81 protein-coding genes, 3 tRNA genes and 1 pseudogene are annotated in these 93,705 nt (G+C 69.6%); 43 read left to right on the top strand and 42 right to left on the bottom strand.

Translation table 11 applies throughout. From position 1 onward, the window contains the following. Window positions 1-40: 40 nt before the first annotated feature. Entirely contained in the window at window positions 41-2,095 is a 2,055-nt protein-coding gene (locus H489_RS34165; RefSeq protein ID WP_152427338.1) for a transglycosylase domain-containing protein, read from the bottom strand. Between the two features lie 166 nt (window positions 2,096-2,261). Between H489_RS34165 and H489_RS0119810 the strand changes: the two genes are divergently transcribed. The 4 genes from H489_RS0119810 to H489_RS34155 all read left to right on the top strand — a co-directional run bounded on the left by H489_RS0119810 (window position 2,262) and on the right by H489_RS34155 (window position 6,051). Then, entirely contained in the window at window positions 2,262-2,831 is a 570-nt protein-coding gene (locus H489_RS0119810; RefSeq protein ID WP_031260377.1) for a GNAT family N-acetyltransferase, read from the top strand. A 55-nt stretch (window positions 2,832-2,886) separates the two neighbouring features. After that, entirely contained in the window at window positions 2,887-3,078 is a 192-nt protein-coding gene (locus H489_RS37870; protein ID WP_152427337.1) for a hypothetical protein, read from the top strand. Window positions 3,079-3,201: 123 nt separating this feature from the next. Then, window positions 3,202-4,968 (top strand): hypothetical protein, encoded by a 1,767-nt coding sequence (locus H489_RS34160; protein WP_017888364.1) that lies wholly within the window; start codon window positions 3,202-3,204, stop codon window positions 4,966-4,968. A gap of 93 nt (window positions 4,969-5,061) precedes the next feature. After that, the gene (locus H489_RS34155) at window positions 5,062-6,051 is read left to right on the top strand and encodes an alpha/beta hydrolase (protein WP_017888363.1); all 990 of its coding nucleotides are present in this window, start codon (window positions 5,062-5,064) and stop codon (window positions 6,049-6,051) included. 28 nt (window positions 6,052-6,079) lie between these two features. Here the strand turns inward: H489_RS34155 and bla are convergent, their stop codons facing one another. After that, window positions 6,080-7,024: a class A beta-lactamase gene (bla, locus tag H489_RS34150; protein ID WP_017888362.1), complete on the bottom strand. Its 945-nt coding sequence runs from the start codon at window positions 7,022-7,024 to the stop codon at window positions 6,080-6,082. Between the two features lie 42 nt (window positions 7,025-7,066). Here bla and H489_RS34145 point away from each other — a divergent pair, with 42 nt between their 5' ends. After that, entirely contained in the window at window positions 7,067-7,624 is a 558-nt protein-coding gene (locus tag H489_RS34145) for a GNAT family N-acetyltransferase (protein WP_017888361.1), read from the top strand. An 84-nt stretch (window positions 7,625-7,708) separates the two neighbouring features. On the opposite strand, the gene H489_RS34140 is transcribed toward H489_RS34145, so the two are convergent. Then, window positions 7,709-9,190: a mannitol dehydrogenase family protein gene (locus tag H489_RS34140; RefSeq protein ID WP_017888360.1), complete on the bottom strand. Its 1,482-nt coding sequence runs from the start codon at window positions 9,188-9,190 to the stop codon at window positions 7,709-7,711. A gap of 161 nt (window positions 9,191-9,351) precedes the next feature. Between H489_RS34140 and H489_RS34135 the strand changes: the two genes are divergently transcribed. The 10 genes from H489_RS34135 (at window position 9,352) to H489_RS34090 (ending at window position 19,588) form a co-directional block, all read left to right on the top strand. Next, window positions 9,352-9,990 carry a TetR/AcrR family transcriptional regulator gene (locus H489_RS34135; protein ID WP_017888359.1) on the top strand — a complete coding sequence of 213 codons (639 nt, stop codon included), beginning with the start codon at window positions 9,352-9,354 and terminating at the stop codon, window positions 9,988-9,990. 88 nt (window positions 9,991-10,078) lie between these two features. After that, window positions 10,079-12,730 carry an MMPL family transporter gene (locus H489_RS34130; RefSeq protein ID WP_017888358.1) on the top strand — a complete coding sequence of 884 codons (2,652 nt, stop codon included), beginning with the start codon at window positions 10,079-10,081 and terminating at the stop codon, window positions 12,728-12,730. 231 nt (window positions 12,731-12,961) lie between these two features. Then, window positions 12,962-13,405 (top strand): MarR family winged helix-turn-helix transcriptional regulator, encoded by a 444-nt coding sequence (locus H489_RS34125; RefSeq protein WP_017888357.1) that lies wholly within the window; start codon window positions 12,962-12,964, stop codon window positions 13,403-13,405. A 51-nt stretch (window positions 13,406-13,456) separates the two neighbouring features. After that, window positions 13,457-13,669, top strand: coding sequence for a hypothetical protein (locus H489_RS34120; protein ID WP_017888356.1), 213 nt, complete (start codon window positions 13,457-13,459; stop codon window positions 13,667-13,669). A gap of 65 nt (window positions 13,670-13,734) precedes the next feature. After that, window positions 13,735-14,829, top strand: a complete 1,095-nt coding sequence (locus tag H489_RS34115; protein WP_017888355.1) for an alkene reductase — start codon at window positions 13,735-13,737, stop codon at window positions 14,827-14,829. A 228-nt stretch (window positions 14,830-15,057) separates the two neighbouring features. Next, the gene (locus tag H489_RS34110) at window positions 15,058-16,719 is read left to right on the top strand and encodes a glycoside hydrolase domain-containing protein (RefSeq protein ID WP_017888354.1); all 1,662 of its coding nucleotides are present in this window, start codon (window positions 15,058-15,060) and stop codon (window positions 16,717-16,719) included. Between the two features lie 28 nt (window positions 16,720-16,747). Beyond that, window positions 16,748-16,969, top strand: coding sequence for a hypothetical protein (locus H489_RS34105; protein WP_017888353.1), 222 nt, complete (start codon window positions 16,748-16,750; stop codon window positions 16,967-16,969). Beyond that, window positions 16,966-17,646 carry a gamma subclass chorismate mutase AroQ gene (aroQ, locus tag H489_RS37090; RefSeq protein ID WP_017888352.1) on the top strand — a complete coding sequence of 227 codons (681 nt, stop codon included), beginning with the start codon at window positions 16,966-16,968 and terminating at the stop codon, window positions 17,644-17,646. Before H489_RS34105 ends, aroQ begins: the two co-directional genes overlap by 4 nt. Window positions 17,647-17,739: 93 nt before the next feature. Continuing rightward, window positions 17,740-18,369 (top strand): TetR/AcrR family transcriptional regulator, encoded by a 630-nt coding sequence (locus H489_RS34095; RefSeq protein WP_017888351.1) that lies wholly within the window; start codon window positions 17,740-17,742, stop codon window positions 18,367-18,369. Between the two features lie 52 nt (window positions 18,370-18,421). Beyond that, window positions 18,422-19,588, top strand: coding sequence for a N(5)-(carboxyethyl)ornithine synthase (locus H489_RS34090; protein WP_031260367.1), 1,167 nt, complete (start codon window positions 18,422-18,424; stop codon window positions 19,586-19,588). A gap of 79 nt (window positions 19,589-19,667) precedes the next feature. Here the strand turns inward: H489_RS34090 and H489_RS34085 are convergent. The 3 genes from H489_RS34085 to H489_RS34075 all read right to left on the bottom strand — a co-directional run bounded on the left by H489_RS34085 (window position 19,668) and on the right by H489_RS34075 (window position 22,087). Then, window positions 19,668-19,740 (bottom strand) — tRNA-Arg (locus H489_RS34085). Window positions 19,741-19,850: 110 nt separating this feature from the next. Continuing rightward, entirely contained in the window at window positions 19,851-20,636 is a 786-nt protein-coding gene (locus H489_RS34080; protein ID WP_017888349.1) for a dienelactone hydrolase family protein, read from the bottom strand. A 29-nt stretch (window positions 20,637-20,665) separates the two neighbouring features. Beyond that, window positions 20,666-22,087 carry a glucose-6-phosphate dehydrogenase gene (locus H489_RS34075; protein ID WP_017888348.1) on the bottom strand — a complete coding sequence of 474 codons (1,422 nt, stop codon included), beginning with the start codon at window positions 22,085-22,087 and terminating at the stop codon, window positions 20,666-20,668. A 76-nt stretch (window positions 22,088-22,163) separates the two neighbouring features. Between H489_RS34075 and H489_RS34070 the strand changes: the two genes are divergently transcribed. Both H489_RS34070 and H489_RS34065 read left to right on the top strand, forming a co-directional pair. Next, window positions 22,164-23,321 (top strand): Gfo/Idh/MocA family protein, encoded by a 1,158-nt coding sequence (locus tag H489_RS34070; RefSeq protein WP_031260364.1) that lies wholly within the window; start codon window positions 22,164-22,166, stop codon window positions 23,319-23,321. 87 nt (window positions 23,322-23,408) lie between these two features. Beyond that, window positions 23,409-25,790 (top strand): bifunctional metallophosphatase/5'-nucleotidase, encoded by a 2,382-nt coding sequence (locus H489_RS34065; protein WP_017888346.1) that lies wholly within the window; start codon window positions 23,409-23,411, stop codon window positions 25,788-25,790. Between the two features lie 336 nt (window positions 25,791-26,126). On the opposite strand, the gene efeB is transcribed toward H489_RS34065, so the two are convergent. The 3 genes from efeB to efeU are packed head-to-tail and all read right to left on the bottom strand — an operon-like array spanning window position 26,127 to window position 30,245. Continuing rightward, window positions 26,127-27,431, bottom strand: a complete 1,305-nt coding sequence (gene efeB, locus H489_RS34060; protein ID WP_017888345.1) for an iron uptake transporter deferrochelatase/peroxidase subunit — start codon at window positions 27,429-27,431, stop codon at window positions 26,127-26,129. Next, window positions 27,428-28,648 (bottom strand): iron uptake system protein EfeO, encoded by a 1,221-nt coding sequence (gene efeO, locus H489_RS34055; protein ID WP_017888344.1) that lies wholly within the window; start codon window positions 28,646-28,648, stop codon window positions 27,428-27,430. The genes efeB and efeO overlap by 4 nt, the downstream gene beginning before the upstream one ends. Beyond that, the gene (gene efeU / locus H489_RS38530) at window positions 28,635-30,245 is read right to left on the bottom strand and encodes an iron uptake transporter permease EfeU (RefSeq protein WP_017888343.1); all 1,611 of its coding nucleotides are present in this window, start codon (window positions 30,243-30,245) and stop codon (window positions 28,635-28,637) included. Before efeU ends, efeO begins: the two co-directional genes overlap by 14 nt. A gap of 69 nt (window positions 30,246-30,314) precedes the next feature. Here efeU and H489_RS34045 point away from each other — a divergent pair, with 69 nt between their 5' ends. Both H489_RS34045 and H489_RS37085 read left to right on the top strand, forming a co-directional pair. Continuing rightward, complete coding sequence (locus H489_RS34045) at window positions 30,315-31,076, top strand: trimeric intracellular cation channel family protein (protein ID WP_017888342.1); 762 nt, start codon at window positions 30,315-30,317, stop codon at window positions 31,074-31,076. 246 nt (window positions 31,077-31,322) lie between these two features. Further along, window positions 31,323-31,925, top strand: a complete 603-nt coding sequence (locus H489_RS37085; RefSeq protein ID WP_017888341.1) for a TetR/AcrR family transcriptional regulator — start codon at window positions 31,323-31,325, stop codon at window positions 31,923-31,925. Window positions 31,926-32,747: 822 nt separating this feature from the next. Here the strand turns inward: H489_RS37085 and H489_RS34035 are convergent. The 5 genes from H489_RS34035 to H489_RS34020 form a co-directional block, all read right to left on the bottom strand. After that, entirely contained in the window at window positions 32,748-35,105 is a 2,358-nt protein-coding gene (locus H489_RS34035; RefSeq protein WP_017888340.1) for a transglutaminaseTgpA domain-containing protein, read from the bottom strand. Further along, on the bottom strand, window positions 35,102-36,433 hold the full coding sequence (locus H489_RS37080; protein ID WP_017888339.1) for a DUF58 domain-containing protein: 1,332 nt from the start codon (window positions 36,431-36,433) through the stop codon (window positions 35,102-35,104). Before H489_RS37080 ends, H489_RS34035 begins: the two co-directional genes overlap by 4 nt. Then, entirely contained in the window at window positions 36,433-37,437 is a 1,005-nt protein-coding gene (locus H489_RS34030) for an AAA family ATPase (RefSeq protein WP_051067424.1), read from the bottom strand. Before H489_RS34030 ends, H489_RS37080 begins: the two co-directional genes overlap by 1 nt. 203 nt (window positions 37,438-37,640) lie before the next feature. Beyond that, window positions 37,641-38,645: a sugar phosphate isomerase/epimerase family protein gene (locus tag H489_RS34025; protein WP_017888337.1), complete on the bottom strand. Its 1,005-nt coding sequence runs from the start codon at window positions 38,643-38,645 to the stop codon at window positions 37,641-37,643. Beyond that, entirely contained in the window at window positions 38,642-39,880 is a 1,239-nt protein-coding gene (locus tag H489_RS34020; RefSeq protein WP_017888336.1) for a Gfo/Idh/MocA family protein, read from the bottom strand. The genes H489_RS34025 and H489_RS34020 overlap by 4 nt, the downstream gene beginning before the upstream one ends. 115 nt (window positions 39,881-39,995) lie before the next feature. Between H489_RS34020 and H489_RS34015 the strand changes: the two genes are divergently transcribed. Continuing rightward, window positions 39,996-41,000 (top strand): LacI family DNA-binding transcriptional regulator, encoded by a 1,005-nt coding sequence (locus tag H489_RS34015; RefSeq protein ID WP_017888335.1) that lies wholly within the window; start codon window positions 39,996-39,998, stop codon window positions 40,998-41,000. A 1,047-nt stretch (window positions 41,001-42,047) separates the two neighbouring features. Here the strand turns inward: H489_RS34015 and H489_RS34010 are convergent. Beyond that, entirely contained in the window at window positions 42,048-43,115 is a 1,068-nt protein-coding gene (locus H489_RS34010; RefSeq protein ID WP_152427336.1) for a hypothetical protein, read from the bottom strand. A 693-nt stretch (window positions 43,116-43,808) separates the two neighbouring features. Then, window positions 43,809-43,946, bottom strand: a complete 138-nt coding sequence (locus H489_RS38390; RefSeq protein WP_017888333.1) for a hypothetical protein — start codon at window positions 43,944-43,946, stop codon at window positions 43,809-43,811. Window positions 43,947-44,213: 267 nt separating this feature from the next. Between H489_RS38390 and H489_RS37860 the strand changes: the two genes are divergently transcribed. The 12 genes from H489_RS37860 to H489_RS33960 all read left to right on the top strand — a co-directional run bounded on the left by H489_RS37860 (window position 44,214) and on the right by H489_RS33960 (window position 55,708). Then, window positions 44,214-44,879 carry a hypothetical protein gene (locus H489_RS37860; RefSeq protein ID WP_152427335.1) on the top strand — a complete coding sequence of 222 codons (666 nt, stop codon included), beginning with the start codon at window positions 44,214-44,216 and terminating at the stop codon, window positions 44,877-44,879. A gap of 625 nt (window positions 44,880-45,504) precedes the next feature. Beyond that, window positions 45,505-46,548 (top strand): beta-propeller fold lactonase family protein, encoded by a 1,044-nt coding sequence (locus H489_RS34000; protein WP_031260353.1) that lies wholly within the window; start codon window positions 45,505-45,507, stop codon window positions 46,546-46,548. Between the two features lie 70 nt (window positions 46,549-46,618). After that, entirely contained in the window at window positions 46,619-47,272 is a 654-nt protein-coding gene (locus H489_RS33995) for a hypothetical protein (RefSeq protein WP_031260352.1), read from the top strand. Between the two features lie 71 nt (window positions 47,273-47,343). Further along, window positions 47,344-48,567, top strand: coding sequence for an MFS transporter (locus H489_RS33990; RefSeq protein ID WP_017888329.1), 1,224 nt, complete (start codon window positions 47,344-47,346; stop codon window positions 48,565-48,567). Next, window positions 48,560-49,711 carry a winged helix-turn-helix domain-containing protein gene (locus H489_RS0119785; protein WP_017888328.1) on the top strand — a complete coding sequence of 384 codons (1,152 nt, stop codon included), beginning with the start codon at window positions 48,560-48,562 and terminating at the stop codon, window positions 49,709-49,711. The genes H489_RS33990 and H489_RS0119785 overlap by 8 nt, the downstream gene beginning before the upstream one ends. Continuing rightward, window positions 49,711-50,151, top strand: coding sequence for a hypothetical protein (locus H489_RS37075; RefSeq protein ID WP_017888327.1), 441 nt, complete (start codon window positions 49,711-49,713; stop codon window positions 50,149-50,151). Before H489_RS0119785 ends, H489_RS37075 begins: the two co-directional genes overlap by 1 nt. Beyond that, window positions 50,144-50,734 (top strand): thiamine pyrophosphate-dependent enzyme, encoded by a 591-nt coding sequence (locus H489_RS37070; RefSeq protein WP_017888326.1) that lies wholly within the window; start codon window positions 50,144-50,146, stop codon window positions 50,732-50,734. Before H489_RS37075 ends, H489_RS37070 begins: the two co-directional genes overlap by 8 nt. A gap of 1,184 nt (window positions 50,735-51,918) precedes the next feature. Continuing rightward, window positions 51,919-52,218 (top strand): hypothetical protein, encoded by a 300-nt coding sequence (locus H489_RS33980; RefSeq protein WP_167578324.1) that lies wholly within the window; start codon window positions 51,919-51,921, stop codon window positions 52,216-52,218. 319 nt (window positions 52,219-52,537) lie between these two features. Further along, window positions 52,538-52,969 (top strand): type IIL restriction-modification enzyme MmeI, encoded by a 432-nt coding sequence (locus tag H489_RS38835; protein ID WP_413813399.1) that lies wholly within the window; start codon window positions 52,538-52,540, stop codon window positions 52,967-52,969. Window positions 52,970-53,014: 45 nt separating this feature from the next. Beyond that, complete coding sequence (locus H489_RS33970; protein ID WP_017888322.1) at window positions 53,015-53,740, top strand: TIGR02391 family protein; 726 nt, start codon at window positions 53,015-53,017, stop codon at window positions 53,738-53,740. Window positions 53,741-54,022: 282 nt separating this feature from the next. Next, window positions 54,023-55,123, top strand: a complete 1,101-nt coding sequence (locus H489_RS33965) for a hypothetical protein (RefSeq protein WP_152427333.1) — start codon at window positions 54,023-54,025, stop codon at window positions 55,121-55,123. 135 nt (window positions 55,124-55,258) lie between these two features. Further along, on the top strand, window positions 55,259-55,708 hold the full coding sequence (locus H489_RS33960; RefSeq protein WP_017888320.1) for a hypothetical protein: 450 nt from the start codon (window positions 55,259-55,261) through the stop codon (window positions 55,706-55,708). A gap of 175 nt (window positions 55,709-55,883) precedes the next feature. On the opposite strand, the gene H489_RS33955 is transcribed toward H489_RS33960, so the two are convergent. The 8 genes from H489_RS33955 to H489_RS33920 form a co-directional block, all read right to left on the bottom strand. Beyond that, window positions 55,884-57,110, bottom strand: coding sequence for a hypothetical protein (locus H489_RS33955; RefSeq protein WP_152427332.1), 1,227 nt, complete (start codon window positions 57,108-57,110; stop codon window positions 55,884-55,886). Then, complete coding sequence (locus H489_RS37850; RefSeq protein ID WP_152427331.1) at window positions 57,107-57,820, bottom strand: hypothetical protein; 714 nt, start codon at window positions 57,818-57,820, stop codon at window positions 57,107-57,109. Before H489_RS37850 ends, H489_RS33955 begins: the two co-directional genes overlap by 4 nt. Before the next feature lie 1,352 nt (window positions 57,821-59,172). Next, window positions 59,173-60,924: a hypothetical protein gene (locus H489_RS33945; RefSeq protein ID WP_152427330.1), complete on the bottom strand. Its 1,752-nt coding sequence runs from the start codon at window positions 60,922-60,924 to the stop codon at window positions 59,173-59,175. Between the two features lie 5 nt (window positions 60,925-60,929). Continuing rightward, window positions 60,930-61,232, bottom strand: coding sequence for a hypothetical protein (locus H489_RS33940; protein WP_017888316.1), 303 nt, complete (start codon window positions 61,230-61,232; stop codon window positions 60,930-60,932). 317 nt (window positions 61,233-61,549) lie between these two features. Continuing rightward, a tRNA-Ser gene (locus H489_RS33935) sits at window positions 61,550-61,639 on the bottom strand. Between the two features lie 428 nt (window positions 61,640-62,067). Beyond that, entirely contained in the window at window positions 62,068-63,291 is a 1,224-nt protein-coding gene (locus H489_RS33930; RefSeq protein WP_235045695.1) for an LCP family protein, read from the bottom strand. 265 nt (window positions 63,292-63,556) lie between these two features. Continuing rightward, window positions 63,557-64,237, bottom strand: a complete 681-nt coding sequence (locus tag H489_RS37065; protein WP_017888314.1) for a GntR family transcriptional regulator — start codon at window positions 64,235-64,237, stop codon at window positions 63,557-63,559. Between the two features lie 169 nt (window positions 64,238-64,406). Beyond that, the gene (locus tag H489_RS33920; RefSeq protein ID WP_040420052.1) at window positions 64,407-65,861 is read right to left on the bottom strand and encodes an MFS transporter; all 1,455 of its coding nucleotides are present in this window, start codon (window positions 65,859-65,861) and stop codon (window positions 64,407-64,409) included. A 210-nt stretch (window positions 65,862-66,071) separates the two neighbouring features. On the opposite strand from H489_RS33920, the gene H489_RS33915 reads away from it, so the two are divergent. Then, on the top strand, window positions 66,072-67,457 hold the full coding sequence (locus H489_RS33915; RefSeq protein WP_017888312.1) for an AAA family ATPase: 1,386 nt from the start codon (window positions 66,072-66,074) through the stop codon (window positions 67,455-67,457). Further along, window positions 67,450-69,468 (top strand): vWA domain-containing protein, encoded by a 2,019-nt coding sequence (locus H489_RS33910; protein ID WP_017888311.1) that lies wholly within the window; start codon window positions 67,450-67,452, stop codon window positions 69,466-69,468. The genes H489_RS33915 and H489_RS33910 overlap by 8 nt, the downstream gene beginning before the upstream one ends. Before the next feature lie 70 nt (window positions 69,469-69,538). Here the strand turns inward: H489_RS33910 and H489_RS33905 are convergent, their stop codons facing one another. Genes H489_RS33905 through H489_RS33895 form a run of 3 tightly spaced genes read right to left on the bottom strand, consistent with a single transcriptional unit; the run spans window position 69,539 to window position 71,670 of the window. Next, window positions 69,539-70,297 carry an SCO1664 family protein gene (locus tag H489_RS33905; protein ID WP_017888310.1) on the bottom strand — a complete coding sequence of 253 codons (759 nt, stop codon included), beginning with the start codon at window positions 70,295-70,297 and terminating at the stop codon, window positions 69,539-69,541. After that, a complete protein-coding gene (locus H489_RS33900) occupies window positions 70,294-70,821 on the bottom strand; it encodes a DUF3090 domain-containing protein (RefSeq protein WP_017888309.1) in 528 nt (175 codons plus the stop codon). Before H489_RS33900 ends, H489_RS33905 begins: the two co-directional genes overlap by 4 nt. 33 nt (window positions 70,822-70,854) lie before the next feature. Then, entirely contained in the window at window positions 70,855-71,670 is an 816-nt protein-coding gene (locus H489_RS33895) for an MSMEG_4193 family putative phosphomutase (RefSeq protein ID WP_017888308.1), read from the bottom strand. A 91-nt stretch (window positions 71,671-71,761) separates the two neighbouring features. Between H489_RS33895 and H489_RS33890 the strand changes: the two genes are divergently transcribed. Both H489_RS33890 and H489_RS33885 read left to right on the top strand, forming a co-directional pair. Further along, a complete protein-coding gene (locus tag H489_RS33890) occupies window positions 71,762-72,916 on the top strand; it encodes an AI-2E family transporter (RefSeq protein WP_017888307.1) in 1,155 nt (384 codons plus the stop codon). 76 nt (window positions 72,917-72,992) lie between these two features. After that, a complete protein-coding gene (locus tag H489_RS33885; RefSeq protein WP_017888306.1) occupies window positions 72,993-73,421 on the top strand; it encodes a BLUF domain-containing protein in 429 nt (142 codons plus the stop codon). A gap of 345 nt (window positions 73,422-73,766) precedes the next feature. Here the strand turns inward: H489_RS33885 and H489_RS33880 are convergent, their stop codons facing one another. From H489_RS33880 to H489_RS33870, 3 genes are read right to left on the bottom strand one after another with little or no spacing between them, the layout of a single operon-like run. Then, window positions 73,767-75,140: an ABC transporter substrate-binding protein gene (locus H489_RS33880; RefSeq protein WP_031260339.1), complete on the bottom strand. Its 1,374-nt coding sequence runs from the start codon at window positions 75,138-75,140 to the stop codon at window positions 73,767-73,769. 26 nt (window positions 75,141-75,166) lie between these two features. Continuing rightward, a complete protein-coding gene (locus tag H489_RS33875) occupies window positions 75,167-76,108 on the bottom strand; it encodes a carbohydrate ABC transporter permease (protein WP_017888304.1) in 942 nt (313 codons plus the stop codon). An 11-nt stretch (window positions 76,109-76,119) separates the two neighbouring features. Then, complete coding sequence (locus H489_RS33870) at window positions 76,120-77,094, bottom strand: carbohydrate ABC transporter permease (protein WP_081612346.1); 975 nt, start codon at window positions 77,092-77,094, stop codon at window positions 76,120-76,122. Between the two features lie 202 nt (window positions 77,095-77,296). On the opposite strand from H489_RS33870, the gene H489_RS33865 reads away from it, so the two are divergent. Together H489_RS33865 and H489_RS33860 are read left to right on the top strand one after the other, a co-directional pair. Then, the gene (locus tag H489_RS33865; RefSeq protein WP_081612345.1) at window positions 77,297-78,577 is read left to right on the top strand and encodes a Gfo/Idh/MocA family protein; all 1,281 of its coding nucleotides are present in this window, start codon (window positions 77,297-77,299) and stop codon (window positions 78,575-78,577) included. Window positions 78,578-78,643: 66 nt separating this feature from the next. After that, window positions 78,644-79,666, top strand: a complete 1,023-nt coding sequence (locus tag H489_RS33860; protein ID WP_051067423.1) for a LacI family DNA-binding transcriptional regulator — start codon at window positions 78,644-78,646, stop codon at window positions 79,664-79,666. A 71-nt stretch (window positions 79,667-79,737) separates the two neighbouring features. Here the strand turns inward: H489_RS33860 and H489_RS33855 are convergent, their stop codons facing one another. Then, on the bottom strand, window positions 79,738-80,193 hold the full coding sequence (locus tag H489_RS33855) for a winged helix-turn-helix transcriptional regulator (RefSeq protein WP_017888300.1): 456 nt from the start codon (window positions 80,191-80,193) through the stop codon (window positions 79,738-79,740). A gap of 84 nt (window positions 80,194-80,277) precedes the next feature. On the opposite strand from H489_RS33855, the gene H489_RS33850 reads away from it, so the two are divergent. Then, entirely contained in the window at window positions 80,278-80,973 is a 696-nt protein-coding gene (locus H489_RS33850; RefSeq protein ID WP_017888299.1) for an SDR family oxidoreductase, read from the top strand. 84 nt (window positions 80,974-81,057) lie between these two features. Here the strand turns inward: H489_RS33850 and H489_RS33845 are convergent, their stop codons facing one another. The 5 genes from H489_RS33845 to serS all read right to left on the bottom strand — a co-directional run bounded on the left by H489_RS33845 (window position 81,058) and on the right by serS (window position 84,440). Then, complete coding sequence (locus H489_RS33845; protein WP_017888298.1) at window positions 81,058-81,621, bottom strand: GrpB family protein; 564 nt, start codon at window positions 81,619-81,621, stop codon at window positions 81,058-81,060. Next, entirely contained in the window at window positions 81,618-82,148 is a 531-nt protein-coding gene (locus H489_RS33840; protein ID WP_040420050.1) for a GNAT family N-acetyltransferase, read from the bottom strand. The genes H489_RS33845 and H489_RS33840 overlap by 4 nt, the downstream gene beginning before the upstream one ends. Window positions 82,149-82,150: 2 nt before the next feature. Further along, window positions 82,151-82,235: transfer RNA gene (locus tag H489_RS33835), tRNA-Ser, on the bottom strand. Window positions 82,236-82,317: 82 nt separating this feature from the next. Beyond that, a complete protein-coding gene (locus H489_RS33830; RefSeq protein WP_017888297.1) occupies window positions 82,318-83,181 on the bottom strand; it encodes an HAD family hydrolase in 864 nt (287 codons plus the stop codon). Continuing rightward, the gene (serS, locus tag H489_RS33825) at window positions 83,178-84,440 is read right to left on the bottom strand and encodes a serine--tRNA ligase (protein ID WP_017888296.1); all 1,263 of its coding nucleotides are present in this window, start codon (window positions 84,438-84,440) and stop codon (window positions 83,178-83,180) included. Before serS ends, H489_RS33830 begins: the two co-directional genes overlap by 4 nt. Window positions 84,441-84,495: 55 nt before the next feature. Here serS and H489_RS33820 point away from each other — a divergent pair, with 55 nt between their 5' ends. Further along, window positions 84,496-85,566, top strand: coding sequence for a diacylglycerol/lipid kinase family protein (locus H489_RS33820; protein ID WP_017888295.1), 1,071 nt, complete (start codon window positions 84,496-84,498; stop codon window positions 85,564-85,566). Window positions 85,567-85,612: 46 nt separating this feature from the next. On the opposite strand, the gene pheA is transcribed toward H489_RS33820, so the two are convergent. The 4 genes from pheA to H489_RS33800 form a co-directional block, all read right to left on the bottom strand. Beyond that, window positions 85,613-86,569, bottom strand: coding sequence for a prephenate dehydratase (pheA, locus tag H489_RS33815; RefSeq protein WP_017888294.1), 957 nt, complete (start codon window positions 86,567-86,569; stop codon window positions 85,613-85,615). A 62-nt stretch (window positions 86,570-86,631) separates the two neighbouring features. Next, a complete protein-coding gene (locus tag H489_RS33810; RefSeq protein WP_017888293.1) occupies window positions 86,632-87,177 on the bottom strand; it encodes a MarR family winged helix-turn-helix transcriptional regulator in 546 nt (181 codons plus the stop codon). A 28-nt stretch (window positions 87,178-87,205) separates the two neighbouring features. Continuing rightward, a complete protein-coding gene (locus tag H489_RS33805) occupies window positions 87,206-87,676 on the bottom strand; it encodes a hypothetical protein (protein WP_017888292.1) in 471 nt (156 codons plus the stop codon). Continuing rightward, window positions 87,673-89,055 carry a molybdopterin-dependent oxidoreductase gene (locus tag H489_RS33800; RefSeq protein WP_017888291.1) on the bottom strand — a complete coding sequence of 461 codons (1,383 nt, stop codon included), beginning with the start codon at window positions 89,053-89,055 and terminating at the stop codon, window positions 87,673-87,675. The genes H489_RS33805 and H489_RS33800 overlap by 4 nt, the downstream gene beginning before the upstream one ends. An 87-nt stretch (window positions 89,056-89,142) precedes the next feature. Here H489_RS33800 and H489_RS33795 point away from each other — a divergent pair, with 87 nt between their 5' ends. From H489_RS33795 to H489_RS33785, 3 genes are read left to right on the top strand one after another with little or no spacing between them, the layout of a single operon-like run. Then, window positions 89,143-90,582, top strand: coding sequence for a glycosyltransferase 87 family protein (locus H489_RS33795; RefSeq protein WP_017888290.1), 1,440 nt, complete (start codon window positions 89,143-89,145; stop codon window positions 90,580-90,582). Between the two features lie 5 nt (window positions 90,583-90,587). Continuing rightward, window positions 90,588-91,640: a GTP 3',8-cyclase MoaA gene (moaA, locus tag H489_RS33790; RefSeq protein WP_017888289.1), complete on the top strand. Its 1,053-nt coding sequence runs from the start codon at window positions 90,588-90,590 to the stop codon at window positions 91,638-91,640. Window positions 91,641-91,643: 3 nt separating this feature from the next. After that, window positions 91,644-91,892, top strand: a complete 249-nt coding sequence (locus H489_RS33785; protein ID WP_017888288.1) for a MoaD/ThiS family protein — start codon at window positions 91,644-91,646, stop codon at window positions 91,890-91,892. A gap of 148 nt (window positions 91,893-92,040) precedes the next feature. Here the strand turns inward: H489_RS33785 and H489_RS33780 are convergent, their stop codons facing one another. Together H489_RS33780 and H489_RS38690 are read right to left on the bottom strand one after the other, a co-directional pair. Beyond that, window positions 92,041-93,141, bottom strand: coding sequence for a calcium:proton antiporter (locus H489_RS33780; RefSeq protein WP_017888287.1), 1,101 nt, complete (start codon window positions 93,139-93,141; stop codon window positions 92,041-92,043). Window positions 93,142-93,153: 12 nt separating this feature from the next. Next, window positions 93,154-93,705, bottom strand: a pseudogene (locus tag H489_RS38690) (molybdenum ABC transporter ATP-binding protein); the annotation flags it as partial.

Raw genomic sequence — 93,705 nt, 5'->3', positions numbered from 1 at the left:
CACCGCGCCTCCAGGCCGTTCGTGGCTGCGTTCCGGGCCGTCAGCCGACCGGCAGCGCCGCGTTCACCGCCGTCTGCGCGTCGCGCCAGACGGCCGCACGCGACCCGGCGTAGGTGCCGCCCTGGCCGTTGGAGAACGACCGCAGGTTGTGCTTCGCGCCGTCCGTGTTGCCCTGCCAGTAGGCGGTGACGGCACGCGAGGTCCCGCCCACCAACCACACCTGGTCGGCCGCGTCCGTGGTGCCGGTCTTGCCGAACAGTGTCGCGCCGTCGGGGGTCTGCCCACCGCTCGCCGTCCCGCCGCGGAAGGCGCCCTGCATGACGCCGAACGCGGTGGCCGCGGTCTGCCGGGACACCGCCTGCGTGCACGAGCGGGGCTGTCCGCCGAGCTCCTCACCGTCGGGCGCGACGACCTGGTCGATCACCACGGGTGCGCAGAACCGCCCGCCGTTCGCGATGCCGGCGTAGGCCGAGGCCATCGTGAGCGGGGCGATGCTCTCGGTGCCGAGCAACGACCCCGGGTTCCACGGCAGCTCGCCGCCGCTCGCCAGGTGCACCCCCAGCCGCTCGGCCACGTCGCGGATGTCGCACAGGTCGAGCTGTTCGGCCATCGACTGGTACGCGGCGTTGACGGACTGCGCCGTCGCCGACCGGACCGAGTACGGACCACGCTGCCCGGGTGAGTCGTTCTTCGGCTGCCAGAACGCCGAGGCGGGTTCCCCGCACGCGGTCCACTCGCTGTGCGGGTGCGGCGTGCCGTCCACGACGGTGTCCGGGCTCCGGCCGGCCTCGATCCACGCGAGCAGGGTGAACATCTTGTAGGTCGACCCGGTCTGGAAGCCGGTGGAGCTGCCGTCCGCCTCGTCGGTGGCGTAGTTCAGCGAGGTCGCGGTGCGGGGCGCGTCGGACGAGCGGTCGTGGTCGGTGTTCTGTGCCATCGTCAGCACGCGGCCCGTCCCTGCCTCGACCGTGTTGAACGTGGCCCCGAGTGCCAGCCGGGTCTCGGTCTTCGGGTCGTACCGTTCGAGCAGCCGCTTCTGCGCCGCGTTCAGGTCGAGGTCGAGCGTGGTCTGGATCCGGTACCCGCCGGTGCGCCAGGCGTCCGCCCGCTGCTGCTTCGTCGCGCCGAGCTGCGGGAGCCGCTGGGCGATGGTCTCCGCGTGGTCACAGAAGAACGCGGCGCCCACCTCGACCGCCTCGCACCCCTGGTGCGGTGCCGTCAGGTGCACGGAGTCGGCGACACGGGACAGCCGAGCCGTTCGGTACTCCTCGGCCGACAGGTGCCCCTGCTCGTGCATCGACCGCAGGATCACGTTCCGCCGGGCGGCGTTGTCGCGGTGGTGGTCCGGCGTCGACAGGTCCCGTCGTTCCGGCCACTGCACGATCGCGATGAGCGACGCCGCCTCGGCCGGGGTCAGGTCGCTCGCCGACTTGCCGTAGTAGTGCTGCGCCGCCGACTGCACGCCGTAGGTCTGGTCGCCGAAGTAGGCGATGTTCAGGTACGCCGCCAGGATCTGCCGCTTCGTGTACTGCTTCGCCAGGCTGATCGCGAGCTTCATCTCGGCGAGCTTGCGCTGCGGCGTCCGCCTGGTCGCCTCCTCGTACCCGGCCTCGCGCTCCTCGGCCGTGGGCAGTTCGCTGGCCTGCTGGATCTTGATGTTCCGCACGAGCTGCATCGTCAGGGTCGAACCACCCGACCCGCCCTCGGTCCCGGACGTGGCGACGCTCACGAGCGACCGGACGACGGACGTCGCGTCGACGCCGCCGGTCTCGTAGAACCGCTTGTCCTCGCCGTCCACCGCGGCGTGCTCCAGGTGGTCGCTGATCTGCTCGAGCGTGAGCTCCTGGCGGTCCTGGTCCCACACGTTCGCCAGGTGCACCGGCTCGCCGCCGCGGTACGCCCAGATCTGGTTGCGCTGCGGGAGCTGCCCGATCTCGATGTCCTCCGGCAACGACTCGAACACCCCGATCGCCGAGGTCGTGCCGACGCCGGCGACCGCGATCACCGGCGTCACCCCGACGCTCACCAGCAACCCGGCGAGCACGCTGCCACCCACGAAGCCGAGCGCGGCTCCCCCTGCACGTCGCATCGTCATGTCGTTCCCCCTCGTCCGCGCCACCGTCGGCGCGGTCCGGAGAGGCTCGCAGTCCTGCTCGGGTGGGCGCCGGGACTTCCCCGCGGAACACCGTCGTGTCCGCTGGGAAAGTGCCGGGGTCGGTCGCCGCTCGGCGCTCGCCGCCCGTGCGGAGCATGATCGGCGCATGGAGTACTCGACGGCGATGCTCACCGAGGAGACGTGGCCCGACTTCGCCGCGCTCGTGACCCGCAGCAACGGCGTGTGGGGCGGGTGCTGGTGCATCGGCTTCCACCCGGACGGCCCGCGCGGCACACCGGACCCCACGGTGTCCCACCAGGAGGCGAAGCACCGGCACGTGCGCGACGGCACGAACCACCAGGTGCTCGTCTACGCCGACGGCACCGCGGTCGGCTGGTGCCAGTTCGGACGCCCGGCCGAGCTGCCGACGATCCTGAACCCTGGCGCGTACGCCCGCGACGCCTCGACCCCGCCGGACTGGCGGATCGGCTGCGTGTTCGTGGAGTCCCGGCACCGCGGCCACGGTGTCGCACGTGCCGCGGTCACCACGGCCCTGGACGAGATCCGCCGGGCGGGCGGCGGGACGGTCGAGGCCTACCCGGAGCAGACGGTCGAGCGGAAACCGCAGCGCGGGGCGTACCTGCACACCGGACCGGAAGAACTGTTCACGCAGTTCGGGTTCGTGCGCGACCGCCGCATCGCGAAGTGGCGGTGGGTGATGCGCGCCACCGTGTGACCGATCGTCCCTGCTCGCTCCGCACCACCGGCCGCGCACGCGTACCCTGGGTGCCGTGACACGCACCGCTCCGGTACGACCGCACCGCCTCGCCCTGATCGGCGCCGCCGTGGCCCTGGTGATCGGGGTCGGACTGCTCTTCTCCCCCTGGGACGGGCCGGTCGTCCTGCTCGCCTGGGCGCTCATCGTCGCCGCGGTCGTCCTCGGTGCCCTCACGCTGTTCTTCGTCCGGGCGCCACGCAGCTAGTCCCCGCCGCCGGGGCACTTGTCCCCTTTTCTCCCGACTGTCCGAGCGCGGCAACGGGTCTACGGTCTGTCCCGTGCGGCAACGACGCCGCACGATGACGAATCGAGCATCATGCAACGACGGATGAAGCGGATCCTCGCGCTCGCCCTGAGCGTCGGAGTCGTGGGGGCACTGGCTCCGGCGATCTCGGCCCAGGCAGTCGCCACGAGCGACACCCCGGACTTCGGCAGCAACGTGAAGGTCTACGACCCCACGGTGCCGGCGTCGACCATCCAGGCCGACGTTGACGCGGCGTTCACCAGCCAGCTCCGCAGCACGACGGCGCAGTTCGGCACGCAGCGGCACGTCTTCCTGTTCAAGCCCGGCAGCTACGGCCGCATCTGGGCGAACCTCGGCTTCTACACGTCGGTCGCTGGGCTCGGCAAGAACCCCGACGACGTCACGATCAACGGCGCGGTGAACGTCGACTCCGGGTGGAACGCCGGCGACGAGAAGAACGCGACACAGAACTTCTGGCGGTCGGTCGAGAACGTGGCGATCGCGCCCGAGAGCGGAACCGACCGGTGGGCGGTGTCCCAGGCCGCCCCGATGCGCCGGGTCCACGTGAAGGGCAACCTGACGATGGGTCCGTCGAACCAGGATGGTGGACAGGGGTACTCGTCCGGCGGCTACATCGCCGACACGAAGGTGGACGGCACGGTGACCTCGGGGTCCCAGCAGCAGTGGTACACGCGGAACTCGACGATCGGGTCGTGGCAGGGCGGCAACTGGAACATGACCTTCTCAGGGGTCCAGGGCGCCCCGGCGAACGACTTCTCGAAGAGCTACACGACGCTCGCCACCACGCCGACCACACGGGAGAAGCCGTACCTGTACGTGGATTCGTCCAACAAGTACCACGTGTTCGTCCCCTCGCTCAAGCAGAACGCGAGCGGTGTCACGTGGCCGAACACCGCCGGCACCGACCTCCCGATGCGGAACTTCTACGTCGCGCACCCGGGCGACTCGGCCGCCACGATCAACGCCGCACTCGCACAGGGACTGAACCTGTTCTTCACGCCGGGCACGTACGAGCTCGACTCGCCGATCGCCGTCACCAGGGCGGACACCGTCGTGACGGGAATCGGCTTCCCCACCCTCGTCCCCACCAGGGGCAACGCCGTTCTGACGTCGACGGACGTCGCCGGGGTGAACGTGTCGAACCTCGTCGTCGACGCCGGTGCGCAGAACAGCGCACAGCTCGTCCGCCTCGGCAGCGCTGGGTCGCACGTCGACCACGCGGGAGATCCGCAGAGCATCCAGGACGTCTTCTTCCGCGTCGGTTCGAGCGTGCAGGGCAAGGCGACGACCACCCTGCAGGTGAACGCCGACGACACACTGGTCGACCACATCTGGGCCTGGCGAGCCGACCACGGCGGGGCACCGACGGGCTGGAACGTCAACACCGGCGCGACCGGGGTCGAGGTGAACGGCAACGACGTGCTCGCCACCGGGCTCTTCGTCGAGCACTACCAGAAGTACGAAGTGCTCTGGAACGGTGAGAACGGCAGGACGATCTTCTTCCAGAACGAGATGCCGTACGACGTCCCGGACAACGCATCCTGGCAGAGTCCGACCGGCGCGGGCTACGCGGCCTACAAGGTGGCGTCCTCGGTCACGAAACACGAGATCTGGGGCGGCGGCGTCTACGCCTTCTTCAACACGAACCCGTCCGTGCACGCCGACCGGGCGTTCGAGGTCCCGCAGACCGCCGGCGTCCGCGCCCACGGGCTCGTCACCGTCTCGCTCGGCGACACGGGCACCATCTCGAGCATCATCAACGGCGTCGGCGGCGCGGTTCCCACACCTGCGGGCAACACCGCTCCGAACCGACTCGCGTCGTACAACTGACCGGGGTCTGAGGGAGCGGGTGGTCCTGGCCGGGTGACGGCCGCACACCCCCGCACCAGCACCGCCCGCACCGGCGCCGGATACGCTCGGCGCATGACGGACCAGGGGTGGCACGAGGACGTGCTCGGAGCACCGTACGAGCGGCTCGAACTGCCGCTCGGCACCGATTCCGAGGGCCCCGTCGTCGCCACCCTGGTCCGCCGACGGCACACCCCGACGGACCTGCTGCTGCACGGTCGCGGGCCCCTGCACGGGGTCGATGTGCTCTACGTGCACGGCTGGTCGGACTACTTCTTCCAGGTCGAGCTCGCCGAACGCCTGGAGCGGCTCGGCGCCAGGTTCCACGCGCTGGACCTGCGGAAGTACGGTCGGAGTCTGCGTCCGCACCAGACCCCGGGCATGGTCGACGACCTGGCCGTGTACGACGAGGACATCGCCGCAGCGCTCGACGCGATCTCGGCCGAGCACCCCGGCTCGGACCGCCGCAAGCTCGTGCCGATGGGCCACTCCACGGGCGGTCTGACACTGTCGCTGTGGGCGGCCCGGCACCCGGAGCTCGTGCACGGCCTGGTGTTGAACAGCCCGTGGCTCGAGTTCCAGGCCACCGCGGTGGGGCGGGCCATCGTCGCACCGGTCATCAGGCTCGGCGCGCGCCGGAACCCGCTCGCGCCGATGCCCGCCGTCGACCCCGGCTTCTACACGCGCACCGTCTCGGCCGAGGGCGAGGGGTCGTGGACCTACGAGCAGCAGTGGCGGCCGGAGCGCGGCTTCCCCCTGCACCCCGGGTGGCTCGCCGCGGTCTTCGACGGTCAGGCAGAGGTCGAGAAGGGGCTCGGCATCACGGTCCCGACCCTGGTGATGCTGAGCGACAAGAGCATGCTCCAGCCGCGGTGGGACCCGGGGATGGCGCGGGCCGACGTCGCCCTGAACGTCGACACGGTGGCGCACCGTGCGCTCTCCCTCGGTGACGAGGTCACGGTCCGCCGACTCGCTGGTGCCCTGCACGACGTCGTGCTGTCCGCGCCCGACGTGCGGGAACGGGCGTACGACGCCATCGGACGCTGGGCCACCGCCCTCCGCTAGTCCCGCAACGCCCCGCGACGCGTGCGACTCAGTCGGTCAACCCGGCGACCACGGCACGGGTGGCCGCCGCCACGAGCGGGTCCGACGGGTCGGCCTTGGGATCGACCTGGCTCGTCATCACCACCAGCACGATCGGTGCTCGTCCCGGCGGCGTCACGACCGCGATGTCGTTCCGGACCCCGTAGGACGCCGTGCCGGTCTTGTCGGCGACCCGCCACGACGGGTCCACCCCGGCACGGATCGTCGCGTCCCCGGTCGTGCTGCCGAGCATCGCGTCGCGGAGCACCCGCCGGTCGGCAGCGTCGAGGACGTCCCCGAGCAGCACCGCCCGCAGGTCGGCCGCGAACCGCTCCGGCGTCGTCGTGTCACGCCGGTCGCCCGGCGTCGCCTGGTTCAGGTCGGGTTCGACCCGGTCGACGCTCGTCGTCCGGTCCCCGATGCCGCGCAGCCACCGCTCGACGGCGTCCGGCCCGCCGAGCCGCTCCACGAGCAGGTTGGCAGCGGTGTTGTCGCTGGACCGGAGCGCCGCGTCGATGAGCTCCCGGACCGTCATCCCGGTGTCGACGTGCTCGCTCGTCACGGGCGCGTACTCGAGCAGGTCACCGCGGTCGTAGTGCACGACCGTCGCCAGGTCGGCGTCGGACGAGCCGTCGAGGACCGCCGCCGCGATGAACACCTTCACCGTCGACGCGAACGCGAACCGCTCCCCAGCACGGTGCACGAGGGTCCGGCCGCTGCCGGTGTCGACCGCGGTGATGCCGAGCCGAGCGTCGTACCGCCGCTCGAGCGACGCGAAGGCCCGCGCGGCGGCGGGGTCGGTCGCCGGGTCGGTCGCCGGCGCCGCTGCACCCGGAGCCGACGCAGCGGCAGAAGCAGGAGCCGACGCACCGCCCGGCTCGCCGGAACACCCCACCAGTCCGACCAGCACCAGGGCCGTCAGGGCTGTGGTCGTCGTCTTCGTCCCACCTCGCACGCCCCGAGCCTGCCCGACGACCGTGCAACTACCCTGAGCGGCATGCCAGCTCCCGCCGTCCGACTCACCCGCCTGGACCCCACCGGCACCGACCGCCCGGATCTGCTCGCGTTCCTGACGTCCGAGGAGTTCCCGTTCCACGTCCGACGGCGCATCAGCGCGGCCGACGCGGCGAGCGCCGTCGACTCCGGCGCCTACCGCGACGACGAGCACGACACGTCCTGGCTCGACCACGACGAGCTCGGACGCATCGGGCTGGTCCGCCTCGAGGACCTCGCCGACCCCGTCCCCCTGTTCGACCTGCGCCTGGCCGGTCGGTTCCGGGGCCGCGGCCTCGGGGTCCCCGCCCTGCGTGCGGTGACCGACCACGTGTTCACGACGATGCCGGCGATCACGCGCTTCGAGGGCCAGACCCGCGAGGACAACACCGCCATGCGCCGGGTCTTCGTCCGTGCCGGCTGGGTGCAGGAGGCCCACTACCGCGAGGCGTGGCCCATTGACGGCGGCCCGGCCGTGGGGTCGGTCGGCTACGGCGTGCTGCGCCGCGACTGGGAGACGGGCGAGACCACTCCGGTGCCGTGGGACGACGTCGCGCGGTGAGCGTCTGACGGCAGCCGCCAGCAGGCGGACGGGAGGCCCGTGGCGGCGCCGCCACGGGCCTCCCGTCCGTTCGTCGGTCGCGTCTCAGGACCGCGACAGGCGCGTGACGGTGGCGTGCGCGCCGTCCGCGATGAGCCCGTCCAGGGCGTCGCGGTAGGCGGCGACGAACCGTTCGTCGTCGACCAGGTCGCCGAAGACCTGGCGGTTCGCGATGAAGGCGAGGCGGTCCTCGCGCTGGGTCAGGGCGATGCGATGCAGGGGCTCGGCGAGCCGGTCGACGATCTCGATGGGCTCGCCGGACTCGTCGGTGCCCTCGTCGTAGCGGGCCCACGACGCGACGATGCCGGCGGACAGCGTGACGGGCCGACCGGCGGCCAGGTTCTCGCGCACGACGGGGAGCAGCCACTTCGGGATCCGGTCGCTCGACTCGGCGCAGAGCCGGGCGAGGGTGTCGCGCACCTCGGGGTTCTGGAAGCGCTCGATCAGGGTCGACTCGTACTCATCGAGGTCGATGCCGGGCACCAGGTGCAGCGTCGGTGCGCCCTCTTCGTCCATGTAGCGGCGCAGGAAGGTCGCGATCGCCGGGTCCTGTGTGGCCTCGTGCGCGTAGCGGTAGCCGGACAGGTACCCGAAGTAGCAGAGCCCCTGGTGGCTGGCGTTGAGGAGCCGGAGCTTCATGAGTTCGTACGGCTCGACGTCCTCGACGATCTGCACGTCGGCGTCCTGGTAGGGCGGCCGGCCCGCGGGGTGGTCGTCCTCGAGCACCCACTGGAAGAACGGTTCGGCGACGACGGGCCAGGCGTCGTCGATGCCGAGCTCGTCGCGGACCCAGGCGCGGTCCTCGTCGGCCGTGACCGGGGTGATGCGGTCGACCATCGAGTTCGGGAACGCCACGTGCTCGTCCATCCAGTCGGCGAAGGCGGGGTCCTGCAGCCGGGCGTAGGCGGTGAACATCGACCGGGCGACGTGCCCGTTGCCCTGGATGTTGTCGCAGGACATCACCGTGAAGGGTTCCAGCCCGCGGTCCTTACGCCGCTGCAACGCCGCCACGACCAGTCCGAAGACGGTGCTGGGCGGGCCGTCGCCGCGCAGGTCGGCGGCGACACCCGGCTCGTCCGCGACGAACTCGCCCGTGACGTGGTCGAAGTTGTAGCCGCCCTCGGTGATGGTCAGGCTGACGATCTTCGTGTCCGGGTGCGCCATCTTCTCGACGACGGCGTCGGGGTCGTCGACGGCGAGCAGGTACTCGACGATGCTGCCGACGACGCGGGACTCGCGGGTGCCGTCCGGGTGCTTGAGGACGAGCGTGTACAGGCCGCCCTGCTCGGCCATGGCGGTCGCCATCCGGCGGTCCTGCTCGAGCACACCGACACCGCAGATGCCGTACTCGCGGGCCTCGCCCTGCTGCAGGAGCCGGTCGATCACCATCGCCTGGTGCGCGCGGTGGAACCCGCCGACGCCGAAGTGGACGATGCCGGCGGCGATCCCGGCGCGGTCGTAGGTGGGGACGGCGACACCGCTCGCGGCGATCTCGTCGAGGGTCTCCGGGGACAGGCGGACGGGCATCGGGTACTCCTTCGTACGACGGTGGTTCGTCGGTCCAGTCTGGCACCGGACGCCTCCGCCTGAACACCGGTGCAGCACAGACGTTCACGCCGGGGGACGAACCTGGGGAAGCACCGAGCCTCATTGCACCGAGTGCATCGATGCACCTAGTGTTCCCTCTCGTGACCATCGTGACCGACCGCCGTGCCGCCCTCAAGGCGAAGCACCGCGCGGCGATCCTGCAGGCCGCCCGCGACCTGATCGACGAGCGCGGCGGACGCGACTTCAGCGTGGACGACCTCGCCGCCCGGGCCGACATCGCCCGGCGCACCGTGTTCAACCACTTCGCCTCGCTCGACGAGGTCCTGTTGGCCGTCTGCGAGCAGGAGCTGTCCGTCATCATCGACCGGTTCCTCGCCGACATGGCCCGGACGCCGGTGGGCGACGGCAGCCGGGCGTCGATGTTCGACGAGCTCGAGTCCGCGGCCCGCGGCGCCGACCTGGCCCCGGCGATCGCCGGCATGTACCGGATCCTCGGCGACCCCGGCAAGGACGACCCGAAGGCCGCGGTCCTGACCCAGACGGCGTTCTCACGCGTGACCGAACGACTCCGGCACGAGGTCGCCCGTCGCTACCCGGCCGCCGACCCCCTCGATGCAGCGCTGCTCGTCGAAGGCCTCATGAGCGGCATCGTCGTCATCGCGGAACACTGGCTGGCGACCTCCGGCCCCGACCTCGACCAGCCCGCCCTCGACGCGTGGGACGACCTGCTCGCCCGACTCGTGCACAGCGTCCGCAGCGGCTACATGGCCGACGACTGACACCACCCCACCTCCTCGTCCCCCAGGGGTCCACCGGCGCACCCCGCACCACCAGCACCTGACAACGAAAGGACCGCAGGCACTCCGCATGGCCGGTCTCCTCTACCGTCTCGGACGGTTCTCCGCACGACGCCACTGGCTCGTGATCATCACCTGGGTCGTGATCATGGCCGTCGCGGGCGTCACGTACACGCTCTTCGCCGGGACGATCTCGTCGTCGATCACCATCCCGAACACCAAGACCAGTCAGGTGCAGGACCAGCTCGCCGACAAGTTCCCGTCGGCGAACGGCGGCAACGGCACGATCGTCTTCGAGACGAAGGACGGCAAGGCGTTCTCGTCCTCGCAGCAGTCCGAGATCGACGACTTCCTGACCAGCCTCGAGAAGCTCGACGGCGTCAAGGGCACGACGAGCGGCTTCGCGACGCAGGACCGGCTCGACGACCAGCGGCAGAAGATCGTCGACGGTCGCGACCAGATCGAGTCCGGCCGCGCGAAGATCGAGACCGGCCAGGACCAGCTCGACGCGCAGAAGGCGCAGCTGGAGTCCGGCAAGCAGAAGATCGCGGACGCGCAGGCGCAGCTCGACGCGCAGAAGGCCCAGGCGCAGGCAGCCGGCGGCGCAGCCGTCCCCGCCGCGCAGGCGCAGGCCGCAGCGGCCCAGCTCCAGCAGGCCCAGGCGCAGATCGACGCCCAGCAGGCCCAGATCGACGCCGGCGAGCAGCAGATCGCCGACGCCCAGAAGAAGATCGACACGAACAAGCAGAAGCTCGACGACAACGAGCGGGAGCTCGAACAGGGCTCGGACCTGCTCGACCTGTCGAAGGACATCCGCTTCGTGTCGGACAACGGCAGCGCCGCGATCGGCACCGTCCAGTTCACGACGTCGACCTACGAGGTCCCCGCCGACACCAAGACCGCCATCGCGGACGACGCCGAGTCGGCCGACATCCGGGGCGTCAACGTGTACGTCTCGAACGACATCGCGCAGGGTGTGCCGTCGATCCTCGGACCGGGTGAGATCGGTGGTGTCATCATCGCCGCTATCGTGCTGCTCCTGATGCTCCGCACGGTCATCGGCGCCGCGGTCCCGCTCGTCAGTGCCGTCCTGGGCGTGGGCGTCGCCTCGCTCACCGCCCTGTCGTTCTCGAGCGTGGTCGAGTTCATCTCGGTCACGCCGGTGCTGGGGGTGATGCTGGGCCTGGCGGTCGGCATCGACTACTCGCTGTTCATCCTGAACCGGCACCGGACCCAGCTGAAGCAGGGCATGCAGGTGCACGAGTCGATCGGGCTCGCGAACGGCACCTCGGGCAACGCCGTGGTGTTCGCCGGTGCGACCGTCATCGTCGCGCTGCTCGCCCTGAACATCACCGGCATCCCGTTCCTCGGCCTGATGGGCACGGTCGGTGCGGTCGCGGTGCTCTTCGCGATCCTCATCGCGACGTCCTTCACGCCGGCCCTGCTGTCGCTGATCGGCATGCGGATCCTGCGGAAGAAGGAGCGCGCGAAGATCGGCAACACCGACTCCACGCGGATCCCGAACAAGCCCATGTCGAGCTGGCGCGCGGTCATCACGCTCGTCCTCGGCGTCGCGGTGCTCGGCACCATCGCGTTGCCGGCGACCCAGATGCGCCTCGGCCTGCCGAGCGGATCGTCCGAGGCCGTCGATTCCAGCCAGTACAAGGCCTACAAGACGCTCGAGAAGGAGTTCGGCGCCGGCCAGAACGGCCCGCTGCTCGTCGTGGCGACCCTGCCGGAGTCGATCAGCAAGAGCGACGTCACCGCGACCGAGGTCACCATCGGCCAGGCGATCGCGAAGAACGACGACGTCGAGGCCGTGCTGCCCATCGGTGCATCGAAGGACCGTGACATCGTCGCGTTCCAGGTGAAGCCCTCGGGTGGCCCGGACAGCGTCTCGACCGAGAACGTCGTGAAGGACCTGCGCGAGCAGACCGTCTCCACCGACGACGGCAAGGTCACGCTCGGCGTCGCAGGCAACGCATCGGCGAACATCGACGTTTCCGAGAAGCTGTCGAACGTGCTGCCGCTCTACCTCGTGGTGGTCGTCGGACTGTCGCTGATCATCCTGATCATCGTGTTCCGGTCGTTCCTCGTGCCGATCACCGCCACCGCCGGGTTCATCCTGTCCGTGCTGGCGTCGTTCGGTGGTCTGACCGCGATCTACCAGTTCGGCTGGCTCGGCTCGGTCTTCGGTGTGCACGACCCGGCACCGATCCTGAGCTTCCTGCCCATCATCGAGATCGGCATCCTGTTCGGTCTGGCGATGGACTACCAGCTGTTCCTGGTGTCCGGCATGCGTGAGGCCTACGCCCACGGCGCGAGCGCGAAGGTGGCCGTCCAGCGCGGTCTGCACGCGGGTCGCGCGGTGGTCACGGCAGCGGCGATCATCATGATCTCGGTGTTCGCGGGCTTCATCTTCTCGGACTCGTCCACCATCAAGCCGATCGGCTTCGGGCTGGCGTTCGGTGTGCTGATCGACGCCTTCGTCGTCCGCATGCTGCTCATCCCGTCGGCGATGCACCTGCTCGGCAAGAGCGCCTGGTGGTTCCCGAAGTGGCTCGACCGCATCGTGCCGGACGTCGACGTGGAGGGCGCGAAGCTCGAGCGCTCCCACCCGGTTGCCGGGCACGAGGACACGCACTCCGGCACCCACGCACTCCCCGTGGAGCCGGACGCGACGACGCACGACTCGGGGCACCCGCCCGCGCACCGCGCGTAGTCGACGCACCAGCGCAACCACCCTGGAGGCCCGGTGCCGGTCCACGAGACCGGCACCGGGCCTCCAGGCCGTTGCGCCCACCGCCCCGACGCATGCGTCCGCACCTGATGCGTCCGCAACGCGACAGAACACGCGTCGATCGACTGGTGTTCTGTCGATACCTGTCCCTGCATGAACGCGCCACCACCGCGCCTCAGACCACTTCGTGCACGAACGAAGTACCCTGGGCGCATGACCCAGACCGCACCGGACCCGCTCGCGCTCGACCGGCAGCTCTGCTTCGCGTTGGCGGCGACGAGCCGCAGCGTTATCGGGCTGTACCGCGACCTGCTCGAACCGATGGGCCTGACCCACCCGCAGTACCTCGTGATGCTCGCCCTGTGGGAGCGGGACCCGCGGTCGGTGCGCGAGATCGCCGGCGAGCTGCGACTCGACTCCGCGACGCTGAGCCCACTGCTCAAGCGGCTGGAGGCCTCCGGCTACGTCCGCCGCACGCGCAGTGCCGCCGACGAACGCCAGCTCGAGGTCTCGCTGACCACCGCCGGACACGCCCTGCGCGACCGCGCCCAGGCGGTGCCGCTGGCCGTCGCCGACCGGCTCGGGTGGCCACTCGCTCGCCTGGAGTCCCTGAAGGACGAACTGACGGAGCTGCTGGAACGCGTCGACCAGGTGTGATCCGCGACCATCAGTGCCATAATGGTTCGTGCACGAACGAAAGGATGCACCGTGGGACGCTTCGGCCAGTGGTACGAACGATGGAACACGACGCTCATCGACAAGATGGGGCCCTCGCAGATCGGCGCCGGCCGCCCCGAGGGCATCGACGACCGGACGATCGACCGGGGCTGCCCCCTGTGCGGCAAGCCCCTCTCCCAGCACCAGGTGATCCGGCCGGAGGGTCAGGTGCGCTCGTCGACGCTGGTCTGCCCACGCGACTGAGGGCGCTGCCTGAAGAACTGCTCCGAGACGGAATTGCATCGGACAACTCGTCGTTCCCCCCTGACGTGAAGCTCTTCGAACCCACCACCATCGGTGCCCTGTCCCTGTCGAACCGCGTCGTCATGGCCCCGCTCACCCGCACCCGCGCCGGTGAGCACGGCGTCCCGAACGACCTGCTCGTCGAGCACTACCGGCAGCGCGCCGGCCTCGGCATGATCATCACCGAGGGCACCTGGCCCGTGCAGGAGGGCCGTTCCTACCCCGGCCAGCCCGGCATCGAGACCGACGACCAGATCGCCGGCTGGCGCCGCGTGACCGACGCCGTGCACGCCGCAGGCGGCACGATCGTGATGCAGCTCATGCACGGTGGCCGCGTCTCGCACACCGACATCTCGCAGACGCCGCGCATCGTCGCCCCGTCCGCGGTGGCCGCTCCCGGCCAGACGCACCTGGCCGACGGCTCGAAGGCCGACATGCCCGTCCCGCACGCGCTGACCACCGCCGAGGTGCAGGAGGCCGTGCAGGGCTTCGTGCAGGCCGCCCGCAACGCGATCGCCGCCGGGCTCGACGGGGTCGAGGTCCACGGTGCCAACGGCTACCTGGTGCACGAGTTCATGTCGCCGGTGTCGAACACCCGCACCGACCAGTACGGCGGCTCCCCGGAGAACCGCGCGCGCTTCGCGATCGAGGTCACCACGGCCATCGCCGAGGCCATCGGCGCCGAGCGCACCGGCATCCGCCTGTCGCCCGAGCACGGGATCCAGGGCGTCATCGAGGACGACGCCGACGACGTCCGCGCCACCTACACGGCCGTCGCCGAGGGCCTCGCGCCGCTCGGGCTCGCCTTCGTCGACGTCCTGCACGCCGAGCCGACCGGCGACCTGGTGCAGCACATCCGCCGGACCACCGGTGCCCCGTTCATCGTGAACTCCGGCTTCTCGTCGCTCACCACCCGCGACGAGGCCATCACGCTCGTCGACGGCGACCACGCCGACGCCGTCGCCGTGGGCCGCGCCGCGATCGCCAACCCGGACCTCGCGCACCGCTGGGAGCACGACGCCGAGCTCAACGAGCCGCGTCCGGAGCTCTTCTACGGCGCGACCGCCGAGGGCTACACGGACTACCCGTCGCTCGCCGAGGCGCGCGCGACCGTCGCGTAGTCGAGGCACCGACAGAACGGACGGAACGGACGGGAGGCCCGTGGCGAAATCGCCACGGGCCTCCCGTCCGTTCTGTCGGACTGAGCGCTTCATCAGTCGATCGTCTGTTGAAATGCAGGACCGTCCCAAGTTGAGGGACGAAGTTGCTCGGACCATGCCGCAGCCATCAGCATCGCACAGCGTGATCGGTGGCCAGCGGACGCTCGAGGCAACTGAAGGGGCACCCCCGTGCACATCTCGCGCCGAACTGCGCTCATCGGCATCACCGCCGCCGTCCCGCTCGTCACGACCACGCTCGCGGCCCCGGCCGACGCGGCGACCCCCTCCGGCTCGGCCGGCTCCCCCGGGTCGACCGGCACCTCCGGTTCGGCCGACGCGGATGTCCTGGCCGTGCAGCGCTGGCTCAACAAGACCTTCGGGCACGTGCACGGGTGGGTGCAGGTGGACGAGGACGGACTGACCGGCAGCGGCACCGTGCTCGGGATCGTGCAGGGAACCCAGTCGCTCCTCGGCATCTCCCCCGTCGTCGCGACGTTCGGTCCGACGACACGGCAGAAACTCGAGCAGCACGGGGACGTCGGCGCCGAGACGGGCGACGACGCCGAGACCTGGCGCCGGCTCGTCCAGGCGGGACTCATCTGCAAGGGCGCGTCGACCGTCTCGCTCACCGGCGAGTTCGACGCGGCCACCGTCGCGGCCGCCGAGGCCCTGCGGTCCGACCTGGGCGCAGCTCCCGGCGGGCTCCCGCTGTCGGCCCACCTGTTCGGCGCACTCCTGACCGTCGACCCGGTGCGGCTCGCCTCCGGCGGGTCCCGATCGGTCCGCACCGTCCAGCAGTACCTCAACCGCACGTACGCCGAGGCGGTCGGCGGCGCGTACGGCAGCACGAGCGGGGTCGTCGACACGAGCACGTACGCGGCAGCGATCCGCGCCGTGCAGGTCGCGGTCGGCGTCACGGTCGACGGAGCCTGGGGTCCGGGGACGGCTGCTGCACTCCGCGCCGCGGGACCGAGCGTCGTCGGTGTGGGGGCCACCGGCGCCTGGGTGCTGCTCGTCAAGGCGCTCCTGGTGCTGAACGGTGAGCGCGTCGTGTTCAGCAGCGCCTACTCGGCGGCGGACGCCGCGGTGGTCCGTGCGTTCCAGCAGTTCCAGGCGTTCCCGCCCGCCGAGCAGACCGGGACGTGCGACGCCGGCACGTGGGCGGCGCTGGCCGCGAGCACGGGCGACCCCGACCGGGCCACGACCGGGGCCGACACCGCCGTGCGCCTCGACGACGCGCGCGCTGCAGCCGTCCGCGCATCCGGCGCCACCGGCGTCGGCCGCTACCTGACGAACCACCAGCGGTCGGGGGCGCTCGACAAGGCCCTGACGCCCGACGAACTGCGCGTGATGGCGAGTGCCGGGCTCGGGCTGTGGCCGATCTTCGAGGAGGGCGGGTTCGCCGCTTCGTGGTTCACCGAGGAGCAGGGCGTCAAGGACGCCCACCGCGCCCACGACGCCGCTCGGGAACTCGGGATCCCCAAGCAGACCACCATCTACTTCGCCGCCGACTTCGACGCCACCGCCGCGCAGGACGAGTCGCTCGTGGTGCCGTACTTCCGCGGCGTCGCAGCCGGCCTGCGGGGCCGGGGGAACCTGTACAAGCAGGGCGTCTACGGATCCCGTGCCACGTGCACCGCGGTGAGCAGTTCCGGACTCGCGCACTTCTCGTTCGTCGCCGGGATGTCGCCGGCGTGGGCGGGCAACCAGCTCGAGTCCCTGCCGGGCAACTGGGCGCTCAACCAGATCCAGAACCGCACGGTCGGGTCGGGGAACGGGTCCACCGAGATCGACGCCGTGGTGGTCTCCGGGCGCGACCCGGGCGTCCCCGCGGCACGCCTGGCCGGCTGACGGCTGCTGACCGGGATCGAGCACCGCCGTGACCACCACGACCCCGCGTGACGACGAGCCGCACGCAGTGTTCCCGCACCGTGCCACCTACGTCTTCTCGAACTTCGAGGAGGCCATCTCGATGGACTGCTACTGCGACGAGGGCGCCGACCACTTCGGCGTCTACCCGTTCTACGACGAGGTCATCAAACCGATCATCGACGATCTGACCCGACGCTTCCGGCGCCGGTTCGGGAAGGAAACCCCGTGAACACCGCACACCCCACCACCTCGACCTCCGCCCGTCAGCGCGCCCGCCGGAGCGCCGCGACCGCGCTCGCCCTCGGCCTGCTCGCAGCGGGCATCGCACTGCCCACGTCGGTGGCGAACGCCGACACCCTGTCCACCTCGGCTGAACCGACGGGTTCCACGATGACCATCTCCCACGACGGTTCCGGTCCCGCGGCGTCGACGGCGCAGCTCGACACCCTCGGCGCGCTCATCCTGCGTCGACTCGAGCTCGCCGACCCGGTGGCCGAGTCGAAGTGGCTGAGCGGCAAGCCGGTCGCCGACCCGGTGCGCGAACAGGCCGTCGTCGACGAAGCGGTGACCCTGGCCGAGCAGCAGGGCGTCGACCCCGTCCTGGTGACCCGGGTGGTCCGCGCACAGATCGCCGCGAGCAAGGTCGTCCAGCGCGGCCTCATCAACCACTGGACGCACAACCCGTGGACCGCACCGACGACGGCACCGGACCTGGCGACCATCCGGCCCCAGCTCGACGCGATCGACACCGACCTGGTGACCGCGCTCGGCCAGCTGCAGACCGTGGCCCAGGACCACCGGTGCGCGCACCTGGTGGACGCGGAGCGGAAGCACCTCGACGTCGGACTCGACTCGCTGCACCGGAAGGGGATCGACGTGGCGTGGAACACGTTCTGCGCCGCCTGACCCGAACGGGGTGACGGGCCGCAGGAGTGAGCGGCCCTAGGATGTGGTGTTCACTGACCGCTCGATCCCGGGCGAGGAAGGACACCGCGCCAGATGAACCAGCGGCAGCTCGCCATGGAGGCGTCTCGACGAGCCATCATCGACGCCGCAGGGCAACAGTTCGCGGCCTTCGGCTACGAGGCGACCACGTTCTCCCGCGTGGCCGAGGCCATGGGCAAGCCGAAGTCGGCGATCGGGTACCACCTGTTCCCGTCGAAGAAGGACCTGGCGACGGCGGTCATCGAGCTGCAGCAGCAGCGCTGGCGTGAACTGTTCGACGCGCTGCCCGCCGAGCCCGGGCTCGAGCGCCTGACCGTGTTCCTCCTGACCACCGGGATCGACGTCCGCAGGGGTTCGGTCGCGGGCGGCGCCGTGCGGCTCCTGCACGAACTCGGCAAGGCCGGCGTGCCGGTGCCGCGCGGCTTCGACTGGTTCGAGATGACGCGCGGCGAGCTCGTCAGCGCCGGGGTGGCGGCCGCTGACGTCGACGCGGCCGAGGTCCAGCCGTCGGTCCTGCTGCTCCTCAACACGACACTGGGCATGGTGGACGGTTCGACACAGCTGACCGACGACGAACTCGTCGCGCAGCTCAAGGCCCTGTGGTCGCCGCTCTTCACGTCGTTCGGCATCGAGCGTGCCCCGGAGATCATCGACGCGGCCCGGCCGTACTCGCCCGGTTCCTGAGCGGTCGTCCCGTCCGGCGCACCCGTGGTCGGCCTGCACCGTACAGTGCACCATGACCGAAACAGCGCCAGCGCACCAGTTGCTCCACCTCGGGGTGCTCGCCGACTCCCGGAAGGCCGACGAGCGCCGCCTGCCGATCCACCCGGCCCACCTCGAGCGCATCGATCCGGCCCTTCGCCGAGCGATGACGCTCGAGCGCGGGTACGGCGCTCGCTTCGGCGTGCCGGACGACCAGCTCGAACCACTCGTCGGCGCGATGGCCGACCGTGACGAGGTCATCGCGACCGCGGACGTCGTCCTCCTGCCCAAGCCCCTGCCGTCCGACCTGGCGGACCTGCGTGACGGTCAGGTGCTCTGGGGGTGGCCGCACTGCGTGCAGGACCGGGAACTCACGCAGCTCGCCGTCGACAAACGACTGACGCTGATCGCGTGGGAGGCGATGAACCACTGGCGTGACGACGGTGGCTTCGGCCTGCACGTGTTCCACAAGAACAACGAACTCGCCGGCTACTGCTCGGTGATCCACGCACTGCAGCTCTGCGGGTCGACGGGCGACTACGGGCGCCGGCTCACCGCGGTCGTCATCGGGTTCGGTGCCACGGCCCGCGGTGCGGTGACCGCCCTGAACGCACACGGCATCCACGACGTCCGCGTCCTGACCAACCGGGACATCGCGGCCGTCGGTTCACCCATCCCCTCCGTCGACATCCTGCACTTCGGGCAGACCGACGCACCGCCGTTCGACAGCGTGGTCAGCACCCCGGACGGGCCGGTCCCGCTCGCGCCGTACCTGGCCGAGAACGACATCGTCGTGAACTGCACGCTCCAGGACCCCAACGCGCCCCTGGTGTTCCTGCGCACCGAGGACCTGGCGGCCTTCCGTCCGGGGAGCCTCGTCGTCGACGTCTCCGTCGACGAGGGGATGGGGTTCAGCTGGGCGCACCCGACGTCCTTCGCACAACCGATGACCACCGTCGGCGGCACCACCAACTACTACGCGGTCGACCACAGCCCGTCGATGCTCTGGAACTCGTCGACCTGGGAGATCAGCGAGGCGCTGCTGCCGTTCCTGCGGACCGTGATGTCGGGCGCCGACGCCTGGGCCGGGTCGGAGACGATCCGCCGGGCGATCGAGATCGGGGACGGACACATCCGCAACCCGGCGATCCTGGCGTTCCAGGGCCGCTCCGCCGACTACCCGCACCACGCCGCGGGCTGACCCTCGCCGGGATCTGGCCCTCGCCGGCCGGAACGGAGAAGGGCCCCGGTGGTGTCCACCGGGGCCCTTCTTCGTACTGTGCGCTCGAAGGGACTCGAACCCCCAACCTTCTGATCCGTAGTCAGATGCTCTATCCATTGAGCTACGAGCGCGTGGCCTTGCGGCCGTGGAAGACTCTACAACAGGTGCGGCCCGGGCGCCAATCGAGGCGCTCCGGCCCCCGTGCCCGGCGTGTCGCGAGCAGCCCCCGACGGCCGCGCGGTCACCGTGCCGCGGGCTCCTCGTCGAACACCTCGGCCAGGAACACCCGCAGCGCCTGCCACGACCGGCGGTCGGCGCGCTCCTGGTACTGCGCACCGTGGTCCGGGGCGTCGGTGCCGGGCACCGCGAACGCGTGCATCGCGCCCGAGTACGTCACGACCTGCCAGTCGACGTCCGGCGCAGCCCGCATCTCGTCCTGCCACGCGTGCACGGCCTCGTCGGGCACCACGGGGTCGGCGCCCCCGGTGAGGACGAGCAGCTTCGCCCGGATGTCGGCGGCGTCCGAGGGGTCGTGCGCGATGAGCCCGCCGTGGAACGACACGGCACCGACCAGGTCGGCCCCGGTCCGTGCGAGTTCGAGTGCGGTCGAGCCGCCGAAGCAGTACCCCATGACGACGACGCGGGCGGGGTCGACGTCCGGGTCGGCGAGCAGTCGCTCGAGTCCGGCGGTGGCGCGGGCCCGCAGCAGCGGCAGGTCCTGGTAGAAACCGCCGGCGACCTGGGCCGCGGTGTCGTCCCCGGGGCGGACGCACGCACCGTAGACGTCCGCGCCGAACGCGACGTAGCCCAGTCGGGCGAGCATGGTCACCCGGGCTTCGACGTGCTCGTTCACGCCGTGCCAGTCGTGCACGACGAGGACGGCCGGACGACGGCCCGCGATCGCGGCGTCCTTCGCGAGCACACCGAGCAGTTCGGTGCCCTCGTGGTCGTAGGAGACGTCGTCGACACGGATGTCGGCGCCGGCGGGTTCGGGAACGGTCTGCAGGACGTCGTCGGTGGTGTTCACGTCGCCCGACGCTACGCCGCCCGTCGGGCTCAGGCCTCGATGTTGTCCCAGCCGTCGGGGCCGACCGATCCCGCTGCGTACTCGTCGAGGGGCGCCTTGCCGGCCTTCCACGCGTCGAGGAACGGCCCGACGACCTTCCAGCCCTGCACGGCGCTGTCGCCGCGGACCGACAGCGTCGCGTCACCCTCGAGCACGCCGGCCAGCACCTCGCCGTAGGCACTCAGGCGCCCGGGGTTGAAGGTCACTTCGAGGCTCGTGTGGTCGATCGTGTACGGGTCGCCGGCGCCGTTGACGTTGAGCTCGAGCTGCATCTCGTCCGGGGCGATCCAGATACGCAGCCGGTCGGGCAGTTCGGTGCCGGTGAGTCCCTCGGGCACGTGCGGGGAGTCCTTGAACGTGATGACGATCTCGCGGCGCTGTGCGGCGAGCGCCTTGCCGGAGCGCAGGGTGAACGGGACGCCGGCCCAGCGCCAGTTCGCGATCTCCAGGGTGAGCTGGGCGAGGGTCTCGGTGCCGAGCGACGGGTCCACGCCGTCCTCGTCGACGTACGACGGCAGCTGGCGGTCGCCGACGGTGCCGGCGGTGTACCGGGCGCGCTTGCCCGCGGTGACGACGTCGCCACCCCAGGGCCGGACGGCCCGCAGCACGAGCTCCTTCTGGGTGCGCAGGTCGTCGGCCTTGATCGAGGCGGGGGCCTCCATCGCGACGACCGCCATCACCTGCAGCAGGTGGCTCTGGATCATGTCGGTGAGCGCGCCGGCCTTGTCGTAGTAGCGCGCACGACCCTCGAGCCCGAGGGTCTCGTCGTAGACGATGTCGACGCGCTCGACGTGCTGCGACGACAGCAGGGGCTCGATGATGCGGTTGGCGAAGCGCAGCCCGAGCAGGTTGAGCACGGTGGAGCGTCCGAGGAAGTGGTCGACCCGGTGGATCCGTTCCTCGGGGATGAACGAGTGCAGCAGGTCGTTGAGCTTCGAGGCGCTGTCGGCGTCGGTGCCGAACGGCTTCTCGAGCGCCAGCCGGGTGCGGGCGGGCAGGTCGAGGTGGGCGAGCTGCTCGCAGCTCTTCTCGGTGACGGCCGGCGGCAGCGCGAAGTAGATCGCCGGGTCGTGGTCGCACACTTCGAGCAGTGCCCGCAGGTCGTCCGGGTCGGTGACGTCGGCCTTCCGGTATGTGGAGGCGTCGACCACGGCCTGCAGTCGCTCCGGCAGCGCCGTGTCGCCGGAAGCGCCCTCGTCCTCCTCGTTCTTCGACGCCTGCGCGTTCTCGAAGGACTCGCGCACCTGCGCCTTCCAGTCGGCGTCGGACAGGTCCTCGACACCGGCCCCGACGAGCTGGACGTCCCAGTCGTCCTTCACCTGGAGCAGGGTCGCGAGGCCGGGCAGGAGCAGGCGCTTGGACAGGTCGCCGCTGGCTCCGAGGATGAGCAGGCTGGTCTGGAGGCTCGACATGCTGCAGACGGTACTCATCGGCCCCGGTGGATGACCGGGCCGCTACGGTGGTGTCATTCCGGCGCGAGGGAGCACCATGAGCAATGGGTACGAAGGGCGACGCCTCCGTGTCGCCGTGGTCGGGACGGGCATGATCGCCGGCGTCCACGCCCGGGCGGCCCGGGCCTCCGGTGCCGAGGTCCTGGGTGTCCTCGGGCGGAACGCCACCCGCTCCGAGCAGGTGGCGGCGCAGCTCGACCTGCCCCGTGGCTACGCCTCGCTCGACGAGGTCATCGCCGACGCCCCCGACGTCGTGCACATCTGCACCCCGAACGACCAGCACCACCCGCAGGCGCTCGCGGTGATCGCGGCCGGCATCAACGTCGTGTGCGAGAAGCCCCTGGCGATCGACCCCGCCCAGGCCGCCGAGCTCGTCGCCGCCGCTGCCGACGCCGGTGTCGTGGCCACGGTGCCGTTCGTGTACCGCTACCACCCGATGGTCCGCGAGATCCGGTCGCGCATCGCCGACGGGGAGCTCGGCCGGCTGCTCGCGGTGCACGGCCACTACCTGCAGGACTGGATGCTCGACGAGGACGCCTCGAGCTGGCGGGTCGACCCGACCTCGAGCGGGCTGTCCCGTGCGTTCGCCGACATCGGCTCGCACTGGTGCGACCTGGTCGAGTTCGTCACGGGTGAGCGCTTCGCCTCGGTGTCCGCGGCGACCGACATCGTCTACCCCACCCGGCCTGCGGCGTCCGGTCCGTCGTTCTCCGGCTCCCCCGACCCGGACCCGGTGGCGGACGCGGCGGAGCGTGCCGAGGTCACCACCGAGGACACCGCCGTGGCGACCTTCCGCACCGCCACGGGCCGCATCGGCAACGTCGTGATCTCGCAGGTCGCGTCGGGCCGCAAGAACCGCCTGTGGTTCGAGGTCGACGGCACCCGCGGCAGCGCGGCGTTCGACCAGGAGCAGCCCGAGTCCGCGTGGTTCGGCAACGAGCGCGGCGCGCAGATCGTCGTGCGCGACCCCTCGCAGGGGTACCCGGACCAGCGCCGGCTGGCGATCGTGCCGGCCGGACACCCGCAGGGGTACCTCGACGCGTTCGCGGCCTTCGTCGCCGACACCTACACCGCGGCCCGCACCGGGGTGGCACCAGACGGACTGCCGACCTTCGCGGACGGCGCCCGCTCCGCCGACATCATCGAGGCCGTGATCGGCAGCGCGGCCGAGACGACCTGGCGGGAGATCCGCTGAAGCTCGACATCGTGGATGTGAACGTCGTGTGACGAGTTGCGACGGGGTCTGGCGAGTCGCCTGTGCGTCTTCGTAGGTTCGACGGCGATGAACACTTCCCACACCACCGGATCCGCCGGTGCGACGACCCGACGGCGCCTCGGCGTCGGCGCGGCCCTCGCCACCGCCGGGGTCCTGGTCGCACTGTCCGTCCCGTCCGCAGCCGTCGCCGCCGAGGGCGACACGACGATCGACATCATCGACGTCAACGACTTCCACGGTCGCATCGAGTCCGAGGGCACCGCCGCCGACAAGGCCGCGGGCGCCGCGAAGCTCGCCGGCGTCGTGCAGTCGTACCGCGAGGCCAACCCGAACACGATCTTCGCCAGCGTCGGCGACAACGTCGGGGCCTCGACCTTCACGTCGCTCATCCAGCAGGACACCCCGACGATCGACGCCCTGAACGCCATGGACCTCGACGTCAGCGCGATCGGCAACCACGAGCTCGACAAGGGCCAGAGCGACCTGACCGGCCGCATCGAGGACCGCGCCGAGTGGCCCTACGTCTCGGCGAACATCGTCAAGGCCGGCACCACGGACCCCGCGTTCACGCCGTACTCCATCGTGGAGAAGGGCGGCGTGAAGATCGGCTTCATCGGCGCCACCACCGAGGACCTCATCCCCGGGCTCGTCAGCCCCGGCGGTGTCGAGGGCCTCGCGATGGCCCCGATCGTCAGCCAGGTCAACAAGTACGCCGAGCAGCTCACCGACGGCAAGGACGACAACGACGAGGCCGACGTGCTCGTCCTGCTCGTCCACGAGGGCGCACCGACGAACGTCCTCGCCGACGCCACCGGCTCTGGTGTGTTCGGCGAGATCACCTCGGGTGTCTCGTCGAAGGTCTCCGCCATCGTCTCAGCGCACACCCACGCGACGTACAACCACTCGATCGCGGGCCCCGACGGCACGAAGCGTCCGGTGATCCAGGCCGGGTCCTACGGCGTGGCCTTCGGGCACCTGCAGCTCACGGTGGACGCCGACAAGCAGCTCACCGGCATCACGAGCGAGGTCAAGTCGGTCAACGGCGAGACCCGTGTGCCGACCGACCCCACCTCGGTGAACGCGGTGGCCGACATCGTGACCGCCGCGAAGGCCGTCGCCGACGTCGAGGGCAGCAAGAAGCTCGGCACGATCACGGGTGACCTGCGTCGCGCCGTGCAGTCCGACCGCACGACCGAGAACCGCGGTGGCGAATCCGTCCTGGGCAACTACATCGCCGAGGTCCAGCGCAGCGCCACCGAGCGCAACGGCTCACAGGTCGCCTTCATGAACCCCGGCGGACTCCGCACCGACATGATCGCCGCGTCGAGCGGCGCCGGCGACCCGGACGGCACCGTCACCTACAAGGAAGCCGCGCTCGTCCAGCCGTTCGCGAACACCCTGGTCACCGAGGACATGACGGGCCAGCAGATCAAGAACGCCCTCGAGCAGCAGTGGCAGCCGGACGGTCTGCCGCGTCCGTTCCTGAAGCTCGGCGTCTCGGACGGCTTCGCGTACACCTACGACCCGTCGAAGGGCCGTGGCGACCGCATCACCGGGATGACCCTCGACGGCGAGCCGATCGCGCTGACCGACACCCTCAAGGTGACCGTCAACTCGTTCCTGTCGACCGGTGGTGACAACTTCGGCGCCTTCGCGACCGGCACGAACATCGCCGACTCGGGCCAGGTCGACCTGCAGGCCCAGGTGGACTACTTCCTCGCCAACCCGACGGTCACGCCCCCGACCGACCAGCGCGCCGTCGGGGTCACGGTCACGCCGACCCCGTCCGACGGGTTCCAGCCCGGCGACGAGATCGAGCTCGACCTGTCGTCGCTCGTGTTCAGCAGCGAGGACCCCGCGAAGGCCGGCACCGTCTCGGTCAGCGCGGACGGCAAGGAGCTCGCGTCGGCCGCCATCGACCCGACGATCATCGACACGAACGACGAGCAGGGTCGCGCGACCCTGACCGTCACGGTCCCCGACATCGAGGCGCCGGCTGCACGCGCTGCCGCCCGCACCGCCGGGTCCGTTTCGCTCGCCGCCGTGGCGGAGCCGGTCGCCACGACCGACGCACCGCTCGTGGTCTCCCTGCCGGGTGATCAGACCGTCACCCTCGCCGTGACGATCCCGGTCGCCGCGGCGGTCGACCCCACCGATCCGACGGACCCGACCGACCCCACGAACCCGACGGACCCGGCCGACCCGACCCCGGGCACCGGTGGCGGGGTCACCCCCGGCCCCGGTGCGGGAACCGGTGACGACGCCGGCATCGGCGGCGTCGGCGGGACCGACGACGACCCGCGCGCCGGTGGCGACCTCGCCTACACGGGTGCGGACCTGACCGCTCCGGCGATCGCGGCCGGCCTGCTCCTGCTCGCCGGGACCACAGCACTCGTGGTCCTCCGCCGCAACCGTGCACGACGTGCTGCGATGGTCCTGACGGACTGACCCCGCGCCTCCCGAGCGCACACCGCAACGGGCCGTCTCACCATGGTGAGGCGGCCCGTTCGCGTCGGTCAGGAGGCCCGGGGCGCGTCCGGCGCACGCGTCGCGCGAGCCGGCCGCCACGGTTGCTGTCCCATCCCGGTCGAACACTGCGGATCCGCGGATCCACGCGGTACTCTCGGGGTTGTCGCACCGCGACGCGTCGTGCCGGGTCGCTTTCAGCAAGTCGGCGGTGGTTCCGTTCGACAAGACTCCGCGACGCGGGCGTCCTCCGCCTCCAGGGAAACGGCGGAGGGCGCCCACCCCTTCTGCGTCGGTGGGTCGTGTCGGCGACTCAGCTCAGCGGAACAGCTGCTCGGCGATGTACGACCCCTTGCGCGGTGCCGGCGGCACGGCGAACACCGCGGAGCCGATGTGCGAGACGTACTCGTTCAGCCGGTCCGAGGCACCGAGCTTCCGCTGCAACCGCGTGAAGTGGTCCGGGTCGTTCACGTAGGCGATGAACAGCAGCCCGGCGTCGAGCTGGCCGTACTCGTTGAGCCCGTCGGTGTAGTTGTACGGCCGGCGCAGGATCTTCACGCCGCCGTTCGCCTCGTGTGCGGCGAGGGCGATGTGCGACGTCGCGTCGATCTTCGTCGCACCGTCGTCGTCCTTCGCGTGGAAGTCCGGGGTGGTGTGTTCCTGTCCGCCGGAGAGCGGTGCCCCCTGGATCTTCGTCCGCCCGAACACCCGCTGCTGGTCGCTGACGACGTCGGCGTCCCAGGTCTCGATGTTCATCCGGATCTTCCGCACCACCTGGTAGCTGCCCCCGGCCATCCACCCGGCGTCGCGGTCGAGCCAGACGAACCGGTCGTGGTCGGCGTCGGTCGTGATGTTCCGGGTGCCGTCCTTGAACCCCATCAGGTTGCGGGGCGTGCTCTGGTCCGGCCCGGCCGATGCCCGACCGAAGCCGAGCACGGTCCAGCGGACGGTCGCGGTGCCGCGGGCCATCCGCGCCAGGTCGCGCACCGCGTGGTACGCCACCTGGGGGTCGTCCGCGCAGGCCTGCAGCGACAGGTCGCCGCCGGTCAGGCCCCGCTGCAGGTTGTCGCTCGGCAGCGTCGGGATGTCGGCGAGCGACGCCGGACGCCGGTCGGCCAGCCCGAAGCGCTCGTCGAAGACGCCCGGGCCGAGCCCCACCGTGACGGTCAGGGACGCCGGACCGAGGTCGAGCGCCTCGCCCGTGTCGGCACCGACCCCGTTGCCGTGGGCGGGTTCGACGCTGCCGACGGTCTTGCCGGCCTGCAGCTGGGCGATCGCGGCCGACCAGCGGGCCAGGAGCACCTGCAGCTCGGTCGTCACGGTCGTCGACAGGTCGAACGTCATGTAGACGCAGTGCCGCTGCGGGGTGGTGCGGATCCCGCCCTGTGGCTGCCGTGCCGCGGTGGCGTAGAACGGCTGGCTCGTGGACAGGTCGATCGACTCGTCGCCGTTCGTCGCCGCCGTGAACGGGTTCACCCCGGTCGCCGCGGTGGCGCCGCCGATGCCCGCGGCTGCGCCGACCCCGGCACCGGCCACGGCCAGGCCGGCGCCGAACAGTCCGCGGCGCGAGACGTTCGCCCGGGGTGCCTCGTCCGCCCGGGGTCCTTCGTCCAGCTCGGTCACGCGGTCGCGACCTTCTCGGCCAGGCGGGACAGCGGGTCCTGCAGCGCCTGGATCTGCTGCGAGATCGTGTTCGCGTCGGACTTCTTGGTGGCGGCGTCCCAGCTGGCGAAGCCGCCCAGGTCGTCGGCGTCGCGGTAGCCGTCCATCAGCGTGTTCGTGGCGTCGAACTCCTTGGCGATCTGCTTCGTCAGGGTCGGGTCGAGCTTGGTCAGCCCCGGCTTGAGGTACGCGAAGGCCTGGCGGGCACCCTCGACGTTGGCGGCGAGGTCGACCAGGTCGATGTGGCTGTACGCCTCTTCCTCGCCGGTGATCTTGTTCGACTGCACCTCTTCGAGCAGCCCGGCGGCGCCGTTGGCCAGGTCCTCCGGCTTGTAGTCGAGCGTCGGCACGAGCTTCGCGAGCAGCTGGACGTCCTCGGTCAGGTGCGCGGCGGTCTGCTTCGTCGACGCGGTGATCTTCCCCGCCTGGAACAGGTCCTTCTCGACGGCGTGGAACCCGCTCCAGCCGACGGCCGGGTCGAGGTTCGAAGCGCGCATGTCGATCAGGTAGTCGAGGTTGCCCGCGTTGTCGGTGGCCTTGAAGCCCTTCTTGACGAAGCCGTCGACGTCACTCTCGACGTGCTCGTAGAACGGTCGGGCGTTCGCGTAGCCGGTCTTCGCCGCGTCGAGGTCGCCGGCGTCGATGTGCTTCTGCAGCTGCTCGACCGCGGCGACCATGTCGGTCACCTGGCCGTCGACGTAGGTCGCGTAGCCCTTCGTCCCGTCACGGAGCAGCGTCGAGGCGCTGCTGTTCGCGGTGGACGCGGCCTTGCCGGTGACGGTGAAGTCCGTCAGCTCGGTCTCGGCACCGGGGCAGTACACCTGGTACTTCCCGCCGGTCAGCGTGGCGGTGAACCGGACGGGGTCGAGGCCGGGTGCCAGGTTCTCCTTCTCGCCGAGGATCCGCTGGTCCTGCAGCAGCTCGACCTCGGTGATCGCGGTCGACGACTCGTTCTTCACCGTGAAGGTGACGGGGCCCGCGGGGACCTTCGTCGCGGACACCGCGCAGGCGTCCTGCCCGTCGTTGGTGAGCGTGACGGTGACGCGGGAGACCTTCGCGTCGGTGCCGGAGCCGCCGGTCTCGGCGGACCCGCCGGAGCATCCGGAGAGTGCGAGGGCGGTGACGACGCCGAGGGCGCCCAGGGTGATCAGGGGTCGGACGGGCTTACCGAAGGACATGGTCGGTGCTCCTTGCAGGGTCCGCGGCCGGAGGGCCACGAGCGGGGACGGGTTCGGGGGTGCGGGTCGTGGGGAGCCGCCGACGACGGCGGTCACGCAGCGCCAGCAGCGCCTGTGCGGCGGCCGCGGTGCCGAGGGCGATCGGCAGCCAGGCCTTCCAGAGCAGCAGGTCGGCTGACCGGGCGTCGGCCGCGGCCACCGAGGCGGCCGACCGCTCGACGCGGGCGTCGGGGACGGACCAGACGGTGCGGTCCAGGGTCGTGGTGCGTGCGGACGGGAGGCCCCCACCGCTCAGCGTCAGCACGTCGCGTTCGTCGCGGGTGGCGTCCAGGACCCCACCCCGGACCGTCCACAGGGTCACGGTGTCGCGGACGGCCCAGCGGGCCGCGAACGGGCCGGGGTTCGTCGACGGGGAGACCCCGACGGGCAGTCGGCCGAACAGTGTGACGAGGTCGTCGAGGGTCAGCCTCGACGGACGGTCAGCACCACTCCCCTGCGCACCGGTTCCGTCCTGCACGACGCGCCACCGGTCGGCGGCCACGCCCGCGCGGGTGACGCGGCGGTGGGCCGACGTCGGCAGGGCGAGTCGGGCCTCCTGGCCGGTTCCGGTGCCGGCCACACGGAGGACGCCGGACGCACCGTCGACGCTGGCCGAGACGGAGCTGGCGTCGCCGCTGACCGCGGTGGTGCGGGGCAGGTCGACACCGCCGGTCGGCACGGCGATCGCGAGCGCCGCTGCCGCCACGGCGAGGGTGCCGGCGACGACGGCGCGCACCCGGGGCACACGGTCCGGCGACGGACGCCAGGCGCGCGGCCACAGGGTCAGGGCCAGTACCGGGACGACGTAGAGGACCCAGCCGAGCACCTCGATGACCCGTGGGTCCGGCGGGATGCCGAGCACGCCGGTGACCAGGGCGCCCTGCACGGAACCGTTCGGGGCGAGCCACGACAGGTCGACGGTGCGCTGCTGGCCGATGACGATCCAGCCGGCCTCGTGCGCGCGGCGGAGGACGGTCAGCACCAGGCCGCCGGCGACGAAGACCAGGAAGACCCCGGTGCCGGTGAAGAACCGCGACAGGTTGAGGCGGACGCCACCGGTGTAGATGCCGAAGCCGACGACGACCGCGGCGGCGATGCCGATCACGGCGCCGAGCGCGGCGAGGCCGGTGTCCGACGACGCCTGGAACGTGGCGAGGAGGAACACCGAGGTCTCGAAGCCCTCCTTCAGGACGGCGAGGAACGCCATGCCGGCGAGCGCCCAGGCGGTGCCGCGGCCGAGCGCGGCGGTCGCACTCGCTTCGAGGTCGGCGGTCAGGGTGCGCGCGTGCGTGCGCATCCAGACGATCATGCCCGTGACGAAGACGACGGCGACGATGCCGATGACCGCCTCCATGCCCTCCTGCTGCGCCTGCGGCAGCGCCTGCTCGACGGCCTGCAGCCCGAAGCCGACGGCGATGCTGAGCAGCACCGCGAGCCCGACGCCCGACCACATCGGGGCGAGCGGGACGCGGTTGCGACGCAGGAACGCGGCGATGATGCCGACGATGAGCGTGGCTTCGAGGCCTTCACGGAGACCGATGACGAGAGTGGCGAGCATGACGAAGGTGAGGCTAACCTAACCGCCGAACGGCCCGCCAGTCGTGCGACGTGATGTTTGATGGTTCTCATGAACCTGCTGTCCGTCGACGGCCTGGCGTCGGTCACGAACGTGCTCGACCTCGCCGGGGTCTTCGCGTCCGCCCTGCTCGGCGGCTCCATCGCCCGCGCGATGGACTTCGACCTGTTCGGGTTCCTGGTCGTCGGGTTCGTCTCCGGACTCGGTGGCGGGATGCTCCGCGACACCCTGCTGCAGAACGGGCCGCCCGTCGCACTGGTCGACCCGCTGTACGTGCCGGTCGCCGTCGCCGGGGCGCTCATCGCGTTCCTCGTGTCGTTCTCCGAGATCACCTGGGACCGCCTGTTCACCGTGCTCGACGCCGCCGTGATCGGGTTCTGGGCGGTCGTCGGCGTGCAGCGGACCTACGACGCCGGCCTCGACTGGCCCGCCGCGATCATCATGGGGACCATCACGGCGGTCGGTGGCGGGGCCATGCGCGACCTGCTGCTGCGACGGGTGCCGGCGGTCTTCGGCGGGAACGCGCTGTACGCCACCGTGGCCGTCGCCGCGTCGGCCACGATGGTGATCGCCTCGGCCCTCGGGTCGCCCTCGATCGGCATCCTGCTCGCGATCACCCTGTCGCTCGGGCTCCGCTGGGGCGCGGTCCGCCGCGGCTGGGGCCTGCCGAACGGTCGTGACTGGCAGCCGAAGTCGACCCTGGGTTCGCTGCTCCGGCGCGGTCGGAGCCTGCGACCGGACGCGCTCCGACTGCTCCGTCGACCGGGGCGTCGGACCGGTGCCGGCAGCGTCCGGGAAGATCATGAGGACTGAGGGGCTGTCATCCGCGGCTCCGCGACGGTACGATCAGTACCGCCGGGTATCGTCCTGGTGGTTCTGCCGGTGCGATCCCGGTGAACGCTGTCCGCACAGCACCGACGCGACCCGAACGCGGCGGTTCCGAGCAGACGTGGGGATGGGGGCTTCGCTGATGCCGCGCGGGATCAGACGCGCGGCGCGGCAGGTCTCCTCCACGATGCTCTCCCCGACGACCACCAGCACAGGTCGGAGCACCAACCGATGAGCGACGACGCTTCCCCCGCCCAGCGCATCCCGCGCGCCGAGGTCCGAGAACGCCTGCTCGCCGCCGGTGCGGCCGTCTTCGCCGAACAGGGGGTCCACGGCGCCCGGCTCGACGAGGTCGCTGCGCGCGCCGGGTTCAGCAAGGGTGCGGTCTACTCGAACTTCTCGTCGAAGGAAGACCTGCTCGGACAGGTCATGCAGCGGTCCACCAACGTGGTGCTCGGCTCCCTGCGGCAACTCGTGCACGCCGACATCGACTCCGTCGACGTCGGGAACGTCCTGCGCGTCGCGTTCGGTCAGAACGACCAGAGCGAACAGTTCGCGCTGCTGTCGACGTTCCGCGGGTACGCCGTCCGGCACCCGGAGTTCCTGCCCGAGTTCATCCGGCAGCGCCGGGTGCTGCAGGACGGCGTGCTCGAACTGGTGCGGCTGTGGCTCGGTGGCCACCCCGAGGTCGACGTGGGCATGACGCCGGAGGAGCTCGCGAACGTGCTCATCGCGGCGAACGTCGGCCTGGTGTTCGACGCGCCGGCGCTGCCGGGGGTCAACCCGGGCGAGCTGGTCGCGACCCTGCTCGAGGCGGTCATCCGCCGGCGTTGACGCTGCCGCGGCCCGCGGGCGGGCGTGGCGGTCGGGCGCGGCGGTCGGGGCGCGGCGGTCGGGGCTTCGCACCGTGCGAGGTTCGCGACCCCGTGCCCGCTCGACCGCCCCGTGCACGCCTACAGCCCCGCACCGAGCCACGAACCACGCACCACCCGACCAACCCCGCACCGTGCAACATCCGCCGGGCCATCGCCCAACGGAGCCCGCACCGTGCGAGGTTCGCGACCCCGTGCCCGCTCGACCGCCCCGTGCACGCCCACAGTCCCGCACCGAGCCACCAACCACGCACCACCCGACCAACCCCGCAGCGCCCGACGAACCCCGCACCGTGCAACATCCGCCGAGCCATCGCCCAACGGAGCCCGCACCGTGCGAGGTTCGCGACCCCGTGCCCGCTCGACCGCCCCGTGCACGCCTACAGCCCCGCACCGAGCCACGAACCACGCACCACCCGACCAACCCCGCACCGTGCAACATCCGCCGGGCCATCGCCCAACGGAGCCCGCACCGTGCGAGGTTCGCGACCCCGTGCCCGCTCGACCGCCCCGTGCACGCCCACAGTCCCGCACCGAGCCACCAACCACGCACCACCCGACCAACCCCGCAGCGCCCGACGAACCCCGCACCGTGCAACATCCGCCGAGCCATCGCCCAACGGAGCCCGCACCGTGCGAGGTTCGCGACCCCGTGCCCGCTCGACCGCCCCGTGCACGCCTACAGCCCCGCACCGAGCCACCAACCACGCACCACCCGACGAACCCCGCAGCGCCCGACGAACCCCGCACCGTGCGAGGCTCGCACCACGCGCCCGCGCCGGCGTCAGGCCGAGCGACGATCCCGACGGCGGGGCTTCGGCCCGTCGTGGGACCAGGCGGACGACGGCAACAGGCTCGGTGGCAGCAGCCGCGACCGCACGACGCGCACGCTCGGCACCGACTCGTCCAGGGCGACACGGGCCTGTCGGACGTGGCTGCCCAGCGCCGCACCGTCCGCCGATGCGGCCCCGTCGGCGGCGAAGCGCTCACGGTCGACCGCGTCGACGGCGGCCTCCAGGTGCGGCACGACCGACGCGGGCAGTCCGGGCCGCAGGCGTCCGAGCACGGCTCGGGCAGTCCGGGCCACGGCGGCGGCGTCACCCGGCGGCGCGAGGCCCGGGGCGTACCCGTGGTCGGCGACGTCGTCGAGCAGTTCCCGCCACGCCTGCACGGCAGGTGACCGACCGGCGGCGATCGCCGACAGCCGGGAGCGGCGACGAACGGCACGCACGAAGCCCGGGGCGACCAGGACCGCGAGCACGAGCAACAGGCCCACCAGCAGACCGACGGGGCCACCGCCGCCGCCGGTGCTGGACGCACCCGCAGCACCCGGAACCGGGGACTCCGACGGAGTCGACGACGCCGCCTCTTCCGCCGGGGTGGTCTGCTCGGGCGCCGGCAGCGGGGTCTCCGGTGCCGCTGCCGTCGGCGAGGCCGAGGGTTCTTCGGACGGAGCGGCCTCGTCGGAGTCGGGCGTCGGCTCGAACGCGACCCAGCCGGCACCCTCGATGTACAGCTCGGGCCACGAGTGCAGCTGCCGGTTCGACACGGCGTACTCGCCGTCGGGCTGCGGCGACCCGGCCCGGTACCCCACCGCGATGCGCGAGGGGATGCCGAGCGTCCGGGCCATCACGGCCATCGCGGACGAGAAGTGCACGCAGTACCCGTCGCGGACGCGCAGGAACGTCGAGACGACGTCCATGCTGTCGCCGTCGTAGCCCTGCTCCACCGGAGCGGTCTCGGAGTACGTGAACAGGTCGCTGCGGAACCACTGCTCGAGCGCCCGTGCCCGGCCGTAGTCGTCGGTCGCGGCTGCGGCGACACGGGTGGCGGTGGACGAGATGTTCGCCGGCAGGTCGTCGGGCAGGGCGAGGTCGGTGCGGAGCTGCTCGCGGCTGGGCTCCCGGAAGCCACGGCCGTCGGAGCGCGCGAGCACCCCCGAGGCGGCGACCGCGTCGAGGTAGTCGTTGGCGAAGGTCGAGGCGCCGTACGCCTCGTACATCGCACCCCGGGCCGTCGCGGCGCCGGTCGACCGGACGGTGCTCGAGTTCCCCATCCAGCGCCACTGCGACAGGTCGAGGTTGGTGGACTGCGACTCGATCGAGACCGCACCTGACGGCACCGGCAGGTAGGTGCTCGACAGCCCGGTGATACGGACCGTCACGTCGCCGCGGCTCGCCAGGCGCGGGTTGACGCCTTCGGCCCACTGCTGTTCGTCGGCGGTGTCGGCTTCGGCCGCGTTCGTCACGGTCGGCACCCAGTCCCCCGTGCCGAACTCGTCCAGGTCGGCGAGCTTGAGGTACTCGGGCTGCCCGTCCGACGAGCGGTACCGGAAGACCTCGAGCTCGCTCGGCCGGCGCAGGTCGTTGCCGAGTTCGAGCAGCGTGCCGGGCCGTCCGGGCTGGATCGGGGACTGGATCGCACCGGTGACACCGGACAGCCAGCTGGCGTTGAGCGGCACGATCGTCGGCAGTCCGATGGCGACGACGAGCCCGATGGCACCGACGACGGCGGCGGGCAGTGCGCGCTGCACGGGGCGCACCGACAACCACAGCAGGGCGAGGAACGCCACCGACGTGGCGATGACGAGCGGGGTACCGGCGGGCTGGCCGGTGATGACGCCCGGCACGATCAGGATCACCAGGGCCGGCGCCGCGGCGAGCGACGGGATCCGCGCGATGGCGGCGAGGAACAGTGCGACCGCCGCCACCCACCCGATCGACGCCGTGACCACGAGCCGGATCGCGTCGGTCTGTGGCAGGGGTGCCGGGTTGAGGCGGATCGCGGCGAGCGTCTGCCCGAGGGCTCCGTCGGCGTCGAGCCACCCGAGCGGCTGGATGTCGTTGACCAGGGCGGCGGCGCACGAGCAGGCGATGACCGTGCCGACCAGGACGACGAAGCGGATGCCGGGCGTCTGCCGGCGCACCGCGAGCATCACCGCGACGAGCACGGCGACGACGACGACACCGGACACCCACCAGGCGATGCCCTGCACGAGCGGCCGGATGGCGAGGGCGGCGAGGAGCACGGGCACCGGCGCGAGGGCGACGACCCAGGCGCTCGGGACGTCACGCAGGTCGTCCCGCTCCAGGATCTCGCGCACGTCGGCGCGGCCACGCGCCGGGGAGGTCGCCCCGGTCACCGCGCTGCTCCGGACGGCGTCGCACCGGCGACCGGCACCACGAGGGTCCGCCAGCCACCGCGGTCGAGGATGCCCCGGACAGCAGGGTCCGGCGGCACGATGGTCGCCAGGATGCCGCGGCTCGAACCACTCGTCGCGCTGACGAGCTCGGCGGCTTCCTCCGCGGTGCAGGTACCGGTCACGACGGCGGTCATCCCGTGCACGTCGCGGCCGCGGACCTCGGGCAGGACGTCGGTCACCTGTCGCGCATCGGAGCGGAGCCGGACGTCGGCGAGCCCGACGAGCACGTCGGTGAGCCCGCCGACGTCGCCCGCGTGCCGGGTCGCGCCTTCGGGGCCGTCGAACACGAGCACGACGCGGGAGGTCCGGGCGGCGAGCGCGCGGGCGACACTGGCGGCCACCACCACGGCGTGCTCGAAGGCCTGGTCGCCGCCCAGATCGGAGAGCTCGGCGAGGTCTTCCCGACCGAGGCGCTGGTAGGACTCGCGCCGGACGTCGAGCGCGATCACGGCCTCGGGCGGCTGGGCCTGCGTGGTCTGGCGGACGTGGAGTTCCCCGCGGCGCGCACTCTGGGCCCAGTGCACCCGGCGGATCGGGTCACCCGGTCGGTACGGACGGAGTTCGCTGTCGTCGGCCGAACCGCCCTGTCCGACCCGGCCCTCGTCGGCGGAGACGGCACCGGCGAGCGCTCCGGCGTCGATCGCACCAAGCGGCGCCGAGGCCGGCACGACGACGATCTCTTCGGCCGCGACGACGGGACGGTCGATCCGGAGCAGGCCGAAGGGGTCCTCGACCCGGATCGTGACGGGCCCGACCAGCGAGCGGCCGCGGTGCATCGCGAGCGCTTCGACGTCGAGCACCGCCGGCGGCAGGCCAGGTCCGACCTCGGCGTAGGTCTCCGCCTCGGCCAGGCTGGCGAAGGCGTCCTCGAGCTGTTCGCGGACGAGCAGCGTCGCCCGCGGGCCGAACGGCAGGCTGGTGCCGCCCAGGGTGATGCGTTCGCGGTAGACCTCGCCCACCTGCACGATCGCCCGGGCGGTGCTGCGGCTGCCTCGCAGCGGGGTCGCGACCACGAACGCCATGACGATGCCGAGCACGACGAGCACGAGCAGTAGGAGCCCTGCCGTGACCGCGACGCTCGTGGAGCCGACCAGGCCGCCGCCGACCAGGCCGATGCCGACCGCGATGACCGTCCAGCCGCGGACCGTCGGACGCGGGAACGGGGTCCGGCGTGCCAACGAGAGCCCGCGGCGACCGAACCGGGCGGCCGTGGACCGCGCGGCACCGACGCGTCGCAGCAGCGACGGCGGTGCCGGTGGACGCGCCATCAGGAGCGGACGGGGGTGGCCGTGAACGGGATGGCGGTGTCCGAGACGATGCGGACGACGATCTCGCGCACGGTGTCCTCGCCGGTGCCGCCGAGCCCCCGGGCGACCGGCACGAGCCGGTGTGCGAGGACGATCGGGGCGAGCGCTGCGACGTCGTCGGGGGTGACGAACGGCCGGCCGGCCAGCGCAGCGTGCGCACGCGCGGCCTGCGCGAGGTGCAGCGTCGCACGGGGGCTCGCACCGAGCACCAGGTCGGGGTGCGTGCGCGTCGACCGGACGATCGCGATGATGTACGCCTCGACGTCGGGGGCGATGTGCACGTGGGCCACGGTCTCGATGATCTGCCGCAGGGTGGTGACGTCGACGATCGGCCGCAGGCGCGACAGCGGGTCGATGCCGCCGCGGTTCGCGAGCATCTGCCGTTCGGCGTCGACGCTCGGGTAGCCCATCGCGATGCGCGCCATGAAGCGGTCGCGCTGGGCTTCGGGCAACGGGTACGTGCCCTCCATGTCGATGGGGTTCTGCGTCGCGACGATCATGAACGGACGGTCCAGCTGCCGTGTCACGCCGTCGACGGTGACCTGCGACTCGGCCATCGCCTCGAGCAGGGCCGACTGGGTCTTCGGGCTGGTGCGGTTGATCTCGTCGCCGATGACGACGTTCGCGAACACCGGGCCGGGCGAGAACCGGAAGGTGCCGGACGACTGGTCGAAGATGTTCACGCCCGTGACGTCGGACGGCAGCATGTCGGAGGTGAACTGGATGCGGTTCACCGATCCGCCGACCGAGGCGCCGAGCGCCTTGGCGAGCACGGTCTTGCCGACCCCGGGGACGTCCTCGACGAGCAGGTGCCCCTCGGCGAGCATCACCGTCAGGGCGGTTCGGATGGCTTCCGTCTTGCCGTCGATCACCGTGGCGACGGAGGCCACGATGTCGTCGCCCACCGATCGCACGTGTTCGAGCGGGAAGGCGGGGTCGGTCGGTTCCGGCACGCAGGGCTCCATCGTCACAGGACAGGTGTCGTGCATGCTACCCCGGCCCGGTGACAGCACCCGGCACGGGTGCACCGACTGGTCGTTCCGCGCACCGGTGGCCGATCCGCGCAGGGTGCGGCCGGGAGGCACGGCGCACCACGAGCGGATCCGTCACCCGGTGTGCGGAACGGTTCACGGGCCTCCAGGCGGTGTGCGGGTCTGCCGCCGGACGGTCAGGCCCGGTGCGGCAGTGCCGCGTCCGCGGCGCGCAGCACGCGCGCGGCGACCGCGACGCCGTCTTCGCGCCCGAGCTCGGTGTCCTCGTGCTCGATGTTCACCCACATGTCCGGGTCGATCGCGCGCAGGGCCTCGAGGAACGTCGTCCAGTACGCCTCGTCGTGGCCCTTGCCGAGCGCGACGAAGTCCCACGCCGACGGCTTCGGCCACTCGTTCGCCCACTCGTCGCCGCCCAGGTTCGTGCGTGGCTCGTCGGTCGACAACCGGCGGAACGAGTTGTCGAGCACGCCGTTGATCGCCGCGTGCGGGTTGATCCGGACGTCCTTCGCGGCGGCGTGGAACACCAGCGGGCCGAGGTCGCGGGCGACCGCCACCGGGTCCATCTGCTGCCAGAACAGGTGCGAGGCGTCGAGCTCGACCCCCACGTTCGTCAGCCCGCCGCGTTCGACGAGCTCGCGGATCGTCGCCGGGTTGAACACCAGGTTCTGCGGGTGCAGCTCGAGCGCGACCTTCACGCCGTGCTCCCGGGCCAGGGCGTCGATCTCCTGCCAGAACGGCACCGCGACGCTCCACTGGTGTTCGAGGACGTCGAGCGCGGCCGAGTTCCACGCGTTCACGATCCAGTTCGGCCGCGTCCCGCCGGGCTCCCCCGCCGGCAGGCCGGACATCGTGACGACGCGGTCCTGTCCGAGGCGGGCGGCGAGGCGGATGCTGCGCCGGACGTCCTCGGCGTGCGCGGGACCGATCGCGGGGTCGGGGTGCAGCGGGTTGCCGTTGCAGTTGAGGCCGGCGATCGAGACACCCGTCCCCGCGAACTGCGCGAGGAAGGCGTCACGGGCTGCGTCGTCGACCAGGATCGCGTCGAGGTCGGGCACGTGCACCGGGGGCAGGAAGCCGCCGGTGTTCAGCTCGATGCCGGTCAGGCCGTTGGCCGCGATGACCCGGAGTGCGTCGGCGAGCGGTCGGTCGTGCAGGATCGCGTTGTAGAGACCGAGCTTCATGCGCGGACACCCTCCGTGGTCGGGACGACGGCGTCGGCCACGTCGACGGACGCACCCCCGGCCGCGGCGGACCGTGCCACAGCGTCGAGGACCTCCATGTTGTGCACGCCGTCGTCGAACGTGGCGTTCGCGGGCAGGGCGTCGGGTACGTCGCCGGACAGCCCGGCGACCTCGTCGAGGAACGCCCGCGCCTGGTACTCGAACATCTGGTTCTGCCCCCAACCGACGCCCGGGGCGTCCATCGCCATGCCGCCCGCGACGTAGGGGTGGTCCGGGCCGAGCACGACCTGGCGGTACCCGCCCGTGCGCGAGCCGTCGGACTGCAGCGCGAGGCCGATCTCGGAGGCGCGCTCCTGGTCCCACCGGGCGGCCCCGCGCTCGCAGAACACCTCGATGACGAGGCCGTTCGGGTGCCCGGCCGCGACACGGGAGGCCTCGAGCGACCCGACGACCGTGCCGTCACCGAAGCGTGCACTGAACGTGGCGTAGTCGTCGTTCCCGACGGCCGCGGTCGCACCGGTGAGCGGGACCGCCTGCCCCCGCAGGGCGTGTCCGGCGGCCACGGGTCGCTCGGTGATCGACGTGGTGAACGTCCCACCGTTGACGCTCCGGACCGGTCCGGCGAGGAACTCGGCGACGTAGGACAGGTGGGAGCCGACGTCGGCGAGCGCCCCGGACCCGGGCTCCCCGGCGAAGCGCCACGAGAACGGAACGTCGGGCGAGGCGCCGTAGTCGGTCCAGTACCGGCCCGAGACGTGCAGGACCCGGCCGAGCGTGCCGTCCTCGACGAGCTCCTTGATGGCCGCGAGCCCGGGAGCGCGACGGTAGGTGAACCCGATCCGCCCGAGGACTCCGCGCTGCTCGGCCTCGGCAGCGGCGGACGCCATGGCGCGGGCGTCGTCGAGCGAGTCGGACAGCGGCTTCTCGCACAGCACGTGCTTGCCGGCGGCGAGCAGCCCCTCGACGATCTCGCGGTGCAGCGTGTTCGCGACGACGACGCTCACCACGTCGATGTCGTCCGCTGCCGCGATGGCCCGCCAGTCGGTGTCGTGCCGCTCGTAGCCGAAGCGCCGTGCGGCCTCGGCGGCGAGGGGCTCGTACACGTCGCCGACCGAGACGAGCCGGACCGGCGGCAGTGTCGAGGTGAAGAGGGAGGGTGCGTTCCGCCACGCAGCCATGTGGGCCTTGCCCGCCATGCCCGCGCCGATGACGGCGACGCCGATGCTGTCGCTCATGTTCTCTCCTTCGAGAAGGTCGCTGGATCCGATTCTGGAACGTTCCAGAACGTCTCGGTAGACTGTAGCCGCACCAGCCCATGTCCTGTCAAGCACCGTGCCGGAAAGGCTCAGCGTGACCCCTCGCCCGCCGACGATCATCGACGTCGCCGCACGCGCGGGCGTCTCGAAGTCCCTGGTGTCGATGGTGCTGCGCGACGACCCCGGGGTCTCCCCCGCCCGCCGCTCCGCGGTGCTCGCCGCCGTCGCGGAGCTCGGCTACCGCCCGAACCGCGCCGCCGCGATCCTCGCCGGCACCCGGACCCGCACCATCGGCGTCATCGTCGACGACTTCCGGAACCCCTGGTACGTCCCGATGCTCGACGGCATCCGCGAGGCCCTCGCCCCGCACGGGCTCCGCCTCACCCTCGCCGACACCCGCGCCAACGCCCACCTCGGTTCCTCGCCCTTCGACGACCTGGTCTCCCTGCGGGTCGACGGCGTGGTGCTCGCCGCCGAGGGCTTCCCCGACGTCGTCGTCCCCGCGGACACCCCGGTCGTGGTCGCCGGTGCGCGTGAGGACGTCCCCGGCGGACTCGACGTGGTCGCCTCCGACGAAGCCGCCGGCGGACGGCTGGCAGCGGATCACCTGATCGGGCTGGGTCACCGCCGCATCGTCCACGTCACCGGCTCGGGAGGCCCGGCTGCGCTCCGCCGGGACGCCACCGTCGCGCAGCTGGTCGCGTCGGGCATCGAGCCGCTGGTCTCCGGCTCCGGCCCCACTTCGGAAGCCACCGGCTACGAGGGCACGCGGCTCGCACTCCGGGAGCACCCCGACCTGACCGCGGTGTTCGCCGCGAACGACGTCATGGCGATGGGTGCGATCGCCGCCGTGCAGGAAGCCGGACTCCGCGTGCCGCAGGACGTCTCGGTGATCGGCAACGACGAGACCCCGCTCGCCGCGTCACCCCTGCTGCGCCTGACGACGGTCGACCCGCACAACGACGAGGTCGGGCGCCTGGCGGCTGCGCGGTTGGTGGAGCGGATCGGCGCGGCTGCGGGAGCCCCGGCGGGTCCCATCCGGACGCTCGTGCCACCGACGCTCGTGGTGCGGTCGACGACGGGGCCGCCGCGCGCCTGATCGCGCTCGAGCCGCGGAACCTGGTTCCGGCGGGGTCGACCGCCGTGCGAGGCGCCCGGGAACGACGAAACCCCGGTCCGATCGGACCGGGGTTTCGTCGTGCTGTTCGTACAGTGGGGTAGTTAACGTATAGCCAAAGATCGACGTACTTGCGCGGAAGTAGGAGGTCTCGCCATGTGCTTGTGGCACAGGCACTACTGCACGTTTGGCACAGCTCACTGCGCACGGCGTCACCCAGACGGGCGCATCGGATCCAGGGGAGCGGTCGGCCGCCATCACAGAAAACCTCGCCAGGGCAGTGCTCTCCTGCCGCTGGTCGAACGTGACATGACCGGTTCGGTCCAGGACTGCCCGAGTGCGGGCCCAGAACGGAGTCTGGCTCGCGGTAGCCTGCCCTTCCCGGAACCGACACCGCGATGGCAGGGGCGCTTTCCGAATACTGATTGGCTACCGAGGCATTCGCGGTGACGCAGTGGGTATCGTAAGGCGAGGATCCCGCAAGGCGTGAGGTTCTCTTGGATGGCGTTCCTTTCTTGGTGAAGCCCAGAGCGTTGGCTTCGGCCATCAACCGACGGCGCTCTTGGTCGGCACGTCGATACGCCTCGTTCACGCGCGCTGTGCGTCGGAGCAACGCGCGGGCCTCTTCGAGGGTGCGCGGGGCCGGATCGGTTGCGTCGCGTGTTGCCGTGCGGACCTCCAGATTCGGTGGTGGCGACCACTCCGAGCGCATGGGGATGGCGGCATGCTCCACGCCGTGTGACCGCTTCGGTGTTGGGTCGCTGGTCCGCCCAATGGCAGTCAGTTGCGGACCCGAAACACCGTCTTCACAAACGCCGTTTGAGTCAGCGTGGGATACCTGGCCAAAGCGGTGCTCTCCGCGTCGGACTAAAGCACGGCTCTTGGTTCAGCTGCCTGCGCTCCTCGGGGCAGATCGAAGGCCTGCGCAGAGGCCGTTTCGGTACAGCCTTGGCTAGCCGTGCAACTTGGGAAGCGGGATCCGGCGACGAGACGGCGGCTTGGACGAGAGCCTTTGTGTTGATTCGCCTCTCACGCTGACGGAGCCGTCGCGGGTAATGCTTCCGCCAGGTCATGAGGCTCAACTGCCAGCCACTCGTTCAGGATGCGCGCTGTCGTCGTGCAGAGGTCGTCAAGCTCGTCGAGACGGTGCGGTGTCGACTTCACGCCGAGCGCCCAGCCCTCCTTGTCGGTGTAGCCCTTGACGAGCCAGCGCTCGTCCTTGAGATGCTTTTCCGCGACATCGAGCTTGTTGTCGCGCGGCGCGTTCGGCTTCGCCTTACGGTCGTCGTCGGAGCGGCGGGGCGCGGGGTGGAGGCTGACGGTCAGTTCCTTGAGACGGTCGTCCGTCAGCACCTCCCGGCGCAGGGTCGCGAGGTGCTGAGCCCAGATCGGGGCCGTAGTTCCACCGTCGTCGGGGAAGTCGACGTCTACTGGTTTGGTACGGATCTCGATCCCGAGGCTGTACTCGAGACGCAGTTTTCCGGGATCGGTAGGCATGCCCTGACCGGTGACCTGAATCTGACCGCGGATCGTCCGTCCGGAGGTGAGCTTCGGTGAGTGGAACTCAATCGACGGGTTCCCGTTGCCGTTTCGCCGCACGTGCACCTTCCATCCGGGATCGGTGAGGAGGCGGCCGAAGTTGGTGTCCCTCAGTACTCGTTCGACTCGTCTCTTCGTCAGTGGCATGGCGTCGACGTCGGCGTTGGTGAGCCGCGAGTCCCTGAACGAGCCGAGGACGTCAGCCCATGCCAGGACGTGCAGGTCGGTGAACTCCGAGGCGTCGGTTACCTCCGGGAGGACCACAACTAGATGACCGCCGCCGTGCTCATTGAGCGCCTGCAGCTCCTTGTCGACCTGCTCCGCAGTTAGCTCGTGGTCAAACTTTGACTCGATACCCACAATCGTCGAACGGTTGCCGTTGGTGAAGGTCAAGAGGAGGTCGATGTCCCCGATACCTTCGCACCTCACCGACACGAACTCGCCGAGGCCCGCGTCGCTCACGTCGAGCGTCTCCTCAAGGAGCGCGGTGAACGCCACCGGATCGTGTCGGATCTCCGCTGCGAACGCCCGGTTCGCCATCGTCTCAGTCGTGTACACGACACTCATCGTCGTTCCCCCCTCGTTGTCGACAGGAGCGATGTCCCCCGCCCCCGCTGCCACAACCCCGTGACGACTACAGTCAAGCAGATCGACAGGTCCACGGCGATCGAGCAGGCGTCTTGACTGCTTGGCACAGCTACTGGCGGGGACGTCGAGCGCTGGGCCCTCGACTGCGCGCTGTCTGGGATCCTCCGCCGAATCGGCCACGCCGAACCGAATGCGGGTGGAGATGAGCAGCCCGCCCGGATCCTCCGCTGGCGAATGACGGGCACTCCAGAGCAGACAACTGCGATCCTCGCGACTCTCAGCGAGATCGCGGCCGTCATCGATGCAGGACCAACGCCAATCGACTAGATCAGACGACCATCACTGAACCTCGCCGATCTCCTCACCCCGTCCGCCTGGGAACGGATCTGCGAGGCCGCAGGCCATCATGCCGGCCTCGACCGGACACTTCTGCACGCCCGTCGATACGTGCACCAGCGAGCTTGCGGGACGCACACAAGCACGATGCCTGAACCGCTGCGCATCGGACGCAGCCGCGGAGACGCGGCAGAGTGCGCCGCGTTCAGGATCGGCATGACCAGCGAGATGCGTTCGTCAATCGATCGATTAATCCGGGTAGGCCTCCGCCACTGTTGAGTCCCCGAGCCCGTCACGTGGACGCCGACCACGGCAGTCGACCTGTAGTCACCCGGGCGGCACCTCGACGACATTGACCGCGACCGGCTGCATCTGCTCATCGCTGGCGGCGTCACCACCATGCGTGCTCTCACTCAAGAGGTCGGCCGCACCGCGAACCACATCGTCCGGTCCTTGGAAGAGCATCCGCCGAGTGTGCACAGAACCGTCGCCGCCATCAATTGGACCGCGACGCTCCCGCCTGCGAGGTCGCACCTCGTTCTCGCCGCACGAGGAACCGACGTCGATCTCGCCCCCGACACGTCCCAAGTCAGACCGAAAGCGGACACATGACCCACGCACCAAACCCAACGAGGCTCCACCTGCTTCTCGGCTGGGACGGCGTGATCACCCCCGCCGGCAAACCGTCCCAGAGTCATCGACGCCGACACGACCGACGCGCACGGACGCCCGGTGATCGTCCGATGGGATCCACTGATCACCGCCGATCTGCGATCCCTGGTCGACGAGTTCCCAATCCGACTGTTCTGGCTCACCGCGAACGGGTACCTCGTACCCGAACGCTGGGCGCCGATCGTGGGTCTGCCTGGATACAGGTCCAGCGGCACTGCCACCGACATACCTGGCGGGTTCGGGTATCCGCCGCCAGCTCCCCATGGGTGGTCTTGGTGGAAAGCGAAAGCGGCGATGCTGCATCTCACCGAAGCGGACCGAGTGATATGGGTCGATGGACACATCAGCGCGGAGATCGCGGAAGACGCCCGGACGCGAAGCCCAGGAGGGAGACTCGTCTGCCTCGCGCCAAAGGATGCGGTGGGGATGTCGGTGCACGACCTCGCGCTGATCCGGTACTGGGCGGAAGGATACGCTGACACACCAGGCCAACTCATTGGCTTGCCGGCCCCGAAGACCGACGACTCGTTCTGGTGGCTGACGCGGGAGCAGGTAAAGGCAATACGGTCGACTGCTCGCGCCGACGTTGAGCAGGCGACCGTCCGTACCTGGACGGCTCACATGGAGTCTTGTTTCGGCGCCGCCGAGGTCGCGGACCTTCTACATGCTCGATCGACCGACGTCGAAGCTGCGGTAGCTGCCGGCGATATCTATGTGGAGAATTGAGACGGCCGCGAGCTGTATCTGGCGTGGCAGTTCGATCTTCGACACCCACTCCCCTCGCTCAGCGCCGTCTTGGCTGCTCGAATTCACGGGCTCATGGGTCCAACGCTTCAGGCGCGGATGCCCCCAAACTCACCCTCCTGCGCAACGGTGAACGGGTGTCTCCCAAGCAGTGGCTCACCGCAGGCATGCCGGCCAGCGCACTGGTGGGCCTGCTCGCCGCTCGGTCATATTCCTAGCGCAAGGCGGACCGCTCGAACGGGAAGTTCTGCTCCGAGGAAGTCCGGGCCGCAGCGGCCCGGACAACCGAAGCGCGGTCAGAAGTCGCGATCCTCCGCCGACGACGCTCGGCTGGTAGATCCAGCGCAGCATGCCTTGCGGGCGAGGGTACGAGTGGGGTAGACAGGTCAGTGCGTAGCCGATGCGCGTCAGACGCTACGGGGAAATAGAAGCGTGGGGGCGGAATTGGGGAGGGGATGCAAGATTGCGTCTCTCGCGTCGGTACAAGAGGGCCACGAATGACGCATCTTTGGCGCGCTACGAAAACTTAGGCAAGCTTCGCTGGTTCATCAGATAGAAACAAAATTGCGCTTGACTTGCTCGTTGGAAATCCGGTAGGAATGATGACATGACGAACATTCAAATTTTCTCCACCGACACCGACGACGGCGTTGTTTCGGTCGTTTCAAAAACTGGCACCGGCGAGCACCGACTCATTGAACAGATTCGCGTAGGAAACGCGCCGCGTGGTGGCGTCAAATTTCTGAAGAACGGTCGCGGATTTGTGTGCAACACGAGCCAGAACACGCTCTCGGAGATCGACGCGGTCGCACTTCGGGAGGCACGTCGAATCGAGGTCGGCTTTGGCCCGCGGGGGCTGGCGATCTACCCCGGCGACCACCATGCGCTGGTGAGCAACTCCGGTTCTGACACCCTTTCCATTGTCGACCTGGACCTCAACGTGCAGGTGGCTGAGATCCCGATGGGACGTGATCCCCGACACATGGCGATCTCGCCCGACGGGCGCTTCGCCTACGTCTGCGTCTGGGGCGACGGGTTCGTCAGCAAGCTCGACGTCAGCGGGCTTGCGCATGGAGACATCGCGTCGGTCCGGGAAGTTGGCCGGATCGACATCGACCAGACGGCGCACCCTTACAGCCTCAACTTCGATTCAGCGGGGAAGCAGGTGTTCGTCGCGAACACGCAGGCCACCTACGGCACCGTCATCGACGTCGAGACGGACACGTCCGAAAAGATCGAGTTCGGTGAGATCGGCGGACGCGCGGTCGCGTTCACCCCAGACGGCAAGCTCGCGCTCTTCACGCTTGAGGCGGTCAACCGCGTCTACGTCGTGGACGTGACCTCGCACGAGGTGCTTCGATACATCCCGGTCGGACCCGGCCCGCGAGGCCTCACCGTCGACGCGAAGGACGACACGATCTACGTGACAAACTTCAAGCGCGGCACGACCTTCGCGACGGCAGGGCCCGACTTCGCCGCCAACAGCCTCACCGCGGTCGACCTCAAATCTGCCCCGCTGACGCGTCAGGAAGGCGAGTTCACCTATGAAGAGGTGATGGTCGGCTACGGCCCGTGCAGTGTCGTCACCTTCGACCTCGACACGCTTTCCCCCGAGGACCGGTCACGCCGCCTCGAGGACATCCACGCGTAGTACTAATCCACCGTCCCGCCGCCCCGGGCTCACAGCCCGGGGCGGCACCACGAGATCAGAAGCGACACCGTTGGTCACCCTGAAGTTCGAACGACTGCACCCCTGGGCTCTGACGCCCGAAAAGCCGCGACTCGACGTGCGCGCCTTGCGAGAGGAGCGCGACCTGTATGCCGAGCACTTCAAGCACAAGCGCATTGCGAGGCTCGAAGCGGACTGTCCTCCCTATCGGATGGGCTTCGAACTCGGGTGGGAGGTGCGATCACCGGTCTCCATCCGGATGCGGCCTCTCGACGACGCAGACCTCGGGCTCCAAGACGGAGAGGACATCGGCAGTGTCGGCCGTCGGTATGGGCGCACCGAAGCGTGGGACCGCGACGGCGGCTGGGTGACGACGTCCGGCGGCTCTTGGATGCAGATGTACGACTATCGGACGGCCGGAGGCTGGGAGGCCATGTTCCTTCCGAACGGCCAGGGAACGATCGAGTGGCACCTCGGCTGGACAGTCGATGTCCCGAAGGGCTATTTTCTCGCGACCCTGCCCGTCGGGGCAACGGGAATCGAAGTTCCCCTCGGGGTGGTCAGCGATCGCGCCAACCAGAGCATGCTTCAGAACGGCTTCAGCCTCGCCTTCGCACCCACCACGGACGTCACCATACGCCGTGGCACGCCGGTGGCGCGGCTCGTCCTGCTCCACGCAGATTCCCTCCAAGCATCGGCAGCCTAGCCATGCGATCCGATCTCCTAGTGCGGGCTGTCCGTGCTCCCGGAGTGGCACCTCTACTCGGAGCTGCTGCGATGGCGCGAATCGCGGCCGCCGCAACTCCGCTTGCGCTACTGGTGGCCCTGGCTCAGCCATACGGGTTCGCGACGGCTGCCATCGTAGATGGTGTCTACACGATCCTGCTGGCGGTGCTCGGGCCCTTCCGTGGCCGCCTCGTCGACCGTTTCGGGGCGCGGCGCGCGCTTGTGCCGATGGCAGCGATCGCGTCGGTGGCTTTAGGGCTCGTCGCCGTTTCGGTCACCGTCGTCCTTCCGTGGCAGCTCACGCTGGTGTTCGTGGTACTCGCCGGAGCGGCGGCACCTCCGATCAGCGCAGCGCTTCGCGTGGAGTGGTCAGAAGTGGTCGGCGGCGACGCCGACTTGACGCGTGTCGCGCACTCGCTCGACTCGCTGCTCGAGGAGAGTGCGTTCGTCGTCGGCCCCCTCTTGGCGGGCTTGGGCCTAGCGACGATGGGCGGAGCCGCGTCCTATTCGGTCGCGGCCGGCCTCACCATCGCGTCGACGATCGTGTACTTGTTGCTGTACGTCATCCGCTCTCGTCGCGCTGCCCCTATGTCGACCGAGCAGGCTGCATCGACTGACGAGTCGCCGACCAGCGAACTCCGTGGTCCGGTTATTCGCATCCTTGGGGCTTTGTCGTCCGTGTCCGTCCTCCGGATCCTGGCACCGCTTGCCGCGATGGGATTCGTCTTCGGAGGTATCGATGTTTATGCGCCCGCATACGCGACGCACCTCGGAGCCGTCGGACTGTCCGGCGTCATCCTCGCGATGGTGAGCGTTGGCGGTGTCATCGGAGGCGTCTGGTACTCGATGGCGTCGTGGGACAAACCGCTTTGGCACAAGTACATCGCGCTCACCTTCGGCTTCGGAATGCCTATCCTCGGGCTCGTGCTCGCCAGCAACGTTTGGGTGATGTGCATCCTCCTCGCACTGGCAGGCCTGGCCGTGACGCCCTTATACATCAACGCGTACCTCCTCGTCGACTCCGACGTGCCACGACCAATACGGCACGAAGCGAACCTCTGGCTCGGCGCGAGCACGGATCTCGCCAACGGCGCATCCGCGATCCTCGTTGGGCTGTTGGTCAGTAACGCGCTCTGGTTCGAAGCGCGCGCGTCTATCAGCGCGCTAGCACTCGTATGCCTGACGCTCCTCACCCTGCTGTTCGCGAAGAGTGGGGCGACAGTATCCCGACGTCCCGATCGGCGCACACCAGTAGCAGGTAGGTCCGATGCCTGAGTCGCTCTCAACGATCGAGGTTCGACGCCTTGCGATCGGAGCCGCCGGGCTTAATGACGCCACGCGCTCCTTCGCTACCGCCATCGCGAGGCTCCGGATCCTGCAGCTCGACGCCATCAAGGTGACGGCGCGCGCTCACGAGCTGGCTCTGTGCGCCCGAGTCCCCGGGACGACGGCAGACGACGTCAGCAGTTGGCTTTGGAGTCAGGCGCAGCCAGTAGCTTTTGAGTACTGGGCGCATGCAGCATCGCTCGTTCCGATCGAGGACTGGCCACTCTGGTCCTACCGACGAGACTCGATCAAAGCCGCTCAGCTCGACTGGGCTCCCGTTCCGGAACTCCGAGCCCGGATCCTCGACCAATTGGAAGCGGAGGGCCCGCAAGGAACCCGCCAGCTTCGCAGGGGCGAGGCTCCTAGCGCCGGCTGGGGATGGGGACCACTCAAAGAAGCGGTCGAGCACATGGTGTGGACCGGCGAAATCATCTGCGCCCGACGGGCCGGCTGGGAAAGGGTCTTCGACCTCCCCACGCGAGTTCTGCCACAACGTCTCCTGGACCGGAAGCTGGACCCGGGAGAAGGGCGACGGACGCTCGTTCAGAACGCACTTTCCGCGCTCGGTGTCGCAACGACGAAAGACGTGGCCGACTACCTCAGGATGCCGGAGAACGAGGCGGCCGCCACACTCTCGGAGCTTGCGACCGAGCAATGCGTTGTCGACGGATGGGCGGACACCGCATGGATCGCGCCCGACGCGTTCGCTTCGGCAGCCCAACCCCTTACGCGCCCTATTGCATTGAGTCCATTCGATAATTTGATATGGCACCGTCCGCGCGTGCAGCGCCTGTTCGGCTTTGCCCAGACCTTTGAGGCGTACAAGCCCGCCGCCAAACGGAAATACGGCTACTACGCTTGCCCGATCCTAGCCGAGGACCAATTGATCGCGCGGGTAGATGCGAAAATCGAGGATAGGACATTAGTCGTCAAGAATCTCGTAATGGAAACGGGCCGAGAGTCCGCACACGATGACGCGATCGAAGCAGCTATCTCATCGCTCGCCGAGTCCGTAGGGGCAGCGGGAGTCCTTTATGCCGCTACCGTTGGGCGTCCTGTCGGAAGCCGAACTGAAGCGATGCGGTCGATGTGATGACGTTCGACAGCTACGTCTACGTTCCCTGCTCAATCCTCATGGGCCTACCGCTACGCTTCGACGCGACCGAGTCCTTCATAGCCTCACGTGAAGACGAAGCCATGGCGATCGCGTCGGGACTCCTAGTCGCGGGACGGTCACCGCTCCTGATGATGCAGAACTCCGGTTTTGCAAACGCCCTCAACACTCTCGGTTCCCTGGTCATCGCCTACGGCCTTCCCCTGCCAATGCTCGTCACGCTTCGAGGGGGTCCGGACGACCCCAATCCGACGCAGCAGCCAGTTGGTCAGGCGACCCCGGACATCTTCCGGGCGTTTGGGCTCAGTGCTCACGCGCTGGATCAAGGCTCTGTCCTCGCGCAGGCCGAGGCTCTCAGCGCGAAATATCGCCACCAGCAGGATCCTCTCGTCATGACGTATAGGCCGCCGAATGCTTGAGACCAGCCAGGTGCTCGCAGCCCTTCGAAGCGCCGAACCGCGTGCGGTCCTCGTCGCGCAGCTCGGGAATACGTCTGGGCTCCTGGCTCTGGTGAGTCCCAATCAGCGCAACTTTTATCTCCTCGGCGCGATGGGGAATGTCATCCCCTTCGCGCTCGGTATCGCTGCTGGCGTAGCAGGTCCCGTCATCGCCATCGAGGGCGACGGCGGCGCCTTGATGGGACTGGGCTCCCTCGCCACCGCAGCGCGATACGCCCCGGAGAATCTCAGAGTCATCATTCTCGACAATGAGGTGTACGACTCGACCGGCGGTCAGCCATCCGCTACGGCCAGCGGCGTCAATCTCGCTGGGATCGCAGCGAGCTGCGGATCCATGCCTGTCGCGACGTTCGACGAAGGGCCAGCGGACGCCCTCGTCGAATTCACACTCTTACCGGGATTTAGGGTCGCCGTGGCGAAGACCAAACGATCTTGCGGCCTTCCACCGTCAGGGGCGCTGGATCCACACGAGATTGTCGCTGGTGTCAAGAACGCGATCCGGTCGGACGAGTCCGCGACGTACCCTTCGAAGCTGCGAGGATGAACCCATGGGTGGCCTGCATCACGTCGAGCTTTGGACTGACGATCGAGTGGCGGATGTACAGCATTGGGACTGGCTCCTCACGACGCTCGGCTGGTCACGCGGTGACACATGGGACCGTGGATGCTCATGGACGTGGGGGTGCACCTACCTCGTCCTGACAACTGCTCCAGCAGTCAAGCGAGGCCACCACGATCGTCGCCGGGCTGGGCTGAACCACCTCGCGTTTCACCTTGACTCTGATTCAGAGCTGAGACAACTGGTCGCTAATGCGAGGGGCAACGGATGGATGATGCTCTACGAGGATCGCTATCCAGGGCTCAACGACAACGGGTCGCTCACTGCCTACCTCACCACTGAGACCGGATGGAAGGTGGAGCTAGTCGTCGGCGAAAGCACGACAACCGACCGACAGGTGGGCGCATAGCTGCGGCACTTCGGTGGCAACAGTCACGCTGTTCAGCGTTACTAGTCACAGGCCACCGGCACGCAAGCAGGGCCGCACGGAAGCTGGCCCGGCTCCGAAACTGTCATCGGGCACCGACCGGACTGTGCAACTGTCCCACGAGCTGCCGGGTGCCCGTCGCGCCACGGACGGGGAGGGGCGCCTGACCAGAGAGCGCGCGAAGTCAGCGAGACAGCGAACGGCGCTGCCACGAACCACTGATTGTCCTCCGGTCGTTTCACTCAGTCCCCTGCGCGCCGACCCCAACGACGACGCGGCCACCAAGCACTTCGGACTGTCACTCGCAAAAGCTTTCTCCCCCGCCAGACAGATGGTCTCACCCGGTTTTATCGCGGAGCGACAAGTTGCCTAACAATCGGCGACGACTCTTTGCTTGGCCGGCCCCGATTCTTCAGGACTAGCGACGACACTTTGCGGCGCCGTGCACGCCAGCGCCACATACGGGGTCGAATCTAGCAGCACGATGCACGCCCGAGTGGCTAACCTCCGCAGATCTACTCATTAAGCGACAGAATCACCATCTGAACGACAAGCCAATCACTTGAGCGATGAGTGATGAGCGCCGAGCGCTCGCGCCATGCGACAACTCCTAACGGCGCCTCCTTCCCTGCCGATAACAATTGTCATGACACAAGGACTTCCGGTGGCCCCCTCGAACCGCCTACCCCGCTGGCAATTTCGCACCCGCATGGTCTTTGGACTCTCGGCGACCGTGGCCGCGATGATCGCCCTCGTGTTCGGTGCCTATCCGATCTACGAGCCCGCACAGGACGCGGCCGCATCCGGTGGATCGCTCTTACTTGCCTATGCCACGATCGCGTTTGCCCGCTACGAGAAGAACAGTTGGTTTTTTGTGCAAGTCGGCATCATCGTGGTCACACTTGCTCTATGGTTTCTGCAGTACACATTCGGGGCCGCGTGGGTCCCGGCAGTCCAAGTGAGCCTTGCGATGATCTCTTTTGCGATTCCCGCTGTCTTCTCTTGGAAGACCACTCCGATTTGGGCAAACGCTGACTGGTGATGGGATGATGACCGACCGGACGAAACCGCGGAGCACGTCATTGCCCCAACCCCTCTTCAACTTCTCACACGTTCACCAGAGCGATATTCCGACAGCCATGCTTCCCAAGCTCGTCCTGAGTCCGCCGACGCCCTCACACGCAGCCACGCGTTCAGCAGCCTACTCGAATCCATAAATCCCGACGCCCCGCTAAAAGTTGCAGCAACGCACTCTTCCTGGTGGCGTCGTGTGCCGACCGCCGCCGAGCTATCGGCAAGCGTCCTCGACGGCGGCGCCGACATTGTCTTGACCCATAAAGCACCGGTGGGCGCTTCGAGACGTGTTGACGCGACCCTCGCGCGCCGCCCTATTCGCCGTCATCTCGTCGAAGATGTTCCCCGCGTGGCATCGCCTCGTCGGTGGCCGCACTATGTGCGACCTCCGCTTCGGCAACACGTCCACCTGGAACACGTTCCCGCTCTCGAGCATCTCCGCTGCCGAGCGCGAACGGATCATCACGGCAGGGCAAGCGGGCGATGAACGATTCGGCCCGGTGGATGCCGTCGGCTTCGGATTCCCCTGGTCCAAGCACGGAGGCCGCCTCGGCAGCCTCTCGCAGGATGTGTCCGGGATCTTGCGCGTCGGTCAGCAACTCGTATGCGACCGGTCGGCGCTTCCGTCGGCTCACGATTCCTCCGTCGCTGGGTCGGCTCCAAGCGCAATACTTGCACGTGAGACGCCGACGGTTCGCGCCTCGTCGACAGAGATATAGGGGTGCAGGAGCTTCACCGAGCACTGCCCCGGGAGGAGCTTGAATATGACGAAGATGGACGTTGAATGGGCCGCCGCGGAGCTTGATGCCTTCTTGAGCGTCACCTCACAGGTGGTTCCACGCAGCACGGGTGGCGTTGCCTACTTCGGAACCGTCATGTCCGGTTCGCAGTCTGAAGCAGATCAGCGCAGCCACGTCGTCGAGCAAATCCTTGACCGAGCGACGCCGGGGTGGGCGTCGGATCGGCCAGAAGCGGATAAGAAATACACCTGGCTGCGAGCCAAGGTCGCTCGTGGGAAGGCGGCGCTAGAGCGCGCCGAAGAGATTGCTGAGAAGCTCGGCGATTCGGCGCCGGAGTTGGACGCGGGCAAGCTGCACGCTTGGGCGTGGGAGAACGGCGCTTCCTATTGGCGCACTGGTCATTACCATCAAGCGGTGATGCAGGCGGCGATCCGCGTGAACTCGGAAACCCAGGCGAAAGTGGGACGTCGGGATGTGTCCGAAACGGCTCTTTTCAACGAGGCTTTTTCGCTTGATGACCCAAAGCCCGACAGGAGCCGGCTCCGACTGACGAAGGACGACGGTGGCGACACCTACCGCAACTTGCATCGAGGAGCCCGATCCTTCGCAGAGGGCCTCTACGCTGCCATCCGCAACCCGGGAATGCACCAGGCACATGATGTGGACGACGAGCATCTCGCACTTGAACAACTAGCCGCGTTCAGCATCCTGGCGCGGTGGGTCGACGAAGCGGCAGTGCTGACCGCCTAGACGACAGCCCCTCCGGAGCCGTCGAGCCAGTCCAGTCCGCGAGGCGCGTTGCCGAGCCGAACCCACACAGCCCGTCAGATGACGCCTGCCGCTTCTGCGGGCTGCTGCGCGGTTGGTCTCGGCGCGATGAGCAGGGACCAACTACACTCGGCATACTGCGGCGACACAGAATGCACGGCCCTCGCTGACTCTCGGCGCATTCGCCGTGCATCGTCGGTGTGGGCTGAGATCCGTGCGGTGTAAGAGCCGTCCGCTGCCACTGCAGACGACAGGATGGTCACTATGAGTGGAAAGTCAGCGAAGGCCAAGCGGAAGTCCGTGGTGGAGACAGCTGAGCAGCGGCGTGAGTTGGACGCGGTGATGCTCCGCGACGACGTGTCCTGGTGGACCTCGTTGGTGACATCGGCGGTCGGCACGGACTGGGAACCGACGGTCGGGCTGTCGATCCTCCCGCAGGTTGCGCGCGTCCTTCATGAGGGACTGAACCAGCTGAAACGCGTTGACCCTGAAGCCGTCGACCGCGTCACGGCGGGATGGGATGTCGACATCGCCACAGCTCGACACACGGTGAAGCTCCTCGATGACGACAAGAAGTCTGTCGACTCCGTCCTGGACCAGTTCGCATCGATCGCCGCCGAGCACACCGCGGCGTTCTCGTCGCTGAACGACTTCGCGTTGCTGGAAGGCGACGGACGTGCGCTCGCTTCCACCCGGTTGGCGTCCTATCAGGCGGCGGCGAGCCTCAACGATCGGTGGGCCGCTGACGAGGACTCACGGTCGTTCAATCTGGGGCAGACAATGGGGCAGCGCACCGTGGAGCTTCAACGCGCCTTCGGCATGGGGGATCCCGTTGTTCGTCAGGTCACGCTGCCAACGGTTGCTGCGCCTCGCCTCGTCGACACGACAGCTGTCCTCTTCGACGCGACGTCCTATGGAGACTTTGGCACCCCGTCCGTGAAGGACCTTCTGCTGATGGTGGAGTGCTCGGTGAACGCGGCATTGTGGGTGTTCGCCCCTACTGCCACCACGCACCGGTCAAGCCTCTTCCGCGTCCGGTTCGTCGTGGCCACGCACGCACTGAGCGCGCTCACGCAGATCCTCGAGCGTTTCGAGGCGGACGCCGGCGCAACTGCCCAGCAGCCGGTGGAAGCAGTCCTGCAGTCTGAGCAGGCCACCCGAGTCCTCCAGATGCGTGCCTTGCGTAACCGGTCTATGCACTACGGCGTCCCGAAGACGCTGACGGGACTCTCCGCTAGCAAACCCGCATACGGGCTCGTGGAAGCCACGACATCGGGTGCAGCGAAGTATGCAGAGGTCGAGACAGACGTTGTAGAGCTGCTGACGAAACTCTCGGACGCACTTCGCGCCTGGCGACGCGCCTGAACTGGAGCGTGCCCTCATGCGGCCCTGTGGGTGTAAGCCCCGCCCGGGATGGCTGCGACAGGCCATCTCAGCGATTGCGCACGAGCCACCTCGACGACGTCCCTGAGCAACTCAGGTTCGACATAGAATCCGCTGATGCTGCTCGATTCCGGTTCAATCAACGAGGTCGTTGAGCGCGCTGTAAACGCGATGCTCGCTATCAGCCCCAACGACGCGATGTTCGTTCGGTCGAGGTGGCCAAGCCCAGCCTGCGATGTCTCGGCAATCGTGATAAGTCAACTTCTGCTTGGTCGCGAAGATCACTCGTGGCGCGTCGTGACTGCAGAGTCAGACACTCGGCCAGCCGCCCACACCTGGTTGGAGCGCCGCAACGACTCGGGCCAAGTCGAGTTCTCCATCGACGTCACCCTCCATCAGTTCGCCTGGATCACCGACGAGCCGTTCTACGGCGCGGGCGAAAGCCCTGCCCGACAGCACTTCACCAGAATCACCCACGACTACCCCGCATCGAGCGTTCCGTGGATCGGCACGGAGGATCAGGTGCACCTGACCACCCTCCGACAGGTCCGAGCCCTGATTGCCTGACTTCCACGCGATCAGCATTACCTTACTAACGATGACGCGAACCGAACCGATCGGGCCGGAACGATCCTCGGGTGAGGACAACGGTCTTTAGGCGCGGTGTCGTCCGGGCCACTTCGGCGGTGTCCGCGTGAGGTCCTGGCCACTGCGGGCGGCGAATGATGCAAGAGGCGCGCCATTAGCTAAAGAGGTGGCGTCTCGGGTTCCCACAGCTAGTGGCCGCTTTCAGCGACACCGTCATGGTGCCTGAGCCCTTGTGCTTTCCTTCTGCAACGACGTGGTCGGCGCCGTGATCTGCCCTCCAGTGAAGAGTGTCGTTCTGGAGGGTGTACGTCTTGAATTGAACCCGTGCGTGATGGGCGTCGTCACGGGTCCACCAGACGTTTTCAATACTGTCGAGAACGTACACGCGATTGTTGACGTGTTTGCAGTCGATGGCATCAATGCTGGGCATGTCAGGTAGACGATCGGGCGCACTCGGCGGGACGGAGTACAACATCAAGTTCGCGGCTATACCCCCGATGCGAGGAATCTTCTCATACAATGCGCCGACAAGATCGGTCGGGTTGTTCTGTTCGAGGATGTGAGCGGCACCCCGATTGCGGACTTCAAATTCTTGCCTCACCTCGTCGATACCGTTTGATCCAATGAACACCAGGTGCGTTGGCTGTTCGGATCGGAGTCGCGCTCTCGTAGAGGCGTAGTTTTGCCCCGAGAGGAACAACAGGCGCGCACGCATCCCGGCCAAGTGTGCAATTCGCTCGACTGCTTCGTACAGGTCGGTTCCGTCTGCCCAGTGCACGCGGTCCGCAGCGAATACTACGTCGACGCGTTGCGAGCCTGACCCGGGAGCCCGAGCGCGAATGCCCGGGTCGGCGTCGAGGGCCGCGAGGAGGGCTCGGGTGGAGTCGAACCAGTCCGCTGTGAGCCAGGCGTCCGTCGTGAAACGCTTCTGGCCGTCCGATTCCAGCCGCAGCGTCAGCGTGGCTTTCGCAGCGAATCGCGGATGCGTCATCTCGCCGTCTGCGAGCCTCTCGTCGGCGCTTCGGAACACGGCTGCCAGCACGAGCTGCTTCGTTGTGACATTGCTGGGGTCGCCGGCTCCGGCACGGAGTGTGTCGGTGATGAGGGTGGGCATGTTCAGTAGCCGAGCCCATGCCTCTCGCGACAGGTTTGCCGGCACGTCGGGAATGCCGACATCCAGCGCCGCTCTGAGGCGCTCGACTCCGGGTCCCCGCTGTGGCAAGGCGAGATGACCAGACGACGGTGTTGCGTACCGTTTGTTCTTCTTGATACCTTCACCGATTTCGTGGGCACGGGATCCAGCCGGCCAATCTCTCCCCCCGTCGAGACGTACCGTCTCCTGGATGAGCCGTCGAAGGTTTGTGGCGGAATCGCCGCTCACCGGCGGAGTGTGTACCCGACCGGGATGCGCAGATGCAGCAGCTCGTGCAACGGGAGAGTGTGCAGGAGCGACAGGATCTGTTCGCGAAGCTGCTCGTCGGCAGCGTCGTTGGGCGCCGCGGGGCGGGCCTGCGATGGCGCCTCAATGGACGGCGCACCGACCGGTGCGCTGATGTCCGACACTGGAATGTGGTTCTCTTCAGACCAGGAGAGCGCACGGTCGATGACGCGATGCCGCAGGTGCCGCTTCCACCGCCGGTTGGCCGGTTCGTTGGCGCCGAGCGCCGCGGCGAAACTTGCAGCCGGGTTTTCGGTCGACATCGTCGCCACGAGCGGACTCTGATCGCTTCGGTTCGACTCCGCGGCAGCAAAGTCCGCCATCCACTGGACGTGGTGCTCTTTAGAGAGGGTCGGCACGATGACTTGATCAGCGCTTACAGGGCCTTCCGCGCGTTCGGTGTTGCGAGTCAGTCGGTCGAAGGCGTAGCGAGCGTCCGGCGACCAATCTAGGATCGCGGACCACAAGTCGCGCCTCAAGGATTGCGGGCGGCCCCCTGCCGGCGGCGCGAGCGGAGTAGCGATTCGCACCGTGAAATCGCTAGGTCCTCGGTCGAGGCTGATCAATCCACGATCGACAGCTACGTCCAGGAGGTCGCGGAAAGACTTCAGGCCCGCATCCTTGATGGTGTGGGACCGGTCAAGTTGTCGCATCTTGGCACCAACGCCCGCTGCGGCCGTGCTGCGGCCGGAGCGCTCTAGCGCTCTTACAGCCGTGGTCAGTAGTTCCAGAGAGCGTTCAAGAGCCTCCCGCTGGGGAGCTGCGAGCAGCTCCCCAGCGGTGGCTAGAGAATGCGAGTCGCGAGGACTTTGGGGCCTGTCATTCGTCGCATGTTCAACACCTGCCACGGGGGCCTGTGAAACGTTCGTACGAACGTCATTGTGATGTTGTTTCGCCGAATTAGGCATCTCAAAGCTCCTCGCGTCCTAAGTACCGGCCTCGAATAACACGAGGCCACGCGAGCAACTGTCAAACACTCGACTGACCGCCATTTTCCCGAAGGAACACCTTGTGGTCCGTGCCGTGGCCTGCAACCCTGTCGACGAGATACAAGCCGTGCATCGGTGCGATCAGTTACCGCAGTCGTGCCCGGAGGCATGACTTCAGTTCCTCTCCTCCGTCATCCTAGCGGCGGCGCCGTGCACTTGTACAAGTGCCCGTGCCCCCGGTTCGGGTGACGGTCCCCAGTCTATCGGACCGGCTACTGCTGCGTCCACCACCTCTGATGCGTGCAGTGGGGTGCGCTCTGAGCTGGCGACGATGGCGTTCTTTGCAACCGAGCCCCGACATGCAGCGAGGCCAGCCGGCTATGCGGCGGCCGTCGACCGGGACGGCACCGCCGTGCACGAGCGATGCACTGTCAGCGGCGAGGAAGATGATCGAGTCAACGGCTTCCGCCGCCGTTCCGGGACGCCCGGCGAGTGCTGGGGATGCCGCGACCTCGCGCGTGCTCTCATGCGCGGCCGCCTTCCCAGATCCTGTCGAGGCTCGAGCGATTCCCGCAAGGATTCTCCAACCGGTGTTGTGCGCTCAGGTGCTCAGCCAGGCAGTTGCGGACGGGGAAGGTGCTTCCCGGATAGGTCGCTCGCGAGGAGGAGTTCCCCTTCCGGTAGCGGGATCGGATCGTCGCCGAAGTTGGTGATGCTCGTCCATCCACTGGGTCGTTGGAACGCGAGGACGAGGTCTCGTCCGGTGTCGATCCAGGTGCGGCTTTCCTCCGACTGCGGTTCTCGTCAAATCGCCAGGGCACGCGGGTGCAGGTTCGACGTGGATGCGAGTCGTCGTCTTCAGCTTCGACGGACACCGTCTGGAACCAGGACGGCTCGGGCAGGTGCGTTCCACCGTCGCCGAAGCCGAGCGACGGTCCGGTGCGATTGCACGGCAACGGAACGCTGCAGCCATCTCGGCCGACGTCGCAAACCTCATGAAGCCCGAGTTCTTCTCCTTGGTACAGCTACGCGGATCCGGGGAGGGCGAGAAGCAGCATGGTGGCCGCGGGCCATGGCTACTCGACTGAATCAAGTGGTTCTCGACTCGTCGACTCACTTGGCTGTACGTCGCCGGATTCGGGTGTGTCGAAAGTGATGTCGATGGTGATTGGCGACTTGGCGCCACGTTCGATGAGGTGGCGAAGACTGGCGCCGAACAGAATGATCGCCCGTGAGGCTGCGATGGCCATCCACGCTGCCGCAATGGTCACGGCAGCGACGAGGAGCGTCGCAGGACGCGCGGCGATCCCGGTGAGCACCGCTCGCCAGGGACTATCCGTGCTGGTGGCTGCGGACCGGAGGACGTGCAACGCGTCGGGGACGACGGGAATTGCGGCGATGGCGGCCACAACGATGCCGATTACTGCGAGACGGTTAGCCAGACGTGCGGTGCGGGCGTCGCTGCGGGCGCCGGAAACGGCGCTGAGGAGACTGAGGCTCTGCTCGATGGTTGCGCGCATGTCGGTTGCGCCCAGCTGGTTGAGGAGGTGCGTGTGCTGATCTCGGGCGGTGCCGTATCGCAATTCGGAACCGCGCATCTCCGCGAACAGTCTGACGGCGTGGCGGGATGCTCGTTCAACGGCGCGTGCTCGTGTTCGGAACCTCTTGATGGTTTGTTCGAGGTGCGCCAGCCGCATGTGGACAGATATGGCGTGTTCAATCAGGAGCACCGTGTTGAGATCATGGACCCCTGGTGCCCAGGGGCGGTAGCTGACGTGGAGCGACGAGCCGACGTTCGGTCGATCCGACGTACCGTCGGTGGACGCGAATTCTGGGCCGCCGTCGATACGCAGCCGTTCGCCGTCCATCGGTGATTTCCGCAACGCGAGCTGGTCCATGTCGGACACGTGCTGGACGCGCCAATCCTCGGAGTTATCGCAGCACGAACCGGGTGCGGTCATCACGACGGCGTACGTCAACCATTGTCCCGACGGTCTCGCCTTGGTGACGTCGAAGACGACTCCCGCGAGCAGGTCGAGGGTCTCCGAAATTGTCGTGGGCTCGTCGAACGTGATGGCGCGAAGCCGACGGCCCTGATCCTCAACGTCCGACCATTTCCCAGCAAGATATTCTTCCTTCGCGCGCAGGTACACATCGGGGATGAGGATGCTGGAGCCGATGGGGTGGGTGCTGTAGGAAAGGTCGATGGCGTCGCGCGTCGCGATCTCATCCTGCGCGTTGAGCGCGAGCGTGAGCTGCACGAGGCCGCGCGAGTGCAGCAGCAGGCGGGGTTCGAGAACGATCTCGTGACCGCCGAGTTCCGGTGTGAGGGTGAGGTAGATGTTCCGAAGGAAGAGCCGAACATACGGGTCGGCATCTTCCGGGTCCACACCGTAGAGTCGCGCATCGACCTGTCGCTCGATCGCGGAGACTTTAATGTTCTCGGCAAGAGCGTCGAAGCCTTGCTCGACGGCGGCTTCGAGTCCGCGGACGGTGTCGGCCCAGTCGCCGTGAAGCGACTCGTCCGCGCCGGGCGTCGTCGGCGTTGGGACGGGCTCATCGGTCTCCGCGCGGCGCGTGCGCACAATGCGCACAGAGGTCACGATCTCCCACAATCCACGCAGAACCGCTCGCGCGTACGCTCCGGCCATTGACGGATGCCGGAACACAAACCGGGTCCACGACGTCGTGCCTTCCGGACGCGGCAGGTCGTTGGTGAGGCGATTCAGCTGCTCTACTTGGCGTCCGAACGCCGCAATCGAGGGCGAGACTCGCACCGAGGACTCCGAGGGCCATCCTGCTGAAAGCGCAACTTCTTCGTCGAGCATTCGCTTCACTGCCGCGCCAAGTGCCACTCCCTCCGGTCCCCCGTCGAGAGGTACTCATCCAACCGGTCCGGCGTGAACACGGCTTCAACGTTCTCCGGCAGATCCTGCGCATGCGCCCACATCACGAACGGCGCAACGTTGTACATCAGCCGGTAGGCGTCGGCGGTCGTCGTCGGCTTCGCCTTCATGACCGCAGCACGCGCGAAATCGCCGCCCGCAACCGTCCAGTACTCAGACACGACCTGCGGACGGTAGTTCTCAATCGCCGCGGCGATCGCCGCCGGCGCCGGATCCTGATCAGTTCCCATGACACCAAAGAGCCTAGGCGTCACTCGAAGGGTGCGAGTTCTCACGACAGACGCAACGGCACCACACCCGCGAACGCGCCATGACGAGGCGAGGGTCAACCACGGTACGGTTGAGGCGCACACCGCCAGCACCACCCCTGCAGCCCCACAGACAGAGGCATCAAGCGGCATCAGGTTCAATCGCCGCAGCCCCGCGTCGATCGACGTCGGCGAGCGAAGAGGCTGAGAACAGAGGGGCAACATCGCCGTCACGCCGGGGATCCGGCCCACTCATTCGTGAACCCGATCCGCGGCGATTCGACAACTTGCCTACAGTGCGGAGACGGAGGGATTTGAACCCTCGGTCCCCTCAAAGGGGACTCCACCTTAGCAGGGTGGTGCACTCGGCCGGACTATGCGACGTCTCCAAGCACTCTCGCGAGCGCTCCGACCACCATACAGGAGGACCGCGCCAGTCTCGACCCGACGCACGCCCGCGCGTGGCTCGGGCCGGATAGCGCGGTCCCCCGAAGTGGGGACACATCGGGGTTGTCGGGGCGTACCCCACTGCATAGCATCGTCGGGACGCGGCAATCACGTTCCGGGGTTCGTCCCCGTCGTCGCGACACAGCACCCGACGTCGTTCTCCGCGCGGGCCCGGCGCGCCCGATCGCGTGGTGCCCGACGGGGAGCGACTTCCCCGGGGGCGCGGCCCACCACCGCGCCCCCGTTCCTGCGTTCGGGGGCAGGCAGCTACCGAGCCGAGACTCGTCCCCGCGGACAGTCCACTGGCATTGAAGGCCGCAAAGAGTCCGCCTGACCGAGACTCGGGGCCAGCGAGGGCCCGCCCCGCGCCTCAGTACCCGAACGCCTTGGAGCAGGTCTGCTGGTCGGCGGACTGGCCCTCGAGTCCGTCGATGGTCTCGGGCGTCGCCGAGGGGGTGCGGGGCGCAGCCGACGACGGTGCTGCCGGGGTCGCGGGCGTCGCCGGCTTCGGCGCAGCCTCCGGAGACGACGGTGCAGCGGTCGGCTGCGTCGGACCCGTCTGCGTCGGGTTCGTCTCGGACCCGATGCCCGTGCTGTCCGCCCCGAGCGAGAACGACTGGTCGGCCTTGATCTTCGCGAACAGCTGGTCGGCCAGGTACGTCGTCGGCTGGACCTTGCCGGCGTAGACCCCGGTGCCGCCCGTGGTGCCCGGGTACTGCACGAAGTTCACCTGCGCCAGCGGCAGGTCCCGCAGCGCCAGGCCCATCTGCACCATCGTCCCGATGTCGTTCAGACTCTGGGACAGCTGCATGTTCGACGCCGCCGCCCGGGCCAGCTTGTACAGGCGGGCGGGCGAACCGAGGGTGTCGTTCGACTTCACGGTGCGGAGCAGCGACGACAGGAACACCTGCTGGCTCGAGATCCGGGCGAGGTCCGACCCATCGCCCACGCTGTGCCGGGTGCGCAGGAACGCCAGGGCATCGTCACCCTGCAGCGTCGAGGTGCCGGCGGGCAGGTTCAGCCCCGTGTACGAGTCGGTGATCGGCTGGGCGACGCAGACCGGCACGCCGCCGATCGCGTTCGACATCTCGATGACGCCCTTGAACGACACCGCCGCCGAGTACTGGATGTCGAGCCCGGTCAGACCCGACACGGTCTGGGTGACGCAGTTCAGGCCGCCCTCGCCGAACGAGGTGTTGATCGGCTGCGCCGCCATCGCCGGGGCGGTGCCCGTGCCGTCGGTCTTCTTGCAGGCCGGGATCGGTGTGACGAGGTCACGCGGGATGCTCACCGCGGTGGCGTTGGTGTGGTCCGCCGAGACGTGCAGCAGGATGTTGACGTCGTTGAGGGTCGCGTCGCGCTCCCCGAACGCAGCGCTCTGGTCGGGGTCGTTGTCGGTGCCGACGACGAGCATGTTGAACCCGCCCTTGAAGGCGCTGAGGGGCTTGGGACCACCCTTCGCCTGCGGCGCGGGCTGGCCCTGGATCTCCACCCCGTCACCGAGGTCGTCCGTGACCTGCTTCGCCGCGATCGCCGTGACCGAGACCGAGCTCACGAGCGCCACCGCGACGACGGCGGAGACCGTCTTGGCCACGGTCGCGAGGGGGCTCGAGCGCCGGAGACGTCCGTGCCGTGCGATCCCGGACGCTCGGTTCAAGCGGTGGGATCGGTCGCGGACGTCGTTCACGGGCACTCCTGTCGTCGGTGGACACGCCGGGGACGGCAACCGGTCAAGGCTGCCACGACGTTTCCTGACGATCCGGTGCGAGGTGCACCGGCGATGCTCGGTGAACGGCATCGCGACCAGCGGATCCGCGGCGGTCGGCACGGACCTGAACGGATCCGCAGCCGACGCCGCGTCAGGCCGACACCACCACCCGGAAGCGGTCCGGCAGGGCGATCAGGGCGGTCGAGAGTTCGAGGAGTGCGGCGGCGCAGTCGTCGAGGGCATCGCGGGCGGCGGCGTCCACCGCTCGCTCCACGATCTCGACCCGTCGGCGCCGGTCGACCACGGCGTCGATCCCGTTCGCCAGGGCGACGTCATCGGTGAAGAACATGTCGAGCACGATGCGCTGCGACAGCAACCAGTCGCCGCTCACCGACGATCCGCGGCGCCGCAGGTACCAGGACCCGAGCTCGACGAAGGCACCGGCTTCGGTCCAGCACTCGCGGAGCCACGCCTTGTCGAACCGGTCCTGGTAGCCGACGGCGCTCGACGGAGGATCGGCGAGCATGGTCTGCGCGATCCGGAGGCGCTCGGTCATCTGGTCGACCGACCAGTGCGAGATCACGACCCCGACGTACCGCTGGACGGTCGCCAGCTGGAGCGATTCGAGGGTCACGAGGGCTTCGCGCACAGGCGTCCGCGACACCCGCATGTCCGATGCCAGGGTGTCGAGCCGCAGCCGCTGCCCACGGCGGTACTCGCCCCGCAGGACGTTGTCGAGCAGGCGCAGGAACACCGCGTCGCGCAGCAGGCTGCGGCGCAGGCCGTGGGGATCGAGGTCGCCGGCCGCGGCGCGCATCGGGGTGTGCTCCATCACCCCAGGGTCACGCACGGGCGAAGCCCCCGGGGAGCGGGCGGCCGCTGTCGTGGATGATCGTCGCCGGTGTCGGACTGTGGAGGAGTGCCATGCAGGCACAGTGACAGCGCTGCGGCGGCGGCGCTAAACACTCTGCATACAGAATGTCAGGCCGCCGCCACCGTGCTCACTTCCGGTCGGACTTCGCATCCCCGGTGAGCACCGAGAGCGGTTGGGTGACGTCCTCCAGCCCCTTCCGCGCGGCGTCGACCCCGAAGATCAGGGCCACCACGCCGCCACCGATCATCACCGCGGATCCGAGCAGGTACCCCCAGAACAGCGGCTCCCGCGACGACCCGTCCCCGATGAAGGCACCGTAGATGGCCGGGGCGACCGCACCGAAGATCTGCGCCAGGGCGAAGAAGTACGAGATGGCCTGCGACCGCAGCTCGAGCGGGAAGATCTCGCTGACCGTCAGGTACGCACTCGACGCACCGGCCGAGGCGAAGAAGAACGAGACGCACCAGAACGCGACCTGCACCGTGGCCGAGATTGCGTCGGCCCGGAACAGGAACGCCGACGTGGCGAGCACGAGCCCGGACACCAGGTACGTCAGGAAGATCATCTGGCGACGACCCCAGGTGTCGAAGAAGCGCCCGAGGATGATCGGCCCGAGCAGGTTGCCGATCGCGAACGGGAAGAAGTACACCGCCGTCTCCGCTGTCTTCAGGCCGAAGAAGTTCGTGAGCACGAGCGCGTAGGTGAAGAAGATCGCGTTGTACAGGAACGCCTGCGTGATCATCATCGTCGCGCCGACGAGCGTCCGCGTCGGGTACTGCTTCAGCAGCACGCGCGCGATGGTCAGGAACCCGACGCGGTCGGTCGGTGTGACGGTCATCGCCTTCGACTGGTCGACCTCGGGCAGCGGTTTGCCGGTCGCCTGCTCCACCGACGCCTCGATGCGGGAGACGGTGGCCTCGGCTTCTTCCTGACGTCCGTGCGTCATCAGCCACCGCGGACTCTCCGGGATGTGCCGGCGCAGGAAGATGATCGCGATGCCGAGCACCGGGCCGAGGAAGAACCCGATGCGCCAGCCGATGTCCTCGGCGAAGTACGACGTGTCGAGCAGGTAGATGTTCGCGAAGGCGCCGAGTGCCGCGCCACCCCAGTACGTGCCGTTGATGGCGATGTCGACGTGCCCGCGGTACTTCGCGGGGATGAGTTCGTCGATCGCGGAGTTGATCGCCGCGTACTCGCCACCGATGCCCAACCCCGCCACGAACCGGAAGGCCGCCAGGAACCAGAAGTCCTGCGCGAGGCCCGCGATGCCGGAACCGATCAGGTAGATGGCCAGCGTCAGGATGAACAGCTTGCGGCGGCCCAGCCGGTCGGACATCCGCCCGAACACCAGGGCGCCGACGACCTGCCCGACCAGGTAGATCGTGCCGAGCAACGTCACCTGTTGCGTCGACAGGTTCAGGTCGGCCTGGAACCCGGCGTTCGAGACGATCTGGATCTCGAGACCGTCGAGGATCCAGGACACGCCGAGTCCGACGACGACGCTCCAGTGGAACCGGGTCCACGGCAAGCGGTCCATCCTGGCGGGCACCAGGCTCTTGATGGTTGCGTTCGCGCTGCTCACGAAAGGGGACCGTACGCCGAGATCGCCGATGTGGTTCAGATGCGGTACGAGCAACCGGGGGCGGAGCCGGATCCCCCTACTTCGAATCCGGCTCCGTCGCCGGGATCTCAATGATCGCAAGTGCGATGGAAACCCACAAGCGGACGGACGGGAGGCCCGTGGCGGGGCCCGCCACGGGCCTCCCGTCCGACAAGGCGTAACGTCCAGAACGTGACCCGACCTGACATCCGCACGGTCGGCGAGCTCCGCACCTCTGGTCACGTCCAGAAGACGGTCCGCGCCGAGATCCGCGACAACCTGCTCACCGCCCTGCGCCAGGGTACCGATCCGTGGCCCGGCCTGCACGGCTTCGAGACCACCGTCATCCCCCAGCTCGAACGCGCCCTGATCGCCGGGCACGACGTCGTCCTGCTCGGCGAGCGCGGCCAGGGCAAGACCCGCCTGCTCCGCACCCTGCAGGGCCTGCTCGACGAGTGGACGCCGGTCATCACCGGCTCCGAGCTCGGCGAGCACCCGTACGAACCGATCACGACGGCGAGCATCCGACGTGCCGACGAGCTCGGTGACGCCCTGCCGATCAGCTGGCGGCACCGCGACGACCGCTACGTCGAGAAGCTCGCGACGCCGGACACGAGCGTCGCCGACCTGATCGGCGACGTCGACCCGATGAAGGTCGCCGAGGGTCGCAGCCTGGGCGACCCGGAGACCATCCACTTCGGGCTGGTCCCGCGCGGCCACCGCGGCATCGTCGCGATCAACGAACTGCCCGACCTGGCCGAACGCATCCAGGTCGCGATGCTCAACGTGATGGAGGAACGCGACGTCCAGATCCGCGGCTACGTGCTGCGGCTGCCGCTCGACGTGCTCGTCGTGGCGAGTGCGAACCCCGAGGACTACACGAACCGCGGCCGGATCATCACACCGCTGAAGGACCGCTTCGGCGCCGAGATCCGCACGCACTACCCGATCGAGCTCGACGACGAGATCGCCGTCATCCGGCAGGAGGCGCAGCTGACGGCCGAGGTGCCCGACGCGCTGATCGAGATCCTCGCCCGCTTCACCCGGGCGCTCCGTTCGTCGAGCGCCGTCGACCAGCGCAGCGGCGTGAGCGCCCGGTTCGCGATCGCGGGTGCCGAGACGGTGTCCGCCGCCGCCGTGCACCGCGCAGCACGCCAGGGCGAGGACGAGGCGGTCGCCCGCCCGATCGACCTCGAGACCGCGGTGGACGTCCTCGGCGGCAAGATCGAGTTCGAGAACGGCGAAGAGGACCGGGCCGACGAGGTCCTCGAGCACCTGCTCCGCACCGCGACCGCCGAGACCGTGCGCGCCCGGTTCAGGGGTCTCGACTTCGCGGTGCTCGTGGACGCGCTCGACGGCGGCACGATGGTGACCACGGGCGAGCAGGTCAGCGCCCGGGCGTTCCTCGAGGGGCTGCCGTCGATCGGCGAGTCCGACCTGTACGACCAGGTGTGCGACCGGATGGGTGCCACGAACGACGGCGAACGCGCCGGCGCGATCGAGCTCGCCCTCGAGGGCCTGTTCCTGGCCCGACGCATCAGCAAGGAGTCCGGCGGGGGCGAAGCCGTCTATGGCTAGGCAGAACCGACGCCTGACGCGCGACACCCGCTACGGGGCCTACACCGACGGGCCGGACCCGCTCGCGGCCCCGGTCGACCTGGCCGAGGCGCTCGACGCCATCGGGCAGGACGTGATGGGCGGCACGTCGCCCGAGCGTGCGATGCGGGAGTTCCTGCGACGTGGTGGCCGGACGCAGCGCGGCCTCGACGACCTGGCCCGCCGGGTGGCCGAGCGGCGCCGTGAACTGACGAGCCGGAACAACCTCGACGGCACCCTGCAGCAGGTCCGCGAACTGCTCGACCAGGCGCTCCGTGCCGAACGCGGCGAACTCGCCCGCAACGTCGACCTCGACGACGGCGACCGGGCGCTGGCCGAACTGCAGCTCGACAGCCTGTCGCCCTCCCCCGCCGCCGCGGTGCAGGAGCTCGGCGGCTACGGCTGGACGAGCCCCGAGGCCCGGCAGAAGTACGACGAGATCAAGGACCTGCTCGGCCGCGAGGTGCTCGACCAGCGCTTCGCCGGCATGAAGCAGGCGCTCGAGGGCGCCACCGACCAGGACCGGGCCGCGGTCAGCGCGATGATGCAGGACCTCAACGCCCTGCTCGAGGCGCACGCCCGCGGTGAGGACACCCAGCAGCAGTTCGACGACTTCATGGACCAGCACGGCGAGTACTTCCCGTCGGACCCCGCGAACGTCGACGAGCTGCTCGACGACCTGGCAGCCCGCGCGGCCGCAGCGCAGCGCATGCGGAACTCGATGACCCAGGAGCAGCGGGACGAACTCGACTCCCTCGCCCAGCAGGCCTTCGGCTCCCCCGACCTGATGGGGCAGCTGTCCCAGCTCGACGGGAACCTGCGGTCCCTGCGGCCCGGCGAGGACTGGGGCGGGTCGGAGCGCATGGACGGCGAGCAGGGCCTCGGGCTCGGCGACGGCACCGGGGTGTTCCAGGACATCGCGGACCTCGACGCGCTCGCCGACCAGCTCGCCCAGTCCGGCCCCGGCTCGGAACTCGACGACCTGGACCTCGACGCGCTGTCCCGGCAGCTGGGCGACGAAGCGGCGGTCGACGCGAAGACCCTGCAGCGGCTCGAACAGGCGCTCCGGAACTCGGGGGCGATGCGCCGCGGTGCCGACGGGCAGCTCCGGCTGACCCCGAAGGCGATGCGGCAGCTCGGCAAGAGCCTGCTCAAGGACGTCGCCCAGCGGATGTCCGGTCGCCAGGGCGCCAGGGACCTCCGTCGCTCGGGTGCCGCGGGTGAACCGTCAGGGGCGTCACGGCAGTGGGCGTTCGGCGACACCGAGCCGTGGGACATCCCCCGCACGATCACGAACGCCGTGGTGCGGACGGCGGCCAGCGGTCGGCAGGGAGCCGGCGTGCACCTGAGCATCGACGACGTCGAGGTGCAGGAGACCGAGGCCCGCACCCAGGCCTGCGTCGCGCTGCTCGTCGACACGTCGTTCTCGATGGCGATGGAGGACCGCTGGGTCCCGATGAAGCGCACGGCCCTGGCGCTCCACACCCTGGTGTCGACCCGGTTCCGCGGCGACGACCTGCAGCTCATCGCCTTCGGTCGCGAGGCCGAGGTGATGGACGTCGAACAGCTCGTCGGTCTCGACGCGATGTGGGACAAGGGCACGAACCTGCACCACGCCCTGCTGCTCGCCAACCGGCACTTCCGCAAGCACCCCACGGCCCAACCGGTGCTCCTCATCGTCACGGACGGCGAGCCGACCTCGCACCTCGAGCCGAACGGGCAGGTCTGGTTCGACTACCCGCCCGACCCGGTGACGATCGCGTTGACCGTCCGGGAGCTCGAGAACGCCGGACGCCTCGGCGCCCAGACGACGTTCTTCCGGCTCGGCGAGGACCCGGGGCTCGCCCGGTTCATCGACGCGATGGCGAAGCGGGTGGACGGCAGCGTCGTGGCGCCGGAGAACGACGACCTCGGGGTCGCCGTGGTCGGCTCGTACCTCGGCTCGCGTCGCGGGGCCGGCGGCGCGCTCTTCCGCGACGACTGGGGGCTCTGAAGCCAGCCACGGACAGCCGGGAGGCCCGTGGCGAGACCGCCACGGGCCTCCAGTCCGTACCTGGGTGCGTCTAGAACAGCGGCCAGGGCACGGCGGGGCCGTGACCCGGCGGCGGCGGGAAGATCCCGACGGCGCGCAGGGCCGCGCAGCGCGCCCGGAGCGTGTCGATCTCCTCGTCCGTCAGGTGCTCGGCGAGCTCGTCGCCGAGCCCGCCGCGCAGGGCTTCGGACACGCGGTCGAGGCCCTCGAGCTCGTCCGGCCCGAGCGGCTCGCCGATCCAGCCCCACAGGACCGTCCGGAGCTTGTGCTCGACGTGGAAGGTGAGCCCGTGGTCCACGCCGAAGCGGTGGCCGTCGGGCATCGCGAGCACGTGCCCGCCCTTGCGGTCGGCGTTGTTCACGACGACGTCGAAGACGGCCATCCGGCGCAGGGCCTCGGAGTCCTCGTGCACGAGCGTGACGGGCTGGCCGTGTTCGTCGATGGCCTCGAGCACGGGCAGCCAGGGCGAACCGTCCGCCTCGGCGAGTTCGGGTGCCACCAGGTCGACGGCGTCCTGCTCGGGGTCGACGTCCTGCCAGCGCTGCACCATGCCGGGGCCGAACGGACCGTCGCCCATCCACGTGGGCGGGACGACGCCCCAGCCGAACGCCTCGGAGACCAGGTGTGCGGCGATCTCGCGGCCGGCGAGCGTGCCGTCCGGGAAGTCCCACAGCGGTCGCTCGCCCTCGACGGGCTTGTAGACGACGGTCGCGCCGTCGAGGTCGGCGAGGAAGGTGGCGTTGGACGCCTCACGGATGCGCGCCCGGACGGAGAGCGATCCGTCGCTCATGCGTCGCCGGGCGGACGACCGGCGGCGACGACCTCACGCGTGCGCTCGACGAATGCCCGGGCGGTGCCGACCGGGATCTTCACCTGGAACAGCTCGGCGGGTTCGGGGATCTCCACGACGGCCTCGATCTCGACGCCGTCCTCGCTCTCCTCGGACACGATCTCGACCTCGTCGTCGATCGGGTACGCCTCGATGACGACCTGGGCGGTGGACGGGTCGAAGCCCAAGCTCAGCGCTCCGGCGCGGAACTCGGCCTCGACCGGCTGGTCGAGGGGCTCCGGGTCGCGGAGTTCGGCGGGCACCGACGGCGGCACGCTGAAGCGGTTGTCGTCGACGGTCGCGACCTCGTCGAGGAGCTCGTCGATCTTGTCGGCGAGCACGGAGGTCTGCTCCTTCTCGAGCGCGACGCTGGTGACGCGTCGACCGGAGCGGGCCTGGATGTAGAAGGCGCGCTCACCCGGACGGCCGATGGTGCCGACGACGAGGCGGTCCGGCCAGTCGAAGCCGTGGACGATGGTGGGCATACCCGCATTGTAGGAGCGCCCGGCTCCGCCCGTTCAGGGTCGCGCAGGTCCGCCGGGCGCGTCGGGGGCCGGACGCCCGGTGCCGGTGTGCGCATCGGGTTCCGGATGCCCTGCGCCGCCGCCGACCGCGGCCTCCCCGCTGGGAGCCGGGGCGGTGCGCAGCCAGGACAGGTCGCCCGACTCGGTGTTCGTCGCGACGACCTCGGGGCGGTGCTCGCCGTACCGCACGACCGACACCGAGGCCGGCCCGACGCCGATGCGCTGGAACAGGTCCAGGTGCATGCCGAACGCGTCGGCCAGGACGCTCTTGATGATGTCGCCGTGGCTCACCGCGACCCAGACCGCGCCGGGTCCGTGCTCCGCCTCGACCTCGGCGTCGATGCGCCGGACGGCCGCGACGGCACGGGACTGCATCGTCTGCATGGACTCGCCGCCGGGGAACACGACGGCGCTCGGGTTCGCCTGCACCGTGCGCCAGAGGGGCTCCTTCGCCAGGTCGGCGAGCTTCCGGCCCTGCCACTGCCCGTAGTCGGCCTCGGTGATGGCCCGCTCGATCAGCAGATCGGACGCGCCGGACTGCCGGTCGGTCTGGCGGCCGGGCTGGTGGTCGGGCTGCCGGTCGGTCTGGCGGCCGGGCTGCCGGTCGAGGATCGCGCGGGCGGTCTGTCGGCAGCGCTCGAGCGGACTCGACACCACGGCGGCCACGGGCACCGCGGCGATGCGCTCCGCGGTCCGCTCGGCCTGGGTCCGCCCGACGGCGTCGAGTCGCACGCCGGCGGTGCGTCCGGCCAGGACGCCGGTGGCGTTCGCGGTGGTGCGTCCGTGACGGACGAGGAGGACGGTCGCCATGCGCCCGATCCTAGGCGCGCGGACGTGCTGCCCTCGACGCGTTGCCCGTCAGAAGCGGCGCGGCGGCCCGCTGGTCGGTAGCGTCTGGCGCATGCCGTTCTTCCGCGACGCTCCGCGCCCGACCACCCCAGCCCCGCCGTCCAGGGTCCAGGCCGCATGGTCCGACTCCGCCGGGCACTTCGCGACCCGGTGCCTGCAGCTGATCATCGTCGTGGTGGTCGTCGCCGGGGTCGTCTGGGCGAGCAACATCCTGAGCGTCGTCACGATCCCCGTGCTCCTCGCGCTCATCATCGCGTCGGCGATGCACCCGGTCGTGTCGTGGCTGCGCAAGCACCGCGTGCCGTCGGTGCTCGCCACCCTCGCCGTCCTGATCGGCGTGCTCGCGATCCTGGGCCTGATCGGCTGGCTCATCGTCGTCGCGGTCGAGAACCAGTGGTCGCAGCTGCAGAAGTCGGCGGTCGACGGGTTCCAGCAGCTGCAGGAGTTCGCGAAGAACCTGCCGTTCTCGATCTCCGACAAGCAGATCGACGACGCGGTCGCGTCGGCGTCCGACTTCGTCACGAGCGCCCAGTTCGGCTCCGGTGCGCTGGCGGGCGCGTCGGCCACCGCGAACTTCCTGACCGGGCTCGTGCTGATGATCGTCGTGCTGTTCTTCTTCCTGAAGGACGGCCCGAGCATCTGGGAGTTCCTGCTCCGTCCCTTCACCGGTGAGCGCTACGCCCGCGCACGTCGTGTCGGTGACCGGGTCGTCTCGACCCTCGGCGGCTACGTCCGCGGCACCGCCACCGTCGCTGCCGTGGACGCGATCGGCATCGGGGTCGGCATCGCGATCGTCGGCGTGCCCCTGGCCCTGCCGCTGGCCGTCATCGTCTTCATCACGGCGTTCATCCCGATCGTCGGTGCGACCGCTGCCGGCATCCTCGCCGCCCTCGTCGCGCTCGTCGCCCTCGGCCCGGTGCAGGCGCTCATCGTGATCGGCATCGTGGTGCTGGTGAACCAGCTCGAGGGCAACCTGCTGCAGCCCGTCCTGATGGGGCGGACCCTCAAGCTGCACGGCCTCGTCATCCTGATCGGCCTGACCGCCGGCACCGTGCTCGCCGGCATCACGGGCGCGATCATCTCGGTGCCGCTGATCGCTGCGGCCTGGGGCGCCATCCTGGTGTGGGACGGCCCGAACACCCCGGCTCGCCCCTGGCGGAAGAAGCGCAACGAGGACGTCACCGCGCACGAGCTGCCGCAGGGCTGATCCGCGGCGCCGATCCGTGGGGCGCGTTGCGGACATCCACTTCGCGCAACGGCCTGCCACCCAGCAGTATGGAGGAGTGCTCGTCTCCATCGTCTACATGAGTCGTGCCGTCGTGCCCTTCGACGACCAGGCCATGGCGGTGCTGCTCGCTGAGTCCCGGCTGCGGAACGAAGCGCTCGGGGTCTCGGGGCTCCTGCTCGCCAAGGGCGGCCGGTTCATGCAGCTGCTCGAGGGGCCGGCGTGGAGCGTGCAGGACCGGTACGACGTGATCGCGAAGGACCGGCGGCACGGTGAGGTCAAGTCGCTCGTGCGCGAGGACATCGAGCGCCGGCGCTTCGACGGCTGGTCGATGGCGTACCGAGCACTCGACGACTCGGACATCCGGTCAGAAGCGGGCTTCAGTCCCTTCCTCTCCGGGACGATGGACTTCCCGCGCTCGTTCGACCGGACCAGTGCGGCCTGGCTGCTGAAGTGGTTCCGCGATCGCGAGCTGCACGACCTCTGACCCGTCGGCTGCGCCGCGCCGCCCGGCCGCCGCACCGTGCGCCCACCGCCACCCGGTGCGAGCTTGCCCACACCGTGCGCGCTTACCGCGCCGCACCACGCCACCAACCCCGCACCCAGTCACCACACACGCACCGTGCGCACCACCGGACGGGAGGCCCGTGGCCGACCCGCACCGCGCCTCCCGGCCACCGCACCGTGCGCCCACCGCCACCCGGTGCGAGCTCGCCCACACCGTGCGCGCTCACAGCGCCGCACCACGCCACCAAGCCCGCACCCAGTCACCACACACGCACCATGCGCACCGCCGAACCGGAGGCCCGTGGCCGACCCGCACCGCGCGCGATCAGGTGAGGGCGAGCAGGTTGTTCACCTGCTCGTTCACCCCGGTCAGCGTCGAGACCGGCTTGCCGTTCGCGTAGACGTCGTCGAAGGCGGGCTGCAGCAACGCCTGCACGTCGGCGGGGTTCTTCGTGACCGGGAACAGGAACGTCGTTTCCTCCTCGACCTGCCGGGTGAACGCCGAGACGTCCAGGCCGCGCTTCCGGAACGACGCCACCGCGGCCTCGGTGCCCGCGGGACGAGCGGGGAACACGATCCCGCTCCGACCGACGATCCGCTGCGCCTCGTCGCTGCCCAGGAACGCCACCCACTTCGCCGCGGCCTCGGTGTCCTTCGCCTGCTTCGTGATCGAGTCGCCGAGCCCGTTGAACATCGACGCGCGGTGTCCCGCCGGACCGATCGGGGTCGGGGCGACGGCGACGTCGAGGTCGTCCATGCCGAGGTACGAGCCGATCATCCACGAGCCGTTGAACGACAGCGCGCACTTGCCAGCGCCGAGCTGGACCTCGGGCCCGGTCGTGGTGGAGAACACCCCGTACTTCGCCATGTAGCCCTTCTCGGCCAGCCGGTAGTACCAGGCGAGGGTGTCTTGCACGACCCGCTCGTCGTAGCGGAACTTGTCACCCCAGGGGTTCTCGTTCGTGTAGAACCAGTCGACCGACCCGGTGAACGGCGACCACTGGGTCTGTCCGAAGCCGTCGCCGCCCGATCCGTTCGACGAGATGCCGTAGACGGCGACGTCGTCCTTGTCGAAGCCGTCCTCGTCGCCGCGTCGGCCCTTGGAGTCCACCGTCAGCCGGGCGAGCATCCGCTCGAACGTGCCGCCGTCGTCCGGGTTCCACTCGAGCGACCCGAGTTCCTCCGCGGAGACCCCGGCCTTCGCCATCGCCTTCTTGTCGTAGAACATCGCGACGGTGTCCCAGTCCTTCGGGGAGCCGTAGCGGTGGCCGTCCTGGCCCTTCCACAGTTCGGCGAGCCCGGACTGGTAGTCGTCGTCGCGGATGCCCTTGGTCGCGTCGAGTTCGTCGAGCTTGTAGAGCACGTCGAGGTCGGCGTACTGCGGGAACTTCGTCAGGTGGTCGGTGAAGACGTCGGGCGCGGTGCCGGCGATGAACCCCGCGGTGAGCTTGGTCCAGTAGTCGTTCCACCCGAGCTGGGTGATCTGCACGGTGATGTCCGGGTTCGCGCGGTGGAAGGCGTCGGCGACGGCCTGGTAGGCGGGTTGCTGGTTCGCGTCCCACAACCAGTAGCTCACGGTCCGTGCACCCGATCGGCTGGTCGCGCGCCGACCGGGCGACGAGCAGGCGGCGAGCGCACCGAGGGCCAGGGCGGAGGCGCCGCCGGCGAAGAGCGTGCGGCGGGTCAGTTGGTTCGTCATGGTGTTCGTCCTGTCCGACAGCCGGGTCACTTGATCCCGGAGAAGCCGATGGAGTTGACGATCCGCTTGGCGAAGACGCCGAACAGCAGGATCATCGGGAGCGCCGCCACCAGGGTCGCGGCCATGAGCCCGGCCCAGTCGGTGCCGGACTGCGGGGTCTGCGACTTGAAGACGCCGAGCGCGACGGTCAGCACCCGCGAGCTGTCGGTGTACGACACCATGAGCGGCCAGAAGTAGTCGTTCCAGCTCGTGATGTACGTCAGCACGGCGAGGGTGGCGATCGGGGCGGCCGCCATCGGGATGACGAGCCGGAAGAACACGCGGACCTTGCCGGCGCCGTCGATGAGCGCCGCCTCTTCGACCTCCTTCGAGATGCCGAGGAAGAACTGGCGCAGGAAGAACACCGCGAACGGGGTCATGAACATCGTCGGCAGGGCGATGCCGAGCAGGTTGTCGACGAGCCCGAGCTGCTTGATGAGCGTGAAGTTCGGCAGCAGCGTGAAGATCGCGGGGACCATCAGCCCGGCCAGGAACACCCCGAACACCTTGTCGCGGCCGGGCCAGCGCAGCCGGGCGAAGGCGTAGGCCGCCGCTGCCGAGAAGAACACCTGGCCGACGGTGACGAGCGTCGACACGAGGATCGAGTTGAGCAGGTACCGCCAGAAGTTCAGCGCGGCGCCGGAGCCGCCCTGCGCCAACGCCTCTTCGGTGGACTGCAGGCCGAAGACCCGCTCGAACCCGCCCAGGCTGAACCCGACGGGCAGCAGCGAGGTGGGGTCGGAGTTGATCGCGGTGTTCGACGACAGCGCGGTGCGCAGGATCCAGTAGAACGGGAACAGGGTGACGACGATGACGAGGATCATCGCGACCCAGGCGAGCACCCGGCCGAGCGACGGGCGGCGACGGTGGCCGGCGCCCATCCGGGGCGGGCCGGACGTGGTGACGGAGCGGGTGAGTGTCGTGGTCATGGCGCTTCCGTTCAGTCCAGGTCGGACTCACCCGAGCGGGTGAGTCGGTACTGGATGATCGTGATGATGCTGAGGACGATGAGGAGCGCGACCGAGACCGCGGACGCGTAGCCGAACTGGAACCGACCGAACGCCAGGTTGTAGATGTAGTTCTGCACGACGTTCGTGGCGTTCGCGGGGCCGCCCTGCGTGGTGACGGCGACGGTGTCGAACACCTGGAACGACCCGATCACGGTGATGATGAGCACCAGGGACAGGATCGGGCGGAGCAGCGGCACCGTGATGCGCCAGAACATCTTCCACTCGCTCGCACCGTCGATGCGCCCGGCTTCGTACACGGTCTCGGGCAGGGACTGCAGGCCGGCGAAGATGAGCAGCGCCGTGTAGCCGACGTGTCGCCAGACGTTGATGAGCGCGATCGAGGGGATGCCCCAGACGTCGCTCTGCAGGAACGGGATGCGGTCGAGGCCGAGCGCCGCGAGCATCTCGTTGCCGATGCCGAGCTGGGTGTCGAGGATCCAGAGCCAGACCAGGGCGGCGACGACGTTCGACACCAGGTAGGGCGCGAGCACGATGCCACGCACGAACGTCGACTTGGTCAGCCGGTGCATCATCACGGCGATGAACAGCGCGACGACGGTCTGGATGACGATGTTGATGAGGACGTACTCGATCGTCACGACCATCGAGTGCCAGAAGATCGAGTCCTGCACCAGTCGGGCGTAGTTCTGCAGGCCGGTGAACTCGGGCTCGGTGAGCAGGTTGTACGACGTGAAGCTCAGGTAGATGCCCCGCACGGTCGGCCAGGCGAGGAACACCGCGAACCCGACGGCTGCCGGTGCGATGAAGACGAGCGCGAGCCACAGGTCGTTCCTGGGGCGGCGCCGCGGGGCGGTGGTGCGGGCACGGGCGAGGTCGGCGGACCGACTCCTCCGTCTCGTGCTGGCGGTCGTCAAGGGTGACGACACAGGGCTCTCGGTTGCCATCGCGACTCCTTCGTCTGCGGTGGACTGACGTGCAGCAGTCCGTGAGCCGGGAATCTACACGTGGGGACCACGGCTCGCAAGAGGCTTTTTCCGGGCTGTGGACAGGGGTTGTCACGTGTAGACAGCGTGTGTCAGGATGGCGCTCGATCGCATCGGAGCGACCCGCTCGGCGACGCATCCCACACCCCTGGAAAGGTCACTGATGATCTCTGTCGGAATGGTCGGCGCGGGCCAGTTCGCCCCCCAGTTCGCCAAGCTGTTCAAGCTCCACCCCGACGTCGACCGGGTCTACGTCACGGACCTGGTCGACGAGCGGGCGTCCGAACTCGTCGAGACGCAGCACCTCGACGGCACCTTCGACGACTTCGACGCCGTCCTCGCCTCGGACGTCGACGCCGTCGCGATCTTCACGCAGCGCTGGACCCACGGCCCGCTCGTGGTCAAGGCCCTGCGCGCTGGCAAGCACGTGTACTCCGCCGTGCCGATGGCGATCTCGGTCGACGAGATCCGCGACATCATCCAGGCGGTCCGCGAGACCGGCCTGACCTACATGATGGGCGAGACGAGCTACTACAACCCCGCGACGGTGTTCGCCCGCAAGCAGGTCGCCGCCGGCGCCTTCGGTCGGGTCTTCTACGCCGAGGGCGACTACGTGCACGACATGGACCTCGGCTTCTACGCCGCGTACCAGTACAGCGGGGGCGACGAGTGGAAGCGCACCGCCAGCTACCCGCCCATGCTCTACCCGACGCACTCCGTCGGCGGGGTCCTCGGCGCGATCCCCGGGCACGCGGTCAGCGTCAGCTGCATCGGCGTCAAGGACGACCGCGGCGACGGCGTCTTCGACAAGGACGTCAGCCAGTTCGACAACGACTTCTCGAACGCGACCGCCCTGTTCGAGCTCGACAACGGCGGGGTCATGCGCATCAACGAGATGCGTCGCGTCGGCTACCCGTCGCACATCCGCGAGTCGCGGTTCCGCTACTTCGGCACCGAGGCCAGCTTCGAGCAGCTCGCGAAGACGAGCGTGTGGCAGGACAAGGAGGACTCGTACGACATCAGCGACAAGATCGACACCCAGGCGACGATGTCCCTCGACGACCCGCGCCTGGCCGACGTCGACCCGTCCCTGCGTGACGCGTTCGTGTCCGGCTACGCCGAGGTGCACGACACCGACCGTCTGCCCGCCGAGTACGACGGCGTGCCGACCGGGCACGAGGGCAGCCACCAGTTCCTGGCCGACGACTTCGTCCGCGCCGTCGTCGACCGGACCCTGCCGCCGGTGAACGCCTGGACCGCCGCGCGCTTCACCCTGCCGGGCATCATCGCCCACCAGTCGGCGCTGCAGGGCGGCGCCCGGCTCGAGGTGCCGGACTTCGGCGACGCCCCGGAGACGACGAACGCCGGAGCGACGCCCGCGACGCCGACGAGCGCACCGACGTCAGCCGGCAGCACGTCGTCGGCTACGATCGCGTCCGAGTAACACGTGTCGTTCGGGTGCCGGTCCGTCGTGGCCGGCACCCGAACGACGCTCCCGGACCCGACGAAGGTGGCACCCGTGACCGTCCCGACGAACCCGAGGGCGGTCACCCGCGCGGACGTCGCCCGCTACGCCGGTGTCAGCACCTCCGTCGTCAGCTACGTCGTGCACGACGGCCCCCGCCCCGTCGCCGCCGCCACCGCCGCACGTGTCCGCGAGGCCATCCGCGTCCTCGGCTACCGCCCGAACGCGAGCGCCCAGGCCCTGCGCACCGGCTCGTCGAAGATGCTCGGCCTGATCGTTCCGGAGCTCGACAACCCCTTCTGGTCCGAGCTCGCCGTCGCCGTCACGCACGCCGCCGCAGCACGCGGCTACGACGTCCTGCTCGCCAACAGCGACGGCGATGCCGCCCAGGAGCGTGAGCGGCTCCGCAGCCTCTCAGCCCGCCAGGTCGACGGCGTCATCGTGACGAGCATCATGACCCACCCGGACCTGTCGACCGTCACCGACCCCGGCCTGCCGATGGTCCTGCTCAACACGTTCTTCGAAGTCCCCGAGTACGCGAGCATCGGTGTCGACGCCCTGCGCGGCGCCCTCGACGGCACGCAGCACCTGGTCGAGCACGGCTACCGCTCGATCGGGCTGGTGATGGGGCACACCGGCTCGATGGAGCTCCGCGAGCAGGGCTGGATGCGTGCCCTGCGCCAGGCTGGCCTGCCCGACGGGCCCATCGTCCGTACCGACTTCACCCGCCGCGGTGGCTACGAAGCCGGACTCCGCATGTTCGCCGACGAGACCGGGCCCCGAGCCGTCTTCGTCAGCTCGGACATGCAGGCGATCGGCGTCATGCGGGCACTGTGGGAGCTCGGTCTGCGCGTCCCCGAGGACGTCGCGATCGTGTCGTTCGACGGCGCGGCCGAAGCGGACTACACGAACCCGCAGCTCACCACGGTCCGGCAGCCGATCGAGACGATGGCGGTCGCCGCGGTCGACCGCGTGCTCGGCCTCGACGCCGACAACCAGTGGCACCGCGACCTGGTCCCCGCCGAGTTGGTCCTCGGCGCGAGTTGCGGGTGCGACGTGCGTCGCTGACGCACCCAAAAGCGGACTGGAGGTTCGGGGGCGGGGCCGCAACGGGCCTCCCGTCCGTCAGCTGGTCGCGTTCAGGGCGCCGGCTCCATGACGGCACGCAGGCGCGCGGTCGGGATGCGCTGCTGCGCATCCACCGTCACGGCGGCGGCCTCGACCGCCTCACCGCTCTCGGCGTCGACGAAGCGCAGGTCCGACGGCCGCTCGGACGGGCGGTGCCGGTCGGCCCAGCCACCGAGGGCGAGCAGCACGAGCGACAGGTCCCGGCCTGCGCCGGTCAGGACGTACTCCTCGCGGGCACGGGCCCCCTCGGGCTTGTAGGTCGTGCGCTCGAGCACTCCCCCGTCGACGAGTGAGGCCAGGCGTGCGGTCAGGACCTCGCGCGGGATGCCGAGGCTCTGCTGGAACTGGCTGAAGCGGGTCGAGCCGCCGAGGGCGTCGCGGACGATCATGAGCGTCCACTTCTCGCCGAGGACGTCGAGGGAGCGTGCGATGGGGCAGCGCTCGTCGCCGCCGAGGATGCCGAGCATGTGCTCATCCTAGCTGGGTTCGATTTCCGGACACAACGTGCTAGGTTCGGTTTCCGTACTCATCTTCTCTTCTCTGGAGCACTCATGACCAACCTCACCAACGCCGTCGTCCTCGTCACCGGAGCGAACGGCGGCCTCGGCGCCGAGTTCGTCCGCCAGGCACTGGAGCGTGGCGCCACCAAGGTCTACGCGACCGCCCGCAACCCGCGCACCTGGGACGACGAGCGCATCGTCCCGCTCGCCCTCGACGTCACGAGCCAGGAGAGCGTCGACGCCGCAGCCCGCGCCGCGGCTGACGTGACCGTCGTCGTGAACAACGCCGGGATCGCCGGCTCCGACCCGCTCGTCGACGTCTCCGTCGAAGAGGTCGAGCGCATCTTCGCCACCAACGTCTTCGGCGCACTCCGCGTCGCCAAGACCTTCGCCCCCTCGATCGCGAACGGTGCGCTGATCGATGTGCACTCCGCCCTGAGCTGGGTCGCCCTCGCCGGCGCGTACTCGGCGTCGAAGGCTGCGTTCTGGTCGATCACGAACTCCCTGCGCCTCGAGCTCGCGCCCCAGGGCACCCAGGTCGTCGGCGCCCACCTCGGCTACACCGACACCGGCATGATCGCCGACCTCGACGTCGAGAAGTCCGACCCCGCCGACATCGTGCGTTCGATCTGGGACGCGGTCGAGGCCGGCGAGCACGAGGTCCTCGCCGACCAGGTCAGCCGCGACGTCCGTGCCGGCCTGAGCGCCCCGCTCACCGCGCTCTACCCGATGCTCGCCAGCGCCTGAGACCTGTTCCCGTTCGGGCGCTGACGGTTCTGGTTCACGATCACCCGGATTCCTGAACCAGAACCGCCACCCGCCCCGATCGCGTCAGCCGCCCGCGCCGCGGTCCGTGATCCGACGGTTCGTGGCGGTGATGGAGGCGCGCTCGTCGTCGGACAGGCCACCGACGCGCAGGATCCGGCTCAGCACCTCGCTCTTGCGCTCGATGTAGTCGTCGATGTCCTCGGCCTCCGTGGCTGCCCGGCGCTTCACCGCGGCGTACTCGTCGCGGAGCGCCGGGTCGGCACGCAGCACGTCGCGCACGGCCAGGTGGTTCCGCAGTGCGAGCGACCCGGCCGCGACGACGTAGGTGTTGGTCGGGGCGAAGCGGTCCGGCGCCCGGAACGCCTGCCGCCCCGGGACGCCCAGTTCACCCCGCGGCTCGAAGCCGATGGTCGCCATCGCCGCAACTGCAGCCGGGACGTCGGCAGCGTCCACCACGACGTCGACGTCGAGCACGGGCTTCGCCGCCAAGCCGGGCACGGACGTGCTGCCCACGTGCTCGATGCTCCGGAGCCGCACGTCAGCGTCGTCGAGTGCGGCGGCGTACGCCCCGTGCAGATGCCGGAACCGCTCGGGCCACTCACCCCGGTACTCGACGACCTCGATCACGGGGCCGGCGTCGGCGCGAGGAGCTGGAACATGACGTGGTCGCGCCAGACCCCGTCGATCTTGATGTACTCCGGCGCGAAGCCGTACCTGGTGAAGCCGGCCGACTCGAGCGCGCGCTGCGAGCCGACGTTCTCGGGCAGGGTCTCGGCCTGCACGCGGTGCAGACGGAGCACGTCGAAGGCGTGATCGGCCGCGGCGCGGACAGCGCGGGACGCGTGGCCCTGGCGCGTGCGGTCGGCGCGGATCCAGTACCCCATCGCGCACGACTGCAGGGCGCCACGGACGACACCGCTCAGCGTGATGCGGCCGAGGAGTTCCCCGTCGGTCGATTCGATCACGAACGGCACCGCGTTGCCGGACCGCTGCGCGGCGAGGGCCTGCGTGATGACGTCCCGCTGCCCGGACTCGGTGAAGTAGGACGGTGCACGGGCCGGTTCCCACGGTCGTAGGTGGTCGGCGTTCTCGGTGATGACCGCAGCCAGGACGGCCGCGTCGTCGAGGCGGAGTGGGCGCAACCGTGTGTCCATCGCGGAGGGTGTGGGATTCGAACCCACGAGACATCTCTGCCCACCTGTTTTCAAGACAGGCTCCATCGGCCGCTCGGACAACCCTCCAGTGACGCGACCACGTGGCGAGACGTGATCGCGTCCCTGGAAGTCTAACGGGCCTCCAGGCAGGGGTGCGCGCGCAGGCGGACTAGCGCGGAAGCGAGTCGAGCGCCGCTGCCAAGCCGTCGTCGGCGATGCCGTCGGTGAGCTCGTTGCCGGCGTCGACGACGTCGTCGGGGGCCTGGCCCATGACGATGCCGCGACCGGAGGTCGAGGCCCAACGGAGCATGTCGATGTCGTTGCGGCCGTCTCCCGCGGCGAAGACGCGGGAACGCGGGATGTCGAGCCACTCGCGGACGCGTTCCATGGCGGTGGCCTTGGTGACGCCCTCGGGGGCGATGTCGAGCCACGAGGTCCAGCCGACGGAGTAGGAGACCTTGTGCAGGCCCATCTGCTCGACGATCTGCAGGAAGTCCTCGGTGTCGTGGCCGGGCGAGATGACGACGACGCGGGTGGCCTCGACGCCGAGCAGCTGCTCGAACGGCACGTGCTCACCTTCGACGGTCATCGTGTCGTCGGGGAAGTTGCCGGACAGCAGGAAGTGGCCGGTCTCGTCCTCGACACCGAACGCGGCGTTCTCGAGCGCACCGTGGATGGTCTGCAGCACCTCGGACGGATCGAACCGCTCGACGTGTTCGCGCACGTAGGAGCCGTCGGCGCGACGGGCCAGGACGAGCGCACCGTTGGCGCAGACCAGGTACTTCGGCCGGATGCCGAGGGTCTCGAGCAGGGGCACGGTCATGCCCTCGCTGCGGCCGGTGGAGAGCATGACCTCGTGGCCGGCGGCCTCGGCGTTCCGGACGGCGGCGACCACCGCCTGTGTGATGACACCGTCCTCGCGCATGGTGGTGCCGTCGACGTCGAGCGCGACCAGCCAGCGCTTGGTGCGCGCGGGTGCCTCGGCGCCCGCGCCCTGCTCGGATCCGTCCACGAACCGCCCCTGGGTGCTCATCGGGGCTCGATCACCTCGACGCCGCCCAGGTAGGGGCGCAGGACCTCCGGCACGACGACGGAACCGTCGGCCTGCTGGTGCGTCTCGAGGATCGCGACGATCCAGCGGGTGGTGGCGAGGGTGCCGTTCAGGGTGGCGACCGGGGCGGTCTTGCCGCTCTCGGTGCGGTAGCGGATGTCGAGGCGGCGGGCCTGGTAGGTCGTGCAGTTCGACGTCGAGGTGAGCTCGCGGAACGTGCCCTGCGTCGGGACCCAGGCCTCGATGTCGTACTTCTTCGCGGCGCTCGTGCCGAGGTCACCGCCGGCGACGTCGATCACGCGGTAGTGCAGCCCGAGGTCCTGCAGCATCTGCTCCTGGTACCCGACGAGCTTCTCGTGCTCGGCCTCGGCCTGGTCGGGGTGCACGTAGGTGAACATCTCGAGCTTGTTGAACTGGTGCACGCGGAGGATGCCGCGGTTGTCCTTGCCCGCCGACCCGGCCTCACGCCGGTAGCAGGTCGACCAGCCGGCGTAGCGGTGCGCGGTCTTCTCGATGTCGAGGATCTCGTCGGCGTGGAAGCCGGCCAGGGCGACCTCGCTCGTGCCCGTCAGGTACAGGTCGTCGGCCTCGAGCCGGTAGACCTCGGCAGCGTGCTCGCCGAGGAACCCGGTGCCGGCCATCGTCTCGGGGCGCACGAGCGTCGGGGTGATGAGCGGTTCGAAGCCCGCGGCGATCGCACGGTCGAGGCCGAGCGACATCAGCGCGATCTCGAGCCGGGCGCCCATGCCGCGCAGGAAGTAGAAGCGTGAGCCGGAGACCTTCACGCCGCGCGGGATGTCGATGATGCCGAGGTGCTCGCCGAGGTCGGCGTGGTCCTTCGGCTCGAAGTCGAACTCGGGCTTGGTGCCGACGGTGCGGAGCGTGACGAAGTCGTCCTCGCCGCCCTCGGGGACCCCGGGGAGCACGACGTTCGGGATGCCGCGGACGACGGTGTTGAAGGTGTCCTCGGCCGCGGTGACGGTGGCCTGCGCCTCCTTCACCTTGGCGGCGAGGGCCTGGGCCTGCTGCACGAGCGCGGCCTTCTCGTCCTTCGGGGCCTTGGCGACGGTCTTGCCGAACGCGTTCTGCTCGGCGCGGAGCGACTCGAACGAGGTGATCGCGCTGCGGCGGGCGGAATCGGCGGCCACGGCTTCGTCCACGACGGCCTCGGAGGCACGGCGTGCCCGCTGTGAAGCCTTGATGACGTCCGGGTTGTCGCGGAGCAGCTGTGGATCGATCACCGCTCCATCCTAGACAGGGGCAACCGCACGCAGCCTCGATCGGTAGCGTGGACGTATGTCGAGCCCTTCGGAGACCGCGCCCGCGGACCAGGACGCCCTCCCCACCGAGCAGCGGACGGCCGCGGTGGTCTACAACCCGGTCAAGGTGCACCTGCCGACCCTCAAGCGCACGGTCCAGGAACACCAGGAGCAGGCCGGTTGGGCCGAGACCCTGTGGTTCGAGACCTCCGAAGAGGACCCGGGCGGCGGCATGGCCCGCGAAGCGATCGAGGCCGGTGCCGACGTCGTCGCGGCGGCCGGTGGTGACGGCACCGTCCGTGCGGTCGCCGAGGTCGTGCACGAGGCCGGTTCGACCCTGGCCCTGCTGCCGAGCGGTACCGGCAACCTGCTCGCGCGCAACATGAAGCTGCCCCTCGACGACCTGGCTGCGAGCGTCCGGACGATCTTCCACGGCGACGACCGCAAGATCGACTTCGGCATGCTCAAGGTGGAGCGTCCCGGCGGCGAGCGCGAACGCTTCGGCTTCCTGGTGATGGCCGGCCTCGGGCTCGACGCCCGGATGCTCGTGAACACCCGGCCCGAGCTGAAGAAGAAGGTCGGCTGGCTCGCCTACGTCGACTCGCTGTTCCGCTCGGTGCGCGACGCGAACGCGTTCGAGTTCCGCTACCAGCTCGACGACGACGGCAACCACTCGCTCCGGGCGCACTCGCTCATCGTCGGCAACTGCGGCATGCTGCAGGCCGGCGCGATCCTGCTGCCCGACGCCGAGATCGACGACGGCGTGTTCGACATCGCCGTGATGCGTCCCCGCGGGTTCTTCGGCTGGGTCCGGATCGGGGCGCGGGTGTTCTGGGAGAACGGGATCCTGCGGGCGTTCCGCCGGTCGAACCTGGGCAAGACCGCGGTCGGCAAGACGATCGTGTCGCGTTCGCGCGAGGAACGGCCCCTGCGCTACCTGCGTGGGCAGGAGTTCACGGCGCGGCTCGAGCGCCCCGACGAGTTCGAGATCGACGGCGACCCGGTGGGCGAGGTCATCGCCTTCCGCTCGCGGATCGATCCGATGGGGCTCTCCGTGCGCGTGCCGGACCCGGCGGACGACCGCCACGGCTCGCGCCAGGTGCCCTGAGCCTGACCCTGTCGCTCGGGCCGCGGGCCGCGGGCCGCGGTCCGCGCTACCGCGCCCCGGGCTCGCCCGACACGATCGCGCGCAGCCAGTCGCGCGCCTCGACGAACGCGGCGTCCGAGTAGCGCGCCGGAACCTCGGGGCGGGCACCGTCGGCACGCGGGTACGACCCGAGGAACGTCACGCGCGGGCTGAACCGGCGCAGGCCGAGCAGCGCGTCCGCGACCCGCTCGTCGCGCACGTGCCCGTCGAGGTCGATGACGAACCGGTAGCGGCCGAGCTCGTCACCGATCGGCCGTGACGACAGCAGCCCCATGTTGATGCCCCTCGTCGCGAACTGCTCGAGCATGTCGACCAGGGCGCCGGGGTGGTCGGCGGGCAGCTCGACGATGACGCTGGTCTTGTCGGCTCCGGTCGGTTCGGGCAGCGCGAGCGTCTTCGACACGAGCACGAACCGGGTGACCGCCGAGGCATTGTCGCCGATGGACGATGCGAGCACGACGACGTCGTGGTGGTCGGTGATGCCGGGCGGCGCGACGGCGGCGTCGGCGGTGGGGTCCGCCTCGAGCAGGGCGAGCGCCGCGGCGACGTTCGACGACGCCGGGATGTGGCCGTGGCCGGGCAGGTTCGCCTCGAGCCAGTTGTGGGTCTGCGCGTAGGCGACCGGGTGTGCGTTCACGGTGCGGACGTCGGCCAGGGTCGTGCCGGGTCGGGCGACGAGCACGAAGTCGACGGGGACCAGGTACTCCCCCACGATCCGCACACCGGGGATCCGGGCCAGGGCGTCCTGCGTGGCACTGACCCCGCCGTCGACGCTGTTCTCGATCGCGATGACGGCCCCGACGGAGCGGCCGGACATGACGTCGTCCAGGGCCTCACCGACGTTGTTGACGCTCCGCCAGGGCTTGCCGGCGGCGGCCTCGACGAGCTTGAGGGCCGCCTCGGTGAAGGTGCCGGCGGGTCCGAGGTAGGAGTACGTGTCGGACGGCGCGGCGGGGTCGGTCATGCGGCGAGCCTATTGCAAGCACCACGACCGACGATCGTCCGCAGCGCACCGCGCAGGGCCGCTCAGTCCGTCGCCGCACCCGTCAGCCGCTGCTCGCAGATCGCGGTGTCGTCGTCCTCGCGCGGGTAGGTCAGCGCCGCGAACCGCCCCTCGGGGTCGAGGCGCGTCAGGAGCGACGCCGCGATGCCGTCGAGCTGCGCGACCTGCTCGTCGGAGAGCGCGTCGATGACCACCCGGCGGGCGGTGCGGACGTGGTCCGGAGCGGCGTCGACGATGGTGGCGTAGCCGGCGTCGGTCAGCCGGACGTCGGTGGCCCGGCGGTCGGAGGTCGACGGGCACCGGGTGACGAGCCCGCGCTTCTCGAGCCGGGACACCACGTGCGACAGCCGCGGCAACGAGGCGTTCGTGGCCGAGGCGAGCGCCGACATCCGCAGGGTCCTGGTGTCGGTCTCCGAGAGCATCGCGATGACCATGTAGTCGAAGTGCGTCAGGTCGGCGTCACGCTGGAGCTGCTGGTCGAGCGCCGCCGGCAGGAGTTCCATGACCGCGACGAGCTTCATCCACGCGCGCAGCTGCTCGCGGGTGAGCCACGGGGTCTCGTCGGTCATGACCTGATCATACCGAAAGGTTGTCCCTTTAACCAGTGCTGCGCACCGCGGACGAACCGGCCGAACCAGACGGCCCACCTGCGCGACGCGACCGCAGCACCCCGACCACGAGCACGACCACCACGACGACGACGAGCGCCCCCTCGACGAGCAGCAGCCGCGTGCCGTAGTCGAACGGCAGCACAGTGGGGTTCTTCTGCCCGTGGTCCTTGGCCGCGATCTCCGGCAGCACCACCAGGGCGAGCACGCTGCCGAGCACGATCGCCGCCTGCACGACGACGAGCACCCAGGCCCGCAGCGAGCGTCCGGCCCGACGCAGCAACAGCCCGGCACCGACCACGAACGGCGACAGGATCGCGTCGTGCAGCACCACCGCCGCGAGCAGCCACACCCCGAGCCCGCCGATGCGCTTCGGCGTGACGGACGTCACGAGCACGTACGCCCCGAACGCGATGACCAGCACACCGATCACCACGAGCACGATCCGCGCGGCCTTCACCGGAGCACCTCGATCTTCTCGATCCACTTGGTCTGCAGCACACCGGGCCGCCCCGGAGCGATGATGCGCGCCGGGAACCCGTGGTCCAGGTCGAGTGTCGCGCCGTTCAGTTCGAGGGCGACGAGCGTCGTCGGGTCCTCGGCGTACTCCGGCCCCATGTCCATGATCCGGTAGCCGCCGTGCCGTTCCAGGCTCGTCACCCGCACGTGCGATCCCTGCGGCGCCTGCACGGCGTCGAGCAGGTCGCGCATCCGCACGCCCTTCCAGGTACCCATCTGGCTCCAGCCCTCGACGCACGAGATCGGCAGGTCGACCTGCGCGGTGCCGAGCGCCACGAGTTCCGCACGGACGAAGGTCCGGCTCACGTCGTGGCCGACGACGGTGAGCGTCCAGTCGGCTGCGGTCGCGCTGGCGAGCACGCCGGCGGCACGCGCGGTGCGGTTGACCGGCAGGCCGTTCGCGCCGATGCCACGCCCACGGGCGCCGAAGACGTTGAACGGCTCCGCGAGTTTCGAGGACTGCCCCGCGGTGAGCGCGACGACCCCCACGGTCGCCGCCGTCACACCGGCGAAGAACCCGCGTCGGGCGATGCGCTGGCGTCGTCCGGTGGCTGCTTCCGGCGTCGGCCTGGAGGCCCGGTCCGGCTCCGGCACGTCGGCCGTCGGCTGGGCGGGACTCGGCTCCTCGGACACCTCGCGGGCATCCGGGGCCGCGTCCGGTCCGGTGGGACGGGACTCGGCGCCGCCGGGGGCGGCGTCGACGCCGTCGATCCAGCGGAACACGCGGCCCAGCAGGCCGGGGGCGGTGGACCCGGCGGTCTCGGCGACCGCAGCGCTCGGGGCGGACGCACCACGATCCTCCAGGCCCGGTGGGAGCAGCTCACTGCCGGACGCGGGGTCCGCGATGAACCGGCCGTGCACGTCGTAGGAGTCGCGCTTCCGCCAGTAGCGGGCGATGACCGGCAGCTTGGCCGCGATGTGGATGGCCAGCGAGCCGATGATCACGTACGCCATCGCGTTGTGCACCTGGCGGAACGGGAACGGCCACGGGTACCACTGGTACGTGTTGAGCAGGCCGGTGACGACCTGGATGATCGACGCCGACACGAGCACCGCGATCGACAGCCGCTCGAGCAGGTGCACCACGCCGCGCACCGGCGGTACCTGCACCAGGGCGGGCATCACGGTGTTGAGCTTCGCGAGCAGCAGCGGGATGATCGCGATCCCGGTCGTGATGTGCAGGCCCTGCGTGAACTGGTACAGCTGCGTCGGCCGTGTCGGGAACCGCATCCAGCCGAGCGGTTCCTGCAGCAGGTGGCTGTAGATCCCGGTGCCGAAGCAGATCAGGAACGCGATGCCGAGCAGGCGTCCGAGCACCACCGCCGAACGGGCGTTGCGGTTGGGGGACGCCAGAGCTGCTCGTCCGTCGTGCAGCAGACGCTGGACGCCGGATAGCCTCGACGCACCATGAGCGACCGACTGCGTGCCCTCCGACCGTCCCTGGCCGACGGCACCGCCGCGCGGATCGGCACCGTGCTGGCCGTCGTCGGAGTGCTGGCCCTGTCGGGCGTCATCGCCGTCGGCGTCACGCATCTGGGGTTCCTCCGATCGGGCCATCGTTCTGCATTCGTTGCGTGGACGCTGATCGCTTGGACCGTCTTCGTCATCGCCGTGCTCGCGGTGCGCTTCGTGCCCGTCCGGTGGATGACCACCATGGTCATCGGCGGAGCGGTGGTGATCGGCATCGCTGCCCTGGTCGGCCCGCCGAACACGAGCACCGACTCCGCTCGGTACGCGTGGGACGGCATCGTCCAGCATGCCGGTGTCTCACCGTACGCGCACACCCCCCAGTCCGCGGCACTGTCCGGTCTGCGACCCGACTGGTTGTTCCCCGACAAGGTGGACGGCACGTGCGACCCGCTGAAGCCCCGGTTCCGCGGACTCGGCGACGGCGCCGACGGACACTGCACCGCGATCAACCGGCCGGACGTCACGACGATCTACCCGCCGATGGCGCAGCTGTGGTTCGCGGCGGTGCGGTTCTTCGTGCCGGCGACGGCGCAGTACCTGCCGTTCCAGGTCGCCGGCCTGCTCGTGTCGCTCGGCGTGACCGTCGGGCTCGTCGTGGTGCTCCGCCGGATCGGCCGTCCGACCTGGTGGGCGGCGCTCTGGGCCTGGTCGCCGCTCGTCGCGTCCGAGGCGGTCACCAACTCGCACGTCGACGTCGTCGGCGCCGCACTCGCCACGGCCGGTGTCGTACTCGTCGCGTTCGGCAGGCCGATCTGGGGCGGGATCGCGCTCGGGGCCGCGACCGCGACGAAGCTCATCCCGGCGATCGTGTACCCACCGTTGCTCGGCCGCGGGCGGGCGTGGTGGGCGATCCCCATCGGCATCGCGGTGTTCGGGCTGCTCTACGTGCCCTACGTGCTGACGACCGGACTCGACGTGCTCGGGTACCTGCCCGGCTACCTGAACGAGGAGGGCTACGAGGACGGCTCCCGCTTCGCGCTGGTGTCGCTCGTGGTCAAGGGCGACGCCGGGACCCTGGCGGTCGGGCTCCTGGTCCTGCTGGCGGCGTTCGTCGCGTGGCGGTTGTCGGACCCGGCGCGCCCCTGGTCCGGCGAGGTCCTGATGATCGGTGTGACGTTCCTCGCCGTGACCCCGCGCTACCCCTGGTACGCGCTGCTGCTCATCCCGTTCGTGGTGCTGTCCGGGCGGTGGGAGTGGTTGTCGATCGGTCTGGCCATCGCGCTGCGCGGGGTGTGGCCGTCGGCGGACGCCTACCGGTGGTGGCTGCTCGCGGCCGTGGCGGTCATCGTGGTCGTCACGCTGCTGCGGACGAGCCGGTCGGACTGGCGCCGGTGGTGGGAGCGGCTGACGTTCCGGCGCGTGGAGCACGTACGCTGACGACCATGGCACCCGCGACCCTGCTCGGCACGACCGGCTCCGTGGACCCGGCTCCCACCGGGCTCGTCGACCGCTTCGGGCGTCGCGCCGTCGACCTGCGGGTGTCGCTCACCGAGCGCTGCAACCTGCGCTGCACGTACTGCATGCCCGCGGCCGGGCTGCCGTTCGCCCCCGACGAGGCCCTGATGACGGCGACCGAGATCGAGCGGCTGGTCCGGATCGGCTCGGCGCGGTTCGGTGTCCGCAAGGTCCGGTTCACCGGCGGCGAGCCGATGCTGCGGCACGACCTGGTCGACGTGATCGCCCGGTGCGCCGCACTGCCCGACGCCCCGGAGCTGTCCCTCACCACGAACGCGATCGGCCTCGCCCACCGCGCCCAGGGCCTGTACGACGCCGGACTGCGACGCGTGAACGTGTCGCTCGACACCGTCGACCCCGACGTCTTCACCACCGTGACCCGACGCCCGTTCCTCGACAAGGTCATCGCAGGGCTGTCGGCCGCGCACGACGCCGGGCTCGACATCAAGGTGAACGCGGTGCTGCTGCGCGGGATCAACGACGAGGCCGCCCCGGAGCTCCTCCGCTGGTGCCTGGAGCGTGGCTACGAGCTGCGGTTCATCGAGCAGATGCCGCTCGACCCCGACCACGCCTGGGACCGCACCGAGATGATCACCGCGGCCGAGACCCGCGCGCTGCTGGCGACGTCGTTCGTGCTCACGCCGGACGACGCCCCGCGCGACGGCGCCCCGGCCGAGCGGTACCGCGTGCACGACGCCGTCACCGGCGAACCGCTCGGCACCGTCGGGATCATCGCGAGCATCACCGAGTCGTTCTGCGCCGACTGCACCCGCACCCGGCTCACCGCCGACGGCCACGTGCGCAGCTGCCTGTTCTCCGACGAGGAGACCGACGTGCTCGGGCCGATGCGCTCCGGGGCGGACGACGACCAGGTCGCCGAGCTGTGGCGGCTCGCGATGTGGGCGAAGCCCCGCGACCACGGTGACGACAGCGACGAGCTCGTGCACCCGACCCGCGGCATGAGCGCGATCGGCGGCTGAGCCATGACCACGATCCGGTTCTTCGCCGCGGCCCGGGCTGCCGTGGGTGTCGACTCGCTGACCATGTCGGGCGCCACCATCGACGCGGCCCTCGGAGCGATCGACACGGCTGCCGTGGCGGACCCTGCGCGCTGGAGTGCGTTGCAGGAGCGCTGCTCGTACCTGGTCGACGGTGTGACCACGCGCGACCGGGCGACCTCGCTGTCGGGCGTGGAGGTCGTCGACGTCATGCCGCCCTTCGCAGGGGGCTGAGTTCGGCGGCTGAGCGGCGTGCCCGTTCCTTCCCAGAACACCCGCGATACCTGGTGCTTCCGCGCATACCGTGTCGGAACTTCCGACCAGGTACGCCCGATTCGGCCAGGCACGCCCGGAACGACCAGGCGCCCGCCCCGCCCGCGCCCTACGGCGAGACGGACAGGACGATGAACGCGGCGAAGATCACCAGGTGCACCCCGCCCTGCAGTCGCGTCGCACGACCGGGCAGCACCGTGAGCACCGCCGCGACGATCGTCAACGCGAGCAACACGATCTGCGACGGCCCGAGCCCGAGCAGCAGGGTCCCCGGCATGAACAGCGACGCGACCGCGATCGACGGGATCGTCAGCCCGATCGACGCCATCGCGGACCCCATCGCCAGGTTCAGGCTCGTCTGGATCCGGTTCCGTGCGGCGGCCTTCGACGCCGCGATGCCCTCGGGCAGCAGGATGAGCAGCGCGATCACGACACCGACGAACGACGGCGGAAACCCGACGGCGGCGACCCCGGCCTCGATCGCGGGCGACTCCACCTTGGCGAGTCCGACCACGGCGACGAGCGCGACGACGAGCAACCCGAGCGACACCATCGTGGTGCGGCCGGACGGGCGTGCGGCGTGGGCGTCCTCGGACTCGACGAGCACCCCGCCGGCACGGTTGACCGGCAGGAAGAAGTCGCGGTGCGCCACGGTCTGCGTGACGACGAACAACCCGTAGAGCACGAGTGACGCGATGGCGACGAACACCAGCTGCGTGCCGGTGAAGGACGCGTCGTCGGTGCCGGTGGTGAACGTCGGCAGCACCAGGGTCAGCACGGCGAGCGCGGCCACCGTCATGGTCGCGGCGCTTGCACCCTCCTGGTTGAAGCGCACGGTGTTGTGCCGCAGGGTCCCGATCAGGATCGCGAGGCCGACGAGCCCGTTCATCGTGATCATCACCGCCGAGAACACGGTGTCGCGCGCCAGGGTCTCGGCCTGCGCACCGCCGGAGCTCGACAGCGAGATGATGAGCGCGACCTCGATGATCGTCACGGCGACGGCCAGCACGAGCGACCCGAACGGTTCCCCGACCCGGTGCGCGACGACCTCGGCGTGGTGGACGGCCGCGAGCACCGTGACCGCGAGCACGACGGCGACGACGACCACCACGGCGGTGCCGAGTCCGTAGCGGCCGTACGAGAACGCGAGCACGACGGCCGCCAGGATCGGCGTGGCCACGGGCCACACCTTGGGGAACCAGGAGGTCATCGGACCATTGTCTCAACCGCGGGGCGCGTACACCGCCACCTCGGCCGCGGGGACGTCGATGCGCACCGCGTCGCCGGGGACGATGCCGAGCGCGGTCAGCCGGGCGAGCGTCAGGTCCGCCACCAGGTCGCCGGCGCGGACGCGGACCAGTCCGTCGCGCGGCTCGAGCGACGAGACGGTGCGCGCGGCCCCGGCACCGTCCCGCGTCAGCACGGCGGCCGTCGGGTGGAAGGCGGCCAGGGCGGGTCGGCCGGGAGGCACGGCGTGCGTCCCCGACGCCAGCGCACCCCCGCCGTCGATCGCGATCCCACCCCCGGTGGCGGTCCCGCGCACCAGCGCGAGCCCGGAGAACGTCGCGGCGAACGCGCTGGTCGGACGACCGAGCACGGCCGCGGGGGTGCCCTGCTCGACGACCCGACCGCCCTGGAGCACGACGACGCGGTCGGCCAGGGCGACGACCTCGACCGGGTCGTGCGTGACGAGCACGGCGGGCCGGCCGGCGACCGCGGTCCGGAGCGCTGCGCGGACCTCGTCCTGCGCGCCGACGTCGAGCGCCGAGGTCGG

Source organism: Curtobacterium flaccumfaciens UCD-AKU (genome assembly GCF_000349565.1).
In the GTDB taxonomy this organism is placed as follows: domain Bacteria; phylum Actinomycetota; class Actinomycetes; order Actinomycetales; family Microbacteriaceae; genus Curtobacterium; species Curtobacterium poinsettiae.
This window is presented reverse-complemented; position numbering and strand designations above follow the sequence as displayed.

Excerpts from the sequence above, each read along its gene's own strand:
- H489_RS33865 (WP_081612345.1), top strand. The coding sequence starts at position 77,297 with ATGATCTCTGTCGGAATGGTCGGCGCGGGCCAGTTCGCCCCCCAGTTC.
- H489_RS33855 (WP_017888300.1), bottom strand. The coding sequence starts at position 80,193 with ATGCTCGGCATCCTCGGCGGCGACGAGCGCTGCCCCATCGCACGCTCC.
- H489_RS37850 (WP_152427331.1), bottom strand. The coding sequence starts at position 57,820 with ATGCGACAACTTGACCGGTCCCACACCATCAAGGATGCGGGCCTGAAG.
- H489_RS33795 (WP_017888290.1), top strand. The coding sequence starts at position 89,143 with ATGAGCGACCGACTGCGTGCCCTCCGACCGTCCCTGGCCGACGGCACC.
- H489_RS33940 (WP_017888316.1), bottom strand. The coding sequence starts at position 61,232 with ATGGGAACTGATCAGGATCCGGCGCCGGCGGCGATCGCCGCGGCGATT.
- H489_RS34090 (WP_031260367.1), top strand. The coding sequence starts at position 18,422 with ATGACCGAAACAGCGCCAGCGCACCAGTTGCTCCACCTCGGGGTGCTC.
- moaA (WP_017888289.1), top strand. The coding sequence starts at position 90,588 with ATGGCACCCGCGACCCTGCTCGGCACGACCGGCTCCGTGGACCCGGCT.
- H489_RS34125 (WP_017888357.1), top strand. The coding sequence starts at position 12,962 with ATGACCCAGACCGCACCGGACCCGCTCGCGCTCGACCGGCAGCTCTGC.
- H489_RS0119785 (WP_017888328.1), top strand. The coding sequence starts at position 48,560 with ATGCCTGAGTCGCTCTCAACGATCGAGGTTCGACGCCTTGCGATCGGA.
- H489_RS33880 (WP_031260339.1), bottom strand. The coding sequence starts at position 75,140 with ATGACGAACCAACTGACCCGCCGCACGCTCTTCGCCGGCGGCGCCTCC.
- efeU (WP_017888343.1), bottom strand. The coding sequence starts at position 30,245 with ATGCTCGCCACTCTCGTCATCGGTCTCCGTGAAGGCCTCGAAGCCACG.
- H489_RS34070 (WP_031260364.1), top strand. The coding sequence starts at position 22,164 with ATGAGCAATGGGTACGAAGGGCGACGCCTCCGTGTCGCCGTGGTCGGG.
- H489_RS33830 (WP_017888297.1), bottom strand. The coding sequence starts at position 83,181 with ATGAGCACCCAGGGGCGGTTCGTGGACGGATCCGAGCAGGGCGCGGGC.
- H489_RS33960 (WP_017888320.1), top strand. The coding sequence starts at position 55,259 with ATGCTGCTCGATTCCGGTTCAATCAACGAGGTCGTTGAGCGCGCTGTA.
- H489_RS33870 (WP_081612346.1), bottom strand. The coding sequence starts at position 77,094 with ATGGCAACCGAGAGCCCTGTGTCGTCACCCTTGACGACCGCCAGCACG.
- H489_RS33945 (WP_152427330.1), bottom strand. The coding sequence starts at position 60,924 with ATGCTCGACGAAGAAGTTGCGCTTTCAGCAGGATGGCCCTCGGAGTCC.
- H489_RS34045 (WP_017888342.1), top strand. The coding sequence starts at position 30,315 with ATGAACCTGCTGTCCGTCGACGGCCTGGCGTCGGTCACGAACGTGCTC.
- H489_RS33970 (WP_017888322.1), top strand. The coding sequence starts at position 53,015 with ATGACGAAGATGGACGTTGAATGGGCCGCCGCGGAGCTTGATGCCTTC.
- H489_RS33895 (WP_017888308.1), bottom strand. The coding sequence starts at position 71,670 with ATGGCGACCGTCCTCCTCGTCCGTCACGGACGCACCACCGCGAACGCC.
- H489_RS34020 (WP_017888336.1), bottom strand. The coding sequence starts at position 39,880 with ATGAGCGACAGCATCGGCGTCGCCGTCATCGGCGCGGGCATGGCGGGC.
- H489_RS33850 (WP_017888299.1), top strand. The coding sequence starts at position 80,278 with ATGACCAACCTCACCAACGCCGTCGTCCTCGTCACCGGAGCGAACGGC.
- H489_RS34065 (WP_017888346.1), top strand. The coding sequence starts at position 23,409 with ATGAACACTTCCCACACCACCGGATCCGCCGGTGCGACGACCCGACGG.
- H489_RS33780 (WP_017888287.1), bottom strand. The coding sequence starts at position 93,141 with ATGACCTCCTGGTTCCCCAAGGTGTGGCCCGTGGCCACGCCGATCCTG.
- H489_RS33900 (WP_017888309.1), bottom strand. The coding sequence starts at position 70,821 with ATGCCCACCATCGTCCACGGCTTCGACTGGCCGGACCGCCTCGTCGTC.
- H489_RS34165 (WP_152427338.1), bottom strand. The coding sequence starts at position 2,095 with ATGACGATGCGACGTGCAGGGGGAGCCGCGCTCGGCTTCGTGGGTGGC.
- H489_RS34095 (WP_017888351.1), top strand. The coding sequence starts at position 17,740 with ATGAACCAGCGGCAGCTCGCCATGGAGGCGTCTCGACGAGCCATCATC.
- H489_RS34160 (WP_017888364.1), top strand. The coding sequence starts at position 3,202 with ATGAAGCGGATCCTCGCGCTCGCCCTGAGCGTCGGAGTCGTGGGGGCA.
- efeO (WP_017888344.1), bottom strand. The coding sequence starts at position 28,648 with ATGTCCTTCGGTAAGCCCGTCCGACCCCTGATCACCCTGGGCGCCCTC.
- H489_RS34145 (WP_017888361.1), top strand. The coding sequence starts at position 7,067 with ATGCCAGCTCCCGCCGTCCGACTCACCCGCCTGGACCCCACCGGCACC.
- H489_RS33875 (WP_017888304.1), bottom strand. The coding sequence starts at position 76,108 with ATGACCACGACACTCACCCGCTCCGTCACCACGTCCGGCCCGCCCCGG.
- H489_RS33980 (WP_167578324.1), top strand. The coding sequence starts at position 51,919 with ATGATCGCCCTCGTGTTCGGTGCCTATCCGATCTACGAGCCCGCACAG.
- H489_RS34130 (WP_017888358.1), top strand. The coding sequence starts at position 10,079 with ATGGCCGGTCTCCTCTACCGTCTCGGACGGTTCTCCGCACGACGCCAC.
- H489_RS33905 (WP_017888310.1), bottom strand. The coding sequence starts at position 70,297 with ATGAGCGACGGATCGCTCTCCGTCCGGGCGCGCATCCGTGAGGCGTCC.
- H489_RS34025 (WP_017888337.1), bottom strand. The coding sequence starts at position 38,645 with ATGAAGCTCGGTCTCTACAACGCGATCCTGCACGACCGACCGCTCGCC.
- H489_RS33785 (WP_017888288.1), top strand. The coding sequence starts at position 91,644 with ATGACCACGATCCGGTTCTTCGCCGCGGCCCGGGCTGCCGTGGGTGTC.
- H489_RS37065 (WP_017888314.1), bottom strand. The coding sequence starts at position 64,237 with ATGGAGCACACCCCGATGCGCGCCGCGGCCGGCGACCTCGATCCCCAC.
- H489_RS33820 (WP_017888295.1), top strand. The coding sequence starts at position 84,496 with ATGTCGAGCCCTTCGGAGACCGCGCCCGCGGACCAGGACGCCCTCCCC.
- pheA (WP_017888294.1), bottom strand. The coding sequence starts at position 86,569 with ATGACCGACCCCGCCGCGCCGTCCGACACGTACTCCTACCTCGGACCC.
- H489_RS34155 (WP_017888363.1), top strand. The coding sequence starts at position 5,062 with ATGACGGACCAGGGGTGGCACGAGGACGTGCTCGGAGCACCGTACGAG.
- H489_RS33910 (WP_017888311.1), top strand. The coding sequence starts at position 67,450 with ATGGCTAGGCAGAACCGACGCCTGACGCGCGACACCCGCTACGGGGCC.
- H489_RS33890 (WP_017888307.1), top strand. The coding sequence starts at position 71,762 with ATGCCGTTCTTCCGCGACGCTCCGCGCCCGACCACCCCAGCCCCGCCG.
- H489_RS33990 (WP_017888329.1), top strand. The coding sequence starts at position 47,344 with ATGGCGCGAATCGCGGCCGCCGCAACTCCGCTTGCGCTACTGGTGGCC.
- H489_RS33965 (WP_152427333.1), top strand. The coding sequence starts at position 54,023 with ATGAGTGGAAAGTCAGCGAAGGCCAAGCGGAAGTCCGTGGTGGAGACA.
- H489_RS37085 (WP_017888341.1), top strand. The coding sequence starts at position 31,323 with ATGAGCGACGACGCTTCCCCCGCCCAGCGCATCCCGCGCGCCGAGGTC.
- H489_RS34075 (WP_017888348.1), bottom strand. The coding sequence starts at position 22,087 with ATGTCGAGCCTCCAGACCAGCCTGCTCATCCTCGGAGCCAGCGGCGAC.
- H489_RS37075 (WP_017888327.1), top strand. The coding sequence starts at position 49,711 with ATGACGTTCGACAGCTACGTCTACGTTCCCTGCTCAATCCTCATGGGC.
- H489_RS34030 (WP_051067424.1), bottom strand. The coding sequence starts at position 37,437 with ATGGAGCCCTGCGTGCCGGAACCGACCGACCCCGCCTTCCCGCTCGAA.
- H489_RS37080 (WP_017888339.1), bottom strand. The coding sequence starts at position 36,433 with ATGGCGCGTCCACCGGCACCGCCGTCGCTGCTGCGACGCGTCGGTGCC.
- H489_RS33840 (WP_040420050.1), bottom strand. The coding sequence starts at position 82,148 with ATGGACACACGGTTGCGCCCACTCCGCCTCGACGACGCGGCCGTCCTG.
- H489_RS38390 (WP_017888333.1), bottom strand. The coding sequence starts at position 43,946 with ATGCTCTTCCAAGGACCGGACGATGTGGTTCGCGGTGCGGCCGACCTC.
- H489_RS0119810 (WP_031260377.1), top strand. The coding sequence starts at position 2,262 with ATGGAGTACTCGACGGCGATGCTCACCGAGGAGACGTGGCCCGACTTC.
- H489_RS34140 (WP_017888360.1), bottom strand. The coding sequence starts at position 9,190 with ATGCCCGTCCGCCTGTCCCCGGAGACCCTCGACGAGATCGCCGCGAGC.
- H489_RS37070 (WP_017888326.1), top strand. The coding sequence starts at position 50,144 with ATGCTTGAGACCAGCCAGGTGCTCGCAGCCCTTCGAAGCGCCGAACCG.
- H489_RS34000 (WP_031260353.1), top strand. The coding sequence starts at position 45,505 with ATGACGAACATTCAAATTTTCTCCACCGACACCGACGACGGCGTTGTT.
- H489_RS33810 (WP_017888293.1), bottom strand. The coding sequence starts at position 87,177 with ATGACCGACGAGACCCCGTGGCTCACCCGCGAGCAGCTGCGCGCGTGG.